This window comes from Brachybacterium sp. AOP3-A1-3, from assembly GCF_052378285.1.
Classification (GTDB): Bacteria; Actinomycetota; Actinomycetes; order Actinomycetales; family Dermabacteraceae; genus Brachybacterium.
This window is the reverse complement of sequence record NZ_JBQSXM010000009.1, coordinates 54,485-160,841: the sequence shown is the minus strand read 5'-3', so window position 1 is coordinate 160,841 and position 106,357 is coordinate 54,485. Positions and strand designations below refer to the sequence as shown.

Sequence of the window (106,357 nt, the reverse complement as noted above, 5' to 3'; positions counted from 1 at the left end):
ATGCCCAGCACCATGACGCGCCTGCGCGGGGATGCTCGTCGTCCGTCGGATCTCGCCTGATGGCGAACCGCTGGTCGGGAGCGGGGCACTGTCTCCATGGTGGTGACCGACTCCATGGTGGTGACCAACGCTTTGGTGGTGGCCGACGTTCCGGGCGAAGAGCTCTCCTAGCCCGTTCCGGGCACCGGGTTGATCGGGGAAGCTCCTGCTGCCTTTTCGGGATGCTCAGGCTGTGACGCATCCACCGGTGGGCAGGTCTGCCGTCGAGGTCGTTCGTGCACCATGCTTGAGGCATGTCGAGCTGCCCGCCGGAGACCTGTGATTCCCCATCCTCTGCAGCGGACTCTCGTCCCGCACCTCTGCATAATCCGATTGTGATCGCGCTCGCGCTCTCTGCCGGAACCGCTGCGCTTGTCAGCGCTGAGTTCCTCCCCGCCGGAGTGCTGCCTGGGATGGCGCATGACCTCGGCGTGAGCGAAGGTCGTGCCGGCCTGACCCTCGCGGCGACGGCTCTGGCGGGCGCCATCACGGCCCCCACCATCGCCTCCGTGCTTCCTCGGGCCGACCGACGCTCCGTACTCCTCGTGCTGCTGGCTCTGGCCGTCGTATCCAACGTCGTGGTGGCGATCGCCCCGAGCTTCGGGCTCGTGCTGATCTCCCGCCTGCTGCTCGGCGTGGCGATCTCCGGATTCTGGTCCTTCGCTCTGTCCGTCGGGGTGCAGGTGACCGGGCGACCGGCACTCGTGTCCACCACAGTGGCGGTCGGCACCAGCATGGCCACGGTCATCGGGGTCCCGGTCTCCTCCGTGCTCGGCGACATCATCGGCTGGCGTGCCGTGTTCGGCGTCGCCGCTGTCCTGACGCTCGGGGCCGGCGCGGTGCTGTGGCGTCTGCTCCCCCCCGTTCCTGCGCAGCACGGCGCCGGGCTCGCCATGATGCGCTCGGTGCTGGGGAATCGCCGGCTGGTCGCAGGTGTCGTGGTGATCTTCGGGGCGGCGTTCGCGAACTTCGTCGCCTATCCGTACATCCGTGTCGCCATCGAGGCGATCGATGGCTCGATGGTCGCCGTGCTGCTCCTGGGATGGGGCCTCGGCGGCCTGGTCGGGAACCTCGCTGCCGGCTATCTGTCCCGCTGGCTGCGCTGGGCGGCCACCGCTGGGCCCGCGGTCCTCGCGATCTCCCTCGCCGCACTGGCCGGGACGGAGAGCAGCGTGCTGCTCGCGGTTGCCGTCGTGATGTGGGGCTTCGGGTTCAGCATGGTGCCCGTGACCACGCAGCTGTGGGTCTCGGCGATCGAGCCCCGGCGCGTCGAATCCGCCGTGGGGCTCCAGGTGACCGCCTTCCAGATCGCGATCATGAGCGGGTCCGTGGTGGGAGGCATCCTGGTGGATCAGCAGGGCCCGTCGGCCGCGATGCTGGTGGGCGCGGCCGCCGCAGTGCTCGCCGCGATCGGGTTCGCTTCCCTGCGGATCGTGCCACGGGCTTCGTGAGCAGGCCGTGACCGGTGCGTCGGCGCGAGCTGGCGACACCCCCGCGGGGTGACGCGGGACGACACGGGCCGACGCGGGACGACACGGGCCGACGTGGGGTGACACGGGGACGACGCGGGAAGACGGGGCCGGCTGCATCCGGGTGATCGCGCCGGCGTTGTGCCGGTGGGCCACGCCGGGTCGCGTCAGAAGTTCTCGTCGAGGTTCTTACCGAGCAGAGCCGCCAGAGCGTCGAGCGCGGCATCGGCGCCATCGCCTTCGGCGCGAAGGATCACTTCGTCGCCGTGGTCCACGTTCAGCGTCAGGAGCATGAGGATGCTGGAGGCCCGGACGGGCTCGGCACCGGGCTTCTCGATGGTGACGGCGACGGGCTGCTCGCTCGCAGCCTGGGAGAAGATCGCTGCGGGGCGGGCATGGAGCCCGCTCGTGCTCGCGATCTTCACAATACGTTCTGGCATCGTGGGTGCCTTTCTGGACGGTACGGCCACCAGCGTATCGCCGGGAACGCCCTCTTTGTGACCCGCGAGCGGTCGCCGCGACGCCGAAGTGTTCTTCGGCAGATGCCGGTCGCCGAAGTTCCCGAAACGAAACCGGACAGATGCGCAGAATAGTTGCGCGACATCGGAGTGTGCCGTGTAGCGTTCTGCCTAGTCCGTCAGGGGTGGCGCGACGTCCCCGGTGCGTCGCGGCGAGTGTGTGCTCGTCGCGCCTGAGACAGGAAGCAACCGGTCCATAGGAAGCATCCGGTCCACAGGAGGCTACCGTCCGCAGGCAGCGAACGGTCCACTGTGCAACGCTGGGGCGAGCCGCTCAGGCGTCGGGGTTACCATCTGTTCATGCCCAGCACAGAAGGTCGTGCGCCGGATCCCCGGCCCGCACGCACACGCGCGGCGATCTTCGCCGCGGCCAGGGATCTCAGCGCTACTGACGGTGAGGTCACGGTCAATGCCCTCGCGCGGCGCGCCGGTGTCAGCCGCGCCGCGTTCTACAGTCACTTCTCCGGTCTCGACGACTTGATGGGTGCCATCCTCCGCACGATGTTCGATCTCCAGTACGCCCGCGCCGTCGAGATGGCGGCAGATGGCCGTACGACTCAGGAGATGGTCCAGTCCTCGGTGGCGACCATGGTGGCCTACGTCGAACGACACCATGCGTTCCTCCGTGGCGCGCTGGATTGGAAGTCCTCCCATTCGACATATCTGATCCTGGTCACAACCCTCTCGGGCCTCCACGTCAATGCTCTGAAGCGCGTGGCGGACCAGATGCCGCCGCAGCTCCCGATGGAGCAGACGGCTCGATACTTCGCCGGGGGCACGCTCGACGTGCTCATCCAGTGGCTCGTCGAGACCGGGGGCGACGCCCACGCCGGCAAGGAGTTGGCCGACTCCGGCCTCACCGAGGTCATCCTGCGACTCCTGCCGAGCTGGTACACCGGCCTGCAGCCCGAGGACCCGATCCCGGCCGACCTGGTCGTCGGCGATCTCTTCGCCGATACCCTCACTCGAGACGACTGACCACAGCGGCCTGCGTCGGCCCTCCGAGTCGGAGATCCCCGCCGGTCAGCGGCTCGGGTCAGCGGTCCGGCCTCAGCAATCGCGCGTGAGACGCAGCAGCACCCGGGCACCGAACCGGACCGCCTCCACGGGCACCCGCTCGTCGATCCCGTGGAACAGCGGCGCGAAGTCCAGGTCCTTGGGCAGCTGCAGCGGGGCGAAGCCGTACCCGGTGATTCCGAGCTCCCGGTAGAGGGCCTTGTTGTCCGTGCCGCCGCTGAGGCAGTACGGCAGCACCTCGGCGCCCGGGTCCTCCGCCTGGATCGATCGTGTCATCACGTCCATCAGGGCGGAGTCGCGCGGGGAGTCCACGGAGTTGCCGATGTGGTCGATGATCACCTCGACCTGCTCGCCGGCCAGCTCCTCGAGGAGTGCGAGAAGGTCGTCCTGGTGGCCGGGGAGGAAGCGTGCGTCGAAGGTCGCCTCGGCGGTCTGTGGGATCACGTTGCCCTTGTATCCGGCGCTGAGCATGGTCATGTTGACCGAATCGCCCAGGGTGCCGGAGACGAACTGCCGTGCCCCGCCCAGCAGCGGCAGGAAGGCATGGATGTCCTGCTCGTCCCAGCCGACGCCGGTGATCTCCGTGACGCCGTCGAAGAGGGCCTTCACGCTCGCGATGTATTCGAACGGGAACACGTGCTCGTCGATGGCGGCGATGGCGCGTGCCAGGCGCACGATCGCGTTCTCGTCGTTGGGGACGGAGCCGTGGCCCGCGCGACCGGTGGCGCGCAGGCGACCCCAGGCCAGGCCCTTCTCGGCGGTCTGCACGAGGTAGGCGCGCACGTCCTCGCCGGTGTCCTTCTGAGGGAGGGTGATCGAGTATCCGCCCACCTCGCTGATCGCCTCGGACATGCCGGCGAACAGCTCGGGACGGTGCTCGACCATCCACCCGCTGCCCCAGACGCCCCCGTTCTCCTCATCGGCGAAGAACACGAACAGCAGATCGCGCGGCGGGGTCTGGCCCGTGCGCGCGAGATGCCGGACCAGGGCCAGGATCATGCCGACCATGTCCTTCATGTCGACGGCACCGCGGCCATAGATCATCCCGTCGTGGATCTCTGCGCCGAAGGGGTCCACGGACCAGTCCTCCGCGCGGGCCGGCACCACATCGAGATGGCCGTGGATGATGAGGCCTCCACGATCAGGGTCCTCGCCTTCCAGGCGCACGAAGACGCTGGGCCGGCCGGGCGCGGATTCGTGCACCTCGGGCTCCAGGCCCACCTCGCGCAGCTTCGCCACGACGTAGTCGGCCGCCTCCGTCTCGCCCGGTCCCCAGGTCGCAGGATCATCGCCCCCGAAGTTGGTGGTGTCGATCCGGATGAGCTCACGGGTGAACTGCACGGCTTCGTCCTGCAGCACGGTGAGCTCGTCGGCGCTCGGGTCGGCGATCGGCATGCCGGGTCCTCCTCGGGGTCGGGCCTTCACCGTACTCGGCAGATCAGCGGCCCCGCGCCGGCGCCCGCGCCGTGATCGGCGGAGGCGGGCGGACGGCGTGTGCGGAGCATCAGCTGCAGGGGCGCATCAGCCGGGACGAGGTCAGCTCTGCGAGCCCTCGAGGTGCGCACGCATGAACCACTGGAACTTCTCCAGGCCGCGGGTCTGCTCGATGAGGATGTCCTCGGTGAGCGGGTCCAGCTCGCCGGCCAGGGTGATGGCCTTGCGGTTCGAGGCGATGATCCCGGTGTAGACCTCGTCCAGGGCGCGCAGGTGATCCTGGGTGTCGGCCTTGCCGAGCGTGTAGTCCTTCCATCCGCGCTCGGCGACGAGGCGGCCCGGGGTGCCCACGGGGGAGGCGCCCAGCTGGGCGATCCGCTCCGCGAGGTCGTCGGTGAAGCCTCGCACCTCCTCGACCTGCGGGTCGAGCATCTCGTGGACGGCGATGAAACGAGGTCCGGTGACGTTCCAGTGCGCGTGCTTGAGCGTGAGGTGCAGGTCGTTCATCGCGTGGAGGCGGTCCTGCAGGGACTCCACGAGGCGCAGGGAATCCTCGGCTCCGAGTCCGGGAACGGTGTAGGCGAGGTCAGCCATGTCGTCTTCTCCTTCAGGTCGGGTCGGGTGCGGTGATCGTGCATCGATCGTCGTCCTGTTCAACGAGAAAGGGAAGGGCCGTGTTCCGTGACGGTCTACCGCCTGGTTGTTCCTCCCTGGTGCTCCGGGCGGAACCTGCTCCGTACGATGGTCACGACCCTGATCCCACCGGAGGTGCGCTCATGAAGCCGATCGACTCGATCCGTGGACGGCTCTCCGCCGTGCCGGAGGCGGTGCGTCAGCGAACCGACAGCTCCTCGGCCCGTGCCCGCCTCCTCGCAGATGCCCGAGCGGTGGTCCCTGATCTGCCGCGCGATGCCGATTCCGGCCATCTGGTCCGGGCGGCCCGTCGGCTCGTGCGCCGTGCGGCGCAGGACGAGTTCGCGCGCGAGGGCGTCGCCCAGGTGCGGCTGCCCGAGGTGCGGGGGAGGACCGAGCTGCGGCGGGCCGACGTGCCGGGAGAGGCCAGTTTCCACGCCTTCGTCGAGGACATGCTGCTCGCGCTGGACTTCGCTCCAAGCCCGCTCGAGCGGGATGACGCGGTCGAGCTGCGTCGCGCGCCGACGTCGTCCGACCAGTACGGGCTCTCGCCGGAGGTCGCCGCGGATCTTGCGTCCTACCTGCTGGGGAAGGCTTTCGAGCTCGATCCGGAGGCGCATGATCTCGAGGCCTTCTTCGCGGAGCATGCCGAGCAGCTCCGCGACGACGTGCGGGGAGCGCTCGTGCGCCAGGTGCGGGTCCCGCTCGAGCTGAAAGTGGCGCTGGACCGGCACGAGCTCATCGAGAACGGGCAGGGGCCTGCCGCCGGATTCGACGGGCCCGACGTCGAGGGCTTCGCCTCGCCGACCGGAGGACCGGGGGACGAGGATGCGACGGAGGAGGAACGGCGCAGCTTCGCACAGCGGGCCCAGGCTGCTTTCGAATTCGCCCAGTCCGAGGCGGGACGGACCGCGTTCAGCATGCTGCGCACCGGCGCGGAGAAGGCCTACTGGAAGTACGGACAGGGTGAGAGCCGCGGCCCGACGCCCAAGGGCCCCTCGAAGCGCTGAGCGACGCTAGTCCGAATCGCCACGGCGCGAGCCATCGCGATCCGGACCGCCCAGCCGCTGCAGGCCCGTGCGTCACGACTGCTCGGACGGCGGCTCGTCGGCCGACGGGCCCGCGAGGATCGTGTAGAGGCCGCGGCGGGCCTCCTCGAGGAGCGTGGCAGCCGCGCGGACCTGCGAGTCCGTCCCGGTGCGGGCGACCTCCCGCAGGGCGCCCATCAGACCATGGCCGAGCTCGCGCAGGTCGATGACCTCGTCGTCCGCCGAATGCGCGGCCGACGGAAACGGATCCGTCCACGACGAGGAGTTCTCCTGGACATGGGTGCGCCCTGCCTCGGTGAGGCTCGCGAGCTTGCGCCCGCCGCTCTTCTCGGTGACGACGAGCCCCTCGTCCTCCAGCTGGGAGAGCGTGGGGTAGATGGCGCCGGGGCTCGGGCGCCAGCGGCTGCCGGTGCGCTCGGTGATGGTCTGCATCAGCTGGTAGCCGTGCATCGGCTCCTCGGCGAGGAGCAGGAGCACCGCCGTGCGCACGTCCCCACGGGGAGCGCGGTGGGGTCCCCGGCCGCGCCGATCGGGGCCACCCCCTCGTCGGTCCGGCCCGCCGCGCCGTTCTGGGTCGAACCCGTCAGGGCCGCGCCCGCCGGGACCGAATCCGACGGGACCGAATCCGCCGCGGTCGGGATCGCCGGGCCCTCGTCGGCCGCGACCGCCCCGTCCGCGCCCGCGGCGATCGGGCCCGCCGTCGCCGGGGACCTCGGCGTCATGGGGCCCGTCATGGCGCCGGCGGCCGGCGCGGTCGATGTTCTCCCCGAAACGGGGCTGATGATGATCGTGATGGCGTCGCATGGTGCGACCCCCTTTCTGTTGACGTGTTATCACGATATATCGTTATGTATCGCGTGGCAAGGTCTCGTGGGTCTCATCGTCTTGTCAGCGTGGCGGTCGGCCTCGGCGCACGGCCTGGAACAGCACGCGGCGCCGGTCCCCGAAGAGGGGCCCGGCGCCGCGGCCTACGTCGTCTCAGCAGGTCAGAGGCGGGAGGTCAGAGGCCGGCCTTCAGGCGCAGCTGGCGCTTGATGCGGGCGAGCATGCCCGCCATGCCGTTCAGGCGCAGCAGGCTCACCACCTCGGCGAGGCCCAGGGCGCCGGTCACGGTGTCCGGGGTGTCGAGCACCTCGCCCACCGAGCGGCCGTCGAGCGCCTCGGCGAGGATCGAGGCGAAGCCGCGGGTGGTCGGGGCCTCCGGCGGCGCGGAGAAGAAGAGCCGCGCGGTCGCGTCGCGCCCGGTGCCCTCCACCTCCGTGACCAGGAAGATCGGCGACTGGCATTCCGGGACCGGCTCGAGCAGCTCGGGGTGCTCGGCGTAGCGCGGGGGCAGCTCCGGCAGATCGTTGGCGAACTCCAGCAGCAGCTGCAGACGATCCCGGCCGGTCAGGGCGTGGAAGTCATCGGCGATCTCGGCGAAGGCCGCCGGCAGCTCGGCGCCGTCGACAGGGGTCGATCCGGTGCTCATCGGGCGGGGACCTCCCCGGGCTCGGTGCCGACGGCGATCGGCAGGCGCACGGCATTGCCCCACTCGGTCCAGGAGCCGTCGTAGTTGCGCACGTCCTCGAAGCCCAGCAGGTAGCGCAGCACGAACCAGGTGTGCGCGGAGCGCTCGCCGATGCGGCAGTACGCGATCACCGGAGCGGAGCTGTCGAAGCCGAGCTCCTCGCGGTAGATCGCCTCGAGCTCGGGGCGCGTCCTGAAGCGGCCGTCCTCGGCGGCGGCACGGGCCCACGGCACCGAACGGGCCGAGGGGATGTGCCCGCCGCGCACGGTGCCCTCCTGCGGGTAGTCGGGCATGTGGGTGCGCTCGCCGGAGAACTCCTGCGGGGAGCGCACGTCGATCAGCTGCCCGCCCAGGAAGTCCAGGACGTCCTCGCGGTAGGCCCGGATCGGGGCGTCGTCCCGCTCGATGATCGGGTAGCCGGTGGTGGCCGCCGGGGCGCCGTCGGTCGACGTCGTCATCTCGCGGCTCTCGGCCTGCCAGGCGGCGCGGCCGCCGTCGAGCAGACGCACGTCGGCGTGGCCGAACAGCTCGAAGACCCACAGGGCGTAGGCGGCCCACCAGTTCGACTTGTCGCCGTAGACCACGATGGTGGTCTCGCGCGTGATGCCGGAGGCGTCCATGAGCTTCGCGAAGCCCTCGCCGTCGACGTAGTCGCGGGTCACCTGATCATTGAGGTCCAGGTGCCAGTCGACCTTCACGGCGCCGGGGACGTGGCCGGTCTCGTAGAGCAGCACGTCCTCGTCGGACTCGACGACGACCAGCCCGTCGGCGCCGAGGTTGTCGGCGAGCCACTGCGTGGTCACGAGCTTCTCGGGGTGGGCGTACTCCTGCAGGGCAGGGGTCGGATCGACGGGAACGGTCATGGAAGCACCTCTCGAACGCTGGATGATCTGGCTCCAGTCTGTCACCGGTGCGCGGGCAGTGGGGAAGCGCGAACTGCGCTGGGAGCGTACGACGGGCCGGCGTCGGGCTCTTCCCTCCGAGGGCTTCGGCTCCTACCGTGGCCCCATGGAGAACCTGGCGCAGGAACCCATCACCCCGAAGCTCGACCTGATCGTGCTGGACTGTCCCGATGCGATGGAGCTCGCGACGTTCTACGCGAAGCTGCTGCGATGGCGTCTGGAGGAGGGCTCGGACGGCGACTGGGCCACGCTCTCACCGCCGCGCGGCGGCCTCACGCCCGAGAATCCCGATGGCGAGGCGACCCTCGCCTTCCAGAAGATCGACGACTACCAGCGGCCCACCTGGCCCGGCGGCACCCATCCCCAGCAGTTCCACCTCGACTTCGCGGTGACGGACATCGAGGAAGCAGAGCCGAGGGTCCTCACCCTCGGAGCCGCCGTGCATGAGCACCAGCCCTCGAGCTCAGGCAGCTTCCGGGTCTACGTCGACCCGGCCGGACATCCGTTCTGCCTCGTCCAGGGGGCGTGACCGCGGCGGCCGGCACCGGAGCGGATCGGCAGCAGTCCCGGGCGACCGCAGGTCGAGCCGACGGGGTGACCATGCTCGCGAACCGTCACCGTGCGGCGGGCTCCACCCGAGGGTTCCGCGATGTCGCGTCCGCTCGCGAGCCGGTGACGCCGAGGAGAGCGTCGAGCTCGCGCACCGTCTGCGGCTTCCCGACCACGATCAGCTCCCCGGTGAGGTCGGTGCGCAGCTCGCCGCCTGCCTCGACGATGATCAGAGTGCCGCCCACGCGGTCCCAGATCTCATGGCGATAGGCGACCGTCGCGCCGAGATGCCCGGTGGCCAGCAGCCCCCAGTCCGAGGACGGGGCCCAGCTGCGCAGCACCCGCTTCGTGCCGCGTTCGAGGGCGGCGAACAGGGCGTTGCGCCACTCGTCGTCGTGCCCGGTGTCGTAGCCCTGGGTGAAGGCGATCGTGGTGCGGTCCAGGGGCTCTGCGGCGCCGAGGTCCAGGCGGCGCGGCTCGTCCGCCTCGCCGTGGGAGAGCCAGGCGCCCTGCCCGGCGATCGCCCAGAAGGTGCGGCGGCGCGGGGAGTCGTGCACGACAGCCATCACCGGCCGTTCGCCGTCGCACAGGGTGATGCATACGCCGTACACGTCCAGACCCAGCACATAGTTGTTGGTGCCGTCCAGCGGATCGATCAGCCAGCCGTAGCGGGCCCCGGACCCGGCACCCTGCTCGCCCTCCTCCTCACCGAGGATCGCGTGCTCGGGATAGTGCTCGCGCAGTGCGGCGACGATCCGCCGCTCCGCCTCGCGGTCCACATGGGTGACGAGGTCCGAACCGGTGCCCTTGGCCTCGATCCGGGCGGTGTCGTGCTCGACGACGGCGAAGTCGCCGGCCTGCCGGGCGAGGGTGATGGCGAGTTCTGCTGCGCTGCGAAGATCCACCCGGTGACTCTAGTGGGCGCGGCCCTGGATGCTGAGCGGCCTAGGATCGGTGGGACAGGGCGCGGCGCCCGTCCGGGCCCGCCGGAGGGAGGGTGCGGCATGGCCAGGCGTCGTCGCACCCGCCCCTCGCCCGTCCTTGATCTGATCTTCCTGATCGGCATCGTCGGCAAGGGGATCGACGGCCTGCTCGAGCTCGTCGGCGGGATCCTCCTGCTCGTGGTCGCGCCGGGCCAGCTCGCCCGGCTGGTGCAGGTGCTCACGGCGGAGGAGCGCGCCGAGGATCCTCATGACCTCCTCGCGAACCTGCTCCTGCACGGGGTCACCCATCTCGCGACCGGGACCGCCACGATGCTGGCCGCCTACGTGCTGCTCCACGGGGTCGTGAAGGTGGCGATCGTGATCGCTCTGCTGCGCGGATCGCGGCGCGTGTACCCGTGGGCGATCGGTGCGCTCGGGCTCTTCCTCGTGCTCCAGCTGTACTCGCTCGTGGTGAGCCCGTCGGTGGGGGTCGTGGTGCTCACGGTGCTCGACGCCGTGATCATCCTGCTGACCTGGCGCGAATGGCACGAGAACCGCACCTTGCACGACACCTGGCGCTCGACGCTGAGCGCGCTGCGCGGGCGCTCACGCCCCGCCCCGGCGCAGCCCTCTCAGGACGCGTAGGCCGCGAACGCCGCATGGATCGCCCCGGTCGGCGCGTGCTCGGCAAGCAGTGCCCGCAGCAGCAGGCGGGCCTTCGCCGGGGACAGGAAGCCTGCCATGACCGCTCCGGCGTCCAGCAGGTCGACCTCGCTGCCGGGATAGGCGTAGTGGTGGGTCGAGGTGCCGCCGGAGGCGATGCGGGTCGCGACCACGACGGGCACGCCGGTCTCCAGCAGGCGGCGCAGACGGGGCATCGCGGCGGGGGAGACGTGCCCCATCCCCACCCCGGCGATCACCAGGCCCGCGAGAGACGCCGCGGGGAGATGATCGAGCAGGTCGAGGTCATCGTCCAGCCCCGCCATCACCGTGGGCACCGGCGGCAGGTGTGCGGACGGCGCTCCGGCGGACAGCCGTGCGACGCGCTCCGGCATGGCCTGCAGGAGCCGCAGCTCGGCGCTGTCCACGAGCGCGAGCGGGCCCGACGGGGCGGAGGCGAAGGCCGAGACCGAGCGCGAGGAGGCCTTGGTGACCTGGTCGGCCAGGTGCACCTGCGCGTCGAACACCACGAGCACCCCGACACCGCGAGCCGCCGGGCTCGCCGCCGAGCGGACCGCGTCGTGCAGATTGGCGGGGCCGTCGGCGCCCGGTGCGCTCGCCGGTCGCATCGCTCCGGTGACCACCAGCGGGGCGTCGCGGTCCCAGTACCGGTTCAGGAGGAACGCGGACTCCTCGAGGGTGTCGGTGCCGTGCGTGAGCACGACGCCGTGGGCGCCGTCGTCGACCGCCTGACGGGCCCGCTCGAGCACCTCGGCCAGGTGCCGGGGACGCACGTCGGAGGAGGAGACGTTCGCGATCTCGTGCGCAGTGAGCTCCACCCCGTCGATCAGGGTGCTGGACATGCGCTCACCAGCGGCGGCATCCGGGGCGGCATGGCCGCCGTCGGCGCCCTGGGTCATGAAGATCGTGCCGCCCAGGGCCAGCAGGGTGACGGCCGACGGGGCGGAGGGCGGCGTCCTGGAGGAGCCGGGAGCGCTGGACGTGCCGGTCACGACAGGTCCGGCTCCTCACCCAGGTAGAAGGCGGCGGCGCGCACGGACGCCTTGCGGGCCGGCTTCTTGTCGGACCCGGCGGCGACGTGCGCCTCGAACCAGGCGTCGGCCGTGGCGCGCGTGAACTCGGCGCCCTCGGGGGAGCCGGCGAAGGCCCCCAGATCTCCCATCAGATCGGCCGACGGGTCCTGGAGGTGCAGGGCCAGCGCGTACAGCGCACCGTCCCAGCCGCAGCCGACCGCGGCGGGCCCGAAGGTCGCCCAGTGGGCGTCGGCCGGGACGGTGTGGCGCAGCTCGAAGCGGGTGCGCGGGCCGGCAGTGCTCGCGGCCTCGGAACTCTCGTAGGCCACAGACTCCGGCTCTGACTCTGACTCTGACTCCGGCTCCGTCTCCGACGCCAACTCTGTCTTCGGCTCCGTCGCGGTCCCTGACTCGGCATCCTCCACGGGGGTCACCAGCAGCTCCATCTCGCTGGAGCTCGTGCCGATCTCCCAGGTCAGGAGCAGCCGGTGCGGGGCATCGGCGGTGAGCACGGTGCCCCGGGTCTCCATATCGGGCAGCTCGAAGGTGCCGCCCTCGACCGCCTCGCCGCTCGCTCGGCCGAACCACACCTCGAGGTGGGAACCGATGGTCAGGGCCGACCACAGCTCCTCGGGATCCGCGGTGAAGGTCTGCGCGAGGGAGACGGTGTTCCCGTTCTGGGCGGGCGTGACGGTACGGGTGACCTCGGTCAGCTGGGACTCGGGGGTCGGGGCGGGGGATGTCATGGGCGTGCTCCTTCGTCGGCGGGGTTGTGGACCACTGTGTCAGGTCGTGGGGGTGCGGCGCAGTCGCACGATGACCTCGGCGTGCTCGGTGTGGGGGAACATGTCCACGAAGCGTCCGGCGGTGATGCACAGCGAGGGCATCGTGGCGAGGTCCGTGGCCAGGGTGGCCGGGTTGCAGCTGGAATAGATCACGTCGGCCACCCCCGAGCCCTCGAGCCAGGCGGCGAGCTCGGGGCCGATGCCGCGGCGGGGCGGATTCACGACCACCACGTCCGGAGGCCCGGCCTCGGCCGCGGCCTCTCGGATCGCCCAGGCGGTCGCGTCATCGGCCAGGAAGGTCGCAGGGATGCTCTGCGTGGCAGAGGCCTCGCGGGCGCCGTCGATCGCCTGCGCCGAGACCTCCACCCCGGTGACGTGAGCGGCGGGCAGGGCGCGCGCGATATGCAGCGCGAAGCCACCCAATCCGCAGTACAGGTCCCAGATCCGCGGGCCAGGCGCCGTGCCGGCGTCGACGGGGGAGCGATCGACGGAAGGGAGATCGACGGTGGACGAAGCGGCGGTGGGGGTCCCGGCGGTGGCCGCCGGAGCCTCGCGCTCCGTGACGATCTCGCCGACCCAGGTCGCGGCCTGCCGGTAGAGGTCACCGGCGACCTCGGTGTTCGTCTGGAGGAAGGACTGCGGGCGGGAGAACAGGGTGACGTCCCCGGTGCGAACGGCGATCGACTCGGCGCCGGCGAGGTGGATCTCCTGCTCGCCCTCGACCCGGGTGGTGTGATCGGGATGGATGTTCGCGGTGACCGCGACGACCGAGGGGTGCGCGACCAGGAGGGCGGGAAGATGCTCGCGGATCCGATCCAGGGCCTTCTCGCTGCGCAGCACCAGGCGCAGCAGATGCTCTCCGTCGGGAGAGGCGGTGACCAGCACGTTCTTGAGCTCGCCGCGACGGCGGGCCACGTCGTACGGCGGCACCTGCGCCCGACGGATCAGCGCCTTCGCCCCCTCGAGCACCTCCTCGACCCCGGCGGGGTACAGCGGGCAGTCGCAGAGATCCGCGCTGAGCGCCTGGCCGGGCAGGCCCAGGATCGGTGCCTGCGCAGTGCCGCCCACGGCCATCTTCCCGCGGGCCCGGAAGCCGGCCTCCGGGCCGACGATCGGCTCCTGCCAGGCGCCGCCGCCCTGTCGCGGGTCGGAGCTCGCGAGATACGGGGCGAGCAGTGATTCGACACGCTCACGTCCCTCGGCGAGCTGCCGGGGGCGAGGGAGGTCCAGGAGGGTGCACGACCTGCACTCCCCGGACTCGAAATGATGACAGCGCACCCCCGGAGTCTACGAGGCGCGGGCGGGTCGCGGGCGCCTCGTCGGGCCCTCGCCGGGACCCACGCCGGACCCTCCGTCCGGCCCTCGCCGGGACCCGCGCCGGGTGCTCCGCAAGGACCGACGCCGGGCCATGCGCGAGCTCCTCCGGTGGTTCGTCCGTCAGAGCCCTCCGCTACCGTCGCAGACGGGTCACGAGACGCGGCTGCACTCCTTCGACAGAGGCCGCGCGGCAACCGGAACCGAACCCGGTGCCCGTCGAGGAAGACCCGGCCGGAGAGCATCCGCTCGTCCGGTCAGGAGGCCCGTGAGGGCCCCGTCGGAAGGCAGCCATGGTCATGCACCACGAGGACGATCCCACCACTCTCGACACCACCCCCGCCACCACCTGGCGCGACCAGCTGATCGAGCTGGACCTGCCGGGCGTCGGCCCGATCACCGCCTGCGCGGACCCGCGACTGCTGCGCGATGACGCCGATGACGCCGATGACGACGCCGCGCACGTTGCGCACGCGGCCGGCGCGACGGGCGCCGCAGATGCCGCAGGCGCCGCGCACGCTGCCGACGAGATCGCCTTCCGCCGGAGGGAGCCCACGACCCCACCCTCGGGGGAGATAGTCCGCTCGACGCTGCAGGCCAGGCCTCCGCTCGAGCTCGAGCACACCTGGCTGGTGCTGCCGGCGCTCGGGCCCGTGCTGCCCACGCTCACCCCCGACGGCATGGTCGTCGCCGACGTCAGCGGACGCGAGAGCCCCTTCGAGGTACGAGTGCGGCCGATGGGAAGCCCGGCGCGGCCCAGCCCGGAGGGCGCGCTCGCCGGGGCCCCGGTGGAAGGGCGGCCGCGGCCGCCGCAGCCGTCCGCGCGCACCTGGTTCCGTCGGCCTGCGGTCGCGGGGGCTCTGCGTCGCCGGGGCGGGCCGGTGGCGCTCGGCGCTCTCGTGGGCACTCGCCGCGACTGGTTCGAGCCGGCCGCTGCCGCGCGGGAGGACCTGCTGGCCCCGCATCCGGACCAGGCGCTCGAACGGGCGCTGCTGATCGCGGTGGAGCACGGCCAGGTCGCCGTGCTGAGGATCGGACCGGCCGGACTGGACGTGATCCCCACCGGGTCGGACCCGAGGGTGCCGGCTCTAGAGGGGATGGAGCTTCAGGTCACGCGCCGTCCCGCGCAGTGCCCGCTGCACGGACGCGACGGGGAAGGGCCGTGCAGGCCCCATGGCGGTCCGTGGATCCGGGCTTCGCAGCAGGCGCAGGTGGAGTGGGAGGCGCGGCGGTCGCAGGCGCTCGCCGTGCAGGACTGCGGCGTGTGCTTCGGGGAGGCACTGCCGCCGGAGCCCGATCAGCCGCAGGTGCCGCGCCTGGCGCCTCGCACCGCGGTGGTGGAGATCAGCAGACTGCACCTGCGCGGAGGCGAGATGGTGCGGATCGACCCGATCGCCCCGCCGCGACGGAGACGCTGAGGGCGCTTCGGATCAGGGAAGGGTGCTCCGGATCAGGAGCGTCGGATCAGGAGAACCACTCGGTGGGCGGGCCCAGCGACAGCAGCACGGAGAACACGATCGCCACCACGACGATCGCGATCAGCGCGGCCGGGATCGGGCGACGCAGCGCGAGGGAGACGACCTTCTCCAGCCCGTTGCGTCCCTGCTCCGCACGCAGCCGCCAGGAGTCGCCGAGCAGTCCGCGGCGCATCGCCGAGCGCTCGAACGGGACCGTCATGTACGGGATGACCGCAGAGCCGATGCCGAGCACCACATCCCGCAGCCGCCAGCGCTGATCGATCGCGACCAGCACCGTCACCACGAGGTAGCAGAGGAAGGTGAAGCCGTGCAGACCGCCGCCGATGCGCACGAGCACATCGGTCACGTCCAGCACGTACTTCAGGAGCATCCCCACGATCAGCAGGGTCCAGGTGACCATCTCCGCGAAGGCGAGCACGCGATAGAGACGGGAGGGGGTGGAGAGCAGACGCATGGGTCCATGGTGCCAGGGTCGTCTGGGCCTTGCCCGAGGGGAGCTTGCCCGAGGGAGGGGCGGCCCTCGACGATCGGCGGATGCCTCCCCGGGGAGTCCACGGCCACACTGGAGCGATGACGACCTCGACGATCCCCGCAGAACTCTTCCTGCTGCTGACCAACGACGCCGGACGCCAGGACTCCACCCAGTTCCGCAAGCAGGCGCTCGCCGCGGCAGCCGTCGTCGAGCTCACGCTGCGGGAGAAGGTCTCTCTGGCGGAGGGACGGAACCCGCGGGTCGAGGTGGTCGACGCCGCGCCCACCGGCATCGCCGAGCTCGACCAGGCGCTCGGCGCGCTCGGCGAGCTCGACGGCAAGCGGATCAAGTCCGTGGTCGGCCACCGCCGGATGGACCTCACCGAGGTGGTCGGAGAGGTCTGGGTCGCTGCCGGGGCGATCGAGCGCAAGGACGGCTGGTTCCTGACGAGCTGGCCCACCCAGGACGCCTCGACCGAGGAGGAGCTGCGTGCCCGGCTCGTCACCGCGCTCAGCGATCCGGCACGCAGGAGCCTGCAGGACGCGATCCTGCTCGAGATGCTGCGCGCCCTGAAGATCGCCCACCGCATCCTCAAGAACGACATCCCGGGCATGAGCAGGCGAGAGCTCGACCGCTCGATCAAGGAGCTCCACGTCGACAGCCCGGCGACGGCGGCGGTCCGTCAGATCATCGACGACATGGCCGCGGTGGTCATCGCCACGCAGGGGGCGGCCGCCAGCTGAGGGTCAGCACGTAGAACGGTCGACGGTGAGCGCATGGACGGATGCTATGCGCGCCCCATCGCGCGTTTCGTGCGGGAGGTGGCCGGGGCGGTCCAGGGGTCCTCGGGCCAGGGATGCTTGGGATAGCGGCCACGCATCTGCTTGCGCACGTCCTGGTACGGGCCGTCCCAGAAGGACCGCAGATCATCGGTGATCGCGAGCGGCTGCCGGGCGGGGGAGAGCAGGTGGAACAGCACCGGCACCCGGCCGCGCACCAGGCGGGGGGTCTCGGCGAACCCGAACAGCTCCTGCAGCTTCACCGCGACCACGGGGCGGCCGTCCTCGGCATCCGGCTCCGGATAGTCGATGCGTGCGCTCGACCCGGAGGGCACCGCGAGCCGCTGGGGTGCCAGGGCATCGAGCTCGGAGGCCTCGGGCCAGGGCAGCAGGTGACGCAGCCCGCCGGTCACGTCGACCGCGGACAGCTGGGTGGTGCGGGCGGAGAGCTGCGGTGCCAGCCATGTCTCCAGGGTGTCGAGCAGGGAGGCCTCGTCCATCGCGGGCCACGGGTCCCCGAGCTCGCGGCGCACCAGGGCCAGGCGGGCCCGCAGCGATCGGGCCGCGTCGTTCGCCGACAGCGCGTCCAGCCCGTGGGATCGCACATGGGCGAGGACCGCGGGCACGGTGTCCTGCTTCGTGGCACGCACCGGCGTGGAGGACAGCTCGATCGCGCCGAGCGTGCGCCGCTCCCGCGCGCGCACCGTTCCGTTCTCCAGCACGGCCGTGCGCTCGTCGGCCAGCAGCTCCGCCCCGGCGAGGAAGGCATCCTCCTCGGACAGCGGGGCGGCGGTGCGGATCACGGCGCCGGTGCCGTCGGCCGCACGACCGTCGGCCCGCTGCACCTCCCAGACCGCGAGCCAGTCCGCTCCCAGGAGTCCGCTGCTCTCCGGGAGAGCGGCCCGGGTGCCCGAGGCGAGCAGATAGGAGCGCGAGCCGTCGGTCGTGCGTCGGGCGATGCGTTCGGGGCGGGCCAGGGCGAGGATCGCGCCTGCCTGCTCGGCGGCGTCGGGGGAGGTCACGCGCTTCGTCCCGGCAGCTGAGCCGCCGGCGGCGTCGTGGGCGATGCGGGCCAGGCGGTCCCGCTCCCGGGCCCAGCGTTCCGTGCCGGGCGCGCGTCCGGCACGGAGATCCTGCAGCAGGCGGGGCAGATCGGCGCCGACGGGGCGGTGGTCGTCGGAGACGGCGGCGACGACCTCCGCCGCTCGGCGGGCGCTGTCGCGGCCGGGCAGTCCGTGGGCGCCGTCGACGAGGGCGCGGGCCTCGCGCACCCCGATCGGCATGCGCGCCACGCGGGTCCCGGATTCGGTGGGCAGGCCGGCGTCGTCGACCAGGGACAGGGCGCGCAGGGTCCGGTCGGCGGCGGTGATCTCGGCACGGGGCGGAGGCGTGAGCAGGGCCAGCCCCTCGCCCCGCGGAGTTCCCCAGCACGCGAGCCACAGGGCGGCATCGGTGAGGTCAGCGCTCGTGATGTCCGGGGCCGACTGCGCGGGCATCCCGGCGAGGTCCGACGGCGCGAACACCCGCACCGCCCGGCCGGGGCCCTGACGCGCGGCGCGGCCGGCCCGCTGATCCGCCGCGGCGCGCGAGGCGCTGACCGTGACCAGGCCCGACATGTCCCGGCCACGATCCCGGCGCACCTCGCGGGACAGGCCCGCATCGACCACCAGGTGCACGCCCGGCACGGTCAGCGAGCTCTCCGCGATCGAGGTCGACACCACGATCCGCGGGCTCTCCCCGGGGCGGCGCCCGCCGGTGGCCCGGTCCTGCTGCGCGGCGGGGAGACGGCCGTGGAGGGCGAGCACCTCGACGTCCCGCCCCTCGGTTCCCTCGCGGCCTCCGGCTCCGCCGCGGACCTCGCCGCCCACCAGCCCCTGCAGGCGGGAGACGACCTCGTCGACCTCGCGGGCACCGGGCACGAACACCAGGGCATCGCAGCCCGCCTCCCGCTGGGCACGGGCCGCGGTGCGGGCGAGATGGTCGAGGTACTCACGGGTGATGCCGCGCGCGTCCAGGCGCGGGGCGGGGGAGGGCGCGTAGTCCACCGTGAGCGGATGCAGCGCGCTGGGCACGTCCACGACCGGTGCACCGTCGAGCAGGGTGGAGACTGCGCCGGCGTCGAGGGTCGCGGACATCGCCCCGACCAGCAGGTCCTCGCGCAGCTGCCGCACCTCGGCGAGCATCCCCAGCAGCAGGTCCGTCTCCAGGGAGCGCTCGTGGACCTCGTCGAGCACCACAGCGGAGACTCCGGGCAGGTCGGGGTCGGCGAGCAGACGGCGCAGCAGCACCCCGGGGGTGATCATCTCCAGGCGGGTCGAGCGGCCCACCTGGCGCTGCCCGCGCACCGTGAAGCCGACCGGCCCGCCCAGCTCGGTGCCGTCCAGGCTCGCGACCCGGCGGGCGGCTGCGCGCACGGCGACGCGCCGTGGCTGCGTGACCAGGGTGAGGCCCTCGGCGAGGTTCGCGACCAGGGGTGGGACGAGGGTCGTCTTCCCGGTGCCGGGCGGCGCCGTGACCACCATCGCCCCGGTGCGTGCGGCCGCCTCGAGCTCCGCGCGGGCCGCCGCGACGGGGAGGCCGGCCCCGATGGCATCGAGGTCGAAGCGGTGCGGGGAGGTCATCGTCCCATCATGCCGTGCCGCGAGGAACGGGATGACCCGGCCGCGCTCACCTCGTCGTGCACCTCCTGGGCTCTGCGAGCTCAGGTGAGGGCGACCCCAGGTGGTGGCGACTCCAGGTGAGGGCGACGTCAGGTGGCGGCGACCTCAGTCGATGAGGTCGAACTCGACCTGGTCGGTGTCCTGGCAGACGCTCGTCACGGAGATGGTCCACCCCTCGAGGGTGGCTGTCTCTCCGAGGGTGATGTCCTCGATCGGGCGGGGCTTCCCGTCTCCGATGGTCGCGGTGAGCTGGGCGGTGTCGCCCGAGATGCCCGTGGCCTCGATGGAGAGGGTCTCGCCGTCCCGCTCGGGGAGGTCAGGGGATGCGCTGCCGCCGTCCACCTCGACGAAGTAGGCGCCTTCGCCGGAGCAGGGATCCGGCGGCGCGAAGCCGTCCGGAGCGGGCGTCACCGAGAACGGCTCCCGGGGCACGGTGGCCGAGGACTTCCCGCCCCCGTCGGAGCTGCCCGTGACCACGACGTCCTCACCGCCGTCGTCGGACCCGTCGCTCGATTCCGAGCCGCCTGCCTCCGACGAGCCGCCCGCGTCGGAGGCCTCGGGCGCGGCGGGGGCGTCGCCCTGATCGGAGTCGCCGGCGTCGCTGCAGCCTGCCGCGAGCAGTGTGATCGCGAACAGAGCCCCCGCGAGACGAGCACGGGACGGACGACGAGTGGTGGCGCTGATGGGCACGCAGGACCTCACAGATGGAGCGATACGGACGGCGTCCAAGGTACTGGACGCCCCCGGCACGTGACACCATCGGGGACGACCGCAGGACAGCCGGACGACGGGCCGCGGACGCGGACGCGGCTGACGGCACGACGAGGACGGGCAGGGGGAGCGATGGGTTCGACGAAGAAACGACCGCGCGCCCGCCGGCCACGTGCGGAGACGCAGCAGACCACTCGGCCCGAGACGTCGACCCCGTCGGCCCCCGCCCCACCGACGCCCCGCCTCCTGGGCGGACGCACCGATCCCGCGCGCTCGGTGCGTCCCGTCGACTGGACCGCCACCGGGCGGCGCCCGTCGGCCCCCGAACCGTCCCCCGGCTCGTCCGGACCGGCCGGGAGATCCGGGACCCCGGCGCCGCAGGAGTCCCCGTCCGACGTCCTGCCCCGCCGTCGCACCCGGCGCCTCGATCCGCCCCGGTCGCCCGTGTCCCCACCGCCGGACGCCGTGCACACCCTCGCCCCCGAGGATCCCCGTCCGCTGCCGCGGCCGTTGCGGGTCCGGGAGGAGGAGATCCGCACCGTGGGGGTCGCGAGCCTGACCACCGCACAGATCGTGGAGGTCGTCGCCGATCCGGAGGACGCGTGGACGGCGGACGCTGGCGCGAGCGACCACTTCCAGCGCGGCGCTCTCGTGGTGCAGGTGCGACGTGCGGACAACGCGGTGATCGGTGCCTTCTCCACGCGGTACGCGCTCTCGGTGCGACCCGACGACTACGAGCCGGCCCTCGACATCGCCGAGGATGCCGCCGGACCGAGCGCCCGCGGAGGGAAGGGGACCCGGCACCCCACCTCGCGCCGGGAGCTGCTGCGCCGGATGGAATCGGCGGGTTTCGTCGTCACTGCCGGTTCGACCCACGGACGGGTGACGCATCCGGATCATCCCGGTCTGCTGGTGCCCTTCGCCTCGACGCCCTCGGATCGTCGCTTCACCCGGCACGCCGTGGCACAGATCCGTCGCGTGTTCGGGATCGATCTGCGGCACTGAGCGGCGCTGATCTCAACGGACGGCGAGTCCGTGCGCAGTGCTGTGGATCGCAGGACGACGGACCAGGGCCGGCGGGTGAGGCGGGGCCGGCAGGCGACCGGCCCGGACAGGAAAGTGCCCCGGCTCGTCCCCACGAGCCGGGGCCATCCCTTTCCCCCGCGTCCCGGATATATGGAGTTCCGCTTCCTCCTCAGTCGGCGGTTCCTCCGGTGACGCGTTGAGACGAGTACACACGCCCTCCCGGAAAAAGCTCTGCGCTGGCGCTGGTCATTCGCTGGGAATCGCGCTGGCCTGCACACTCAGCGACGTGTGCCCGAGGGCACGCAGCACCTGGGCCAATCGGTCGAACGCGATGGTGCCGGCCACCGAGCGCAGCACGACGACGTCGTCCGACGGGGCGGTGCCCAGCTCCGCACCCTCCTGGAGATACTCCAGATCCCCGCGCGCGATCTCCGCCATCGGTTCCGCATAACGCTGCAGGGTGTCCGGGTCCGCGGGCATCTCCCAACCCACCAGGGCGTGCAGCAGATCATCCAGCGCACGACGCGGCACGGAGTCGATGTCCGGCCAGCCCAATCGGTCCAGGAGCGTCCGGACCGAGGGATGCTCCGACCTCCCCGACCCGGATCCGTCGCCCTCCAGGTCCTCGGTGCCCGGATCGGCGGTGTCCGGAGCCGCGCCCAGCGCGATCGCCTGAGCTTCCTCGAGCGCCCGGATCACCGGTACCTCAGGATCATCGAGCAGCTGGGTGAGTCTGCGGATCCTCGCGATCGGAGCGTTCGCCATCTCCCGCAGGACCTGGATCAGCTGGAGCCGCTCGAGGTGCGCCGGCCCGTACTCCTGCCGGGTGGCGGTGAGGCGCTCGCCGGCAGGCAGCAGCCCTTCGCGACGGTAGTACTTGATCGAGGCCGCGCTGCACCCGCTCGCGTCCGACAGCTCCTGCAGCAGCATCCGGGCCTCCTCTCCTGCGTCTGTGCGTCTGTGCTTCCGGACGCTTCTGTCACTCTGGATAGTGCGACGACCAGCGACTATCTTGATGGCGCCGTCGTGGATAGTCACACTATCGTGCATGCCATGGAACCCTTCACGCCGGTCATCATCGTGCACGCCATCGCGGCTCTGTACGTGCTCCTGCTGGGACCGCTGCAGATCCTTCGACGGCGGCGCGACGGGGCCCACCGGCTGCTCGGCACGACCTGGGTGGCGGCGATGCTGGTGGTGTGCACCTCGAGCTTCGGCATCATGCCGGACGGCTTCTCCTGGCTGCACGGACTGTCGACCTGGACGCTGCTGTGCATGGTGCTCGCGATCGTCGCGATCCGACGGGGCAGCGTTCCCACCCACCGCGCGTTCATGGTCGGTTCGTACCTCGGTACGCTCACGGCCTTCGCCTTCGCGGCACTGGTGCCCACGCGGCTGATCCCGCAGCTGCTGCGCAGCGAACCGCTGGTGGCCGGGGTGACGGTGCTCGCGGTGGCCGTGACGATCGCGGTCTTCGCGACGCTCGTGATCCGTGCCGTGCCCCGGCCCGAGGGCCGCGGTGTGACGGACGATCAGGAGAGCGGGAGCCTGACGACTTCGCCGCCGGTGCCGACGGGATCGGAGTAGCTCACCGCTTCCAGCACGGTGTCCTCGCTGACGTCGACGTAGACGTTGGCCTTGGCCGTCTCGCCGGGGGCGATCTGCGGGCCGCTGGTGGTGAAGGACCCGTAGCGCAGCTCGTACGTCGAGCCGTCGTCGCCGTGGAAGAGGAAGTTGTCGAGATCCAGCCCGATCGTCTCCGTGCCCTGGTTCTCGATGGTGACGGTGGTGCCCACGAACTTCCCGTTCTTCGAGGTCAGCGTCTCGCCGTCGGCGTCGAGCGTGGTCCCCTCGCCGGTGTCCGACACCGACAGGGTCACCAGCGCGCCGTCGGTGGGACCTGCGGTGGGCTCATCTGTCGGCTCCTCGGTCGTCTCCGACGTGGGCTCGTCGGTCGGATCCTCGGAGGGATCGTCGGTCGGCTCCTGGGTGGAGGTCGGAGGCGGATCGTTCGGCTCCTGGGTCAGGAGATAGATCCCGGCTCCACCGGCGACGAGCACGAGCACCGCGAGGAGTGCGCAGCCGCAGCCGAGGGCGATGAACAGCGGTGAGCGGTTCCTCCGCGACGGCGTGCTCGGGATGCCATAGGGGTTGTTCATGCTGATGACCTCCGGGTCGGGAGCACGCTGAGGTGCGTCGTCGGAAGCGGGCTCCTGCGCCGCCTGCTCAGCCACCGTACGGGGCGGCCGTCGCGGGGTGCGATGGGGAGAACTGCCCGGTGGCAGGCGGGTCGGAGAGGTCGCGAACCGGGTCAGGGGCCAGGTCGAGGGGGCCGGTCCGTGCTCATGCCGGGGATCTGCGCCTGGGCGTCGAAGGAGCCGCCCGACAGGGCCACGATGCCGAACTGCTCCGACCAGCGGGCCAGGCGCGAAGGGCACCCTTCGCGTTCGAGACCGCTCCGGATCTGCCCGGCGATCTGCACGGCGTCCCGCGATCCGAACAGCACGATGCCGTTCCCGGGAGCCGGTGGCCGTGGCGCCGGGGAGAGTCTCCTGCCCCGGCGCGGCCCCAGGAAGGTCACCGCGAGGTCAGCGCCTCCGGTGAAGTGCCAATTCGCCCAGATCGGGGCGTAGAGGCCCCCGCGCACCGTGTCGATCCCGGAGAACACCCTGAGGGTGGTGGGGTCGAGCTCGGTGTATCGCATCGGTCGGCGCCGGCCCAGGACGGAGCGGCCGACGACGAGACCCCTCTCGTGCAGGTCCAGGTAGGCGGACCACTGCACCGCGCACACGAAGCCGGTGACGAAAAGGTAGAGCACGGCCACCATGAGGAGGGTGTCGATCCCTCTGCTGTCGCCGAGCAGCACGCTCCCGAGGGCCATGAGGACGAGGACGGTGGGGAGGCAGCCCAGGTAGGGGAACGCATGCGAGAGGTGGACCGACGGTCGACAGCGCCGAATCCGAGGGCCGAGAGTGGAGCACTCGTCCGCGGAGTACTCAGTCATCCTGCGAAGGCCTCCAGTCGCGGTCCATGCCGGGGATCTGCTGCACGGCCCGGTAGTGAGGTCCTTCCACGCGCTCGATCCCGAAGCGCTGTGACCAGCGTGCCAGGTGCGGCGGGCAGCCTCCTCGCTCGAGGCCCGCGCGGATCTGCTCGGCGATCTCCACGGCGTCCCGCGAGCCGAACAGCACGATGCCCTTGGCGATCGCCGGGCGGCGAGCCTGTGGACCCGGCTCTGACTCGGGGTGCGGGCCCAGGAATGTGGCTCATCCCAATCGGGGGTGTAGGAGTTGGGGTCCGAAGCCGCCGGTCTCGAGCAGGCTTCGGGCGATGTAGTTGGTCAGGTTGCGGAACCCGAGTGCGGAGCCGCGCAGGTGTTCGAGCCGTCCGTTGAGTGCCTCGGTCGGCCCGTTGCTGGTGCCGGGTCGTTCGAAGTAGGCGAGCACGTCGGCGGCTCGCTTCTTCAGGGTCCGGCCCAGGGTGGTGAGCTCGGTGAGCACCTTGGGGACGCCGGCGCTGAGGTCGGTGATCAGCTTCTCCATGAGCTCGCCGCCACGTTGCCGGTCCTCGTGGCGATAGGCGGCGATCATCCGCTGGTAGACACCCCAGGTCGCCTCGACCTCGACGTGAGCGTCATCAACGAACAGCGCGCGTAGCCTGTCGCTCTGCTTGTCGGTGAGCAGGTCCGAGCCGGTGTGCAGCGTGCGCCGCGACTTGTAGAGCGGATCGTCCCTGAACCCACGGTGCCCGTGGATCGCGAGTTGGACCCGGCGCCGGCACCTGTCGAGGGCGTCACCGGCCAGGCGCACGACGTGGAAGGGATCCATCACCGTGACCGCGTCCGGGATCTCCTCCGCAGCGGCGGTCTTGAACCCGGTGAAGCCGTCCATCGCGACCACCTCGACCGCGTCACGGAAGGCGTCGTCGCGGTCGGCGAGCCAGGTTTTGAACGCCGCCTTCGACCGGCCCTCGACCATGTCCAGCAGCCTTGCTGGGCCGGCGCCATCGCGGACCGGGGTGAGGTCGATGATCACGGTGACGTACTTGTCGCCACGCCTGGTGTGGCACCAGACGTGCTCATCGACGCCAATCACCTTCACGCCCTCGAACCGCTTGGGGTCGTTGATCAGCAGCCGCTTGCCTTCGGCCAGGACCGCGTTGTTGGCGGTGTCCCACGCGACCCCGAGTCCCTCGGCGACACGGGCGACGGTGAGGTGTGCGACCACGATCCCTTCCAGCGCCCACCGCAGCCCGGTGCGCGAGAGCTTCGCGCGTGGCTCCGCCGCGGCGCTGGTGTCTTGGCGCCACACGTGTCCGCAGTCTGCACAGCGGTAGCGGCGCACTACAACTTCCAGCACGGTCGGTCGCCAGCCCAGCGGCTCGTGGGCCAACCGCCGGATCACGGTGTCACGAGCGGCGCCTTCGCTGCCGCACCGTCGGCACCACTGATCTGGTTCCACCACGCGGCACGCGAGGACCGCACGATCCGGTTCAAGTCGTTGCCCGATCACGCTCAGACCGAGGCCGTCGAGTCGAGCGAAGGCGGTCAGGTCAGGGCGGCCGAAGCCGGCCGGCGGGGTAGCGTCGGGCACGTCGAGGTCTTTCCGATGGATGGCGTAGGAACCTCCATCGTCGGGAGACCTCGACGTCTATCTGCGGACCGACTCGGCGGGGCGCGATCGTCTCGTGCGTTGGCGGACTACGGGAGCTTGGACGCGAGGACGTCGGCCGCCAGGATCTCGGGTGCTGCGCTGAGAAGGTGCTGGTTGGCCATCAGGGCTGCGACGATGGCGCCGTTGGCGTGGGCGTCGCGAGCGGCTTCGTCGGGGAATGCATCGAAGATCCAGAAGGTGTCGGCGTGGGTCCTGACCGCGAACCAGACAATCGTTCCTACTTCTTCGTTGGCGAGTGCGACAGCGCCGGCGAGCAGATCTGCGACCGCGTCGTGCTGTCCATCGGCCGCGACGATCTTGGCGACGAAGGCATACGGAAGTGATGAGGGTGTGGACATGAGGGACTCTCCTTGACGTCGGGGTTCTTCGTGGGACGAGTTCAGCGTATGACGAGCGAGGGCCGGTGGGGAGTGGCGTATACGGCAGTATTGCTATTGTTTACGTCATGCGTATCGGACTGATCGCGATCGACGGCTGCTTCGGTTCGGCTATCGCGTCGATCATCGACATCGTGCGGGTGGCCGACGGAGCCCGCGGCGATGTCGACCCGCGGATCGACCCGATCGAACTCGCCATCCTCGGACCGAAACGGCGAGTGACCACGACGGCATCGATGACCCTGTCGGTGGACCACCCGCTGCCGGAGTCCGGAGAGTTCGACGTGGTCGTCGTCCCTGCGCTTGGAACCCTTACGGCCGCCGCTACCAACGATGCCCTCCAGAGCCGAGATGCTCGTTCGGTCATCGCCTCGCTCGGGCGCCTCGACGAGGCGACCACCCGGATCGCCGCGGCGTGCACCGGCGTGTTCGCTGTCGCCGAGACCGGACGGATGCATCATCGGCGGGCGACGACCAGCTGGTTCCTGGGGCCGGAGTTCCTGAAGCGCTATCCGACCGTCGCCCTCGATCTCGACACCATGGTCGTGGTCGACGGGAACCTCGTCACCGCCGGCGCCGCGTTCGCCCACATCGACCTCGCGCTCTCACTCGTGCGATCGATCAGCCCCGACCTGGCCCAACATGTCGCCAAGCTCCTCATCATCGACGAGCGCCCGTCGCAGGCGGCCTTCGTCGCCTACGAACATCTCCGGCACGAGGACCCGATCGTCGTCGAGTTCGAACGCTTCGTGCGCGCCCGCCTGGACGAACCGTTCAACGTCGCCTTCGTCGCGCAGTCGCTCGGCACCAGCCGGCGCACCCTCGAACGACGAGTCCGTGCGGCGCTCAACCTCACTCCGCTCGGCTTCGTCCAACGGCTTCGCATCGAACGAGCTCGACACCTCTCAGCAACCACGGACCTCACCTCCGCCGAGATCGCGCTACGGGTCGGCTACGCGAACGCCGAGACTCTGCGCTCCCTCCTGCGTAGGGAGCGACGCCGTTCCTGACCTATCGCCATGCCTGTAGCCGGTGTGCTAGTGCTCGACTGGAACCACCTCTCAGCACGTCGCGTCGACGCTCCTGCGTCGCCCCTGGACTACCTACTCGACACGCCCGCAGCACAGGCCGTGTGACGTGTCCTGGCTTCCCGGACGGTCGGGGTTGGGTGGCTGTGATGTCGCTGCGTTCTCGTCGAGGGGGTCAGCAGACCCGATCAGGGTCGATTGGGATGAGCCGCGAAGGCGGTTAGGTCAGGGCGGCCGAAGCCGGCCGGCGGGGTAGCGTCGGGCACGTCGAGGTCTTTCGGATGGATGGCGTAGGAACCTCCATCGTCGGGAGACCTCGACGTCTATCTGCGGACCGACGCGCCCGGCCGACCTACACCTTCATCTGGGAAGAGCCAGGAATGTCACCGCGAGATCCGCTCCGCCGGTGAAGTGCCAGTTCGGCCAGATCTGGGCACGGTAGGGCCCGCGCACGTTGTCGATCTTGGAGAACACCCGGATCGTGGTGGGCTCGATCTCGGAGTACCACATCGGCCGCACCTTCCCGATGACGGAGCGCCCCACGACGAGACCGTTCTCGTGCAGGTCCAGGTAGGCGGACCAGTGGAACGTCGCCACCGCCGCCATGATCGGAGGGAAGACGACCAGCAGCAGCACACCGAATCCCGCCATGTCCCCGCTCGAACTCAGCAGGCCGGCGAGGACGCAGACGGCCCCGAAGGAGGGTCCGCATCCCAGCAGCGGTATGGCATGCGAGAGGTGGATCGAGGGCCGATAGCGCCGGATCCGAGGGCCGAAGGCGTATGCAGGGTGCATCTGCTCAGCGGTCCCCGCCGCGAGCCGGAGGAAAGTGCTGGGGTGCGGGCATCGTCAGGCCTCCTGGGCTCGGTCCGGGGCGGAGCTGGATCCTCCGCCATGGTCGCGAGGACAGTCAACACGGAGCCCTGACCCGGCGAGATGGGGAGTTTCCCCCCGTGCGGGGAATCCGCGCCCGGACGTCGGTGTGACGTGCCAGACTGTCCGAAAGTTCCACCGCTCGAGATGACGCGCCGCCGTGGGGTGCACGCCGCGCGCCACGCCGCGTGACGACGACGAGGAGTCGAGAACGATGTTGAATCGATTGCATGACGCGCTGCACCTGCGCACATCGCCGGTGATCTTCTTCGGATCGGCGGCGATCATCATCGCCTTCGTGATCGGGACGATCGCCTTCACCGATCCGCTGAACGCTGCGGTGTCCGTGGCTTCGGACTGGCTGCTGACGAACCTCGGCTGGTTCTACATCCTCGGCGTGACGATGTTCCTCGCGTTCCTGATCTTCATCGCCGTGGGCCGCTTCGGCCGCGTGAAGCTCGGCCCCGACGAGGAGCCGCCGGAGCATTCCGGTGCCGCGTGGTTCGCCATGCTGTTCGCCGCCGGTATCGGCTCGATCCTCATGTTCTGGGGAGTCGCCGAACCGATCAGCCACTTCGGTGATCCTCCGCGCGGCGCCTCGCTCGGCATCGAGGCCGGCTCCGTAGCAGCCGCCAAAGACGCCATGAACTACACGTATTACCACTTCACGCTGCACACCTGGACGATCTTCACACTGCCTGCGCTGTGCTTCGCGTACTTCATCCACAAGCGCAACCTGCCCCCGCGCGTGAGCTCGATCTTCCAGCCGATCCTCGGTGAGGGCATTCACGGCCCGATCGGCAAGATCATCGACATCGTCGCGATCGTCGGCACCGTGTTCGGCATCGCCGTCTCCATCGGCCTGGGCACCCTGCAGATCAACGGTGGCCTCAACGAGCTGTTCGGCATGCCGGAGACCTCCGGCTGGCAGCTCATCATCATCGCCGTGGTCTGCGGCCTGGCCCTGATCTCCGTCTCGCTCGGGCTCGACAAGGGCATCAAGATCCTGTCGAACGTCAATATCGTCGCCGCCGTTCTGCTGCTGCTGTTCGTGCTGTTCGCCGGGGGTTCCACGCTGTTCGTCCTCAAGGGCACCTTCGAGTCCTTCGGCAGCTATATCGTGAACCTGCCCGAACTGGCCCTGTGGAACGACACCTTCGCGAACACCGGCTGGCAGAACACCTGGACGGTCTTCTACTGGGCGTGGACCATCACCTGGTCGCCGTTCGTGGGCATCTTCATCGCCCGCATCTCCAAGGGCCGCACCATCCGCCAGTTCGTCTCCGGCGTGCTCGCCGTCCCGTCCGCCTTCTCGGTGGTCTGGTTCGGGATCTTCGGCTTCTCGGCCTTCGACATCGAGCTCAACGGTGAGGGCGGCCTGGTCGACACGGTGGTCGGTGACGGGGACATACCCGGTGCCCTGTTCGCCTTCCTCAGCTACTACCCGGCGGCGTTCTTCGTATCCGTCGTCGCCATCATCCTGGTGATCGTCTTCTTCGTGACCTCGGTGGACTCCGCCGCACTGGTCACGGACTCCATGGCCAACGGCCACGAGGACTACAACCCGCTGGGCCAGCGCATCTTCTGGGGCCTGGCGATCGGACTGATCACCGCGACGCTGCTGGTGTTCTCGGGCTCCAACGGTCTCGAGGCGCTCCAGTCCACGATCATCCTCGTCGGCCTGCCGTTCTTCATCATGGGCTTCTTCCAGATGTATGCGCTGTACAGAGCCTTGCAGGAGGATGCCGGCGAGCTGCCGAAGATGCGCACCAGGAACTGGAAGCAGGTGCTGCCCCCGGAGGAGTACGAGCGTCGCGAAGGGGACGAGGAGTACGACACCGACGAGGTGGTGGTCGAACCCGAGGCGGTGGACGAGGTCCCCGTCATGCGCGATCCCTACGAGGACGGCGACGAGGCCGACGGCGGCACGGGTCGAGGGAGCCTGCCGGCCCGTACGGGAAGCGCCCGTGCGGATATCCCGGGTGACGGCCCTCCGCGTTCCCGCTGACCTCTACCGACGAGGCCCGGTACCCCGCAGCAGCGGGGCACCGGGCCTCGTCGGTGCCGTCCGGAGACGGCGGAGTGGTGGAGGTCAGACGGCATCCACCGGATGCTTGTCGGCGCTGCGCCGGTAGTACACCGCCAGCATGGCGCCGGAGAGGTTGTGCCAGATCGAGAAGATCGCGCCGGGCAGGGCCGCCGCGGGGCTGAAGGCGCTCGCCGCGAGCGTCGCGGCCAGACCGGAGTTCTGCATGCCCACCTCGATCGAGGTGGTGCGGGCGGCGCGCTCGCCCTGTCGGAGCAGGCGCGCGAGCCAGTAGCCGGCGAGGTAGCCGATCCCGTTGTGCAGCACCACGGCGAGCAGCACCAGGGCGCCGGCGGAGACGATCGCCTCGGTGGAGCCGCTGACCACGGCCACGACCACGAGCGAGATGCCCGCGACGCTGACCCAGGGCAGGGCAGGCATGATGCGGTCCACGAGCGACCCCAGCAGCAGACGGATCACGATGCCGGCGATCACGGGCACCAGCACCATCTTCACGATCGACATCGCCATGTCACCGGCGGCGATCGGCAGGTACGAGCCGGCCAGCCACAGGGTGAGCAGCGGGGTGAAGATCGGTGCGAGCAGCGTCGAGATGGAGGTCATCGTGACCGACAGGGCGGTATCTGCCTTGGAGAGGTACGTGATGACGTTCGAGCTGGTCCCGCCCGGGGCGCAGCCCACCAGGATCACGCCGACGGCGAGCTCGGGCGGGAGCTGCAGGAGCACCGAGACGCCCAGGCCCACCAGCGGCATGATCACGAACTGGGCGACGACGCCGATCAGCACCGGCAGGGGGCGGCGCGCCACGAGACCGAAGTCGGGGATCGTGAGGGTCAGCCCCATCGCGAACATGATGACGCCGAGGAAGATGCTCGTGAACGGCGCGATCGACTGGCCGGCCGCGGGCACGAAGAAGGCGAAGGCGGCCGCGGCGAGGATCAGGGCAGGGAAGACGGTCACCGCGATGCGCGCGGAGCGGTCCTCCCTCGACAGCTTCGCGGTGCGGTGCGGGGAGGTGGTGTTCGGGGCGGGGGTGGTCATGCCGGAAGAGTACGACCGCATCCGCGATACGAGACGGCCGTCTCAACCTTCGGAAGTCACCGGGCGGACCTCACCCAGCGTCGCTCGCAGACCTCAGCGCCGCTGGCGCGCCGGCACCGGCCAGTCATGCACCGGCTTCCCGGAGTCCACGCCCTCCCGGTACAGCCGCGTCATCTCCGCGAGCGCCTCGGAGCGACTGGCGCCGCGCAGCTCGAGGGACGTGACGGTGTCGATCTGCCAGCGTGCGCCGTTGCGTCCGGTGCGGGTGCGCTCGCTGAGGAGGTTCCCGTAGTGATCGGCGACGTCCGCATCGGCCCCGAGCTCCTTCAGCCCGTCCATGGCCTGCGGGATCAGCTGCTCGCGTAGCAGATCGGCCACGCGCACCCGACCCACCTTCGGCCAGCGCACCCGGGCCTCGAGACCCCAGCGGGCGCACTGCTGGAAGGACTCGTCGGCCTGCTCGAAGCTCATCCGCGACCACAGCGGGCGCCGCTCGTGCACCAGCGAGTGGAGGATCCCGTAGAAGAAGGCGGCGTTGGCGGCCATATCCGCGGCCGTCGGCCCCGCCGGCAGGATCCGGTTCTCCAGGCGCAGGTGCGGGACGTCGGTGCCGGGATCGTAGATCGGACGGTTCCAGCGCCACACCGTGCCGTTGTGGAGCATCAGCTCGTGCAGCCGCGGGGAGGCACCCTCGGTGAGCAGCGGCTCCTCGGCCATGTCCCGCGACTCCGGGATCAGCGCCGGGAACAGCCGCACGTTCTCCTCGAAGAGGTCGAACATCGAGGTGATCCAGCGCTCGCCGAACCACACCCGCGGCCGCACGCCCTGGGTGGCGAGCTCGGGCGGGCGGGTGTCCAGCGCCTGCACGAACGTGGGGATGCGGGTCTCGTGCCACAGCCGCTTGCCCAGCAGGAACGGCGAGTTCGCGGCGAGGGCCACCTGCGGACCGGCGATCGCCTGCGCGGCGTTCCAGGCGGCCGCGAACTGCTCGGGCGGGACCTGGAGATGCAGCTGCATCGACGTGCAGGCCGATTCCGGGGCGATCGAGTCGAAGCTGGTGTCCAGCCCCCGGCCCTCGCCGTCGATGCGGAGGTTGATCTCCTCGCCGCGGGCCACCATGACCGAGTTCTCGAGCGCCTCGTAGCGGGCTCCCGGCGCCCGCCACTCGTCGTCCGTGAACAGCTCCTCGGTGATGGTGGGGAGGTGGCCGATCGGGATCACCCGGGCGCCGTGGCGCTGCGCGGCCGCGTCGGCGCGCTCCATCTTCTCGCCCAGCTCGGTCTCCAGATCGCGCAGGCCGGCGCCGGTGGGATGGGACACCGGAAGGTTCGCCTCGAGATTGAAGCGGCCGATCTCGTGGACGAAGTCCTCGTCGTCCAGATCCTCCAGGATCGTGTCCACCAGCAGCGCGGGCGCCATCCCGTCGGACTCGGCGAGGTTCATCTCCAGCTCGACGCCGACGGTCCCTTCGTCGACGAACTCCGCCGTGTCCAGGAAGGTCTCGAACAGGTCGAGGTTCCGACGCAGCTCCCGGCGATAGCGGGTGCGCTGGGAACGGGTGTACTCCGTGGTGCCGATCTCGCGTCCCATGGTGACCTCCGGGTGGTGACGGGGCAGGTCCGGCAATACAAGCACGCCGCAGGGCCTGCCGGGTACCACGAGCCGTGGCGCGGAACGAGTGGTCGGGACGCGGACCCCTCGGCCTCCCGGGATCAGGCGGTGAACAGCGCCACGGCGCGGATCGCGGTCTCGACCAGGCCGTAGGCGAGAGCGGCGACCACGAGCACGGCGAGCACTCCGGCGGCCGCCGTGTGGCTCGCCCCGGCCTTCGCGTGCGCCTCGGCGCCGCCGTTGCCGCTGATCGCCTCATGGGCGCCCGCGCGGTCGGCCTCCTTCTTCTGCGCGACCACGGCCTCGTCCTCGAAGTGCGAGGGCTTGACCGCGCGGATCAGCAGGTTCGCGACGAAGCCGACGGCGAGGATGCCCGCCATCAGCCACATCGAGAGCTTGTACAGGTCCATGCCGGAGTGACCGGCGGCGGCCTGCGACTCGACGATGCTGTTGACCAGCAGCGGTCCGGCGATGCCGGCGGCCGCCCAGGCCGTGAGCAGCCGGCCGTGGATGGCGCCGACCTGGTACACGCCGAACAGGTCCCTCAGGTAGGCGGGGACCGTGGAGAAGCCGCCGCCGTAGAAGGAGATGATCACGAGCGCCGAGAGCACGAAGACCGCGAGCGACGCGGAGCCGACGGTCGCGATGACCACGTACAGGATGGCGCCGATGCTGAGGTACAGCGCGTAGTTGAGCTTGCGACCCAGGTAGTCCGAGGTCGTGGACCACACGAAGCGTCCGGCCATGTTCGCCAGGGACAGCAGGCCCACGAAGCCGGCTGCCGCGGCGGCGGCGATGCCGAAGCCGTCCGAGACCATCGGGGCGGCGTTCTCGAGGATGCCGATGCCGGCCGTCACGTTGGTGAACAGCACGATCCACAGCAGCCAGAACTGCGGGGTGCGGATGGCCTGCTTCGCCGAGACCGAGCCCGTTGTCTGCGCCGCCTTCGAGGTGGCGCTGCGGGGGTCGAAGCCCTTCGGCGCCCAGTCCGGGTGGGGCAGGCGGATCACATAGGCGCCCAGCGCGATCGCCAGCAGGTAGCAGCCGGCGAGCGTGAGGAAGGTGGGGGTGAGCCCCGCGACCAGGTGCGAGGGATCCACGCCGCCGCCGAACAGCGCCATCAGCTTGTTCGAGGCCGGGCTGGCGATGAGCGCGCCGCCGCCGAAGCCCATGATCGCGAGGCCGGTGGAGAGCCCGGGGCGGTCGGGGAACCACTTCATGAGGGTGGAGACCGGGGCGATGTAGCCGATGCCCAGGCCGATGCCGCCGATCACGCCGTAGCCGAGATACACCAGCCACAGCTGTCCGGTCGCGATGCCGACCGCCGAGACGAGGAAGCCGAGCACCCAGAAGCTGCCGGCGGCGACCATCGCCATCTGCGGCCCCACCCGCTCCACCCAGGTGCCGGCGATCGCCGAGGAGATGCCGAGCATGGCGATGGCGAGGGAGAAGATCCAGCCGACGGCGACCTCGCCGACGCCGAAGTGACTCTGGAACGGGGTCTTGAACACGCTGAACGCGTAGACCTGGCCGATGCACAGGTGGATCGCGAGCGCCGCCGGCGGGATGAGCCAGCGGTTGAAGCTCGCCGGCGCGATGATCGCGCTGCGGTCGAGGACGGACATGGGGCCTCCGGGGAGAGAAAGGGGAGAGCGTCTCCGATGACGCCCACCGGGAGAGGATATGGGTGCTCTCGGCTCCGTCCCAAGCGCTTGGCGGTGGTGTTGCCCGGTCCCAAGCGCTTGGCGGTGGTGTTGCCCGGCGAACCCGAGGAGCGCCTGCCGCGCAGCGACGTCCCGGCTCGCGCACAACTCCTCTCCAGGTCCGCCCCGATCTCTGCGCCGACGACGGCTCGGGCGTGAATAGGGTCGTGACCATGAGTCGTGACGGCGAGCAGCCCCGCAGCGCAGCGGGCCGGGCGTTCGCCCCGCTCGAGGAACGGCTGGATGCGTGGGCGCACCGGCGGTCGCGGGCGCTCGCGGTCGACGCGGGCCCGTGGCGCCGGGGTCTGCTCGAATTCGCCGTGTTCACCGCGAAGCAGGCGTGGGCCTGTGTGTTCGGTGCTGCGATGCTCGTGCTCCTGGTGCTGGCGCGCCTGGTCTACCCCGATGACGCCCTGCTGGTGCGCAGCGACGCCCTCGTGCTCGCCGCCGTCGCCGTGCAGGCGCTGATGCTCGCCCTCCGCCTCGAGGGCGGCCGGGAGCTGTGGGTGATCGTCATGTTCCACGTCGTCGGCACGGCCATGGAGGTCTTCAAGACGCACATGGGCTCCTGGGCCTATGAGACCGACGGGCTGCTGCGGATCGGGGGAGTGCCGCTGTACACGGGGTTCATGTACGCCGCCGTCGGCTCCTACATGGTGCGCGTGTTCCGCCTGTTCGACCTGCGCTTCACCCGCTACCCGCCGATCTGGGCGACCGCGCTGGTGGCGGCCGCGATCTACGCGAACTTCTTCACCCACCACTACCTGCCGGACGTGCGCTGGGTGCTGGTGGGGGCCGTCGTGCTGCTGTATGCGCGCTGCGTGATGAGCTTCCGCAACCAGCGCACCGGGCCGCGTCGTCGCATGCCGATCCTGCTCGCCTTCGTGGGTGTCGCGTTCTTCCTGTGGGTCGCGGAGAACGTGGGCACCTGGGCCGGTGCGTGGATCTACCCGCACCAGGCCGCCCAGTGGCACCTGGTGCCGCCCACGAAGTTCGTGGCCTGGCTGCTGCTGATGATGATCTCGGTGGTGCTGGTGACCTTCGTGCACCGGCCGCGGCCGCCGACGGAGTGAATCGGCCAACGGGGTCGGCACCAATGGGACTCGTCTGCTCGCCTGCTCGTCAGCTCGACGAGCCGCCGGTCTCCCCGTCGGCCGGCACGGTGGGTCGGCGTCGGCCCTCGCGGCGCGCGGCCACGGCCGCGGCGAGCGTCACCGCGGAGAGCGCCACGAGCACGATCCCGGGATGCCACCAGGCCTGCGCCGTCCACAGGCCGAGCGCCGAGGTGGCCAGCGGGACCACGCCGCCCACCGTGGCGGCCACCGCATAGGCGAAGGACAGTGCCGAATAGCTGAAGCGTCCCGGGAACAGGTCGCTCATCAGCCCGCCGAGCGCCGCCCACGACATGGTGGGCAGGATCCCGCCCACCACCATCAGCGTCACCAGCCCGCCGAAGCTCGCCGACTGCAGCAGGAAGTACAGCGGGAAGGCGATCAGGGCCGTGCCCAGGGCGCCGGCGCCCACCACCAGGGCGGAGCTGGTGCGCGCCGCGAGCGCCCCGAACAGGGGGATCGTGAGCAGCTGCAGGAGCGCGCCGATGGTCGCGGCGCTGAGCAGCTGCAGGGGCGGGTAGCCGAGCACCACCGAGCCGTAGTTCATCGTGTACGTGTTCATCAGCGCGTACGAGCCGATGCCCAGCTGGGCGGCGCCGATCGCGATCAGCAGCGCCCACGGGCGAGTGCGGAACATCGTGAGCACCGGTCGGCGAGCGCGGTCCCCGGTCTGCGCCAGGCGGGCGAAGACCGGGGTCTCGTCGATCGCGCGGCGCAGGTACAGCGAGACCAGCAGCAGCGGCAGCGCGAGGAAGAACGGCACCCGCCAGCCCCAGTCCGCCATGGCCTGCTCGGGCAGCGTCAGCGTGAGCACGATGAACACCGCGGCCGAGAGGATCGAGCCGACGGGCGAGCCCAGCTGCGGGATCGCCGCATAGAACGCCCGCTTCAGGGGGTGGGCATGCTCGGTGGCCAGCAGCACGGACCCTCCCCATTCGCCGCCGAGCGAGATCCCCTGCACCAGGCGCAGCACCACCAGCCCGATCGCCCCCAGCCATCCGGCCTGCGCATAGGTGGGCAGCATGCCGATCAGCGCGGTCGCCACGCCCATCAGGCCCACGGTCCACAGCAGCGTGGTGCGTCGGCCCAGCCGGTCGCCCATGTGCCCGAACACGAGCGCGCCGACCGGGCGGATCACGAACGAGACGGCGATGGTGCTGAAGGACGCGAGCGAGGCACCGGCCGCGCCGAGGGGTTCGAAGAACAGCGGGCCGACGAAGAACGCGGAGAAATACGCGAAGAGGTAGAAGTCGAACTGCTCGAGCGAGGTGCCGACCATGGAGGCCCAGGCGACCCGCCGGGGTGTGCGGGTGCTCGCAGGCAGGGCCGGCTGAGGCGCCGGAGCCGTGGTCGAGGGGGTCATGGAGGGCTCGCTTCCTGGGGATCCCGATGCGTTGCTGCGGTGCCGTGCGGCAGCGCCGACGCGGTGCTGGCAGGGCGCTGACCAGCGTAAGCAGATCCGGCGGTGAGGGGGTGGTGCGAGCGAGGGGCGTCACACGGCCCAGCTGGCCGGCAGGCTCGGTGGATCAGCAGGCTCGGTGAGCCGGCGGGCGGTGGGCCGGGCGGATCAGTCCCCGGGGGCGGGGCTCCCGCTGCCGGGGAGCTTGAGGATGCGCGTCGTGCCGTCCTCGAGGGAGAGCACGGCCGTCATGGAATGGTCCAGCTCGTGCTCGTCCTCTGTGGGCCACCAGGCGCCGAACCAGCCGTTCGAGAGGGTCGCCTCGGTGTCGCCAGCCGCCGTCTGCAGCGTCACGGCGGTCACCAGGTCGCCGACCTCCCCGGCGACGACATGCTGCGACGAGGTCTCCGGAGCGTCCACCGCAGTCGGATCCGTCTGCAGCAGCGCATCGCTGCGCACCATCGCACCGTCCACCGGGATCGTGGCGGCCTCGTCGTAGGGAGTGGCGATGGTGATCGCCGTCCACTCGTCGTCGATCTGTGTGGCCAGGCAGGTCAGGGTGTCGCTGTTCTCGTCCGTGCGAACGCTCAGGGTGACGAGGCCGCGCTGCTCGCCGACGAGCTCGGTCGTCGGCTGCCCGCCTGCTGGTGGCTCGGGCGGCGCGGTGCAGGGGCTGAGCGACATGCTCGCCGCGGTCCGCTTCCCGGGGCTCGCCGTCCAGCCCTCGGCGGCGGTAGCGGGAGTGCGGACGGCCAGCACGCAGACCGTGATCACGAGAACGGTGACGACGACGGCGGCCAGGATCAGCAGCGCCCTCAGGGTGCGAGGGGAGGAGGCTCCGGCCGCAGTGGTGTCATCGCTGGACATGGAGGGATTCTGCCACGGGCGGTCGAGCTGAGGAAGGGGCGTGACGGCGACGAGGCGACGACAGTTAAAGTCACCTCCACAGTGACCCCGGTCACACGATCGCGTCACATCGTGCACTTCTGGTCATGGTGAGCCTAATGTCTCGTCACCAGTAAAGGTGCTCGCGACTTTAACAGGAGGTGTCGTCGCCATGAGCTCTCGGACAGCCCTCGCCGTCTCGACGGTCATCTTCGCCCTGCGCCCGCATCCGACCACCCGTCGCCTCGCCCTGTGGCTCCCGCTCGTGCGTCGCGTCCGGGCTCCCCACCAGGGGCTCTGGGCACTTCCGGGCGGTCCGCTGGCGCCGGACGAAGGACTCGCCGCGTCGGCCGCGAGGAACCTCCACGAGACCACCCGGCTCACCCCGCAGTACCTCGAACAGCTCTACGCCTTCGGTGGGCTGGACCGCTCGGATTCGGCCGACGAGCGCACCGTCTCGGTCGTCTACTGGGCGCTCGTGCGCCCTGAGGAGGCCGACGCGGGCGAGGCGGGCGTGAACGTGCGCTGGTTCGTGGCCGACGAGGTCCCCGAGCTCGCCTTCGACCACTCGCTCATCGTCGAGTACGCCCTGTGGCGCCTGCGCAACAAGGTCGAGTACTCCCGCATCGCCGCCGCGTTCCTCGGGGAGTCCTTCACCCTCGCCGAGCTGCGCGGAGTCCACGAGGCCGTGCTGCAGCGCACCCTCGACCCCGCGAACTTCCGCCGCCAGATGGAATCCTCCGGGCGCCTGGTGGCCACCGATGCCTATCGCACCGGCGGCCGCCACCGTCCCGCCCGGCTCTACCGGCACGACCAGTCCATCCACCTCGCCGACAACGGCCCGCTCACCGGTCTCTGACCGGCCACACCCCACGGAGAGCACGACATGACGATCACCGATCCCACTGCCACCGCCGCCCCCGCTGACGCAGCCACCCCCACCGCCTCGGTCGACCTGACCCTGCGCGACATCTCCACCGGCGCGGCCTCCGGCAGCAGCTGCTCGACCGAGCTGCTGGATGCCCCGTGGGACGTCGACGCCCGCGACCCCGGCTACGGTCCCGGCGCCTCGATGGCCGACCCGATCCCCGCCACCGCTCCCCGCCAGGGCGAGATCCCGCAGGAGTACCGCGACGCGAGCGCCGAGGAGCTGGACCGCAGGATCCGCACCGCGAAGGCGGAGCTCGGGGACCGCGCGGTGGTGCTCGGGCACTTCTACCAGCGCGACGAGGTCATCCAGTACGCCGACTACGTCGGTGACTCCTTCCAGCTCGCCAACGCCGCGAAGGCCCGCACCGAGGCCGAGGCGATCATCTTCTGCGGCGTCCACTTCATGGCCGAGACCGCCGATCTGCTCTCCGGGCCCGACCAGGCCGTGATCCTGCCGAACCTCGCCGCGGGCTGCTCGATGGCGGACATGGCGGACATCGACCAGGTCGAGGAGTGCTGGGAGCAGCTGATGGAGGTCTACGGCGGCGAGGTGCCCGGCGAGGACGGGCGCCTGCCGGTCATCCCCGTGACCTACATGAACTCCTCCGCGGACATCAAGGGCTTCGTGGGCCGCCACGGCGGCATCGTGTGCACCTCCTCGAACGCCTCGACCGTGCTGGAGTGGGCCTTCGAGCGCGGGCAGCGGGTGCTGTTCTTCCCCGACCAGCACCTGGGCCGCAACACCGCCAAGGCCATGGGGATCTCCCTGGACGAGATGCCCATGTGGAACCCGCGCCGACCGCTCGGCGGGAACGACGAGCAGACCCTCCAGGACGCGAAGGTGGTGCTGTGGCACGGGTTCTGCTCGGTCCACAAGCGCTTCACCACCGCACAGATCGGCAAGGCCCGCGCCGAGCACCCGGGTGTGCGCGTGATCGTCCACCCCGAGTGCCCGATGCCCGTGGTCGATGCGGCGGACGAATCCGGTTCCACCGACTACATCCGCAAGGCCATCGAGGGTGCGAGCGAGCCCACCACCTTCGCGATCGGCACCGAGATCAACCTGGTCCAGCGCCTCGCCGCCCAGCACCCGCAGCACACGATCTTCTGCCTGGATCCCGTGGTGTGCCCCTGCTCGACGATGTACCGCATCCATCCCGGCTACCTCGCCTGGGCCCTCGAATCGCTGCTGGACGGCGAGGTCATCAACCAGATCTCCGTGGGCCAGGACGTCGCCGAGCCCGCCCGCGTCGCGCTCGAGCGCATGCTCGCCGCGAAGCCGGCTCCGGTCGGGGCCGCCCCGGAGCGCACCACCGCGGAGCGCTGAGCATGGGCGCGCACGAGCAGCTGCCCACGGAGCTGCCGCCCACGGAGCTGCCGCCCACGGAGCTGCCGCCTACCGATCTGCTGGTCATCGGCTCCGGGATCGCCGGGCTCACCGCGGCGCTGCACGCCGCCCGGTCGGTGGACGTCCTGCTGGTCACCAAGACCGCACTCGTCGAGGGCTCCACCCGCTACGCCCAGGGCGGCATCGCCGGGGCGATCGACCCCTCCGACACCCCCGCCGAGCACGCCCAGGACACGCTGAGCGCCGGGGCCGGGCTGTGCGATGCGGAGGCCGTGCGGGTGCTGTGCGAAGAGGGCCCGGCCGCGATCGCGGACCTCATCGACCGCGGTGTCGTCTTCGACCGCGCTCATGACCTCGACCCTGCTGGGGAACTCGATCCCGACCCCGACCCTGCTGGGGAACTCGATCCCTACCCCGACCCCGAGAGCGCGGCGGCTCGGAGCCTGTACGCGCTGGGCCTCGAGGGTGCTCACTCCCGCCCCCGGATCCTCCACGCAGGCGGCGACGCCACCGGCCGGGCGATCGAGGACGCGCTGGCGGGCGCCGTGCGCGCTCTCACCGCGGTGCCATCCGGCAGCACGGCGCGCGGCTCCCTCACCCTGCGCGAGGACACCGCCCTGGTGGATCTGCTGCTCGAGGGCGGTCGCGTGAGCGGCGCCGAGCTGTTGGCGGCCGACGGGACCCGGCTCGCGGTGCGAGCCCGGGCCACGCTCCTGGCCACCGGCGGCGCCGGACAGCTCTTCTCGCACACGACGAATCCCGCCGTCTCCACCGGTGACGGGATCGCCGCGGCCTGGCGGGCCGGTGCCGCGGTCGAGGATCTGGAGTTCTACCAGTTCCACCCCACCGCGCTCGCGGCTCCCGGCTCCTTCCTGATCTCCGAGGCCGTGCGCGGGGAGGGCGCCGTGCTGCGCGACGAGCACGGCCGACGCTTCCTGCCCGCCATCGACCCTCGCGCCGAGCTCGCCCCGCGCGACGTCGTAGCCCGTGCGATCGCCCAGGTCATGGCCGCCCAGGACGGCAGGCCCGTGGTCCTGGATGCGACCGGGATCGGAGCGCAGCGGCTCCGGGAACGGTTCCCCACCATCGACGCCGCCGTGCGCGGAGCCGGATTCGACTGGGGCCGCGAGCCGGTGCCCGTGACCCCTGCCGCCCACTACTGGATGGGTGGGATCCGTACCGACCTCGACGGCCGCACCACTCTTCCGGGTCTTCTCGCAGCGGGGGAGTGCGCTCGCACCGGGGTGCACGGGGCGAACCGCCTCGCCTCCAACTCCCTGCTCGAGGGGGCCGTGTTCGGGGCCCGTGCCGCATGTGCCGCCCTTCGAGACGCATCCAGTGGCGCCGTGTGTGCAGCCTCGCCCCATATGGCGCTGCCTGCACACCACGCGCCAGTGGACGCGGCTACCTCAGCCGGATCGGACCGCAGCCCGGCCCCAGCCGGGTCAGCGCCCAGCCCAGCGCCCGCCGGGGCAGGCCCCAGTCCCGCCCTTGCCGGGCCAGACCTCAGCCCAGTCCCCACCGGGTCAGGCCCCAGTCCCGCCCTTGCCGGGCCAGACCTCAGCCCAGCCCCTGCCGGTCCGAGAGCCGCGACGCCGCACCCCATGCGGGCCGCGTCCGGGCCCGGCCGCTCGGAACGGTGGACCCGTGCTGACCTGCAGGAGCTGCTGTGGAGCCATGCCGGCCTGCTGCGCACGGGCGAGCAGCTCGACGCGGCCGCGGCGCAGCTCTCCTCTTGGCAGGACCAGGACCCTGACTCGTGCACCACGGTGGCCGAGCTCGAGGACCGCAATCTGCTCCATCTCGCCCGACTGCTGATCGGGCACGCCCTGGCCAGGCCAGGGTCCGTCGGCGCCCACCACCGGCTCGACGATCCCCGTCCTCTCGCCGCCCAGGGCCCTGTCGATACCCAGGGTCCTGCCGACGCTCGTGGTCGTACTGACGCTCATGAGCTCGTCGACGCCCGCACCCCTGCTCCCTCCACCGACTCCGAGCCCGCCCAGGAGGCCCTCGCATGCTGACCACCACCCAGATCGACACCGTCGTCGCCGCAGCCCTCCTCGAGGACGCCCCGTGGGGCGACCTCACCGGCCAGGTGTTCCTCCCCGCCGATGCCACCGCGACCGCGGAGCTCACCGCCCGCGAAGCCGGGGTCCTCTCCGGGATCGATGTATTCGCTGCCGCGTTCCGGCTCACCGATGCCGCCGTGGACGTCACCGCACACGCGGCCGACGGTGACCGCTTCGCCGTCGGCGACGTGCTCGCGACCGTCGTCGGCCCGGCCCGAGCCGTCGTGCAGGCCGAGCGCATCGCCCTGAACTTCACCCAGCGCATGACCGGCATCGCCACGCTCACCCGGAGATTCGTCGACGCCATTGAGGGCACCGGGGTGCGCATCACCGACACCCGCAAGACCACGCCCGGACTGCGCGCGATCGAGCGCCATGCGGTGCGCAGCGGCGGGGGAGTGAACCACCGGTTCTCGCTCTCGGATGCTGTGATGGCGAAGGACAACCACCTCGCGATCCTGCAGCAGCAGGGGCTGGACCTCACCGTGGCGATCCGTCACGCCCGCGCCCAGCTCGGCCACACCACCCGGCTCGAGGTCGAGGTGGACCGGATCGATCAGATCGAGCCGGTGCTCGCCGGCGGCGTCGACATCATCATGCTCGACAACTTCTCTCTCGCCGACCTCGCGCGCGGCGTGGAGATCGTGGCCGGTCGCGCGATCGTCGAGGCCAGCGGCACCGTCACCCTCGACACGGTCGCCGACATCGCCCGCACCGGCGTGGACGTCATCTCCTCCGGTGCGCTGACCCACTCGGTGCGGAATCTCGACCTCGGCCTGGACAGCACGCTGACCGCCGGGGCCTGACCAGAACCGACCGCTCGCCCGCTCGCCGCTGGACCGACAGGAGGATCCGGTCATGCTCTATCTCGACACCGCCGCCACGACCCCGGTGCGCCGTGAGGCTCTCGAGGCCGCTTGGCCGTATCTGACCGGCATCTTCGGCAATCCCTCGAGCCACCACAGCGTGGGGGAGTCGGCCGCGGCCGGTCTCGAGGACGCCCGCCGACGGGTCGCCGCGGTGCTCGGCGCCAGGCGCAGCGACATCGTCTTCACCGCCGGCGGCACCGAGGCCGCGAACCTTGCGATCAAGGGGCTCGCGCTCGCCACCCCTCGCGGGAAGCACCTGGTCACCGCGCCCACCGAGCATGAGGCGGTGCTCGAGAGCATCAGCTTCCTGCAGCGGGCGCACGGCTTCGAGGTCTCCTTCGTCGACGTCGGGGCCGACGGGATCGTCACCCCCGAGGCACTGCGCGCCGTGCTGCGCTCGGACACCACTCTGGTCTCCCTCGCCCTGGCGAACAACGAGATCGGCGCGATCGCCGACATCCCCGCCCTCGCCGCGGTCGCCCACGAGGCCGGGGCACTCCTGCACACCGATGCGGTCCAGGCCGCGGGCTGGGTCGACCTCCGCGATCTCGGTGCCGACGCGCTGACGATCTCGGGGCACAAGCTCGGCGCTCCCAAGGGGATCGGCGCCGCGGCGATCCGGGGACGACTGCCGCTGGAGCCCCTGATCCACGGCGGCGGCCAGGAGAACGGCCGACACTCCGGTACCGAGAACGTGGCCTTCGCCGTCGCGCTCGCCGTCGCGCTGGAGCTCTCCGAGGCAGAGCGGGAGGAGAAGGTCGCGCGGATCGAGCCGCTGCGCAATGCCTTCCTCGACCGGGTCCTCGCCGCCCGCGACGGGGTGCTGCTGACAGGACCTCCCGTGGACGAGGTCGAACCCGGCGGGCGCTCCGCGCGACTGCCCGCCCATGCCTCCATCTGCGTCCCCGGGCTCAGCGGCGAATCGGTGCTGCTGGACCTCGAGGAGCGCGGCGTGGTCGCCTCGAGCGGTTCTGCCTGTGCGGCCGGCAGCGACGAGCCCTCCCACGTGCTCACCGCCCTCGGCATCCCGCGGGAGGTCGCCCAGACAGCGGTGCGGTTCACCTTTGGAGCCGAGGTGAACGCCGCGCAGCTCGACGCGGCGGCCCTCGCCGTCGAAGAGGTCCTCGCCTCGACGTGATCGGCCTCGACGTGATCGGCCGCGACTTGATCGGCACGATCACCACCACCCGGACCGATAGCGGTACCGCGCGAGCCAGAGCGTGCACGGCTGGGTCGAGCCTCGGCGCACCCCACGGCAGGCGGGCATCGGGTCGGGATACTCGGGGTCGCATCTCAGTGCAGTCCCGTCGGGGTCGAACGCGATGGGCACCACCAGGAACTCGGAGCGCAGATCGAAGGCGTTCATGAACAGTCCGCAATCGCAGCCTGCGCCCTTGGAGCGCAGCCTTCGCAGCAGAGCTGTGGCGTTCGGGGCCCGCAGATCGCGATAGCGCCGGGTCCAGCGTGAGCCCGTGCACCCGAAGGCGAGCATCCGGAACACGTAGCACTGGAGGCACTCGCGCTCTGCCGGATCGGTCAAGGACGCGGCCAGGCAGCGCAGGTACTCCTCGGCTTCGTCAAGGGGAGTCGATGACATGGAATCAGTCGACCATCACCAAACGCCCGGGCGGAGGCGTCCGCCACGGGATGTGGACACAGATGCGATGGGGAGGAAGGGCGAGAACCTTGCGCTCGGCGCTCGGCGCTCAGCACTCAGCACTCAGCGCTCGGCTCCCTGCGGAGAGTCTTCTCGACCTTCTGTGAAACGTTTTGGGTTCAGTGCGGGCCTCACCGTAGACTCTCCCCGTGACTGCTCAGAGCTCCCCGCCCCCCGCCGCTCCCTCCGCCGTGACCCGCGCCGTGATCCTCGCCCGTGGCCTGGGCACACGCATGCGCAAGGCGGACGATGCCGCCCAGCTCGACGAGAAGCAGGCCGCCGTCGCCGCGAGCGGCGTCAAGGCCCTGATCGACGTCGGCCGCCCCTTCCTCGACTACGTCCTCTCCGTGCTCGCCGACGTGGGCGTCACCGAGATCTGCCTGGTCATCGGCCCCGAGCATGACGTCCTGCGCGAATACGCCGCGGCCAGCAGCGGCGGCCGCGTCACCGTCACCACCGCCGTGCAGACCGAGCCGCTGGGCACCGGGGACGCCGTCGCCGCAGCCCGCGACTTCGCCGGCGACGAGCGGGTCATCGTGCTGAACTCGGACAACTACTACCCGCGCGAGGCCCTGGCCGCGCTCGCCGCAGCCCCCGGCAGCGCCCTCGTCGGCTTCGACCGCGAAGCGCTCGTGACCGGGTCGAACATCCCCTCGGACCGCATCCGTTCCTTCGCTCTCGTCGCCACCGATGAGACCGGCGCTCTGCGTGACATCGTCGAGAAGCCCGACGAGGCCACCCTCGCCGCCTACGGCGAGCAGGCCCCCGTCTCGATGAACGCCTGGCTGTTCACCCCCGCGATCTTCGACGCCTGCGCCCGCATCGAACCCTCCGTGCGCGGGGAGCTCGAGGTCATCGACGCCGTGCGCCTGCTGGTCGCCGAGGGCGAGGCGTTCACCGTGGTCCCCGCCGCCGTGGGCGTGCTGGACATGTCCTCGCGCGGCGACGTCGCCGCCGTGCAGGATGCGCTCTCCGGGATCGAGGTGCGGCTGTGAGCGCGACGTCGACCGACGTGCTCGCCGCGCTCACCGCAGGAATCGGTGCCGACGGCCTCGACGGCACCTCCCCGGACACCTCCGGCCGGGACACCTCCGAGAACGCGGCACGCTGGTTCGTGCCCGGCCGCATCGAGGTGCTCGGCAAGCACACCGACTACGCCGGCGGGCGCTCCCTGCTCGCCGCGGTCGACGTGGGCCACACGATCACCGCGACCCCGCGCGAGGACCGCGTGCTGGAGGTGCGCTCTGAGGGCGCCGACGGTCCCGTGCGCATCGACCTCGGCGAAGACGCACGCTCCGCCGCTCAGCGCGAGGTCCAGGCCGACGGGCACTGGGGCGGCTACGTGCGCACCGTCGCCGATCGGCTCGAGAAGAACTTCCCCGGTCAGCTCCGCGGAGCGGACGTCACCGTGACCTCCACCCTGCCGCTCGCGGCCGGGATGTCCAGCTCCTCGGCGCTCGTCGTCGGCCTGGCGCTCGCCCTGATCGACCTCTCCGGGATCGCCGCGGACCCCGCCTTCACCCGCGAGATCACCACCACCGAGCAGCTCGGCGAGTACTTCGGGACCATCGAGAACGGGCAGAGCTTCGGCACCCTCGCCGGCGACCGCGGCGTCGGCACCTTCGGTGGCAGCGGGGACCACACCGCGATGCTGTGCGGCCAGCGGGACGCCCTGGTCCAGTACTCCTTCTGCCCCGTGCGCCACGAACGCACCATCGATCTCGGCCCCGAGCTGACCTTCGTGGTCGCCGTGAGCGGCGTCGAGGCCGAGAAGACCGGCTCCGCCCGGGACCACTACAACCGCGTCTCCCTCGCCGTCGCCGAGATCCTGCGCCGCTGGCGTGAGGACACCGGCCGCGCCGACGCCTCGCTCGCCGACGCCGTGGCCAGCGGGCCCGCCACCGCGCAGCGTCTGCGCGCACTCGTCGCCGCCGACGACTACCTCGCCGGCCGCTTCGAACAGTTCCTCACCGAGTCCGAGCGGATCATCCCCGCCGCGTCGGTCGCGCTCGAGGACGGCGACCTCGCCGAGTTCGGGCGCCTGGTCGACGAATCCCAGGCCGGCGCCGAGGACGGACTGCGCAACCAGGTTCCCGAGACCGTGTCGCTGCAGCGCCTCGCCCGCGGGCTCGGAGCGCAGGCCGCGAGCGCCTTCGGAGCCGGCTTCGGGGGCAGCGTCTGGGCGCTGGTCCCGACTAACGACGCGCAGGACTTCGCCGTCCGCTGGCTCGACGCCTACCGGGCGGAGCATCCCGAGCGTGCCCGGGCCGCGACCTCCCTGGCCAGACCCGGCGGCGCGGCCCGACGTCTGGCCGGCTGAGCACGTCCGTCGGCGGCCGTGGAACATTGCTGCGGGGCGGCGGCTGACTGTGTGCTGCCGGCCGTCGGAGGTACGCCCAGCGCGGATCGGCGCCCGACGAGGGTCCGCGCTCGGCGCGCTGTGCCACGATGACGGGGTGAGTACTCCGATGCCCTCCTCCCTGCCCTGGCCCACCGAGGCCCCCGCGATTCCGCTGCTGACGGCACGCCCTGTCCTGGACCGGATCTCCTCGCTGGCCCGCACCCATGAACCGGACGTCACCCTCGTTCCGGGCCTCGCCGTGAACGAGGAGGAGATCGCCGCAGATCCGCCGCCCGCCCTCGAGCAGATCCTCGACGAGCTCAGCGGCATCGAGCTGCGCGGCATCCCGGTGCTGAACCTGGTGATCGAGGACCGCACCGACGTGGGCCCGTACACGCTGCTGGGGGCGGCCACCACCTTCTACCCGCTGTACGAGACGCCCGAGGCGGCCGTGGTCCTCACAATCGACGACGACGGTGCCCCGGGCGTCGTCTACGGCATCGGGGAGGACCTGGCCCTGCGCCTGGCCGCCCCCGATCTCATCGCCTACCTGGAGCGCTTCGCCGACGCCCTCGACGCCACGCTGAACGCCCTGGCGCTGCGCGGCGACGAGTCCGACCCCAAGGGCGTGGCCCGCACGGAGGCCGCCCAGGAGCTCATCGACCTGTACCTCTTCACCGCGCTCGTCGGGGAGGACGACGACGAGGAGGAGGCTGACGCGAAGGCTGATGCGGCAGCGGACGGCGCCGCAGGCGAGAGCGCCTCCGTTCCCCTGCAGGATCCCGCCGTCTCCGGGATCAGCGCTCTGCCCGAGGGTGCGCTCCTGGTGGCCGACCTGCGTGACGCCCCGCTGGGGGCCCACGTGGACCTGATCGATGCCGAGGTGCCCGGCGACCCGCTCGACCTCCGCGTCGCCTGGCGCGAGCACGGCCGCATCATCACCCTCCACACCAGCTGACCCTGTCTCCCGTCGGGCCGACCCCCGATCTGACTCCGGCTCCGGTCGGGCCCCGATCGAGCCGTGCATTCCTTGCGTTAACCGCGTCGTAAACGCACGGAACGCACGGATGGATCGGCCACACCGAGGAAGGAGTTTGACCATGGCCCGGGTGACTCGCCGTCAACGATTCTGGCGCGCGGTGCAGGGCATCATCATCGGGCTGGCGATCGGCCTGGCGGGGCTGGCGCTCAGCCTCGGCCAGGTAGATCTCGGTGCGGTGCACATCCCCCGGAGCCCTGTGCTGGGCGGGGCACTCGCCGTCGCAGGCGTCCTGATCACGGTGTCGAACGTGATGGCCGCTCGGCGTGCCCGACGGCCTGCGCCGACGAGCTGAGCTGGAGGCCAGTTCCCGACCTCACCCGATCTTGCCGCTGGGCATCGAGCCGTGCATTCCTTGCGTTATCCGCGTCGCAAACGCACGGAACGCACGGATCGTCGGGCGGTGACAGCCTGGCTGCCAGGCCGGGGCTTCAGACCCCGACCGGAACGTCAGCCCCGTCGGCGGCTGGAGGCCGTGATCAGCGCGGCGAGCAGGGTCAGAGCGGCGCCGGCGACGGTCGTGACGGTGAGGTGCCCGGGTGCGGCGACGGCGTCGATCACCACCGAGCCCACGATCTGGCCGGCGATGGTCGTCATCGCGAGGGTCAGCACCCCGAGCGGGCCCGCGAGATAGGCGGCCATCGCGATGAACACGATGCCGATCGGCCCGCCGAGGTAGAGCAGCGGGTTCGTCGGCAGCGCCGCGGGCGGCCCTGCGATCAGCAGGTGCACGAGCGCCACCACGGCCAGCGCCGCAGTGCCCACCACGAAGTTGCCGAGCGTGGCGACCAGGAAATGGCCGCTGTGCTGGGTGACGCGGCCGTTGATCGCCTGCTGCAGCCCCATCGCCACGCCGGCGACCATCGGCAGCGCGAGCAGGAACCACGGTGCCTGGGAGCTGAACCCGCCGGACATCGCGAGCACCACCGAGACCACCATGAGGCTCGCCCCGATCACCCGCAGCGGGGTCAGGTGGCGGATGCCTCCGGGACCGAGGCCCACCCGATCCACGACCAGCCCGGTGACAGTCTGCCCGGCGACCACGCAGACGATGAACAGCGCCACCCCGAGCAGCGCGACCGAGAACGACTGCCCCAGCACGTAGACCGCGCCGCCGAGACCGCCGATCGCGAGGTACCAGGGGAAGGCGCCGCTGCGCAGCTCCCGCCAGAACCGGCCGGTGGTCCGGCGCAGCCACGGCATGACCGCGAGGAGCAGCAGCAGGATCACGAGCCCGGTGCCGAAGGAGATGAGGGCGGCGGCGAACCCGTCGTCCAGCTCGGAGGCCAGGTCGGAGTTGATGCGGGACTGGATCGCGCCCATCATCCCGCAGACCACAGCGGCGGGGACGGCCCACAGGGGAGCGGGCCGATGGACGGCGCGAGGAGCGCTGTCGCCGGAGGCGTCGACGTGCGGCGAAGGGGAGGCGTTCGGGGCGGTTCCGGTCACGAGGGGACACTGTACGGGCGGCGAGAGGGCGGGCGCCCGTCGGCCCGTCGGGGCGGCGCGCGCCCTGGGTGCTCGCCGACGACCAGATGCTCCGGGTGCGCGATGGACGGTTCGCCGCAGAGGCTCCGGGACGGGGCCTCGCGGAGGACACGGACAGGTCTACCCTGGAAGTCCGACCGCCTCGATCCTGAGGCGCCCTGACCAGGAGCAGCGCCATGACCTCGTCCAGCACGGACACCCCCGCACCGGTTCTCGTCCTCGTCCCCGGCGCGGCAGGGGCTCCCGCCGACGGCAGCGCCCCGTTCCACGTCGCCGACGCCACCGCGCCGCAGCTGTCGATCACCGACCTGGTGGTCACCCGCGGCGACGGCATCTTCGAGACCATCGGTGCCTTCGACGGCACGCCGATCAACGTCGGCCCCCACCTCGCGCGCCTGGCCCGCAGTGCCTCCCTGCTGGGGATGCCCGCACCGGACCAGAAGGTCATCGCCGCCGCGGTCGACGCCTCGATCGAGGCTCACGCCGACGTCCCCGAGCTGACGATCCGCGTCATGTACACCCGCGGCGTCGAGGGTGCAGGCGTCCCCACCTGCTGGATCGACGCCCACGTCTCCGACGACTGGGCGCCGTACCGCGCCGGGATCCGCGTGGCGACCCTGGACCGCGGCCTGGCGACGACCGTCTTTCAGGAGAGCCCCTGGCTGCTGCAGGGCGCGAAGACCCTCAGCTACGCGGTGAACATGGCGGCCGTGCGCGAGGCGAAGAGCCGCGGAGCGCAGGACGCCCTGTTCGTCGCGACCGACGGGTACGTGCTCGAGGGGCCGACGTCCACGCTGCTCGTGCGGCGCGGCGATACCTACCTCACCACCCCCGTGGACGCGGGAGTGCTCCCCGGGACGTGCGTGGGCTCGCTGTTCGAGGCTCTGCAGAAGGAAGGCCATGAGGCGCGCGAGCAGCTCATGAGCGTCGAGGACGTCGCCACCTCCGACGGTGCCTGGCTGCTCTCCTCGACCCGACTCGCCGCCCCGATCACGCATCTCGATGACGTCGAGCTGCCGGTCGACGCCGAGCTCACCGCCCACTTCGAGGCGATCCTCACCGGCAGGGCCTGATCGTCGGCGCTCCTCACCTGAGCCCGCACGGTCCCGCTTCCGGACAGTCATCGGGCAGCGCAAGCGCAAGGTCTGAGCCCGTGCCGTCGGCAGGTCAGAGGCTTGGGTGGGGTGAATTCATCCAGGTGAGCACCCCGTGCAAGGGGGCGGTGTCGTGAAGGTTGATCGACGTCGTGTCGAGCGTGAAATCTGCGCGCACCCCGTCGTGGATGTCCTTCAGCTGTTGGAGTGACCACTCGATGTCGCCGCGTCCACGTCGTTCGATGCGGTGCCGGATGGCTGTTTCGGAGGCGGTCACAGCGAGGATCTTCAGGTCGTAGCTGCCCAACCGATCGAGGACGTCCCGGTGGTGGGAGCTCACGGGGTAGGGGAGCAGCCCGTCGATGATCGTGTCGTAACCCGCAGCCGGCCAGGCGAGCACGGAGTTCAGAAGCGTTTCGGCAAAACGTTGCTGCACCTCGCGATCACTGAAGTCCACGGAACTGGCGGCCTGAGGGGCAGAGAGGTCGGCCTCGACGCAGATCCACTCTGCGGTCGTGTACTCCAGCAGGGCCTCTGCCATGGTGCTCTTCCCGGTGCCGCTCGCGCCGCTGATCACCAATACTCGCGACGTCATCCTCGGGCCTCGTGACCGAGGTTCTTCGCCAGCAGATCCATGCCGAGCCGACCACGTTCGACCAAGTCATCGCGGCCGGTGGTGAGCCCCGTGTGCCAGTACGAGACCCCTAGCCGGACCGCGAAGAGTTGGAGGAGCCGTTCCTCGTGCCCTGACAGTGCCCTGCCATATCCGTCGAAGAAGGCCGTACGGAGGCTTGGCCGAGTGAGCCAGAGGGCGCCGTACAACCACACCATGTCCTCGACGATGTAGCCGGGACCAGTTCTCTCGAAGTCGATGACTCCTATTCTTTTCGAGGACTGGTTCCAGAGCCAGTTCCTGGTCGAGAAGTCTCCGTGACAGATGACGGTGGCACTGCGCTCTGCCAGCTCAGGCAGTTCGTTCGCCGCAGCATTGAGGAGGCTGACCTGGAACGGGTCAAGCCGCTCAGCCATGCTCGGCAGGCATGCCCGAGCCTCGTCTGCCAGCTCCGAGACCCGTTCGCGAGCGACATCGCGATCTTCCACGGTTGTGGTGCCGGAGTGGTCGTGCCAGCGACGCAGCAGACGCCCCGCCTCCGTGTGGGCACTCAGCTCGTCAGCCGGTTCGAGGGGCAGTCCCCGCATGACGACCCCGGGCTGAGGCGAGCTGAGAAGCGCTTTGAGGCCGTCATGAGTGCTGAGCAGCCGGGGTCTTTCCGATTCGGCCAGGGCACGCTCTGCGTAGGAGTAGCCGGCGACTTCCTGCGTGAAATCGGAAGCGCTCGGGGAGATCTTCACGTACGCCGTTCCTGCGCTCGAAGTGACGCACCAGACCCGCGAATTCTCCCGGGGCCACGAAGTGTCGAGGGCATCGATGACCTCACCCAGCTGCGAGGAGACCCAGTCGCGGACGTCGGCCGGTACACGAGCTGCGTTGTCGTTCTGGGCCATCAGTGCTGCTTCCTGTCGTCTGTCCACGGGCTGGCCTGTCAGACGCGGGCGAGGAGCTCGCGGGCCAGGTCGGTGTCGAACACGGCCGTGTCGATGACGCCGCTGCGCAGCACGCCGAGCACACCGGGTGCCCGCTCCACCCCGGCGGCGACGCCCAGCACCTCGGGGATCCGCAGCAGCTCGGAGAAGGTCACGGCGAGCACCCGCTGGTCCGTCGGCGCCCCGAGCGGGATCCCGTGCGCGTCGATGAACCGCCCGCACACGTCTCCCACTGGATCCTGCGCCTCGAAGGCGGCCCGCTCGGCGTCGCTGAGCGCCATCAGGTCCAGCACCTTCGGGGAGGAGTGCACCCCCAGCGAGCCGATGCCCACCACGGCGAGCTCCACCTGGGCGGCGGCCTCGAGCACCGAGCCGATGCTGGACTCGGCGCGCAGAGTGCTCACCGTCGTCGCCGATTCGAGCACCGCGGGCGCGTAGAGCGTCTCGGCGCGGGCTCCGAGCCGGGAGGCGAGCACGCGCACCACGGACTCGCCGGAGTCGAACTGGTCCAGGGAGCTGTGCCCGCCGACCAGGGGGAGCACGCGCGGCGTCGGCCGCAGATGCTGGGCCTCCAGCTCGGTGACGACGCTCTGGACGGTCTGGCCCCACGAGATGCCGATGCTGCCCACGTGCGCGGCCCGCTCGGTGATCACGGCGGCGCCCTCGCGGGCCACCGCGTCGATCCCCGGGGTGCGCGGCGCGGAGACCACATGGGCCTCACGCAGGGAGAACGCCGAACGCAGCGCGGTCTCGAGGGCCTCGTCGCGGCGGGGTGGACCGTCGGGATCGTGGATCGTGATCTCGACGATCCCGCGGTCGCGGGCCTGGGTGAGGATCCGGGAGACATTGGAGCGGGAGAGCTCCAGCTCGGCGGCGACCTCGGTCTGCGAGCGGCCCTGCTCGTAGTACAGCCGGGCGGCCCGCACGATCACGGAGGTGTCGCGGGGTGCGGGCATGGGCTCTCCTCCTGGGGGATCGGGGCGACGTCGATCCGGACCTGCACGGCGGACCCGGGCGGGCCCTGCATGATCCAGATGCGTGCTGCCGGACCGGGGCGGGGCGAGGTCGTGGCACGATGCACCCGGGAACGACTATGGCCAGCGTACGCATGGCGCGAAGGAACAGGTGCCAGAATCAGGTCACCGATGAGGGAGGCCGCATGAGCTCAGATCCACGACCGCACGACGTCGCGCCCGGCGGGGACGGCGAACCGCCGGTGCCCCTGGGGCTCACGGTGGTCGTGGCCCACCTGGACGTCTGCGACGCGGAGGACGTGCTGCGCTCGCTGGCCGGCCGTCTGCTCGATGCCGGCGCCGTGACCGTGGACTTCCCCGAGGCGCTCCGCGCCCGCGAGCAGCGGTACCCGACGGGGCTGCCCACGCCGATCCCCACCGCGATCCCGCACGCCGATCCCGAGCATGTGCTCGTTCCGGGCCTGGCCATCGCGACCCTCGCCCGCCCCGTGGCCTTCGGGGAGATGGGCGGGACCGGGGGCACGGTCGACGCCCGCCTGGTCGCGATGCCGCTGCTCACCGACGCCCGCGCGCACCTCGCCGCGCTCCAGAGCCTGATGGGGCTGCTGCGGGACGAGGCGGCGGTCCAGGATCTGCTGGGTGCGACCGACGAGGACGAGCTGCGCGAGCGCACCATGACGCACCTGTCCGGCGGTGCCGTCGGCCCGGGCGAGGCGGCCGACGGGAACGCGGCAGATGTGGGTGCGGCCGACGGCACCACCACCGACACGAGCAAGGGGCATGAGGCATGACGTCACCGCGACTGGGAGTGAAGGCACTGATCGTCCGCGATGGGCAGGTGCTGATGAACCGCTACATCGACCCCGACGGGAGCCACGTCTTCGCGCTGCCCGGCGGAGGCCAGGAGCACGGCGAGGACCAGGTCGCCGCGATGATCCGGGAGTGCCGCGAGGAGATCGGAGCGCTCGTCGAGGTGCACCAGGTGGCGTGCCTGTTCGAGACCATGACGGAGAACCGCATGGTCGACGGAGCACCGATCCCGCCGTTCCACCAGGTCAACGTCGCCTACTGGTGCGGCCTCGCCGAGGGCGAGGAGCCGGGGGAGGGCACCGAACCCGATCCCGGACAGTCCGGCACGGCGTGGTTGGCGCTGGATCGTCTCGGAGAGCACACGGTGCATCCGCCGGAGCTCGCCCGCTGGCTCGAGTCCGACCCGTCCAGCCGGCCGCTCTCGCTCGGGGTCAGCAGGGGCTGAGCGCGGGCAGCGTGGGCCCCGCGCTCAGCCCGGTCGCCTACTGCTCCGAGCCGGGCCTCCGAGCCCGGTCGCGTGCTCAGTGGCCGAGGTTGACGTGCTCACGGTGGTGGTCGCCGGACTCGATGAGGTCGACGAGGCCGAGAGCGTAGTCCGCGGCGGAGATCGCGCCCCCGTCACTCTGGACCGCGACGTCGTCGCCGAGGCGATAGCGGCCCAGCTGCTCGCCGGGCATCTGTGCCCCGAAGCGGAGCGCGGGGCTCACGAAGAGCCAGTCGAGCGTCGCCGGTGTGGCGGGGAGATCCTCCAGGAGGAACGCCGCCCCGTCCCGGATCTCGTCATGGAGCTCCTCCGGGATGCCGCTGAGGTCGCTGACGAAGCGATCCGCCCCGCGCACCGGACGCAGTGAGGAAGCGCCGCCGACGATGACCAGGCGCACCCCCGCAGCATCGGCCACGCGTGCGATGGTGCCGTGGGCGGTGCGCCAGGTGCCGGCCTGCTGGCCGCGCGGGGCGAGCGCGTCGACCACCACGTCGGCCCCCTCCATGGCGGAGGCCAGCGCTGCCTCGTCGGCGGCGTCCCCCTGGACATAGGTCACCTGCGGGGTGGGGTGCTCAGGGAACGAGCGGCTCAGCGCGGTGACCTGGTGGCCGCGACCGGCGGCCTCGGTGACGATGGCCGAGCCGGCATAGCCGGTGCCGCCGATGACGGTGATGCGAGACATGAGGTGCCTTCCTGTGGGCTGGGGCCGGGATCGGCTCCTCACTCACCGTAGGAGAGTCACTCTCTGCAGGGAAGTAGGCACTTTCGAGTAACCGGGCAGGCACCTCGGGGTAACCGGTGGCCCTGGGCGGCTGGGCGGCTGGGCGGCTGGGCGGCTGGGCGGCTGGAACGTCGGGCCCGCGCTCGCCTCAGCCCGGGTCGACATGCAGCCGCGGGTCGATGTGGATCTTCGGGCCGACGACGACGCCATCACCGCCGACACCCACGGCCGTCCCGGAATCGGTGCCCGTGCCCGCTCCCGTCGTGCGGTTCCCATCCAGCACGCCCGCCACCTCCTCGAGCGAGATCGTCGCGGCGATCAGCGGGCGCGGGTCGACGGTGCCCGCGGCGTAGAGCGCGATGGTCTCCTCGAGCGCAGGGGAGGCGCTCAGCACGCCGACGGCGGTGACGTCCCCGAGCACGAGGTCGCGGCTGTCGAGGCGGCTCGGCTCCCCGGCGATCCCGATGCAGACGACCCTCCCTCCCGGCTCCACCCGGGACAGCGCCCAGGCGGGTAGGTCCGGGGAGGTGGCGGCGTCGATGATCGCGTCCAGGGGCAGGTCCGGGAGGGTGTCCTGCGTCCAGGCGTTCGTCAGGCCCAGGCTGCGGGCGAACTCCAGATCCGGTCCGGGCAGGCCCAGCACATGCACCTCGGCGCCGGCGGCACGGGCGAACAGCGCGCACAGCAGTCCGATCGTGCCCGGGCCCATGATCAGCACGCGGTCACCGGGGGAGAGGTCCGCCCCCTGCACGGCGCGCAGGGCGTTCCCTCCCGGCTCCACCATCGCCCCGGCAGCAGGGTCGAGGGCGTCGGGCAGAGCGTGCAGCGAGGTGGCGGGCACGGTGAGCTGCTCGGCGAGGGCCCCGTGGCGGTGGCCGCGGATCCCCACCTCCTGGCGCTCCTCGCACACGTGCTGGTTCCCGCGCAGGCAGCGTCGGCAGTGCCCGCAGCCCAGCATCGTGTCGCCCATGACCCGTCGGCCGATCCATCCCGGATCGACCCCGTCGCCGACCGCGGAGACGGTGCCCATCCACTCGTGGCCCATGCGCATCGGATAGCGGGCGTGCCCGGAGCGGAGGTAGGCCATGTGGCCCGTGTGGAACTCGAGGTCGGTGCCGCAGATGCCCACCCGCTCCACGTCGACCACGACCTCGCCGGGTTCCGCCCGGGGTGCCTCCACCTCCTGTACGGAGCCCTCTCCAGGTGCGGTGATCACGAAGGCGCGCATCAGGGCGGATCCTCTCAAGAGTGCTCTCACCTGCGGACTCATCGACGAGTGCGTCCTGGCGTGACGTAACCTGCAGGCAGTCATCAGCGTAGTCGACAGCGTGGGAACAGGATCAGCAATGGAGCTCCGCAGCAGCCAGTGGTACGCGGGCGAGGACCGCAACGCCTACATCCACCGAGCCTGGATGCGCCGCGGGGCGCCCGACGACTCGTTCCGCGGCCGCCCGCAGATCGCGATCGCCAACACCGCCAGCGACCTCACCCCCTGCAACGCGCACCTCACCGGCGTGGCCCAGTTCGTGAAGAACGGGATCCTCGAGGCCGGCGGCGTGCCCCAGGAGCTGCCCGTCGTGTCCCTCGGCGAGACCAACGTGCGCCCCACCGCGATGCTCTGGCGCAACATGGCCGCGATGAGCACCGAGGAGATGCTGCGCGCCAACCCCGTCGATGGGGTGGTGCTGCTGGGCGGCTGCGACAAGACCATCCCGTCCCTGCTCATGGCCGCCGCGAGCGTGGACATCCCCGCCGTGGTGGTGCCCGGCGGCCCGATGCTCAACGGCACCTTCCGCGGCGCGCCGCTGGGCTGCGGCACCGGGGTGTGGAAGCTCAGCGAGGAGGTGCGGGCCGGGACGCTCTCGCAGGAGGACTTCGCCCGCTCCGAATCGGCGATGATCCGCAGCGCCGGGCACTGCAACACGATGGGGACCGCGTCGACGATGGCGCTGGTCGCCGAGGCGCTGGGCACGATCGTCCCCGGGATCGCCGGCACTCCCGCGTCCGATGCCCGCCTCAGCGAGGCCGCCCAGCTCACCGGCCGCCTCGCCGTGGACCTCGTGAAGCAGAGCCGCACCCCCTCGACCTTCCTCACCAAGGGGTCCTTCCACAACGCGATCGTCGCGCTCGCCGCGATCGGCGGCTCCACCAACGCCGTGGTGCATCTGCTCGCGATCGCCGGCCGCCTCGGCATCGACCTCACGGTGGAGGACTTCGACCGCATCGGCTCCCACGTGCCGCTGCTGGTGGACCTCCAGCCCGCCGGACGCCATCTCATGGAGGACCTGTTCCGCGCCGGCGGCCTGCTCGCCGTGCTGCGCCAGGTCAAGGACCTGCTCGATCCCGAGGCGCTCACCATCACCGGGAAGCCGCTCGTGGACTACCTCGACGACGCGGAGATCTTCGATCCCGAGGTCATCTCCGTGCGCGAGACCCCGGTCCAGGACGACGCCGGCATCGCCCTGCTGCGCGGCAACCTCGCCCCCGACGGCGCGATCATCAAGCCCGCCGCCGCCACCCCCGAGCTGCTCCAGCACCGGGGGCGGGCCCTCGTGTTCGACAGCATCGAGGACTTCCACGAGCGCATCGACGACCCTGAGCTCGAGGTCGACGCGGACTCCGTGATGATTCTGCGCGGCTGCGGCCCCAAGGGCTACCCGGGCATGCCCGAGGTCTCCAACATGCCCCTGCCCACCAAGCTCCTCGAGCAGGGCGTGCGGGACATGGTGCGCATCTGCGACGGCCGCATGTCCGGCACCGCCTACGGCACCGTGGTGCTGCACGTAGCCCCTGAGGCCGCCGCCGGCGGGCCGCTCGGGCTCGTGCGCAGCGGCGACTGGATCGTGCTGGACGTGGCCGGGCGCCGCCTCGACGTGGAGCTCAGTGCGGAGGAGCTCGCGGCGCGTGAGCCGTCGGCCGCGATGACCGGGGCGTTCGCCGCGCCGACCCGAGGGTGGGAGCGGCTGTACGTCGACCACGTGCAGCAGGCGGACACCGGCGCCGACCTCGACTTCCTCGTCGGCGCGAGCGGCTCCGAGGTCGCGCGCGAGTCCCACTGACCGCCCCTCGCGTCCTGACCTCGCCTTGCGTCGAGCGGACCGCACCGGATCGCGCAGTTCCGCTCGCGGGAACGGCGTGGACCTGTGAAAGCGCTGGTCAAGACGGGGAGGAAAGCGTTAGCCTGGGAGGGTCCGCCCGGCGGCTCGGTGCCGCCCACCCCGATCACGAGGAGCATCATGCCTGTCTCTCCCTCTGTCACCTTCCACGACGGCCGGTCCATCCCGCAGCTCGGCTACGGCGTGTGGCAGGTCGAGAACGCCGTCGCGGCCGACGTCGTCGTCCAGGCCCTCGAGGCCGGCTACCGGCACGTCGACACCGCCCGCGGCTACAACAACGAAGCCGGCGTGGGCCAGGCGCTGAAGACCGCCGGCCTCAAGCGCGACGACGTGTTCGTGACCTCGAAGGTCCCCAACCAGGACCAGGGCCGCGACAAGACCCTCGCCTCCTTCGACGCCACCATGGAGGACCTCGGCCTCGACGAGCTCGACCTCTACCTGATCCACTGGCCCGCGCCCTCCAAGGGCCTCGCCGTGGAGACCTGGAAGGCTCTCATCGAGCTGCAGGAGCAGGGGCGCATCCGCTCCATCGGCGTCTCCAACTTCCGCGTCGAGGACCTCGAGAAGATCGAGGCCGAGACCGGTGTGCTGCCCGTGCTCAACCAGATCGAGCTGCACCCCTACTTCAACCAGCCCGAGCTGCGCGAGTTCCACGCCTCCAAGCAGATCCTCACCGAGTCCTGGTCCCCGCTGGGCCAGGGCGGCGGCGAGCTCACCGACCCGGTGGTCACGAAGATCGCCGAGGCGCACGGGGCCGACGCCGGCCAGGTGCTGATCGCCTGGAACCTGGCGCTGGGCAACGTGGTGATCCCCAAGTCCGAGACCCCCAAGCGGATCGTCTCGAACTTCGCCTCGCTCGAGGTCGAGCTCACCGACGACGAGATCGCCCAGATCACCGGCCTGCACAAGGGCGACGCCGGCCGTCAGGGCGGCAACCCGAACGACATGATCGCGCACCAGGGCGCCTGAGTCCCCTGATCGGGCCCGGCCCTTCTCGCAGCAGCGGGAGGGGCCGGGCCCGATGTCGTCCCGGGATCTCCGAGGATGCGGGCTACTCTGGACGTGGCGTGTCCGACGCCGAACCTCGATCGCCCGTCCCCAGCACGGGCCCGCACCTCGGTAGAGGGCACCACGAGGCAAAGGGACCCGGTCTCCGGTCGCTGTCGATGAACACCCGTGCCTCGGGTCGTCGCCGCTGGGGAGCCGATGCGAGGCATTGCGGGAGTACGGATGACAGCCGACCGAGCACTCAAGAAGCGCGTGCGCGCTCGCATGTCGCGCACGGGAGAGTCCTATACGGCAGCCCTCCGGCACCTCCGCTCCACCCCAGGAGACACCGTGCCGACCCAACCCATCACTCCGGATCCGACGAATGCCACGGATCCAACCACCGATCGCGCCCTACGCCTCGCGACGGCGCAGACCACCCCTCAGCACCATCCCTCCGATGCCGATGCTTTCCACTGCGCGGGCGAGGAGGTCCGCTCGCTCATGCGCCGCGCCGGGGATCTTGGTGCCGACCTCATCCAGTTCCCCGAGGCCACGCTCAGCTTCCCCGACAAGGTGGCCCTGTCCCGTTCGAGCGAGGAGATCACCGAGTCGGAGTGGACCCGCTTCGCCTGGGATGCCCTGGAGGCGGAGCTCGCCGAGGTGCGCGCAGCGGCGAAGGAACTCGCATTGTGGACCGTCATCGGGAGTCAGACCCGCGCCCAAGGTGCGAGCCGTCCCCGCACGAGCCTGCTGGTGATCGATCCACAGGGCAGGGTCCATGCGCAGTACGACGAACGGCGCCTCTCGCGGACGAAGGGCGCCTTCATGTACGAGCAGGGTACCGAGGCCGTCACGATCTCCATCCACGGGATCGTGCTGGGCCTGGCGTCGGGGCTCGAAGTGCTGTTCGAGGATGTATTCCGGGGCTACGAGGACGCGGGCGCCGATGCCGTCCTGCTGTGCTCGCAAGGGCCGGGCGATCCTGTGGAGGGTGACGCCTTCGCGATCTCCGCACGCGCGGCTGCCCGTCACCATGGCCTATCGATCGGCTACAGCGTGCCGACGTCGAACGCGCCGTACGCCCCTGCAGGGGTGATCGGTCCGGACGGCCGCTGGCTCGCGATATGTCCTGCCCAGCAGTCGCCCGCTGTGGTCGTGCAGACGATCGCGCGGCGCCCCGGCGGGGCATCTCGGGACTGGCGGCGCGCCATGGTCGACGCGGACTGACCCGCGCAGGCGATCGAGGTGACCTGATCGAGATGGGTCCGTGGTGACCCGGGAGGAGCCGGTCGTCCCGTTGTGGTGTCGGCCGGCCCTCCCTGCGCACCGTGCCGGCTAGCTGGTCGGCCACTGCTCCTCCTGCCCGCTGTCGGCGAACCCGTCGTATGGCGCGGGACCTGCCGCCCACCCGGCGGCGTAAAATCCGATGCACGAAGTCGAACCACGGCCGGAGGATCCCATGAGCGAGAACCAGTACAACGCAGAGGCCGACCCCGGCGACGAGGCGCGCGACTTCACGGGCCCCAACGGTGTCGAGAGCGCCGACCGGATCCTCGAGCTGGAGCGCGATCGGGAGCGCGATGGCGCGGCCCGATCGGATGACGCCGCCGATTTCCCCCGCGAGCTGGGCGAGGAGGACTCCGCCGCCGCCGATCAGGGCAACCGTGACGGCGACGAGATGCTGTCCGAGGGTGACGACGCGGACGACGACCGGGCGCTCGACGGCGGCGACGACTCCTTCGAGGCCTTCGAGGACGAGCCCTTCACCGAGGACGATCCCCTGGCACGCGACCGCGAGGTCTGACCCCGCCGGCCAGCGGGTGCCCGACCGCGAAAACCCCCTCGCTACGTCGCCGCGCAGTGGCTGAGCATCCGCCGTTTCTGCGACGAGAACCCCGAGGACGAGCTGGTCCCGGAGCTGCGCGCCGAGCTCGAGACGGCTCCCGTGCAATATGCCCGTTACCAGCGGCGATACCTGGGATGGGGCGTGCTTGCGCTCATGAGGCGCCGGCCGGGAGACGCTGACGTAAGGTCGCAGGATGCCGATCCCCACCGCTGCCGCCCCTGATCAGGTCTCCATCTCCCACTGCCTGCTCGATGCGGCGGGTGTGGCGATCTCCGCACAGGGCGCCGAGCAGCCCTACTACGCCGCGAGCACCATCAAGCTGCACGTGATGCTGGCCGTGCTCCGGGCCGCAGACCGCGGAGACCTGAACCTCGATGATGCCGTGACCGCGACCCGCAGCTTCACCGGGGCCGACGCAACGACCTTCACCCTCGGCGGCGACCACCTCGACCCCACACATCCGGCCGACGGGGAGCAGGTGAGCGTGCGCGAGCTCCTGCAGCGCATGATCGACCGCTCCAGCAACGAGGCCACGGACCACCTCGTCGAGCTCGTGGGCCTGGAGGCGGTGGCCGAGGCGATCGCGAGCCTGGGCCTGCAGGAGACCCGGGTCGAGCGCCTGATCGGTGACGCGAGCGCGCTCGCGACGGGCGCGACCAACGAGACCAGCGCGGCGGACCTCGCCCGGACGATGCGAGCGCTCGTGCAGCAGGACGGCAGTGCAGAGTCGACGCCAGCCCACGTCGACCTCGCACGCAGTGTGCTGCGGGCGCAGCGGATCCCGGTGATCGCCTCGGCGCTGGCCGACGGGGTCGACTGGGGCTCGAAGTCCGGCTGGGTCGACGGGTACCGGCACGACGTCGCCTTCGTCGGCGATCCCGACTCCAATGAGCTGAGGGTCCTCGCGGTGATGACCGCGGGGCTGGCCCCGGAGGCGGCCGACGAGAAGATCGCGTCGCTCGTGAGGGAGCTGCTGCCCGACGTCGCCGCCTGAACCGGCAGGCCACCCTGCCCAGACCTCGTCGGCCGTCGTGCGCATCCCCTCGTCGGGGCACCCGCCCAGCGGCACGTCGGCCGATGAACGGCGAGTAAAAAATCCCGCGATGAAGCGCCCAGGGGTTGCATTCCGGGGTGTGCCCGTGGTCACAGTGGAGGTGCCCGATCACGCACGGCACCGTCGTCCGATCGACCGGAGACCGGACCTCAGGACGGACCGTGCACACGACACGGAGGTACTGACCGTGACCGATCAAGCACTCACCACCCCCAGCCGTCGGAGCTTCTTCCGGGGCGTCGGCATCGCCGGCGCCGCGGCTGTCACCGGCGTCGCCGTCCCCACGCTGCTCGCGCCCTCCGCCTCGGCAGCGCCGGTCCCCGGCTACAACGAGAAGATCACCCGCGACCGGGTCATCGAGCGGGCGATGTTCTGGGTGGACGACCCTAGGGCGTACAGCATGGAGAACTTCGACATCGGCCCCGAGGAGGACTCCGACATCCTGTGGCGGATGGACTGCTCGGGCTTCGTGTCGATGGCCCTGGCCGTCCGCTTCGACGACAACCCCACGGGCCTGACCACCGAGACGCTGCACCCCGACGGCGGCTACGAGATCTCGCACTCGATCAGCAAGGACGATCTGCTCCCGGGCGACTTCATCCTCCAGAAGAACGCCGACTCCGAGAGCGGCGTCGGGCATGTGGTGCTGTTCAACGGCTGGGTCGACGGCGGCTACAACGTCCTCGAGCAGTCCTACGGGGCCGGCGGCACCACCTCCCGGACCGCCAGCTACCCGTACGACGACCTCGCGCACTACCACCCGTTCCGCTACGACCTCATCGTCGACTGACCGAAGAGTGCGGGGCGCCCCGCCCCGACCGGCCCTGTTCGGGCGGAGCCCCCGCATCGACGGGACGTATACGTGGCACGAGGCCTATATGCGGGCTCGCTGCACGTATAAGTCCCGTTGTCGCGACGGGCCTGTAAGTCCCGTTCCTGCGACGGGCCTGTAGGTCCCGTTCTTGCGACGGGCCGGGCCGGGCCAGCGGTGGGCTTGGCCAGGGGGTGGCTGAGGGCTGGTGTCGACGTGGGGATCGCGACTCGGCGGCTCAGCCGGCCAGGGCCACCCGTCGGGCGCCGGCGTACTCGCCGATGGGGTCGTACTCGGTCAGCGACATGATCTCGACGCTGCGCGCGGCGTTGGGGGCCTGCATGATCAGGTCGTCCCCGATGTACAGGGCCACGTGGCGGATCGAGTCGCCACCCGGCTCGGATGCGAAGAACACCAGGTCGCCGCGCTGCAGGTCCTCCCGCTCCACCGGCTCCAGGCCGGAGTGGTTCATCTGATCGCCGGCGTCGCGGTCGATCGAGATGCCGTGGTGGTGGAACAGCGTGTACGTGAAGCCCGAGCAGTCGAAACCGTAGGCGCTCACGCCGGCCCACAGGTAACGCAGCCCGAGGAACCGCTCGCCGGTCGCGACGATGTCCTCGACGGTGGGCAGCGGCGGCTGCTCGCCGTGCTCGCGCACCACGACGTCGTCGGCGGGCAGGTAGGCGTGACGCCCGCCGGGGACCGCGACCTTCACGGCCTTCGCGGTGCGGCCGAGCACCGGCAGGATCGTGTCGAAGGAGACGTCGATCCCGGGGTGGTTGCCCGACGGGGTGCCGGTGAGGGTGCTGGTCAGAGCCGTGACGGTCGCGGTCGGTGCGGAGGCCGCCTGCTGGGCGAAGTCCTCGTCGACCACGAGCTGCACGGTGGGCACCCAGCCGGGATAGCCGCGGGCGTCGCGCGGGGTGCCCTGTGCAGTGACCACGATGTGCGCCCAGTCGCCGTCGATCTCGTCGACGATGACCTCGCTGCCCAGCACGGCCTGCGACTCGAGCTCGCCGGTCAGCCAGCGTCGCGGCTCGGTGTCCTGCATGTTCGCGTTCCAGGCGTCGAGGTCGACGGGGTTCGTGAGCGAGGGGTCATCGATGCCGGGACGGTTCGAGCCCGGCTCCACCCACAGCGTGGTGGCGGTGACCGCGACGTGCGCGGTGGCGCCGGGGGTGAGGCCCGCGCCCGGCTCGGGCAGGGTCGCCGGCCCGGCGGCCGGTGCGGCGGGGACCTCGGCCAGGGCAGGGGCGACGGCGCCGAGGCCGGCGACGGCGAGGCCGGCGGTGCCGGTCGCGGCCAGGCGCAGGCCGTCACGGCGGGTGAGGCGGACGGTGGGGGTGTGCGTGGACATCTGGAGTCTCCTTCGACAGGTCCCCGAGCGGGGGCCGCAGGTCACGGGATGATGGGTGGGCGATCGGCTATCGGTCGAGAGCGCGGGTGGTCGCGCGGGTCACTGATCACCTCCGGACGGATCGACGTCGGCTCGGAGGCGCTCGAGCCCGAGGCCCGGCCCGCCGAGCAGGCGCAGCCAGCCGTCCTCCTGGACGTAGCCGCCGGCAGGGACATCGGAGGCGAACCAGAACGGCGGGTCGAGGTCGATCATCGTGATCGCCGGGTGGGCGATCGCGAGGTGGGCGGCGGCGGTGATCGAGATACGGGGCTCCATCATGGCGCCGACCATGCACTCCACCCCCGCCTCGAGGGCGACGTCCGCGATGGCCAGGGCCCCGCGCAGACCGCCCGTCTTGGCGAGCTTGATGTTGAGCATGTCCACGGCGTCGGCCTCTACCAGGCGTCGGGCATCCTCGACGTTCCACACCGACTCATCCGCCATGATCGGCACCTCGACCGCGGCGGACACCCGGGCGAGGCCCTCGATGTTCGCCGCGGCCACCGGCTGCTCGACCAGATCGATCGGGAGACCGTCCGCGAGGAACCCGGTGATGATGTCGATGGCCTGCTCCGGCACCCAGCCCTGGTTGGCGTCCAGCCGCAGCCGGACCCCGGGGGCCGCCTCGACGACCGCGGCCAGGCGGTGCCTGTCCTCCTCGATGTCGTGGCCGAGCTTGATCTTGAGGATCTGCTCGCCCCCGGCGACGGCCTCGCGGGCATGCCCGGCCATCACCTCGGGGTCCTCGAGGGAGATGGTCATGTCGTTGAGCAGACGATCTCCGGGGCGCCCGCCCAGCAGCTCCACCAGCGGCGCCCCGAGGCTCCGGGCCCAGGCGTCGTGCAGGGCCACCTCGAGCGCGGCCTTCGCGCTCGTGGCCCCGTCGAGCGCGCCGGCCACCCGGGCGGAGAGCTCCGTGATGGTGCCGGTGGCGCCGACGACCGCAGTGCGCAGCGGCCCCTGCAGGGCGGCGGAGATGGTGCTCGCCGTCTCGCCGGTGACCGCGACGGTCTCCGCCGCGCTGCCCTGGCCGATCGTGCCGTCGGCCAGCTCGACCTCGGCGACCACGTACTCGACCGCCTCGGTGCGGCGCGCCGCCGTCACGAAGGGGCGCAGCAGCGGGGCCCGGTGGCGGTGCGAGCGCACCGCCACCACGGCCAGGGGCGTGCTCAGCTGTGGTGCCGGGGCATCGCGGGGCGTGGATTCCTGGGTCATCGGGTTCCCCTCTCTCACAGCGCGGACATGAGCTGGGCGGCCATCAGGCCCACGAACGTGCCCAGGAACGAGCCGATCAGGGCGAACAGCACGCCGACCGGCACCAGCTGACGGTTGAAGGCCGCGGCGACGACGGGCGCGGAGGCGATGCCTCCGATGTTCGCGGTCGAGGCCACGGCCAGGGAGAACAGCTCGGTCTTGGTGAGCTTCGCGTAGACCACCATGATCGCGGCGTGGATGATCAGCACGAGCAGGCCCATGAGCAGGTAGATCGGTGCCTGGGTGAGGGCGGAGAAGTCCGAGCCCGAGGCGATCTGACCGATCACCACGAACAGCATCAGGCCGGCGACCTCGCTGGACCCGGCGGTCTCGCCGAGCGGCGTGAGGGCGATCAGCAGTCCCAGCACGGAGACGATGAGGATGGTCCAGGTGGTGGCGTTGACGACCGTGCCCCACTCCGGGAGCAGCCCGCCGACCCAGATCGCGAGGGTGGAGACGAAGATCGAGCCGAACACGACGATCGACAGCGAGGTGGCGGTGACCGGCTTCTTGTCGGTCTCATAGGCTCCTTCATGGGCGTCGAGGTAGGAGGTGTCCGCCTTGGTCCACTTGTTGAACTTGGGGGACACGGCGACCGAGGCGAACATCGCCATCAGCCAGACGGAGTAGATGATCGTGTCGGTGATCAGGGCATAGCCGAAGATCGACTCCGGTGCCTGCAGGATGTCCTGCACGGCGACCATGTTGGCGCTGCCGCCGGTCCAGGAGGCCAGCAGGGCGCCGAACACCTTCCAGGCCTCGGTGTGCACGAAGCTCTGGAAGACGACGTACACCCCGACCATCCCCAGGAACAGCGAGGCTGCGGCGACGAAGTACGTCAGCAGCAGCTTCGGGCCGAGCTTGATGATCTTGCGCAGATCGCAGCCGAACAGGAACAGCAGGATCATCGCTGGCAGCAGCACGGTCTTGACCTGGGCGATGGGCTCGCGGGTCGCCTCGTCGTCGCCGAACACGCCGAGCGTGTTGAGAGCCGCGCACAGCAGGTACATCAGCACCATGCCGGGCACGAACTTGAACAGTTTCCAGCCGGTCGTGCGCTCGAGCACGATCAGCACGCACGACAGTCCCAGCAGGACTCCGAGCATCAGCAGGCCATCGGTGATCACGGGAGATCTCCTCGTCGGTCAGGAAGTCGCCGCCGTCGGGCACAAAAAATCGGAAGCACCAGGGATCGCCGCCTCGGGCGAGGCGTGATCCGGGTGCTTCCGACGGGATCCGGTTCGGTGAGGTTCCGGGCAGACGGTGGGCGCTTTTGAAGTTAGGCGGTGACGTCGGCCGACAAGTCGCGGTACTTCGCGGCGGCGTTGCGCACTGCTGTGGCAAGCGCCCTCTGCGAGGACCCGTGGTACCTGTCGGTGATCGACTCCACCAGGGAATCGTCATCGAGCAACGAACGACCCACCAGCAGTTCGCGAACGAACTCGACGGTGAGGGTCAGCGTGGCGGTGCAATCCGCTGCCGTGATGACGTGGGTCTCAGTATCGACGATGAGACCGATGAAGAACAATCCCCACTGCGATGTGATCGGATTGTTGCTCGGCGCTTTGGCCTCGCCGGTGAGATAGATGGTGGTGCCCATGGGGGAAGCCTAAGCGGCAGCCCCCTGACAGACACCGCGGTCGAACCGGACGACCGCGGCCGACGAGGGCCGACCGCGGCCGACGAGTGCCGACCGCGGCCGAGACGAATGCCGGCCGCGGTCGGGGAGTGGCTGGAGCGATCAGCCCAGGTTCGCGGGGCCTGCCTCCGCGGCCTTCTGCTCGGCGGTGGCGCGACGGTCGGCGCGCTGGGAGTCGAGGCCATCGGCGTGGGCCTCGGGACCGGCGGTCGCGGCGAAGGCCTGGGCCTTCTGCGCAGCCGGTGCGAGGTCGGTGAACTGGCCGCCCATCTCCCCGCGCACGCGGTTGTCGGTGCCGGTCGGTGCCGGATCGTTGCCCTCGCCGGTCAGTGCGCCACGGATGATGTTGCCCGAGACGTCGACGCCGTCGAGGTTGTCCGAGAGGGTCACGTCGGAGCCGAAGTAGTTGCCGTCCTCGCAGTCGACGAGGCCGCCACCGGTGCCGAGCTGCACGCCCGAGTTGCCGGTGAAGGTGGCCGCACCGTCGACCTCGCTGCTGCACAGGGAGGTGCCCTCTTCGTTCGCGGAGACGGTCAGTCCCTTCGCGAGGGTCGAGTCGATGATGTCGGTGTACAGCGTGTTCTCGCTGCTCACAGCGCCGTCGATGGTCACGGTCTGCAGGTGAACGAGGCCCTGCTCCACGGTGAGCTTGCCCCCGATCGAGGAGTCGTAGGAGTACAGGAAGGGATCGGCTCCGTCGACGGCACGCCCGGTGTAGGACCCGCCCAGGGCGGAGTCGTCGAGGTAGACGCCGTAGCCGCCCTTGCTGATCAGGTTTCCTGCCACCTCGGTGCCGGTGGCATCGAAGTAGCCCTCGGAGGAGACCACGACGCGGTCCGCGATGCTCGAGTCGGTCATGAGCAGATCGGCGCCGGCCTTCACCGTCACCTCGCCCTCGATGGTCACGCCGTCCAGCACGCAGGAGTCGCCCTTGTCGACGACGAGATCGCCGGGCACGGTGACGTCCGCGGCGTCCCCGTCGCAGTGGGTGGTCAGTGCCGCGGAGGCGGATCCGGCGCCGACGGCGAGGCCCGCGGAGGCGAGGGCGAGAGCGGAGAATGAGATGACAGTTCGGGAAAGGGGGCGCACGTCGGCTCCTAGTCGCGCCGGGCACGAAGGAGCGCCGGCGGCAGATGGGGGATGAGGTTCCTCCCCGACCGTACCGGCATGTGATCCACATCGCTGAGGAATGCGGACTTTAACGCTGAAACTTTTTACACCCGTTCACCCGACGGTCAGACTCGAGTCAGAGGTACTCGAGGTTGATCTCGTTCTCGGGGTGGAAGAACACGCTGGTGCGGGGCTTGGGGCGCACGTGGATCGTCGTATCGGGCTCGATGCCCTTGAAGCCGTGGTCCAGCCGGAGCACCAGCTGGCTCCCGCGCACGGACGCGGTCATGCCCTCTGTCTCCTGGGCGCGGCAGTGGAGGAAGGCCTCTCCGCCGAGCTTCTCCACCAGGCGCACCGTGAGGGGCATGCTGGCGCCGCCGTCCTCCGGCGCGGCGCCGTGGCCCACGATCTCCCAGTTCTCGGGGCGCACGCCCACGATGACCTGGCCGGGGGTCTTCTCGGCGTACTCACGGGGCAAGTCCATGTCCAGGCCGTGGTCGGGGCCGAGCAGGGCGCGGCCGTCGGAGCTCACCGTGGCCCCGTCGATCAGGGTCATCGCCGGAGACCCGATGAAGCCGGCCACGAAGGTGTTGCCGGGGTGCTCATAGAGATGGGTGGGCTCGTCGACCTGCTGCAGCACGCCCTCGCGCAGCACGGCGACACGATCGCCCATGGTCATGGCCTCGGTCTGGTCGTGGGTGACGTACACCGTGGTCACACCCAGTTCGCGCTGCAGCGAGCCGATCTGGGCACGGGTGGACACCCGCAGCTTCGCGTCGAGGTTCGACAGCGGCTCGTCCATGCAGAACACCTTGGGGTTGCGCACGATCGAGCGGCCCATGGCCACCCGCTGGCGCTGACCGCCGGACATCTGCGAGGGCTTCTTGTCCAGCAGCACCTCGAGCTCGAGCATCGCGGCGGCGCGCTCGACCTGCTGGGTGATCTCCGCCTTCGGCATCTTCGCGTTCTGCAGGGCGAATGCCATGTTCTGGCGCGCGGTCATGTTCGGGTAGAGGGCGTAGGACTGGAACACCATGGCCACGTCGCGATCCCGGGCGCGCAGCTCGCTGACGTCGACGTCGTCGATGAGGACGGTTCCCTCGTCGATCGGTTCGAGCCCGGCCAGCATCCGCATCGCGGTGGACTTCCCGCTGCCGGACGGCCCCACCAGCACCAGGAACTCCCCGTCGGCGACGGTGAGCGAGACCCGGTTGACCGCGGGAGGGCGGGACGGGTCGTAGATGCGGGAGGCCTGCTGGTACTCGACGGTGGCCATGGTGTTCCTCGTGCTCCTTCAGGGGGTCGGTCGGGTGCTCACAGGTTGGGGGTGATGTCCCGGTCGATGACCTTCTGCGTCTCGTCCTGCAGGTCCTTCATGACGGTCGCGACGTCCTCCTGGGCGATCGCGATGCGGTCCAGACCGGCACCGATGCGCTGACCGCCGCCGCTGACGAACACGCGGGCGTAGTCCTGCGGCGCCGTGTTCTCGCTCAGCTGGCGGATCGCCGTCATGGCGTTGGGGTTCTCCTCGAGGTACTTCGTCTCCTCGGCGTCCTCCATCGCGGACTTCCGCACCGGCATGTACCCGGTGGCCTGGCTGAACGTGATGGTGTTCTGCGTGCTGGTCAGGAAGTCCGCGAACTTCATGGCCATCACCTTGCGTTCGTCGCTGATGCCCTCGGGGATCGCGATGCCGGCGCCGCCGGTGCAGGCGCCGGGCGTCGGGCCTGGCAGATAGGTGGTGTGGAAGTCGAACTCCGCGGATTCCTTCAGGCCGCCCAAGGATCCGGTGGACTGCAGCAGCCCCGAGGAGTTGCCGATGGAGAACGCGTTGGCGGCGTCCTTCTCGATGCCGATGTGTCCCGCGGCGACCTGCTCCTGGAGGAAGGTCGCGGCGTCGATCGAGCCCTGCTCGGTGAACGTCGGGGTCCACTCCTTGGAGTAGTTGCCGCCGAAGGTCCAGATGATCCCCTGGAAGAACCAGTCGAGGTAGTCGGAGCCGTCCGGGATGACGATGGCGGGCTTGCCGCCGTTCGCGTCGAGGATCTTCGGGGCCCATTCGGCGAACTGCTCCCAGGTCTCCGGGCCCTTGTCGGTGGGCAGCCCGGCCTTCTTCATCACCTCGGTGTTGAAGTACATGAGGGTCGTGGAGCGCGAGTACGGCATGCCGTAGTGCTTGCCGTCGTACTCGTAGTCCTCGCGCAGGGTGTCCACGAAGTCGTCCGAGTCGACCTCGGCCTCCTTCCACAGGTCGTCCATCGCGGTGGTGGTGCCGGTGAAGGCGAAGTTGAACCAGGTGACGTCCGAGGCCACGATCAGGTCGGGCAGGCCGCCGCCGGCGAGCGCGGCGTTGAACTTCTGGCCGAGCTCCTCGTAACTGGCGCCGCCGTCGATGAGCTTCGCCTGGTTGTCGGGGTTGTCCTTGTTCCAGGCGTCGATGATCTTCTGCTCGAGGTCCTTCGAGCTGCCGGGGTGGTTGGACCAGAACTGGATGGAGCCGTCGCCCTCCTCGCCCTTGCCGCCACCGCCGCCGCCGGCGGAGGTGGAGCCCCCGGCGCAGGCGGCCAGTGCCAGGGCTGCGCTGCCGGCTCCGGCCATTCCGAGAAGTGAACGTCGCGTCGTTGCCATGTCGATCTCCGATTCGTGTGGTGGTGCGGGGACGGTGCGGGGCCGACGGATAGCGGCCGGGTCGAGGAAGGGGGCGGGGGAGAGGGTAGGGCGCGGTGTTCGGCGCCCGGCCATCACCCCTTCACGGCCCCGGCGGTCAGGCCCTTGATCATCTGCTTCTGCAGGATGAGGAAGACGATGAGCATCGGGACGGTGGTCAGGACGGTGCCGGCCATCACCGGGCCCCAGTTGGTCAGGCCCTCGTTGTCCTGCAGCTGGGTCAGGCCGATCGGCAGCGGTGCCACGGCGTCGGTGTCCGACATGAGGAACGGCCACAAGTACTGGTTCCACTCGTTGACCACGGTGATCAGCGTGAACGCGACCAGGGTGGGCCAGGACATCGGCAGCACCACCCGGAACAGGGTGCGGAAGAAGCCCGTGCCGTCGAGCTCGGCGGCCTCCATGATCTCCTTGGGCAGCGACAGGAAGTGGTTGCGCATCAGGAAGGTGCCGAAGGCGACCGCGGCCAGCGGCACGATGATGCCCTGGAAGGTGTTGCGCCATCCCCAGCTGGCCACGAGGGCGTAGTTGGAGATGACGGTGATCTGGTTGGGCACCATGAGTGACGCGATGACCAGCAGGAACAGCAGGTTCCGCCCCGGGAAGCGCAGGAACGAGAGGCCGTAGGCGGTCATCACGCCGAGGCTGACCTCGACCACGGTGAGGATCCCCGTGATGATGACCGAGTTGCGCAGGTACTTGTCGAACCGCACCTCATTGATCACGTAGGAGTAGTTCTCCGGCGCGAAGGGATTGGGGAACCAGCTGATGGGGTTGGAGTAGATGTCCCCGTGGGTCTTCAGCGAGGTGACGACGATGAAGTACAGGGGGACGAAGAACAGCAGCACCGCGGCCAGCATCCCGAAGTAGCCCAAGAGCTTCCCGGCGGTCCCGCCCTGGAAGGCGAGGTGCCGGGAGGTGGCGCGCTTCTTCTGCGCGGGGGTGAGCTGAGGCGGGTCGTCGTCCTCGAGCCCGGGAACGGGCGGCAGGACGGCCTGTGCGTCGTTGGTCATCGTCATGGGGGTACCTCCGTCCTTGTCTTCCTGGCCTTCTCTAGTCCTGTTTGTCCTGCAGCTTGACCTGCACGAGCGTGACGACCAGGACGATCAAGAACATGATCGTCGCGACCGCGGCGCCGTAGCCCGCTCGGTTGTTCACGAAGGTCTCCTGGTAGACCTGATAGATGAGCGTCGAGGTGCCGGTGCCGAAGGGGCCGCCCTCGGTCATCACCTGGATGATGTCGAACACCTGGAACGAGTTCAGCAGCACCGTGACGGACAGGAAGAACGTGGTGCCCTTCAGCTGGGGCAGCGTGACCCGCCAGAACTTCCGCCAGGCGGGCGTCCCGTCGATCTCGGCGGCCTCGTCGAGGTCGGAGCGACGACCCTGCAGGGCCGCCAGGTAGATCACGAAGGTGTAGCCGAGGTTCTTCCACACGTAGGTGGTGGTGATCATGAACAGCGCCCAGCCGGAATGCTGATAGAACGCCGGGGTGTCCAGGCCGAGCCGGCCCAGCACGTCCTGGACCAGGCCGTAGCCGGGGTCGAACACGAACTGGAAGGCCACACCGATCGCGGCGCCGGAGATGACGTACGGGGCGAACACCATGGTGCGCACCATGTTGCGGGCGCGCAGGTGCTGGTCCAGCAGGAGGGCCAGTGCGAGGCCCAGTGCCATCGAGCCGATGACCGCGACGAGCGTGAAGATCAGCGTGTTGCGGGCGATCTGCCAGCTGGTGTCGTCGGTGAACCACTCGATGTAGTTCCCCAGGCCCACGAACCGCATGTCCGGCGAGGAGATGTTCCAGTTGTAGAAGGAGATGCGGAAGTTGTCGATCAGCGGGCGGTAGGTGAACAGGCCCAGCAGGATCATGTTCGGCACGATCAAGATGGCAGCCAGGCCGATATGCCGCCAGTTGAGCGAGCGGGAGCGCTTCGTCGGCTCGTCGGACGTCGTCGTCTCGAGCCCCGGGATCGCGGGAGTCGTCACAGCGGTCACAGTACGCGTCGCCGCTCCGTTTGGGAGCCAGGTCACACGGTTCGCCCAGTTCCGTGACCATACTGCGACATCCAGGTGAGCTCCTGGGTGTCGTCCCTGGTCATGGCGTCGTCAGGTCAGCGGGCTCCAGCGTCCCCCGCGGGGTCGTCGGCCCTCACAGGGGCAGGCGCACGTACGTCATCTCGAGGAACTCGGTGATGCCCTCGTGAGACCCCTCGCGGCCCAGGCCCGACTCCTTGACGCCGCCGAAGGGGGCCGACGGATCCGAGGCCACGCCGATGTTGACCGCGACCATCCCGGACTCGATCCGGCCGGCCACGTCGGTGACCTCGCCGAGATCCTCGCCCGCCACATAGGCCATGAGGCCGAACTCGGTGTCGTTGGCGGCGGCGACCATCTCGTCGATGTCGTCCAGCACGATGATCGGTGCGACCGGGCCGAAGATCTCCTCGCGGTTCACGCGGGCAGCGCGCGGCACGTCGGTCAGCACGGTGGGCTCGTAGAAGTACCCGCCGTCGCTGCTTGAGCTGTCTGAGCTGTCCGTGCTGTCCGTGCTGGCACTGCCGCCTGCAGCGAGGGAGGCCGGTGCCGGTCGACGACCGCCCACGAGCACTCGGGCGCCGCGGTCCACGGCGTCCGCGACGAGATCCTCGATCTTCTCCAGTGCGGCGGCGTCGATCATCGGACCCATGGTCGTGCCGGGCGCGATCCCGGGGCCGACCTGGAGCTTCGCGGTCTCCTCCGCGAGGCGCGCCGTGAACTCCTCCGCGAGGGACGAGTGCACGTAGAAGCGGTTCGCGGCGGTGCAGGCCTCGCCGTTGTTGCGGAACTTGCCCAGCATCGCGGCCTTGACCGCCGTCTCGACATCGGCGGAGGGCAGCACGAGGAAGGGTGCATTGCCGCCCAGCTCCATCGACGCCTTCAGCACGTGCTCGGACGCCTGGGCGAGCAGGGTGCGGCCCACGGGCGTGGAGCCGGTGAAGGACACCTTCCGCAGCCGCGGATCGGACATCAACGTGGAGCTCAGCCCCTTCGAGTCGGAGCTGACCACGCAGTTCACGACGCCGGCGGGCACTCCGGCCTCGGCGAGGATCTCCATCAGCAGCAGCGAGGTCAGCGGGGTCTTCTGCGCGGGCTTGAGCACCACGGTGCAGCCGGCCGCGAGCGCCGGGGCGATCTTGCGGGTGCCCATCGACAGCGGGAAGTTCCAGGGCGTGATCAGCAGGGTGGGGCCCACGGGGCGGGCCACGGTCAGGATCGCCTCGTCGGCGGCGGGGGCGTGGCGGAACCGTCCGGGCAGGCGCACCGCCTCCTCGCTGAACCAGCGCAGGAACTCCGCGCCGTAGGTGACCTCCCCGTACGCCTCGGCGAGCGGCTTGCCCATCTCCAGGGTCATGAGGAGTGCGAGGTCGTCGGCCCGCTCATGGCACAGGTCGTAGGCGCGGCGCAGGATCTCGGAGCGCTGTCGCGGGGTGGTCGCGGCCCAGTCCTCCTGCACGTCGACTGCCGCATCCAGCGCCTTGAGGCCGACGGCAGGCGCGTCGGCGTCGACCACCTGGGTCAGGGCGCGCCCGGTCGCGGGATCCAGCACGTCCAGGGAGGCGGTGCCGCCGAGGAAGCGACCGGCGACGAAGGAGCTGCGCGGAGTGCGCTCGAGCAGCTCGGCGATGCGGGACGCGGTGATGGTGGGCAGGTCAGCCATGGGGTGCTCCTTCGTCGACGGGTGGTCCATCCAGTCTGCACCCGACGGCCGGGCGGGGCCCGACCGCGTGGCAGGGCCCGACGGCGTGGAAGGGCCTTGCCGCGTGGCGGGGACCGACCGCGGAGTCAGTCCCGGGTCGTGGCGAGGGCGTCGACGGCGCGGATCAGGCCCAGGTGGCTGAAGGCCTGCGGGAAGTTCCCGGCCATGCGTCCGGCGCCGCTGTCGAACTCCTCGGCCAGCAGGTGCAGATCGTTCGCGCACCCCAGCAGCTGCTCCATGAGCGCCTCGGCCTCGTCGCGGCGACCGGAGGCGGCGTACTGCTCCACCAGCCAGAAGCAGCACACCAGGAAGGGGTGCTCATCCCCGGGCAGACCGTCCTGGCCCTGCGTGCGGTAACGCAGGATCAGTCCGTCCTCGGTGCGCAGGTCCTGCTCGATGCGGGCCACGGTGGCGAGCATGTGCGGGTCGTTCGCCGGCAGGAAGCCCGTGTGGGGGATCTGCAGCAGCGAGGCGTCCACCTCGGTGGAGCCGTAGGTCTGGGTGAGGGCTCCGTCGGCACCCACCCCTCGGGTCATGATCTCCTGGCGCACCTGGTCTCTGATGTGCTTCCAGCGGGTGACCTGCTCCGTGGTGGCCGGCAGGCCGTGATCCTCGACGGCACGGACGGCGCGGTCGAAGGTCGCCCACACCATCACCCGGCCATGGGTGAAGTAGGCGGGGTCGCCGCGCATCTCCCAGATCCCCTGGTCGGGTTCGTCGATCCGGTCCTCGGTGTAGCGCACCAGTGCCTTCTGCAGCGGCCACGACCAGGCGGTCTCCTCCAAGCCGGCATCGCGCATCGCCGCGAGGGCGATCATCACCTCGCCCACCACGTCCGCCTGGTACTGATCGGCCGCCCCGTTGCCGACCCGCACCGGCACCGAGCCCTCGTAGCCCGCCAGATGCGGCACCTCCCGCTCGGGCAGGTTCCGGTCCCCGGTGATCGAGTACATGATCTGCAGCCGCTCCGGATCCCCGGCGATCGCCCGCAGCAGCCAGTCGCGCCAGGTCGCGGCGGCGTCGACGTGTCCGTGGCCCAGCAGCGCCTCGAGGGACAGGGCCGCGTCGCGCAGCCAGCAGTAGCGGTAGTCCCAGTTGCGCACCCCACCGAAGTCCTCGGGCAGGCTCGTGGTCGCGGCGGCGATGATGCCGCCGGTGCGGCGGTGGGTCAGCGCCCGCAGCACGAGCAGCGAGCGGGTCACCGGTTCTTCGTACTCGGCGTCGACCCGCACCTGGCCGAGCCAGCCGGTCCACTCCGCGATGGTGGCCTCGAGGGCGGTCTCGCTCTCGAGCGCGGCGGGCACCTGCTGCCAGGAGGGGAACCAGGTGAGCACCCAGCACGTGCTCTCCCCGGCGCGCAGGCGGTGCGTGCCCCGGTGGGTCCGGCCGTGCGGAGTGAGTGCGGGGCCGTGCAGCGCGATGCCGTCCCCGCCGGCGACGGCGATCAGCACACGGTTCCCGGCCTCGTCCTCGCCGCGGCGCACCCAGGGCACCGCCTGCCCGTACTCGAAGCGGATCTTCAGCTCCTGGAGCACCTCGACCTCGCCCTCATGGCATTCCACATGACGCACGAGGTCCGCGTGGTCGTCGACGTCCCCGGAGAGGGAGGAGGCGCTCCCGGGGCCCGGCGAGGACCCGGTCGCCTCACCCCCGGTGCTGTCGGCGTCGGCCACGGCGGAGTCGGAGTCACCGGTGTCGGTGCCGGCTCCGGTGCCGGATTCCCCGCCGCCGGTGATCGGCATGTACTCGGTGACGGTGGCGGTCCCGGTGGGGGAGCGCCACACCGTCTCGAGCACCATCGTGCCGGGCAGGTAGCGGCGCGAGAGGACCTCGCCGTCAGCGATCCGCAGCGACCAGTGCCCGTTCTCGTCGTCGCCGAGCAGCGAGCAGAAGAGGGCATCGGAGTCGAAGCGGGGCAGGCACAGCCAGTTGATGACCCCTTCCCTGGTCACGAGGGCGGTGGCGCGCTGGTCCGACAGCAGGGCGTGGTCTTCGATGAGCGGGCTGGTCATGGCTCCAGTGTGCACCTGCTGGTTCCGGCAGGGGTGGGAAAACTCTGCCCGACGGGCAGAGTGCCTGCCGGGGTACGGGGGTCCAGGCTTACGGTGGGGCCATGAGCACCTCGACCACTGAACCTGTCCGCGACTCTGAATCTGTCCGAGCCTCTGAACCGGCCCGCGGCTCCGGTGACGCTCCCGAGCTGACCTTCGACGTCCTCGTGATCGGCTGGGGCAAGGGCGGCAAGACCCTCGCCGCCACGCTCGGCGGGGCGGGGAAGCGTGTGGGCATGGTCGAGCAGTTCGACACCATGCACGGCGGCACCTGCATCAACATCGGCTGCGTGCCCACCAAGACCCTCGTCCACGACGCGGAGCAGCGCCGTGAGGACGACGACGCGCAGCAGTTCTGGGCCCGCGCCGTCGAGCGCCGCGACACCGTGGTGGGGAAGATGCGCGACGTCAACCACCACATGCTCGCCGACCTCGACGCCGTCACCCTGATCGACGGCCGCGCCCGCTTCACCGCCGAGCGCACCGTGCAGGTCACCGGCGGCGACGACGTGCTCACCGCCTCGGCCGACGTGGTCATCGTGAACACCGGTGCCACCCCGACCCGGCCGGACCTGCCCGGCATCGACTCCCCGCGGGTGCACGACTCCACGAGCGTGCAGCACGTGGACCCGCTGCCCGCCCGCCTCACCGTGATCGGCGCCGGCCCCATCGGCCTCGAGTTCGCCTCGATGTTCGCCGGGTACGGGGCCGACGTCACGCTCGTGAACCGTCGTGAGCGCCTGCTGCCCGACGAGGACGAGGACGTCGCCGCCGAGGTCACCAGCGTGCTCGAGGGCGACGGCATCCACGTGCTGCACGAGGCCTCGGCGGTACGGATCGAGGACGGCGCGGGCAGTGGGAACAGCACCGCGAGCGAGGACAGCTCTGCCAGCGGGAGCAGCTCCGCGAGTGAGAACAGCTCTGCCAGTGCGGTGGTCGTCTTGCGCGTCGGCTCCGAGGAGCGCCGGATCGAGGCCGACGCCATCCTGCTCGCCACCGGCAGGCGCCCCGCGACCGACGACCTCGGGCTCGAGCAGGCAGGGATCGACGTTGACGAGCGCGGCGCGATCGTGGTCGACGAGCATCTGCGCACGAGCGCCGAGAACGTGTACGCGATCGGCGACGTCCACGGCGGGTCTCAGCAGACCTACCTCTCCCTCGACGACTTCCGGATCGTGCTCTCCCAGCTGCAGGGAGACGGGGAGCGCACCACCACCGACCGGGTCGCCGTGCCCACCACCACCTTCCTCACCCCGCCGCTCGCGGCCGTCGGTCTCACCGCCGGCGAGGCGCTCGCCGCAGGACGCGACGTGCTCGTGGCCTCGCAGAAGACCGCGACGATCAAGGCGATGCCGCGCCCGAAGGCCGTCGGCGATCCGCGCGGGATCGTGAAGTTCGTGGTCGACGCCCGGACCGACGAGATCCTCGGCGCGAGGCTGTTCCACGTCGACGCGCAGGAGGTCATCAACCTCGTCGCGCTCGCGATGCGCACCGGCACCACCGCCACGCAGCTGAAGAACGGGATCTGGACCCACCCGGCCTCGACCGAGTCGCTGAACGAGACCCTCGGGAAGCTCGAGCCGCTCGAGGGCTGAGCCGTTCGGGGACTGAGCCACTCGAGGACTGAGCCGCTCGAGGGCTGAATCGCTCGAGGACCGAGCCGGGCCGGGGACTGAGCCGAGTCGGGGGAGCGCCGGGTCAGTCCCCGTCGGACGTGGTCTCGACCGCGGAGTCCTCGCCGGTCACGAACTCCGCGAGGTGCTGGGAGAGGGCGAGGCGGCTGGGTTCGTGGCAGTACATCATGTGCCCCGCCTCGTAGTACTCGATGCGGATCCGCTCGGCGTAGTCCTCCCGCGGGATCGCGAGCTGGGCGAGCACGTGCTCGCTCGCATGGAACGGGGTCGCGGCGTCGTGATAGCCGTGGGAGACCAGGACCGTCGTGTGCGGGGACTTCCGCAGGAGCCGGGAGAGATCCGAGGCGACCTCGACGGAGCGGTTCTCGAAGTCCTTGTAGCTCCACGGGTGCACCCGGCCGGACATGATCTCGTAGACCACGTCGCTGGAGAAGTCGAGCTCCGTGCGCAGGTACTGGTTGATCGTCGCGGTGTACGACGGGGCGAGCTGGTCGATCGACGGGTCCGTCTCCATCGTCGCCGCGTTGCCCGCTCCCGCGGGCGCCGTGAACCGCCCGTCGATGCGGCCGGTGACCAGGCCCTGGTCACGCAGCAGCTCGGCGAGGAACGCCAGGTGCTCGACGCGCAGGTTCGCCCGCTCCACCCATTCCGGGTCGATCCCGATGAGGGCGCCGATCCGGGCCGACGCCTCCTGGACCTGCTCCGACGAGAGCCGCAGGCCCGCGGCGAGCAGCGCCGGGTACTCCTGCTCCGCGAACGCCTCCGCCTCGTCGACCACGTCCTGCAGCAGGCGCCCCTCATGCTTGCCGTGGGCATGCGCGATCGCCGCATAGGTGGGCAGGTAGTGCACGTAGGGGCTGTCGTTGCCCGGGTCGAAGCTGATGGTGCCGAAGTCGAGCACGGGGGAGATCAGCACGACGCCCGCGACCGCCACGTAGTAGCGGTCCATGAGGTGAGCGGCGACGGCGGAGGCGCGGGTGGTGCCGTAGGACTCGCCGGCGAGGTGGATCGGGGAGGTCCAGCGCTGGTTGCGGGTCAGCCAGTCGATGACGAACGCGGCGATCAGGTCGCGGTCCGCCGTCAAGCCGTGATGACGGGCGGGCTTCGCGCCGGGAGCGGGCCGCGAGTAGCCCGTGGTCATCGCGTCGACCACGACGAGATCGGCGTGGCGCAGGATCGTCTCGTGGTTGTCCACCAGCTGGTGCGGGGGAGCGGCCGGGGAACCGGCATCCCCGGAGTCGACCCGGCGCGGGCCCAGCAGGCCCAGGTGCAGCCACACGGTCGACGCCCCGGGGCCGCCGTTGAACGCGAACATCACGGGCCGCTGCGGATCGTCGGTGCCCTGGGCGAGATAGGAGACGGAGAACAGCTCGGCGTAGGCGGCGCCGCGCCCGTACTCCTCACCCTCGGGCTCCTCCCGCAGCACCACGGTGCCGGCGGTCGCGGTGTAGTCCAGCGGCCCGTCCGGCAGGGTGAGCGAATGAAGCGTCGTGACGAGGTGGTCCTCGGGGGCAGGGCTCGCGGAGCTCCCGTCGGAGTCGACCTCGGGGGAGGGGGTCGTGGGCTGGGCGTTCACTCGTGCTCCTTCGTCGGGGACGGCATCGGCGTCGATGCTACGCGGGCGGTGCGAACAGCGGTGCTCGGTGGCGGTGGTGGTGGCGGGCGGCGTCTCCGCTCGGGAGCGGGATGCGCGATTCCCTCGAAACGTGCCCGTGGCGGGACGTTTCGAGGGAATCGAGGTGTGGTGGCGTCCGCTCCGGGGCCCGCTACGACACCCGGGATGCGCGAATCCATTGAATCCCTTGAAACGTGCCCGTGGCGGGACGTTTCGAGGGAATCGAAGTGGGGTGGCGTCACCTCCGGGACTCGCTAGGACGCTCGGGATGCGCAAATCCCCCGATACGTGCCGTGAGTGGCACGTATCGAGGGATTCGATGAAGGTCGAGCGGGTGTCGGCGAGGGTCGAGCGGGTGTCGGCGGGGGCCGAACGGGACTCGGCGGGGCAGAGCGGATGTCGAGCGGGTGTCGGCCCGGTCGGCCCGGTCCGCCCGGTCAGGTCATCGCTCAGTCGAGGGGAGCGATGTCCCGGGGGACCTCGGCGCCGTCCTCGTTCTCGCGGACGACCATGCGGATCGGGTCCAGCTTCGTCCAGACGACGAAGGCGATGGCCACGACGATCATGGCCAGGCCCGCCCACAGGTTGGCGTTCATCCCGCCGGTCTTCGCGGCCGCCGCGTCGTCGAACGCGAACAGACCCATCAGGGTCAACAGCACCCCGAAGAGGCCCAGCAGCGTGCCGATGAAGTTGCGGATGTCGAAGGCGCCGGCGGTCTGGACGTCCGCGCCCGCGGGTGCGGCGTCGGCCCCGAGCGGGGTGGCCGATGCGGGCTCGGTCCCGGTGGCCCGGCGCTTGCCGTGGCTCTGATCCTTGTGTGCACTCATGAGTGTTCTCCTCCGTCCGCGCTCAGGCGAAGACGATGTTCAGGATGACGACGAGGGCGAGGCCGATGCCCGCCATCGGGACGGGGCGGCGCCAGAACGGGAGGTTCTTCTCGTCGGCGTCGACCAGATCGGCCTTCGGGGTCTCGGAGTAGACGAGGCCCTTCAGCTCGTGCGCCGGCTTCGGGGCGGTGAACTGCGTGACCACCACGGAGACGATGATGTCGACCACGAAGGCGGTGGCCGCGCAGACGAAGGCGAGACCCTGGCCCGGCAGCTCGAAGATGCTGAAGAACGTCGAGCCGGCCCACAGGGCCACGGCGGAGAGCGTGCCGGCGACCAGACCGGCCCAGCCGGCGGTCGGGGACATCCGCTTCCAGAACATGCCCAGGATGAATGTCGCGAACAGCGGCGCGTTGAAGAACCCGAAGAGGGCCTGCAGGTAGTCCATCAGGTTCGAGAAGCTGCCGGCGATCAGCGCGGTGAAGATCGCGATGATGCAGGCGGCGAGCGTCGCGTAGCGCCCCACCTTGATGTAGTGCGCATCAGGCGCATCCTTCTTCACGTACTGCTCGTACAGGTCGTACGTGACCACGGTGTTGAAGGCCGAGATGTTCGCGGCCATTCCGGCCATGAACGCGGCCAGCAGACCGGCGATCGCGACGCCGAGCAGGCCGTTGGGGAGCACGTCGCGCATGAGCAGCAGCAGGGCGTCGTTGTAGGTGACGCCGGTGGCGGCGGCCCCGGCGGCATCGCCCGCGACGTCCAGCTGCTTGAACTCGGTCAGCTCCCCGACCAGCACCGCGGCGAGCATGCCGGGGATGATCACGATGAAGGGGATGAACATCTTGGGGAAGGCGCCGATGATCGGCGTCATCCGGGCGGCGGTGATGGACTTCGACGCCATCGCCCGCTGGACCTCCACGAAGTTCGTGGTCCAGTAGCCGAAGGAGAGCACGAAGCCGAGGCCGAAGACGATGCCGACGACGGAGAGGATCGGGCTGTCGAAGCCGGACAGCGCCTGACCGGGCCAGGAGTGCAGCTGCTCCTCGCCGAGCATGCCGTCACCGGCGATGCGCTCCTTCATGCCGTTCCAGCCGCCCACGCGGTGCAGGCCGATCAGCGTCAGCGGCAGCAGGGCCGCGACGATCACGAAGAACTGCAGCACCTCGTTGTAGATCGCGGCGGAGAGGCCGCCGACGGTGATGTAGAAGAGCACGAACGCGGCGGCGAGCACGAGGCCCACCCACATCGGCCAGCCCAGCAGACGGTTCACGATGATGGCCAGCAGCGACAGGTTCACGCCGGCGATGAGCAGCTGCGCGACGGCGAAGCTGATCGAGTTCACCAGGTGCGCGCCGGTGCCGAAGCGCATGCGCATGAACTCGGGGACCGAGCGCACCTTGGAGCCGTAGTAGAACGGCATCATCACGACGCCGAGGAACAGCATCGCGGGGATGGCGCCGACCCAGAAGTAGTGCATGGTCGGCATGCCGTACTGGGCGCCCGTGGCGGACATGCCCATGATCTCGACGGCGCCGAGGTTGGCGGAGATGAAGGCGAGGCCGGTGACCCAGGCAGGCAGGGAGCGGCCGGACAGGAAGAACTCGATGGAGTTCGAGACTCCGCGCTTGGCGTACCAGCCGACGCCGAGCACGAACACGAAGTACAACGCGATGATCGCGTAGTCGATCCACTGAGCATCCAGGCGGATGTCGACCATGAGGATGATCCTTGGTGAAGAAGGGGTGAGGAGGGGCCGCTGACGTGCGCCGAAGGGCACGAGGGCAGGGTGGCCGTGGCCACCGGGCGGTCACGCTACCACCGTGAAACTATTTCCCGACCGCCAGCAGAGCCCCCTGGGGCCGGACGACGCGCATATCACAATGTAGAGTTTTCCGAGGTTCGTTCACTAAGTTGCCGAAGATCGCGGATGTGATGTGACGCACCCGTAGGTCACGGTCCGAACCTGGGGGCCGGATCCGCCCCGGATCCGGTTATCGTGAACGTTCACCCTCGACGAGGAGGAAAGGAGCCCACCCTCATGAAGAGCTATACACGGCGCGCGGCGCTCGCCGCCTCAGGCGCCGTCGGAATGGGCGCTGCCCTAGCGGCCTGCGCCCCGCCGAACCCCGGCAACGTCAATGCTGAGGCGACCATCCCCCCATCCGACGGTCCCGTCACCGTCAGCTACTGGGCCTGGCTGAAGGACCTGCAGAAGGTCGCGGACGTCTACAACGCCAGCCAGGACAGGATCAAGGTCGAGACGACCTGGATCCCCGGCGGCAACTCCGGCGGCTACGCCAAGATCCTGTCCGCAGTCGCTGCGGGCGGCGGTCCGGACATCGCCCAGGTCGAGCTGCGGCAGGTCCCGGAGTTCGCCCTCGCCGGCGCCCTGGTCGACCTCACCCGCTACGGCTTCGCCGAGCAGGCATCCGCCTTCGACCCCGGCGCGATCGCCCAGGTCAAGGTCGGTGACTCCTACTGGGCCGTTCCGCAGGACACCGGCCCCGTGGCCACGTTCTACAACCGTGAGGTCCTCGAGGGCGAGCTCGGTCTGCAGGCCCCGACCACCTGGGACGAGTTCCGCGAGACCGCGGCCGCCGTCTCCGACGCCGGCAAGCAGCTCATCAGCCTGGACCCCTCCGACGGCTCCCACCCGATCGCCTGGGCGATGCAGTCCGGTGCGGTCTGGTTCCGCCCCGAGGGCGACGGCTGGATCATCGACATGCTCGGCGAGGACTCGATGCGGGTCGCCGACTTCTGGGACGAGATCCTCGCCTCGAAGATCATCGGCACCGGCTACGGCTCCTATTCCACGCCCTGGATGGCGGCCGCCGGCGACGGCAAGGTGCTCGCCTCCATCAGCGGCTCCTGGTCCGACGCGCTGACCGAGTCCGTCCCCGGCGGCGCCGGCAAGTGGGCCGTGGCGCCCATGCCGCGCTGGCAGGACGGCTACGCCTCCGGCGGCCATGGCGGCTCGTCGGCCGCGGTGCTGTCCACCAGCAAGCATCCCGTCGAGGCGCTCGAGTTCCTCACCTGGATGTGCACCGACCCCGCAGGCATCGACGCCATGATCGAGTTCTCCGGCATCGGCTGGTCGCCCGCCAAGGACTACATCGGCAAGATCCGCCAGCAGCCCTCCGAGTTCTTCTCCGGACAGAACTACAACGAGGAGGTCATCGTCCCGATGGCTGAGGGACAGAACCTCGACTGGACCTGGGCACCGATGATGCAGCGGGCACAGGCCATCATCGGTGACGGCTTCACGCAGGCCGTCGCCGGCGAGCAGACGCTCGTGGACATGCTCGAGAACTCGCAGAAGGAGATCATCAAGATCATGCGGGACATGGGACTGGATGCGGAGGAGGCGCGATGAGAAGCAAGACTGCCCCCTGGGTGCTGCTGGCGCCCTTCCTGATCGTCTTCATCGGCACGATGATCGTGCCGATCTTCATGGCCGTCGGGTACAGCTTCACCACCGTCACCCGGTCCGGCCTGCTCGGCGAGGGCGGCCTGACGAACAACTTCGCGTGGTTCGACAACTACGTCGCGGCCCTGACGAATGCGAACTTCGTGGCCTCCATCGGGCGCATGATCCTGTTCGGCATCGTGCAGGTGACGGTCATGATCATCGCCGCCACCGTCCTCGCGCTGCTGCTCGAGAGCGCCTCGGCGAAGTGGCCCGGATTCTTCCGCGCCACCTACTTCCTGCCCTACGGCATCCCCGGCGTCATCGCCACGATCCTGTGGTCGTTCCTCTACATCCCGGGCCTGTCCCCGATCGTGGACGTCCTCGGCGCCATCGGCATCACCATCGACTTCCTCGGCCCCAACATGGTGCTGTGGTCCATCGCGAACATCGTGACCTGGACCTACACCGGCTACAACATGCTGATCATCATCGCGCAGCTGAAGTCGATCCCCGGTGAGCTCTACGAAGCCGCGAAGCTCGACGGCGCCAGCTCGCTGCGCGTCGCGACCTCGATCCAGCTCCCGCTGATCCGCCCGGCCCTGATGCTCACGGTGATCTTCTCGATCATCGGCACGCTGCAGCTTTTCGCCGAGCCGCGGCTGCTGCAGACCATGAGCGCAGGCATCACCTCGGAGTACACCCCGAACATGTCCGCCTATGCCTTCGCGTTCCAGTACAACGACATCGGCATGGCCGCGGCGCAGTCCGTGATCATCGCGGTCGCCGCCTTCCTGCTCTCGGCCATCGCGCTGGGGGTCTCGAACTGGATGGAGAAGCGCGGATGAGCGCCACCGACAACGCCCACACAGGCAGCACCACCACCGCCACCCGGGGGAACAAGCCTCTGGGCAACGCCGCCAAGGCCGCCCGCGGCGACGACGGCCGCGCCGGGAACCGGGACGCCGGTCGCAAGCCGACCACCACGATCCTCGTCACCGCGATCCTCGCGATCGTCGCGCTGTACTTCCTGGTGCCCGTGTACTGGGTGGTCATCAACGCCACCAAGTCGACCGAGGACCTCTTCGGCACCAACGGCTTCTGGTTCGGCGAGAACTTCCAGCTCTGGGAGAACGTCAAGGCCGTGTTCGCGGCCAACGGCGGGATCTTCCCCCGCTGGGGCCTGAACTCGCTGCTGTACTCCGGGGTCGGCTCCGTGCTGGCGACCTACTTCTCGGTCGCCGCCGGGTACGCCCTGGCCAAGTACCGCTTCCGGGGCCGGAAGCTCGTGTACGGGCTGGTCCTGGGCGGCGTGCTGGTCCCCGGCACCGCCGTGGCCCTCCCGCTGTTCTTCGTGTTCTCCTCGATCGGGATCACGAACACCTACTGGGCGGTGCTGATCCCCTCGCTGGTGAGCCCGTTCGGTCTGTTCCTGGCCTCGATCTACGCCGGCGCCGCAGTGCCCGACGAGCTCCTCGAAGCGGGCCGGATCGACGGCGTGGGCGAGCTGGGGCTGTTCCACCGCCTCGCGCTGCCGCAGCTCACCCCGGCGATCGTGACCATCCTGCTGTTCCAGTTCGTCGCGATCTGGAACAACTACATGCTCCCGCTGGTTATGCTGGCTGACGAGAAGCTGTACCCGATCACCCTGGGCCTGGACAACTGGCGGGCCCAGACGGATCGTCTGCCGGAGTTCTACCAGCTCACCACCGGCGGCGCCCTGCTGTCGGTGATCCCGCTGGCGATCCTCATCCTGGTGCTGCAGCGATTCTGGCGCGGCGGCCTCACCGAGGGCTCCGTCAAGGGCTGACACCCCGCCCGTCGGCTCGGCCGCTGCGTCATCGCGCCGGCCGGGACCCGGCGTCATCGCGACGGCCCAGCGTCGCCGCGCAGGCCCGACGCCTGCGTCGTCGCGACGCGATTGTGCGCTGTGCTTCCGAGTGTGGAAGCACAGCGCACATTGTCGTTCGGGAGGGGATCGGGCGAGAGTCGGCAAGGATCGGAGGGTCGAGGTGGGCGCGGGCCGGGAGGGGATAGGTCAGGGCGGGGTGCTGATCGACGGTCCCTGATCGGGGCGGACGGGACTCTTCCGCACCTCGAGGCGCTTGCATCCGCGGCGTCGGCCCTCTTCGATAGGACCCATGACGTCACCAACCTCCCGTTCCGTGCCGCGTCCCGGCCCTCCTCGCCGTGCCGTGCTCGCTGTCGGGGCGGCGCTCCCGCTGGCCTCCGTCGGCCTCGCCGCCTGCAGCGACGAGACCGGCACGGGCGAGATCGCGGAGCCGGACCTCGCCGCTGACCTGCCGCGCGCGGATCCCGGCCCGGCCGATGGGGCCGGTGCCCTGGCGATCCCCTTCACCGCGCGTCTGCTCGGGGCCGTGGACAGGGCCGAGGTGAACACCGTCTGCTCACCGCTGTCGGCGCAGATCGCCCTGACCATGGCCGGCCTCGGCGCGGCGGGGGATACCCGTGCCCAGATGGAGGAGGTGCTCGGCGGCAGCATCGACGAGCTCGCGGCCACCGCGAACACCCTCTCGAGCGTGCTCGCCGCCGTCGGCGACGAGGAGCGGGAGGAAGCCGACGAGGCCGACGAGGACGCGCCCGAGCCGGCAGTCGCCGCGCTCGTCAACGGCACCTGGCTGCAGGAGGATCTCGCCGTCGACGAGGATTTCCTGGCCAGCCTCGCGACCCACTTCGGCAGCGGCATCTACGAGGTCGACTTCACCGACGGGCGGACACGGGAGAAGGGTCGCGAACGCATCAACGACTGGGTCGCCGACGCCACGGACGACCTCATCGAGGACCTCATCCCCGAGGGGGCGCTCGAGGACTCGACACGCCTGGTGCTGGTCAACGCCCTGCACCTCAAGGCTGCCTGGCCGCAGCCCCTGACCCCGGAGGGAGGCACCTTCACCACCGGCGCGGGCGAGGAGATGAGCGCGGAGATGCTCCGCGGCACCACCTCCTCCTGGTACGAGGACGACCTGTGCCGCGCCACCGCCCTGGACACCGCCGCTGGCGACCTCGCGCTCGCCCTGGTCCAGCCGGTCGCGGACCTCGCGAGCGTGCTGGACGCCTGGGCCGACGCCGCGGACGATTCCCGCGCCGGGCTGGGCGCCCTGCTCGACGGACTCGTGGAAGGAGGGGCGACCACCGAGCTGACCTTCCCCGGCTTCGACATCGACTGGGACGCGTCCTTGCAGGAGACCCTCCGGGAGCTCGGCATGACCGACGCCTTCACGGGCGCGGCCGACTTCTCCGGCATCACGACCAAGGAGGAACTGGCCATCTCCGCGGTCCTGCAGAAAGCTGTGATCACGGTCGACGAGCACGGTATGGAGGCTGCCGCCGCGACCGCAGTGGGCGTCGGGGCCGTGTCGGCACCGGCGGACGTGCACGAGCTGGTCCTGGATTCGCCGTTCCTGTTCGTCGTCTACGAGAGGACCACGCGGGCGCCGCTGGTGCTCGGCTGGATCGGGGACCCGACGCAGACGCGGTGACGAGCTGACGGGGCGACGCGCTGACGGGCTGACGCGATGACGCGCTGACGGGCTGACGCGATGACGTGATGACGGGCTGTCGGGGCGACGCGCGGACGGGCGCGCAGGCGGGCGGGGGAGCCCGTCGGCCCGCTCCTCCCTCGGGTCGTCGAATGCATCGAAATGGCTCACCGGTGGGACGTTTCCGTGGACTCGGCGGCCCGAGGCCCGACGTGTCGCACCCGCGGCCCGCGGCCCGGCGTGTCGCCCCCGCGGCCCAAGGCCGGCGTGTCGCCCCCGCGGCCCAAGGCCGGCGTGTCGCATCCGTGGCCCGCGATGCGGCGCTCGGACGCGAGGGGGCGGGAGGGCGGATGCCGGGGCTCGGATCCGCGGAAATCGCGTGCGGTTGTCCCACCCGCGTGAAAGGTTTGTCCGATGGGCATCTTCGCGGTGGGGGCATGGAGCATCCGGCAGGCGTGGCGGGCGGCCCCGCGCATGGTTCTGGCCGCCGTGGTCCTGGGTCTGCTCGTCGCGGCCGTCCCGTCGCTCCAGGTGATCCTCATGGCGGACTTCGTCGGCTCCCTCACCGGCGCGGACAGCTTCGACGATGTCTCCCGACCTTTCGCGGGCCTCGTGCTGCTCATCGCCTTCACCGGGCCGGTCGAGGCGATCGCCGGCACCATGCAATGGCGGGTCGTGGACCTCATCGGCCTCCACTCCAAGCGCGAGGTCGCCGACACCCTCTCGACCCTCCCGCCCACCGTGCTGGCGGACCCGGGAGCCGCCGCCGACATCGAGGCGGGGAACAAGGCCGCCGAGGAGGAGCTGGCCTTCCTCTACCCCTTCGTGCTCAGCCTGCTGCGCGACATCCTGTCGGTGGTGGGAGTGTTCCTCACCCTGGCCACGATGAGCCCGCTCGCGGCGGTGTTCGTGCTGGTCTCCCTGCTCCCGATGCTGATCGCCTCGCAGCGGATCACGCGCATCAGCTCGCGGATGTGGGACGACATCGGCAAGCTCTACTGGCGTTCGCGCTATCTCCACCAGCACCTGGTCACCACGGCACCCTCGATCGAGCTGACCTCGCTCGGCGCCACCGGGCAGATCTCCTCGAAGGTCTCCTCGACGATCGGCGAGATCACCGACCGCAAGGCGCAGACCTACCTGCCGATGCTCTCCTGGCGCCTGCTAGCAGGAGTGGCGACCTCGCTGCTGCTGGCCGGGGCGCTCGCCGCGCTGGTGGTCGGCGTGCAGTACGGCCCGGCTGCGGCCGGCGGCGTCTACGGGGTGATGGCGGCGATGGGCGCCGTCGGCTCCCTCGGCTCGAACCTCGGGCAGATCGTCGAGGGCGGGGCTCCCTTCGAGCGGTACCAGAAGCTGCTGGCCATGCGGCGCGAGGGACGGGACCCCTCGCTCGCCCGCGATGCGCTCTCCCTCGTGGTCCGGGGCGTCTCCCACACCTATGAGGGCAAGGACGAACCGTCGCTGGTGAACCTCGATCTCCGGATCGACAAGGGCAGCATCGTGGCCCTGGTCGGAGTGAACGGCGCCGGCAAGACCACCTCGGTCAACTCGATCGTGGGCACCCTGGACCCGCAGCACGGCGAGATCAGCATCGACGGACGCACCCGCGCGGACATGCCCTTCCAGGACTGGGTAGGGCACTTCGGCACCCTCACCCAGGAGTTCGGGCGTTACGAGCTCACGGTGCGCGAATCGCTCCAGCTGGGCACCCCGCGCACCGATGTGCGCGACGAGGAGATGTGGGCGGCGCTCGAAGCGGCGAACGCCGCCGGCATGGTGCGCGGCTTCGACAAGGGCCTGGACCAGCAGCTGGGGTCCCAGTGGGACGGGGGAGTGGGGCTCTCGGGAGGGCAGTGGCAGCGGATCTCCCTGGCCCGCATCCACCTGCGCGCGGCACCGATCTGGATCCTCGATGAACCGACCAGCGCGATCGACGCCGAAGCGGAGCAGGACATCTTCCGCGAGCTGCAGCGCTCGCGGGCCGACAGGATCACGATCGTCGTCTCGCACCGGGCCTGGACCCTGCGCGGCATGGACGAGATCCTCGTGGTCGACGAGGGCCACGTGGTCGAGCGTGGGCGCTACGACGAGCTGCTCGCCCGTGGTGGGCGCTTCACGGAGATCTTCGCCGAGCAGGCCGGCTGAGAGGGCGCGGACGGCGCGCGCCGCCCTCGGAATTCCTGAGACACTGGGCGTAAGACGTTTCACCGAGAGGACGACCACCGATGACCGCCCTGCTGCAGCCCACGCCCGACGGATTCCTCCGCGCCGGAGACCCCCACCTCGTGATCTCCGGGGCGATCCACTACTTCCGGGTCCACCCCGACCAGTGGCGCGATCGCCTGCGTCGCCTGGTCGCGATGGGCTGCAACACGGTGGAGACCTATGTGGCCTGGAACGTCCATCAGCCGGCTCCGGACGTCGTCGACTTCGAGGGCATCGCGAACCTCGGCCGCTTCCTCGACATCGCCGGCGAGGAGGGCCTGGACGCGATCGTCCGCCCCGGTCCCTACATCTGCGCCGAGTGGGAGAACGGCGGGTTCCCCGGCTGGATCCTCGCCGACCGCAACCTGCGCCTGCGCAACCGCAACGCCGCCTATCTCGCCCTCGTCGACGCCTGGTTCGACCAGCTCATCCCTGTGATCGCGCAGCGGCAGGCCAGCCGCGGCGGCAACGTCGTGATGGTCCAGGTGGAGAACGAGTACGGCAGCTTCGGCGACGACAGGACCTACCTCGCGCACCTGCGCGACGGTCTGCTCGCCCGCGGGATCGACGAGCTGCTGGTGACCTCCGACGGACCGGCCCGCATGTGGCTCACCGGCGGGACCGTCGAGGGCGCGCTGGGCACCGTGAACTTCGGCTCGCGCGCGCTCGAGGTGCTCACGATGGCGCAGGAGGAGCTGCCCGCCCAGCCGCAGATGTGCATGGAGTTCTGGAACGGCTGGTTCGACCACTGGGGCGAGGAGCATCACGAGCGCACCGGGGGCGATGCCGCCGGCGAGCTCGCCGACATGCTCGACAACGGCATGAGCGTCAACTTCTACATGGCCCACGGCGGCACCAACTTCGGCCTGCGCGCCGGCGCCAACCATGACGAGGCGCTCCAGCCCACCACCACGAGCTACGACTACGACGCCCCGATCGCGGAGAACGGCGAGCTCACCGCGAAGTTCCGCGCGTTCCGTGAGGTCATCGCCCGCCACGTCGAGCTGCCGCCGCTCGAGGAGCACCTGGCCCTCCTGGGCCTCGACGCTGTCCCTGCCCGGCTCCCCGCGGCCGAGGTGGCGATCGAGAAGGTCGTCGCCCTGCGCTCCACCGAGCGCTTCACGCGCGCCGCGGAGGTGCATCCCACGCCGCCCTCCTTCGAGGATCTCGGCCTCGAGCGCGGCCTGCTGCGCCTGAGCCGCGACATCGAGATCGCCGCCTCCGTGCGCGAGGGGCGCACCGAGATCTCCCCGCTGAAGCTCTACGACCTGCACGATCGCGCGTGGGTCTACGTCGACGGGATCTACGTCGGCGCCGCCGGCGTGGTGGGCAACGAGGTGCGGGACATCGACCCCGCCACGGTCGAGCTGAGCCCCTTCGCCGACCGACTCCTGCCCGACGGCGGCCGTCGTACCGTGCGCGTCGAGATCCTGGTCGAGAACCTCGGCCGCGTGAACTTCGGTCCGCGGCTGGGGGAGCGCAAGGGCATCCTCGGCGGCGTGTGGCAGACCATCCGCTTCCTCAACGACTGGGAGGCCGACGCCTGGCCGCTCGAGGACATGGGTGCCGAGCTCGCGCAGCTGGCAGTCGGAGCCGAGTCGGTCGGCGCGGAGGGGGCCGACGGGGCTCGAGGGGCCGTCGGTGTGGCGGAGTCCGGCACGTCGACGGTGCTCGACGACGCCCTGCCCGTGCTGGTCAGCGCCTCCTTCGAGGCCGACGGCGCAGCGGACACCTTCCTCGACGTCTCTGCGGCCGGGCACGGTGTCGCCTACGTCAACGGCTTCTGCGTGGGTCGCTACTGGAACATCGGCCCGCAGCAGACCCTCTACGTGCCCGCTCCGCTCGTGCGCGAGGGGACCAACGAGGTGCTGCTGCTCGACCTCGAGAAGCGGCCGATGCGCCTCGCCCTCGCTGAGGAGCATGTCTTCGGCCGCACCGGCGGCTGAGGCAGCAGGACCCGATCCCCGGCCCGTGCCGATCCCTGGACCGGCACGGCCTCGGCGGCCACCTGCTGCGATGGTGCAGGTCAGGTCACGAAGTGGTGACGGATTCTCCGGTCGCTGATCCGCAGTTGACGTTTTCGGGGATCGCCGCTTACGCTTCGTAAATCCTTTTGCGAACGTGACTGTCCGCACATCGCGACATGGTCGTCGCCGGGGTGGGGCACCGTTCTGATGCTCTCCGCGAAGACCGCCCGCGTACCGTCCCCGAGAAGCCGGAGAACCGACGATGACCCGTGAGGCTCAGCGATGACGCAGCCCACCGCGACCGGTCGACGTGAGGTCGCCCTGGAAGAACCGCTCCGCCCGGAGTCCGCTCTCCCCGGCGTGACCGGTGCGAAGCGCCGTCGCGGAGCAGGTGGCCGCGGGGCGTACTTCCTGCGCCGCCTGGGGAGCTATCTCGTGGTGATCTGGGCTGCGGTCACCTTGAACTTCTTCATCCCGCGCTTCATGCCCGGCGACCCGGCCGAGGCGATCCTGCGCAAGATCCGACAGACCACGGGCGAGCCGCCGTCGGATTCCCAGGTCGCCTCCGTGCGCCGCATGTACGGCAACCCCACCGAGAACATCGTCCACCAGTACTTCGACTACTGGGTGGGCGTGGCGAAGTTCGACTTCGGTGTCTCGACCGCGCACTACCCCACCCCGGTCTCCGAGATCGTGCTGCAGGCGCTGCCGTGGACCCTGTTCCTGATCGGGGTGAGCACGATCGTCGCCTGGATCATCGGCACGATCCTCGGCGCGGTCATGGGGTGGAAGCCCGGCAACCGCTTCGACTCCTGGTTCGCTCCGCTGTCCACGTTCTTCCACGCCTTCCCGGGTTTCTGGATCGCGCTGGTGCTGCTGTGGATCTTCTCGATCACGCTGGAATGGTTCCCGGTCTCAGGCGGATACGACACGTCGGTCCCGATGTCCCTGAACAACTTCTACTTCCTCCTCAGCGTCGTGTACTACGGCGCCCTGCCGATGTTCGCCCTGATCTTCATCGGCTTCAACGGCTGGCTGTTCTCGATGCGCAACGTCATGGTCGCCACCGTCACCGAGGACTACGTGCTGATGGCCCGCGCGAAGGGCCTGCCGGAGAAGAAGGTGCTGTTCAGCTATGCGGCGCGGAACGCGCTCCTGCCCAACGTCACCGGTCTGGCGATGGCGATCGGCGGCGTGATCGGCGGCGCGGTGCTCATCGAGGCCGTGTTCACCTATCCCGGCATGGGGTACCTGCTGCAGACCTCCATCACCGGGCACGACTTCCCGGTCATGCAGACGGTCCTGCTCCTGCTGACCTTCACCGCGATCGTCGCGAACTTCATCGCCGACTCGATCTACGTGCTCCTCGATCCGCGCGCGGCCGACACGAACTGAGGCACTCCCATGTTCACCGGATTCCTCCACAACCGCCGCGTGCAGATCGGCCTGGCCGCCTTCGGCCTCTGCGCCGGGATCGCGATCTTCGGCGACCTGATCCTGAAGGTTTACGGCTTCGGCCCCCTGGACGTGGACTACGACTACGTCGCCAGCGCGCCGCTGCGGGGCGGGCACCTCCTGGGCACCACGATCTCGGGCCAGGACGTGCTGTCCCAGCTCATCGCCGGTGCCCGCGGCTCACTCGCCGTCGGGACTCTCTCCGCACTGCTGGCCTGCACGATCGGTGCCCTCCTGGGCGTCTCGGCCGGCTTCATCGGCGGGGCGTACGACACCGTCGTCAATGCGATCACGAATGTCTTCATGACCATGCCGTCCTTCGCCCTGACCCTGATCGCGGCCGGGTACATCTCCGCCGCGGGCGGGCCCGGATCGGCCGGGATGGGCTGGGTGATGATGGCCTTCCTCATCGGCATCTTCGAGTGGCCCGGCATGGCCCGGTACATGCGCGCCCAGACCCTCACCCTGCGCGGCCGCGACTTCTCGATGGCCACCAAGCTGCTGGGCGAGAAGACCTGGCGCCTGGTCCTGTTCGAGATCATGCCGCATCTGCTGGGCATCATCTCCGCGCGCTTCCTGGCCGCGATCATGGCCGGCATCCTCGCCGAGGCCGGGCTGAACTTCCTGGGCGTCTCCACCGGCGGCGTCATCTCCTGGGGAACGATGATCACCAATGCCCAGAACCAGGGCGCGCTCACCCTGGGCTTCTGGTGGTGGTTCCTGCCCCCCGGCCTCGCGATCGCCGTGATCGGCACCGCGACGGCGATGGTGAACTTCGGCCTGGACGAGGTCACCAACCCGAAGCTGCGGACAGGCAACGAGAAGGTCGTCCGCGCCTTCCTCAGACGTCAGCGGGCCGAGGCACGCGCAGAGCAGCGCACCGCCGTCACGGCATCGAACTGACTGTTCCACCCCCTGCAGTTCTCCCTGATGTTCCTTCCGCACGAATCAGAGGTACAGACATGACCACGAGCTCCACGCGACGCACCTTCCTCGCCGGCTCAGCTGCGGCGGCCGCCGTCGGCGCGGCCGCCGGATGCAGCTTCGACAAGACCGCCGGTGACGGGGGCGGCGACGGGGCCAAGGCCTCCATAAACGTCAACTCCTTCGGTCCACGTCCCACGTTCATCGAGAACTTCAACCCGTTCTCCCCGACCGACGGCGTGATCGGCTCGAACTACCTCTACGACACGCTCGGATACGCCGACGTGAACAACAAGTACGAGATCGTCCCGTGGCTCGCCGAGAGCATCGACTTCGATCCGGAGGCCCGGAAGGCCACCGTGACCCTGCGCGATGACGCGACGTGGTCGGACGGCGAGAAGATCACCACCGCGGACCTGGTCTACACGGTGATGGAGCTGCCGAAGCAGGCTGAGAAGCAGAAGGCCACCGTCACCAGCTACGACTTCGAGGTCACCGCGGTCGACGACCTCGTCGCAGAGGTCACCTGGAGCGAGGAGAACGCCGACATCAGCGGCGATCGCAAACTCGCGGAGGTGCCGCTGTACCCCGAGCACGTCTTCTCTGCCGAGGACCTCGCATCGTTCACCAACGCCGATCCCGTGACCTCCTCTCCACTGGTGGTGAAGGAGTTCACCCCGCAGCGGGTCTCCTTCGCCGTCCGCGACGACCACTTCATGGGCGCCTGGGATCACATCGGCACCGTGAACTGGACGCCGTACGGCAGCGCCGAGATCGGCAAGTCGATGATCCTGCAGGGCACGATGGATGTGGCGACCCTCTCGCTGCAGAACGCCGAGGACACGATCGTGGCCAAGGGCAACCACTACTGGACCGTGGAGCTGGTGGGCACGGAGAGCCTCATCTTCAACACGGCCAAGGCGCCGTTCGACGACAAGAACGTGCGCCGGGCCGTCTACGCCGCACTGGACACCGACCAGATCCATTCGCTGTTCGACATCGGTCTCTCCTCGACCAGCCCCACCACGATGGACGAGAAGATCTTCGGCGAGGCCGTGGCCTCGGAGTATCGGGTCCAGCATGCTGCGGACCACGAGGCCGCCAAGAAGTTCCTGGCCGACGGCGGCTGGAGCGTCGAGGGCGGCAAGCTGGTCAAGGATGGCGAGTCCTACCCGGTCTCCTTCAAGACGGTCGCCGACTACGTCAACTGGTCCACCTGGTCCGATGGCGTGAAGGCGCAGCTCAAGGACGTGCTGGGCCTCGATGTGGCGGTGCTGAAGATCCCGGACGCACAGATCTGGGATCAGTTCGGCACCGGCGAGTTCGAGATCGGCATGAGCTGGGTGGGCGGCGGCCCGCATCTCTCCGCGGTCTACGCCGACTTCCACTCCAAGGATGCCCTCCCGATCGGGGAGTCGAGCGATGGGAACTACGGCCGCATCCAGAATCCCGAGCTCGATGAGCTGCTGGACGCCTCCCGCGTCGAGTACGACGAGACCAAGCTCGTCGAACTCAGCCAGCAGATGCAGAAGATCGTGGTGGAGGAGGGTTACTGCGCGCCGTTCAACGCCTCGGCCTCCTTCCTCGAGGCCAGCGGCAAGAACTTCGAGGGCTTCCCGCAGAGCCCGCTCGGTGAGGGAGACATCGTTCCGCGTCCGTACGGCCCGGAGGGCTGGCAGACCATGGCCAAGCTCAAGCCGATCGCCTGATGTCGTCGGGCGGGTGGTGCAGACGCCCATCCGCCCGACGGATCGGCCGTCCCGGGGCCGCCGGCCCGCTGAACCCCTGAATCCGCAGTCATCCAGTTCTCAAGGAGCCCACCGTGACCCGTCGCGATGTCGGAGATGTCCTGCTCGAGGTGCAGGACCTCAGCGTCGACTACCTGACCCTCAACGGCGCCGTCAGCGCCGTCTCCCATGCGTCCTTCACCCTGCGCCGGGGAGAGATCCTGGGCCTGGCCGGGGAGTCCGGCTCCGGGAAGTCGACGCTCACCACTGCGCTGCTGCGCCTCCAGCGCTCGCCGGCGGTCACCGTCGGCGGGAAGGTGCTCTACCACGGGGACGACGGGACCGTCACGGATCTCGTGCCCCGTACCGACAAGGAGCTGCTGCACCTGCGGTGGAACAAGCTCGCCATCGTCATGCAGAGTGCGATGGACGCCCTGAACCCGGTCAAGCGGCTCGGCGCCCAGTTCGTCGACGTGCTGCGCCAGCACGATCCGCGGATGAGCGAGAAGGCGGCGCTCGAGCGGGCCGGCGACCTCCTGGCCCTCTCCGGCATCCCTCGTGACCGGGTGGACTCCTTCCCGCATGAGATGTCCGGCGGCATGCGCCAGCGCTCCCTGATCTCCCTCGCTCTGGCCTGCGACCCCGATCTGGTGGTGATGGACGAGCCCACGACCGCGGTCGACGTCGTCATGCAGCGGACCATCATGAGTCAGGTGCTGCGGCTGCAGCGCGAGCTGGGATTCGCGATCGTGTTCGTCACCCACGACCTCTCCCTGCTGCTGGAGCTCTCGGACCGCCTGGCCATCATGTACGCCGGGAAGGTCGTCGAGATCGGACCGTCGACCGAGCTCTACCACCACCCCAAGCACCCGTACACGAAGGCGCTGCGGGACTCGTTCCCGCCGTTGTACGCACCGCTGGTCGAGATGCGCGGGATCCCCGGCACGGCGCCGGACCTCATGAACCTCCCCGACGGCTGCGCCTTCGCACCGCGCTGCGCCCGGGCGATGGACCTCTGTCTCACGAAGCGACCCGAGCTGGTGCAGGTGAGCGAGAAGGTCGACGCGGCCTGTCATCTCAACGACCCCCAGAAGGAGCCCGTGGGCGCCGGTCCCTCCGACGCCCGCTCCGAGAACGGACACGCAGCATGACCACGACATCCACCCGCACCGAGCAGCCCCGACAGGACGCCGAGCGTGAGGTCGTCCTCGAGGCCCGTGACGTCACCAAGCACTTCACCGTGCGCGGCAAGAAGGGCAGCGCTGTCGTGCGCGCTGTCGAAGGCGTCGACCTCGAGCTGCACCGCGGCGAGATCGTCGCCATGGTGGGGGAGTCGGGGTCCGGGAAGACCACCGTTGCCCGTCTGCTGAGCCTGTACTACCCGACCACCGGCGGGGAGATCCTGCTCGAGGGGAAGCCCGTCAGCCACGTCACGGGGCGCAAGGCGCTGACGTACTACGGCCAGGTGCAGCTGCTGTTCCAGGACCCCTTCGCCTCCTTGAACGCGCTGAAGCCGATCCGCCACATCTTGGGCAGGGCGCTGAAGATCCACGGCAAGGCCCGTGGGGCGAAGCAGGTCGAGCAGCGGATCCATGAGCTGCTGACGCGCGTGAACCTCACCCCGCCCGAGCAGTACATCGACAAGTACCCCCATGAGCTCTCCGGAGGGCAGCGTCAGCGGATCGTGATCGCCCGTGCGCTCGCCGTCGAACCGCGGGTGATGCTCGGCGACGAGCCGATCTCGATGCTCGACGTCTCCATCCGCCTGGATGTGCTGAACCTGCTCAAGAAGCTGCGCGACGAGGAGGGCCTGGCCCTGCTCTACATCACGCACGACATCGCGTCGGCCCGGTACATCGCCGACCGCATCAACGTCATGTACGCCGGGCAGATGGTCGAGGGCGGCAGCTCCGAAGAGGTCATCCACGACCCGCAGCATCCGTACACGCGCCTGCTGCTGGACTCCTCCCCGGACCCCGGCCGTGGCCTGGAGGGTGATCAGCAGTCCCTCTTCGACGAGGTGGGGGATCTCGGCGAGCCGCCCAGCCTGATCACCCCGCCGAAGGGATGCCGTTTCAACCCTCGCTGCCCCTTCGCGATGGACATCTGCAACGAGAAGGAGCCGGAGAAGGTCGAGGTCTCACCCGGTCACTGGGCGAAGTGCTGGCTGCATCAGGAGGGCAGGGCGGATCTGCTGAAGCAGCGGAACATCCAGTTCGGGGTCCCGATCGAGACCGCCGCAGCGGAGGCCGGGATCGATACGGTCAACGCCGAGGACATCCTGGACCGGACCGTCGCCCTAGAGGGCGAGACCACCGCCGACCTGGGACCGTTCCAGCCCTGACCCGGGTGCCGGACGCCGGGCGCCTCAAACCCGGTTCGAGGGGGTGACCGGGACGTCGTCCGGCAGCAGCTCTGAGAACTCCTCGAGGATCTGCTTGCCGCCCTTCTCCTCCCAGTCCCGGAGAGCGGCCTTGAAGTCGTCGATCGTGCCGCGGCCCTGGATCGCCTCGTCGCGCGCCTCGTCCAGGCGGGTCTTGATCTTGGTGCCGAGACGCGAGTTGGTCGGCGAGTACAGGCCCTTGATCGGGCTCTTCTGCGCCAGGGGCAGCAGCTCCTGCTCGCACTCGTAGATGTAGCGGGTGTCCTCGGGGATCGGGTTGTAGATGACGCCTTCGCCCGCAGCCATGATCTGCAGGGCGCTCTGCAGGCCGGGCACGTTCTGGGCCCCCGCCTCCGTGAACACGTAGTTGCCGTCCTCGACCGTGTACTCCTTGCCCTCGGTGCCCCAGTTGACCTGCATGTACTCGGTGGTCCCGAAGGGAGCAGACAGATAATCGACCACGCTCAGCAGCTCGCGGATGCGGGCCTCGTCAGCAGTCTTGCGGAACGGGGTGAAACCGACAGTGCCGTACCCCATGTCATAGGTGGGGATGCGCCCGTCGACGGCAGGGAACGGGATCAGGATGTCGCCCAGGAGATCGGGATTGTTCAGGCGAGTCTCCGCCGCACCGCGCGGCCCCACCGAGACCATCGCGGCAAGGGTGCCGTTGGCCAGCAGCTGGGGTGCTTCCGCGAGGTTCAGGTCGGGATAGAACGCCCCTGCGGCGAACAGCTCACGAGCGAACTCGAGAGTTTCGAGGTACTCGTCGGTCTGCTGCGCGGCGGTGAGGCTGCGGTCCTCCTCGACCCTATATCCGTTGGGCACACCGAACCATTCGCCGATCATATGGAACGCATTGGGCAGGAAGGGCTCGAGCGCCCAGCGCTTGCCCGGGATCGACAGCTCCTGGCATTTCTCCAGGAACTGGGCTGCGCTCTCGGCGGTGAATCCGTCCACCTCCTGCCAGACCTCCGGATTGCCGACGTAGACCTGGCCGAAGGGTGTCGACGGGATGGGAGCTCCCCAGATCCTCCCGTTGACCACCGCGGTGCGCCAGGAGTCCTGCCGGAGAGCGGCGAGGTTCGGGTACTCGAGCACTGCGTCGCCGGCCAGGTAGTCGGTGAGATCGGTGAAGGCCGCATCGAGCATCGGCCCGATGTTGGGTATGCCCTGGTTCGGCGGCACCCACATGAGATCCGGCAGATTGCCCGAGGCCAGGGTGGTGGCGAACTTCGAGGGATAGTCGTCCACCACCACGTCGAGATCGAGCACGCCACCCATCGCCGAGTTCAGGCGCTTCCAATAGGGGTTGCGGTCCATCGGCGGAGGAGGGGTCTGGAAGGTCTGGGTCAGGCCGGAGATCGTGCCCGAGGTGATGGGTCTGCCTGAGGTGGTCGAGATCAGCTGCTCGGGGACCGTCAGGTACGCGTCATGGAGACCATCGGCATTGCCGACCAGATCCGGGGCGAGTCCTTCCAACGGCTGATAGGTCGGCAGGGTGATGTCCGGGACGTCGGGAAGCTCCGGCTCGGGCCGGGGGCCGCACGAGGCGGCGCCGGCTCCGAGCGTGAGTGCTCCGGCGGCGGCGAGGACGTGGCGACGTCGGGGTTCGGGGCTCATGGGTGCCTTTCTCGAGGGCAGTTCGTTCAGCCCTTGACGGCGCCGGTGATGACGCCCTTGGAGAAGTACTTCTGGAGGAAGGGGTAGACCAGCAGGATCGGGACCAGCGCCACGACGACGACGGCCATCTTGATCGACTGCGGGGCGGCGGTCTGCTGGACGCCGAGCTGGTCCGCAGTCATCGATGTGCCCTGGATGACGTAGCTGCGCAGGATGAGCTGGATCGGCCAGAGCTCCTGGTCGTTGATGTAGAGCATCGCGTTGAAGAAGGCGTTCCAGTACGCCACCGCGTAGAACAGCCCGATCACGGCGATCACCGCTTTCGACAGCGGGATGACGATCTGCCAGAGGATCCGGAAGTCGCTGGCCCCGTCGATGCGGGCGGCTTCGAGCAGCTCCTGGGGCAGCGCCATGAAGAACGAGCGCATCACGATGAAGTTGAAGGCGGCGAATGCCGTCGGCAGGATCAGGGACCACAGGCTGTCCAGCATGTGCAGTTCTTTGATCATGAGGTACAGCGGGATCAGCCCGGGGGAGAAGAACATCGTCAGCACGATCGCCAACAGCATCGGCTTGCCGAACAGGACCGGGCGGCTGAGGGCGTAGGCCATCGTGATCGTCACGAACAGCGCGATGAGCGTTCCAGCCACCGTCACCAGCACGCTCACACCCAGCGAGCGAAAGATGAGCGGGCTGGCGAAGATGGTGCGGTATGCCTCGAGCGTCGGCTCGGTCGGGAAGAGCACGTAGCCGCCGGCCTCGCGGATCTCTGCGTCCGAGGCGAGCGAGGTGGAGACCACGACGAGCATCGGCACCAGGATCGAGATCGAGATCGCGAGGATCACGAGGGTCTTGAGGAGGGTCAGCGAGGGGGAGGGCCTCTCCATCCATGCGGGCCGTTCCGAGCGTCCGCCGATCAGGTCCCAGAGCCGTCGGTGGAATCCCCGTTCGTCCGGCAGCGCGGAGCGTGTCGAGTTCTCGAGGGGGTGCGTGGTCGATGTGCTCACTTGCTGCTCCCGCGGTAGATGCCGTCCTCACCGAGCAGGTGGGCGATCTTGTTGGAGGCGAGGATGAGGACCGTGCCCACGACTCCCTTGGCCAGGCCGGCGGCCGCGCCCATCGACCAGCTGCCGTCGATCACGCCCGCGTAGTAGCTGTACGTGTCGAGCACTTCGGCGGCATCGGGGCCGACGGCGTCTCGCTGGAGGATGAACTGCTCGAAGCCGACGGTGAGGATCGACCCGAGCTGCAGGATCAGCAGCAGCACGATCACCGGGCGCATGCCGGGAAGCGTGATATGCCAGATGCGATGGAGGCGTCCTGCGCCGTCCGTCGCGGCGGATTCGTACAACGAGGCCGGGATGGAAGCGAGCGCCGCGAGGAAGATGATCATTCCCCATCCGGCGTCCTTCCAGACCACCTGCAGGGTCACCAGCAGGGGGAAAGTGCTCGGGTTGGTCATGAAGGGGATCGTGTCCATGCCATGGGAGGCCAGGAACTGGTTGATGAACCCAGCGCCGCCCAGCATCTGCTGGAACAGGGCGATGACCAGCACCCATGACAGGAAGTGCGGCAGGTAGACGATCGACTGGAAGGCCTTGCGGAAGCGCGGCGTCATCACCGAGTCGACGATCAGCGCGAGCACGATCGGGACCGGGAAGAACAGCACCAGCTGGACGACCGCCAGCACGAGCGTGTTGCGCAGAGCGATCAGGAACTGCTCGTCGTTGAACAGGTCGATGAAGTTCCACAGCCCTACCCACTCGGCCTCGGGGATCGTGATGAAGGGGTAGTAGTCCTGGAAGGCGATGACATTGCCGAGGATGGGGACGTAGAAGAACAGCAGCAGGCACAGGGCCCCAGGGATCATCAGGACGAGCATCTGCCAGTCCTTCCGCACCCGGTTGCGGAAGGTGCCCCGTGGTCTCCGGGGCGCGGACGATGTGCTCCGAGCGGCCCTCACCACCTGCGGGGGCGGTGCGGGGGATTGCGCTGTCGAGGTGGTCACGAGATCGGTCCTCTCGGTCGGCGCCCCGGGGAGGCGGCACTCACCCGTCGGCATCGGCACCTTGACAGGGTGAGATCGAGAGTAAATGCTTTCACCTACTTTGTAAATCGGTTCAAACTCGTGGAGCGTTCGCCTCCCGCGCCGACCCTGCTCGGGGGAGGATGGGACGAAGCGCGTCATGCACCTCATCGAAAGTGGTTCCCTTCATGTCTGACCTCAAGATCGGAGTCGTCGGCTTCGGCGCCCGAGGCGGCCTCGCCCGCCACGCCCACCAGCCGGGGGAGGGATCCCGCGTCACGGTCGTGGCCGACCCGACGCCTCGCAGCAAGGACTCGGCCCGCGAGCTGTTCGGGGACGACGTCGCGACCGTCGACGACGTCGACCAGCTGCTCGCGGAGCACGAGGTCGACGCGGTCATGATCCTGACCCCCGACTTCGCCCACGCCGAGGTCGCGCTGAAGACGCTCGCCGCCGGCATCCCCACCTTCTCGGAGAAGCCCATGGCGATCCGGGTCGAGGACACCGACGCGATGCTCGCCCTCGCGATGGAGAAGCGCACGCGCCTGTTCGTCGGCCACAACATGCGCCACATGCCGGTGATCCGGCAGATGAAGGCCATCGTCGACTCTGGGCGCATCGGCCGGGTGCGGGCGATCTGGTGCCGCCACTTCGTGGGCACGGGCGGCGACTTCTACTTCAAGGACTGGCACGCGGACCGCTCCAAGGCGACCTCTCTGCTGCTGCAGAAGGGCGCCCACGACATCGACGTGATCCACTGGCTGGCCGGCGGCTACACGCGCCGCGTCTCCGGCATCGGCGACCTCGCCGTCTACGGAGACGTCACCGATCGCCGCGACAACTCCGACCGTCGCATGTGGGACTGGTACGACGAGGACAACTGGCCGCCCACGGAGCAGAAGGAGCTCAACCCCGTCGTGGACGTCGAGGACATCTCGATGCTGAGCATGACGCTCGACAACGGGGTGCTCGCCTCCTACGAGCAGTGCCACTTCACCCCCGACTACTGGCGCAACTACACCGTCATCGGCGACGCCGGACGGATCGAGAACATGGGAGACGGCAGCGGCGACCAGATCCACATCTGGGAGTCCCGCCGCTCCGGGCCCGGCCGCCCCGACGCGGTCGAGGTCATCGCGCGGGCCGACGGCGGCCACGGTGGCGCCGACCCGAGCCTGGTCGCAGAGTTCCTGCGCTTCGCCCGCGAGGGCGGGATCACCGACGTCTCCGTCATCGCGGCCCGGGAGGCCGTGGCGACCGGCGTCTACGGGGCCGAGTCGATCCGGAACGGCGGCGTCCCCTACGACATCCCGCCCGTCCCCGCCGACGTCGTCGAGTACTTCGACGGCGGCCAGCAGGCTCCCCAGAACACCCGGACAGTCGCGGTCTGAGCGCATCGCGACGACCCCGGAGAACACCGCTACCCCAGGAGGATTTCCCATGATCGAGTTCGGCACCGGCGGCTGGCGCGCCATCATCGGCGACGAGTTCACCCGGGAGAACGTCCGCCTGCTCGCGCAGGGGCTCGCCGACAGGATGCATGACGAGGGAGTGGTCGAGCGCGGAGTCGTGCTCAGCTACGACCGTCGCTTCCTCTCCGATGTCGCCGCCTGGTGGGCGATCGAGGTGCTCGCCGGCAATGACGTGCCGGTCACCGTGATCACCCGCCCGGTCCCCACCCCGATGTGCATGTGGACCGTGAAGCAGAAGGGCAGCGCCTACGGGATCACGGTCACGGCCTCCCACAATCCCGCTCTGTACAACGGCATCAAGGTGTTCACCGAGGGTGGTCGCGATGCCGAGCTCGAGGTCACCGACGAGATCACCGCGCACGTCAGGACCCTGGACCCGGCTGCGGTGCGCTCCCTGGCCCCGCACGAGGTGGCGGACAGCCCGCTGGTCACCCAGCAGAGCTCGATCAACTGGTATCTCGACGCGATCATCGAGCAGCTGGATCTGGACGCCATCCGCCACGCCCACCTCTCGGTGGTGCTGGACCCCATGTTCGGCGTGGCCCAGACCAGCCTGCAGACGATCCTCGTCAGCGCCCGCTGCGAGGTCTCCGTCATCAACGCCCGCCACGATCCGCTGTTCGGCGGCCGCATGCCGTCCCCCGCGGAGGGCTCGCTCTCGCCGCTGCGCCAGGCGGTCCTGGATCAGGGTGCAGACCTCGGCATCGCCACCGACGGCGACGCGGACCGGCTCGGCATCATCGACGACCTCGGGAACTACCTCAGCCCCAACCAGGTGCTCGTGCTGCTGTACGAGTACCTGCTCACCGGCAAGGGGTGGAGCGGGCCCGTGGTCCGCAACCTCTCGACCACGCACCTGCTGGATCGGGTCGCCGCCGCTCATGGCGAGGTCTGCCACGAGGTCCCCGTGGGCTTCAAATGGATCAGCTCGAAGATGGCGGAGACGGACGCCGTCATCGGCGGCGAGTCCTCCGGCGGGCTCACCGTGCGCGGCCACATCCCCGGGAAGGACGGCATCTACGCCGGCAGCCTGCTGGTGGAGATGGTGGCCCGCTCCGGGAAGACGCTCTCGGCGATCTATGCGGACCTCGTGGCGCGCTACGGCGAGCTGGTGATGGAGGAGTCCTCCTACGGCTACACGCCCGCGCGCCGCGACGAGCTGCAGCGACGGATCTTCGAGGAGCACGATCTGCCCGGCTTCGAGCGGGAGATCGACCGGACCTCCTGGGAGGACGGCTGCAAGGTGTACTTCGCCGACGACTCCTGGCTGACCATCCGCTTCTCCGGCACCGAGCCGGTCATCCGGGTGTTCGCCGAGGCGCCGACCGCCGAGGAGGCCAAGGATCTGTCCCGGACGGTCGCCGACCACTACGGGCTGAAGGCCTGACGCCGGCCCGTCAGTGCGCCCGCCGTCCCGTCAGGGAGCCCGCCGTCCCGTCAACGCGCCCTGCGGACGGAGTCCTTGTAGCCCTGCGGCATCGGGGCGGTGAGCACCTCGTCGGCCGTGAACCAGCGCAGATCGGAGTGCTCCTCGCTGACCTGCAGCGACGAGCTGTTGGGGAGGGTCGCGCGGTAGGTGACGATGCAGACCCGTCCCAGCTCGCCGAGGTCGTAGATCCACGAGTCCAGGATCGGGCCGACGTCGACCGCGAGGCCGGCCTCCTCGAGGAGCTCGCGCCGCAGCGTGTCCTGGGGCGAGGCGTCCTCGGGGTCGGGCCGGCCGCCCAGCAGCTCCCATTCCTGACGCGGGTTCCGTCCCAGCAGCACGCGGCCGTCGGCGTCCAGCAGGACGGCTTTGATCGAGACCCCGAGGCTCATGATCCGGCGCCCGTGGTCGCGGCCGGTCCGACGCCGGTGGCCGCGGCCGGTCCGGCACCCGTGGTCGCGGCTGATCCGACGCCGGTGGCCGCGGCCGTTCCCGTCGGCCCCGTGCCCGCCGAATCCCGCGCCGGCACCGCGCGCTCGTACTGGAACCATTTCTCGGTGACTGCCTCGACCGGGTCGATGCCCATCTGCTGCGCATAGACCAGGCACATGCCGAGCACGTCGCCCACCTCGTCGGCCAGCACCTTCCGCTGAGCATCGGCCGCCAGCCCGCGGTCGCGGCTCTGCCCGGTCGCGGTCAGGTGCGCCTGCGCGAGCTCCCCGACCTCCTCGGTGAGCTTGAGCAGCGCCCATTCGCCGGAGCGTTCGATGCCGTAGACCTCCGCGTACTGGGTGGAGAGCTTCTCGATCCGGGCGGCGATGTCGTGGAGGTCCATCCCGGCACCCTATGTGTGGGGTCGTGCGCTCTCGTCCCGGCGCACCGAGGTCGAGCCCGCCGTTCGACGCCGGGCCCACCGGTCATGCGATGACGTCGTAGGCCGCGAGGGCCGCTCGCACCTCATGGACGGCGGAGGAGCCGGCGTGCACCGGGAGCGACGCGGCCACGTAGCCGTCGGGCCGCACGAGATACAGCCGATCCGTGCGGAGCCGGGCCTGGGGGTCCGGGGAGAAGTTCAGCGGTCCATCGACCCAGGTCGGGACGTCGATCGGCCGGCCGGCGTCGGCCCCATAGGTGTGGAGCTGCCAGCTCATCGCGCGCAGGGCCTCGGCGTTCTCCGCGGTCGGGGGAAGGCGCAGGCCGACGGCGGGATCGGTGGCCCACTGCGGCACCGGCGCCTCCGCGGGCACCGGGTGGTAGCGGATCCGGTACTGGCCGAGCAGGCCGCCGACGTAGGGGCCGAGACGCGTGCTGAGCAGCCGCGGCGCGAGCTCGGCCATCACATCCCGGGCCCGTCGGCGCAGGAAGGCCGTGCCGCGGCCGGGTCGGGCGACGAGCCCGAAGGCGCGGTCGGTGG

The 106,357-nt window shown here is 70.1% G+C and carries 96 protein-coding genes and 1 riboswitch (1 of these 97 only partly in view); of the genes, 44 read left to right on the top strand and 52 right to left on the bottom strand.

Annotated features, from left to right (window positions below):
- Nucleotides 1–293 precede the first annotated feature (293 nt).
- Nucleotides 294–1,490 carry an MFS transporter gene (locus ACT3T5_RS13525; protein WP_444594586.1) on the top strand — a complete coding sequence of 399 codons (1,197 nt, stop codon included), beginning with the start codon at nucleotides 294–296 and terminating at the stop codon, nucleotides 1,488–1,490.
- 185 nt (nucleotides 1,491–1,675) lie between these two features.
- On the opposite strand, the gene ACT3T5_RS13520 is transcribed toward ACT3T5_RS13525, so the two are convergent.
- Nucleotides 1,676–1,948, bottom strand: coding sequence for an HPr family phosphocarrier protein (locus tag ACT3T5_RS13520; protein ID WP_444578431.1), 273 nt, complete (start codon nucleotides 1,946–1,948; stop codon nucleotides 1,676–1,678).
- A gap of 378 nt (nucleotides 1,949–2,326) precedes the next feature.
- Between ACT3T5_RS13520 and ACT3T5_RS13515 the strand changes: the two genes are divergently transcribed.
- Nucleotides 2,327–3,004, top strand: coding sequence for a TetR/AcrR family transcriptional regulator (locus ACT3T5_RS13515; protein ID WP_444594585.1), 678 nt, complete (start codon nucleotides 2,327–2,329; stop codon nucleotides 3,002–3,004).
- 72 nt (nucleotides 3,005–3,076) lie between these two features.
- Here the strand turns inward: ACT3T5_RS13515 and ACT3T5_RS13510 are convergent, their stop codons facing one another.
- Entirely contained in the window at nucleotides 3,077–4,438 is a 1,362-nt protein-coding gene (locus tag ACT3T5_RS13510) for a M20/M25/M40 family metallo-hydrolase (protein WP_444578428.1), read from the bottom strand.
- Nucleotides 4,439–4,579: 141 nt separating this feature from the next.
- The gene (dps, locus tag ACT3T5_RS13505; RefSeq protein ID WP_444578427.1) at nucleotides 4,580–5,071 is read right to left on the bottom strand and encodes a DNA starvation/stationary phase protection protein Dps; all 492 of its coding nucleotides are present in this window, start codon (nucleotides 5,069–5,071) and stop codon (nucleotides 4,580–4,582) included.
- Nucleotides 5,072–5,253: 182 nt separating this feature from the next.
- On the opposite strand from dps, the gene ACT3T5_RS13500 reads away from it, so the two are divergent.
- The gene (locus ACT3T5_RS13500; RefSeq protein ID WP_444594584.1) at nucleotides 5,254–6,120 is read left to right on the top strand and encodes a hypothetical protein; all 867 of its coding nucleotides are present in this window, start codon (nucleotides 5,254–5,256) and stop codon (nucleotides 6,118–6,120) included.
- Nucleotides 6,121–6,192: 72 nt separating this feature from the next.
- Here ACT3T5_RS13500 and ACT3T5_RS13495 read toward each other — a convergent pair whose 3' ends face one another.
- The 3 genes from ACT3T5_RS13495 to ACT3T5_RS13485 all read right to left on the bottom strand — a co-directional run bounded on the left by ACT3T5_RS13495 (nucleotide 6,193) and on the right by ACT3T5_RS13485 (nucleotide 8,532).
- A complete protein-coding gene (locus ACT3T5_RS13495) occupies nucleotides 6,193–6,963 on the bottom strand; it encodes a PadR family transcriptional regulator (protein WP_444578423.1) in 771 nt (256 codons plus the stop codon).
- 196 nt (nucleotides 6,964–7,159) lie between these two features.
- Nucleotides 7,160–7,630: a SufE family protein gene (locus ACT3T5_RS13490; protein WP_444578422.1), complete on the bottom strand. Its 471-nt coding sequence runs from the start codon at nucleotides 7,628–7,630 to the stop codon at nucleotides 7,160–7,162.
- Nucleotides 7,627–8,532 (bottom strand): sulfurtransferase, encoded by a 906-nt coding sequence (locus tag ACT3T5_RS13485; RefSeq protein WP_444578420.1) that lies wholly within the window; start codon nucleotides 8,530–8,532, stop codon nucleotides 7,627–7,629. The genes ACT3T5_RS13490 and ACT3T5_RS13485 overlap by 4 nt, the downstream gene beginning before the upstream one ends.
- Here ACT3T5_RS13485 and ACT3T5_RS13480 point away from each other — a divergent pair.
- Nucleotides 8,531–9,100: a VOC family protein gene (locus tag ACT3T5_RS13480; RefSeq protein ID WP_444594583.1), complete on the top strand. Its 570-nt coding sequence runs from the start codon at nucleotides 8,531–8,533 to the stop codon at nucleotides 9,098–9,100. The genes ACT3T5_RS13485 and ACT3T5_RS13480 overlap by 2 nt on opposite strands.
- Before the next feature lie 85 nt (nucleotides 9,101–9,185).
- Here ACT3T5_RS13480 and ACT3T5_RS13475 read toward each other — a convergent pair whose 3' ends face one another.
- Nucleotides 9,186–10,025 carry an inositol monophosphatase family protein gene (locus ACT3T5_RS13475; RefSeq protein ID WP_444594582.1) on the bottom strand — a complete coding sequence of 280 codons (840 nt, stop codon included), beginning with the start codon at nucleotides 10,023–10,025 and terminating at the stop codon, nucleotides 9,186–9,188.
- 99 nt (nucleotides 10,026–10,124) lie between these two features.
- On the opposite strand from ACT3T5_RS13475, the gene ACT3T5_RS13470 reads away from it, so the two are divergent.
- On the top strand, nucleotides 10,125–10,688 hold the full coding sequence (locus ACT3T5_RS13470) for a DUF2127 domain-containing protein (protein ID WP_444594581.1): 564 nt from the start codon (nucleotides 10,125–10,127) through the stop codon (nucleotides 10,686–10,688).
- On the opposite strand, the gene ACT3T5_RS13465 is transcribed toward ACT3T5_RS13470, so the two are convergent.
- The 3 genes from ACT3T5_RS13465 to ACT3T5_RS13455 are packed head-to-tail and all read right to left on the bottom strand — an operon-like array spanning nucleotide 10,676 to nucleotide 13,800.
- Nucleotides 10,676–11,716, bottom strand: coding sequence for an asparaginase (locus ACT3T5_RS13465; protein WP_444594580.1), 1,041 nt, complete (start codon nucleotides 11,714–11,716; stop codon nucleotides 10,676–10,678). The two genes, ACT3T5_RS13470 and ACT3T5_RS13465, sit on opposite strands and share 13 nt — an antisense overlap.
- On the bottom strand, nucleotides 11,713–12,483 hold the full coding sequence (locus ACT3T5_RS13460) for an SRPBCC domain-containing protein (RefSeq protein WP_444594579.1): 771 nt from the start codon (nucleotides 12,481–12,483) through the stop codon (nucleotides 11,713–11,715). Before ACT3T5_RS13460 ends, ACT3T5_RS13465 begins: the two co-directional genes overlap by 4 nt.
- Before the next feature lie 39 nt (nucleotides 12,484–12,522).
- A complete protein-coding gene (locus tag ACT3T5_RS13455; protein WP_444594578.1) occupies nucleotides 12,523–13,800 on the bottom strand; it encodes a methyltransferase domain-containing protein in 1,278 nt (425 codons plus the stop codon).
- Nucleotides 13,801–13,987: 187 nt separating this feature from the next.
- Nucleotides 13,988–14,104, top strand: a riboswitch (SAM riboswitch).
- Nucleotides 14,105–14,129: 25 nt separating this feature from the next.
- Here ACT3T5_RS13455 and ACT3T5_RS13450 point away from each other — a divergent pair.
- On the top strand, nucleotides 14,130–15,254 hold the full coding sequence (locus tag ACT3T5_RS13450) for a hypothetical protein (RefSeq protein WP_444594577.1): 1,125 nt from the start codon (nucleotides 14,130–14,132) through the stop codon (nucleotides 15,252–15,254).
- 46 nt (nucleotides 15,255–15,300) lie between these two features.
- Here ACT3T5_RS13450 and ACT3T5_RS13445 read toward each other — a convergent pair whose 3' ends face one another.
- The gene (locus tag ACT3T5_RS13445; protein ID WP_444578410.1) at nucleotides 15,301–15,768 is read right to left on the bottom strand and encodes a DUF3817 domain-containing protein; all 468 of its coding nucleotides are present in this window, start codon (nucleotides 15,766–15,768) and stop codon (nucleotides 15,301–15,303) included.
- A 116-nt stretch (nucleotides 15,769–15,884) separates the two neighbouring features.
- On the opposite strand from ACT3T5_RS13445, the gene ACT3T5_RS13440 reads away from it, so the two are divergent.
- Nucleotides 15,885–16,529 carry a GOLPH3/VPS74 family protein gene (locus ACT3T5_RS13440; protein WP_444578409.1) on the top strand — a complete coding sequence of 215 codons (645 nt, stop codon included), beginning with the start codon at nucleotides 15,885–15,887 and terminating at the stop codon, nucleotides 16,527–16,529.
- A 44-nt stretch (nucleotides 16,530–16,573) separates the two neighbouring features.
- Here the strand turns inward: ACT3T5_RS13440 and hrpB are convergent, their stop codons facing one another.
- Together hrpB and ACT3T5_RS13430 are read right to left on the bottom strand one after the other, a co-directional pair.
- Nucleotides 16,574–19,186, bottom strand: a complete 2,613-nt coding sequence (hrpB, locus tag ACT3T5_RS13435; RefSeq protein ID WP_444578408.1) for an ATP-dependent helicase HrpB — start codon at nucleotides 19,184–19,186, stop codon at nucleotides 16,574–16,576.
- Between the two features lie 144 nt (nucleotides 19,187–19,330).
- A complete protein-coding gene (locus ACT3T5_RS13430; RefSeq protein ID WP_444594576.1) occupies nucleotides 19,331–19,915 on the bottom strand; it encodes a hypothetical protein in 585 nt (194 codons plus the stop codon).
- 153 nt (nucleotides 19,916–20,068) lie between these two features.
- Between ACT3T5_RS13430 and ACT3T5_RS13425 the strand changes: the two genes are divergently transcribed.
- Complete coding sequence (locus ACT3T5_RS13425; RefSeq protein ID WP_444594575.1) at nucleotides 20,069–20,941, top strand: type II toxin-antitoxin system HicA family toxin; 873 nt, start codon at nucleotides 20,069–20,071, stop codon at nucleotides 20,939–20,941.
- Between the two features lie 267 nt (nucleotides 20,942–21,208).
- Here the strand turns inward: ACT3T5_RS13425 and ACT3T5_RS13420 are convergent, their stop codons facing one another.
- On the bottom strand, nucleotides 21,209–21,892 hold the full coding sequence (locus ACT3T5_RS13420) for a MerR family transcriptional regulator (protein WP_444594574.1): 684 nt from the start codon (nucleotides 21,890–21,892) through the stop codon (nucleotides 21,209–21,211).
- A gap of 123 nt (nucleotides 21,893–22,015) precedes the next feature.
- Between ACT3T5_RS13420 and ACT3T5_RS13415 the strand changes: the two genes are divergently transcribed.
- On the top strand, nucleotides 22,016–22,549 hold the full coding sequence (locus tag ACT3T5_RS13415; protein WP_444594573.1) for a DUF2306 domain-containing protein: 534 nt from the start codon (nucleotides 22,016–22,018) through the stop codon (nucleotides 22,547–22,549).
- On the opposite strand, the gene ACT3T5_RS13410 is transcribed toward ACT3T5_RS13415, so the two are convergent.
- The 5 genes from ACT3T5_RS13410 to ACT3T5_RS13390 form a co-directional block, all read right to left on the bottom strand.
- Entirely contained in the window at nucleotides 22,495–23,121 is a 627-nt protein-coding gene (locus ACT3T5_RS13410) for a DUF4352 domain-containing protein (RefSeq protein WP_444594572.1), read from the bottom strand. The genes ACT3T5_RS13415 and ACT3T5_RS13410 overlap by 55 nt on opposite strands.
- Nucleotides 23,122–23,273: 152 nt before the next feature.
- Complete coding sequence (locus tag ACT3T5_RS13405; RefSeq protein WP_444578398.1) at nucleotides 23,274–23,966, bottom strand: hypothetical protein; 693 nt, start codon at nucleotides 23,964–23,966, stop codon at nucleotides 23,274–23,276.
- Nucleotides 23,959–24,129: a hypothetical protein gene (locus tag ACT3T5_RS13400; protein WP_444594571.1), complete on the bottom strand. Its 171-nt coding sequence runs from the start codon at nucleotides 24,127–24,129 to the stop codon at nucleotides 23,959–23,961. The genes ACT3T5_RS13405 and ACT3T5_RS13400 overlap by 8 nt, the downstream gene beginning before the upstream one ends.
- Nucleotides 24,130–24,228: 99 nt before the next feature.
- Nucleotides 24,229–25,554 carry an ISL3-like element ISPfr2 family transposase gene (locus tag ACT3T5_RS13395; protein ID WP_444594570.1) on the bottom strand — a complete coding sequence of 442 codons (1,326 nt, stop codon included), beginning with the start codon at nucleotides 25,552–25,554 and terminating at the stop codon, nucleotides 24,229–24,231.
- Between the two features lie 107 nt (nucleotides 25,555–25,661).
- Entirely contained in the window at nucleotides 25,662–25,973 is a 312-nt protein-coding gene (locus ACT3T5_RS13390) for a putative quinol monooxygenase (protein ID WP_444578393.1), read from the bottom strand.
- 107 nt (nucleotides 25,974–26,080) lie between these two features.
- Between ACT3T5_RS13390 and ACT3T5_RS13385 the strand changes: the two genes are divergently transcribed.
- Nucleotides 26,081–27,022, top strand: coding sequence for a GlxA family transcriptional regulator (locus ACT3T5_RS13385; protein ID WP_444578391.1), 942 nt, complete (start codon nucleotides 26,081–26,083; stop codon nucleotides 27,020–27,022).
- A 378-nt stretch (nucleotides 27,023–27,400) separates the two neighbouring features.
- Here ACT3T5_RS13385 and ACT3T5_RS13380 read toward each other — a convergent pair whose 3' ends face one another.
- On the bottom strand, nucleotides 27,401–27,835 hold the full coding sequence (locus ACT3T5_RS13380) for a hypothetical protein (protein ID WP_444578389.1): 435 nt from the start codon (nucleotides 27,833–27,835) through the stop codon (nucleotides 27,401–27,403).
- A 292-nt stretch (nucleotides 27,836–28,127) separates the two neighbouring features.
- Here ACT3T5_RS13380 and ACT3T5_RS13375 point away from each other — a divergent pair, with 292 nt between their 5' ends.
- Entirely contained in the window at nucleotides 28,128–29,921 is a 1,794-nt protein-coding gene (locus ACT3T5_RS13375) for a BCCT family transporter (protein ID WP_444578388.1), read from the top strand.
- A gap of 84 nt (nucleotides 29,922–30,005) precedes the next feature.
- Here ACT3T5_RS13375 and ACT3T5_RS13370 read toward each other — a convergent pair whose 3' ends face one another.
- The 3 genes from ACT3T5_RS13370 to ACT3T5_RS13360 all read right to left on the bottom strand — a co-directional run bounded on the left by ACT3T5_RS13370 (nucleotide 30,006) and on the right by ACT3T5_RS13360 (nucleotide 34,237).
- Complete coding sequence (locus tag ACT3T5_RS13370; RefSeq protein WP_444594569.1) at nucleotides 30,006–31,001, bottom strand: bile acid:sodium symporter family protein; 996 nt, start codon at nucleotides 30,999–31,001, stop codon at nucleotides 30,006–30,008.
- Between the two features lie 93 nt (nucleotides 31,002–31,094).
- Nucleotides 31,095–32,591, bottom strand: coding sequence for a glutamate--cysteine ligase (locus ACT3T5_RS13365; protein WP_444594568.1), 1,497 nt, complete (start codon nucleotides 32,589–32,591; stop codon nucleotides 31,095–31,097).
- 122 nt (nucleotides 32,592–32,713) lie between these two features.
- Complete coding sequence (locus ACT3T5_RS13360) at nucleotides 32,714–34,237, bottom strand: OFA family MFS transporter (protein ID WP_444594567.1); 1,524 nt, start codon at nucleotides 34,235–34,237, stop codon at nucleotides 32,714–32,716.
- Between the two features lie 251 nt (nucleotides 34,238–34,488).
- Here ACT3T5_RS13360 and ACT3T5_RS13355 point away from each other — a divergent pair, with 251 nt between their 5' ends.
- Nucleotides 34,489–35,388: a DUF817 domain-containing protein gene (locus ACT3T5_RS13355; RefSeq protein ID WP_444594566.1), complete on the top strand. Its 900-nt coding sequence runs from the start codon at nucleotides 34,489–34,491 to the stop codon at nucleotides 35,386–35,388.
- Nucleotides 35,389–35,437: 49 nt separating this feature from the next.
- On the opposite strand, the gene ACT3T5_RS13350 is transcribed toward ACT3T5_RS13355, so the two are convergent.
- Together ACT3T5_RS13350 and ACT3T5_RS13345 are read right to left on the bottom strand one after the other, a co-directional pair.
- Nucleotides 35,438–36,790 (bottom strand): MFS transporter, encoded by a 1,353-nt coding sequence (locus ACT3T5_RS13350; protein WP_444594565.1) that lies wholly within the window; start codon nucleotides 36,788–36,790, stop codon nucleotides 35,438–35,440.
- Between the two features lie 204 nt (nucleotides 36,791–36,994).
- Complete coding sequence (locus ACT3T5_RS13345; protein WP_444594564.1) at nucleotides 36,995–37,693, bottom strand: hypothetical protein; 699 nt, start codon at nucleotides 37,691–37,693, stop codon at nucleotides 36,995–36,997.
- A gap of 190 nt (nucleotides 37,694–37,883) precedes the next feature.
- Between ACT3T5_RS13345 and ACT3T5_RS13340 the strand changes: the two genes are divergently transcribed.
- Genes ACT3T5_RS13340 through ACT3T5_RS13320 form a run of 5 tightly spaced genes read left to right on the top strand, consistent with a single transcriptional unit; the run spans nucleotide 37,884 to nucleotide 44,065 of the window.
- Complete coding sequence (locus ACT3T5_RS13340) at nucleotides 37,884–38,570, top strand: NUDIX hydrolase (RefSeq protein WP_444578379.1); 687 nt, start codon at nucleotides 37,884–37,886, stop codon at nucleotides 38,568–38,570.
- Between the two features lie 27 nt (nucleotides 38,571–38,597).
- Nucleotides 38,598–39,968 carry a quinolinate synthase NadA gene (nadA, locus tag ACT3T5_RS13335; RefSeq protein WP_444578378.1) on the top strand — a complete coding sequence of 457 codons (1,371 nt, stop codon included), beginning with the start codon at nucleotides 38,598–38,600 and terminating at the stop codon, nucleotides 39,966–39,968.
- Between the two features lie 2 nt (nucleotides 39,969–39,970).
- Nucleotides 39,971–42,010 (top strand): FAD-binding protein, encoded by a 2,040-nt coding sequence (locus ACT3T5_RS13330; RefSeq protein ID WP_444594563.1) that lies wholly within the window; start codon nucleotides 39,971–39,973, stop codon nucleotides 42,008–42,010.
- Entirely contained in the window at nucleotides 42,004–42,864 is an 861-nt protein-coding gene (gene nadC / locus ACT3T5_RS13325; protein WP_444578376.1) for a carboxylating nicotinate-nucleotide diphosphorylase, read from the top strand. The genes ACT3T5_RS13330 and nadC overlap by 7 nt, the downstream gene beginning before the upstream one ends.
- Nucleotides 42,865–42,916: 52 nt before the next feature.
- Nucleotides 42,917–44,065, top strand: coding sequence for a cysteine desulfurase family protein (locus ACT3T5_RS13320; protein ID WP_444578375.1), 1,149 nt, complete (start codon nucleotides 42,917–42,919; stop codon nucleotides 44,063–44,065).
- Between the two features lie 39 nt (nucleotides 44,066–44,104).
- Here the strand turns inward: ACT3T5_RS13320 and ACT3T5_RS13315 are convergent, their stop codons facing one another.
- Nucleotides 44,105–44,524: a DUF2695 domain-containing protein gene (locus ACT3T5_RS13315; RefSeq protein WP_444578373.1), complete on the bottom strand. Its 420-nt coding sequence runs from the start codon at nucleotides 44,522–44,524 to the stop codon at nucleotides 44,105–44,107.
- A 209-nt stretch (nucleotides 44,525–44,733) separates the two neighbouring features.
- Between ACT3T5_RS13315 and ACT3T5_RS13310 the strand changes: the two genes are divergently transcribed.
- From ACT3T5_RS13310 to ACT3T5_RS13295, 4 genes are all read left to right on the top strand, one after another.
- Entirely contained in the window at nucleotides 44,734–45,579 is an 846-nt protein-coding gene (locus ACT3T5_RS13310; RefSeq protein WP_444594562.1) for a nucleotidyltransferase family protein, read from the top strand.
- Nucleotides 45,576–46,904 (top strand): GHMP family kinase ATP-binding protein, encoded by a 1,329-nt coding sequence (locus ACT3T5_RS13305; protein WP_444594561.1) that lies wholly within the window; start codon nucleotides 45,576–45,578, stop codon nucleotides 46,902–46,904. Before ACT3T5_RS13310 ends, ACT3T5_RS13305 begins: the two co-directional genes overlap by 4 nt.
- 136 nt (nucleotides 46,905–47,040) lie before the next feature.
- Nucleotides 47,041–47,883, top strand: a complete 843-nt coding sequence (locus ACT3T5_RS13300) for a hypothetical protein (RefSeq protein WP_444594560.1) — start codon at nucleotides 47,041–47,043, stop codon at nucleotides 47,881–47,883.
- Nucleotides 47,884–48,025: 142 nt separating this feature from the next.
- Nucleotides 48,026–48,259 carry a hypothetical protein gene (locus tag ACT3T5_RS13295; RefSeq protein WP_444594559.1) on the top strand — a complete coding sequence of 78 codons (234 nt, stop codon included), beginning with the start codon at nucleotides 48,026–48,028 and terminating at the stop codon, nucleotides 48,257–48,259.
- 155 nt (nucleotides 48,260–48,414) lie between these two features.
- On the opposite strand, the gene ACT3T5_RS13290 is transcribed toward ACT3T5_RS13295, so the two are convergent.
- A complete protein-coding gene (locus ACT3T5_RS13290; RefSeq protein ID WP_319021513.1) occupies nucleotides 48,415–49,413 on the bottom strand; it encodes a DMT family transporter in 999 nt (332 codons plus the stop codon).
- Between the two features lie 215 nt (nucleotides 49,414–49,628).
- Here ACT3T5_RS13290 and ACT3T5_RS13285 point away from each other — a divergent pair, with 215 nt between their 5' ends.
- Nucleotides 49,629–50,525 carry an aminodeoxychorismate lyase gene (locus ACT3T5_RS13285; RefSeq protein ID WP_444594558.1) on the top strand — a complete coding sequence of 299 codons (897 nt, stop codon included), beginning with the start codon at nucleotides 49,629–49,631 and terminating at the stop codon, nucleotides 50,523–50,525.
- Nucleotides 50,526–50,619: 94 nt separating this feature from the next.
- Here ACT3T5_RS13285 and ACT3T5_RS13280 read toward each other — a convergent pair whose 3' ends face one another.
- The 3 genes from ACT3T5_RS13280 to ACT3T5_RS13270 are packed head-to-tail and all read right to left on the bottom strand — an operon-like array spanning nucleotide 50,620 to nucleotide 53,047.
- Nucleotides 50,620–51,141, bottom strand: coding sequence for an AAA family ATPase (locus ACT3T5_RS13280; protein ID WP_444594557.1), 522 nt, complete (start codon nucleotides 51,139–51,141; stop codon nucleotides 50,620–50,622).
- Nucleotides 51,138–52,052 carry an aminoglycoside phosphotransferase family protein gene (locus ACT3T5_RS13275; RefSeq protein ID WP_444594556.1) on the bottom strand — a complete coding sequence of 305 codons (915 nt, stop codon included), beginning with the start codon at nucleotides 52,050–52,052 and terminating at the stop codon, nucleotides 51,138–51,140. The genes ACT3T5_RS13280 and ACT3T5_RS13275 overlap by 4 nt, the downstream gene beginning before the upstream one ends.
- Nucleotides 52,053–52,090: 38 nt before the next feature.
- Complete coding sequence (locus tag ACT3T5_RS13270; protein ID WP_444594555.1) at nucleotides 52,091–53,047, bottom strand: sugar-binding transcriptional regulator; 957 nt, start codon at nucleotides 53,045–53,047, stop codon at nucleotides 52,091–52,093.
- A 203-nt stretch (nucleotides 53,048–53,250) separates the two neighbouring features.
- On the opposite strand from ACT3T5_RS13270, the gene ACT3T5_RS13265 reads away from it, so the two are divergent.
- The gene (locus ACT3T5_RS13265; protein ID WP_444594554.1) at nucleotides 53,251–53,856 is read left to right on the top strand and encodes a PTS sugar transporter subunit IIA; all 606 of its coding nucleotides are present in this window, start codon (nucleotides 53,251–53,253) and stop codon (nucleotides 53,854–53,856) included.
- Nucleotides 53,853–54,320 (top strand): NUDIX domain-containing protein, encoded by a 468-nt coding sequence (locus tag ACT3T5_RS13260; RefSeq protein ID WP_443337110.1) that lies wholly within the window; start codon nucleotides 53,853–53,855, stop codon nucleotides 54,318–54,320. The genes ACT3T5_RS13265 and ACT3T5_RS13260 overlap by 4 nt, the downstream gene beginning before the upstream one ends.
- A 76-nt stretch (nucleotides 54,321–54,396) precedes the next feature.
- On the opposite strand, the gene ACT3T5_RS13255 is transcribed toward ACT3T5_RS13260, so the two are convergent.
- On the bottom strand, nucleotides 54,397–55,041 hold the full coding sequence (locus tag ACT3T5_RS13255; protein ID WP_444594553.1) for an NAD(P)-dependent oxidoreductase: 645 nt from the start codon (nucleotides 55,039–55,041) through the stop codon (nucleotides 54,397–54,399).
- 187 nt (nucleotides 55,042–55,228) lie between these two features.
- Nucleotides 55,229–56,338, bottom strand: coding sequence for a zinc-dependent alcohol dehydrogenase (locus ACT3T5_RS13250; protein ID WP_444594552.1), 1,110 nt, complete (start codon nucleotides 56,336–56,338; stop codon nucleotides 55,229–55,231).
- An 88-nt stretch (nucleotides 56,339–56,426) separates the two neighbouring features.
- Between ACT3T5_RS13250 and ACT3T5_RS13245 the strand changes: the two genes are divergently transcribed.
- The 6 genes from ACT3T5_RS13245 (at nucleotide 56,427) to ACT3T5_RS13220 (ending at nucleotide 62,876) form a co-directional block, all read left to right on the top strand.
- Nucleotides 56,427–58,139, top strand: coding sequence for an IlvD/Edd family dehydratase (locus ACT3T5_RS13245; protein ID WP_443413164.1), 1,713 nt, complete (start codon nucleotides 56,427–56,429; stop codon nucleotides 58,137–58,139).
- A gap of 177 nt (nucleotides 58,140–58,316) precedes the next feature.
- Complete coding sequence (locus ACT3T5_RS13240) at nucleotides 58,317–59,165, top strand: aldo/keto reductase (protein WP_193116589.1); 849 nt, start codon at nucleotides 58,317–58,319, stop codon at nucleotides 59,163–59,165.
- A gap of 369 nt (nucleotides 59,166–59,534) precedes the next feature.
- Nucleotides 59,535–60,413: a carbon-nitrogen hydrolase family protein gene (locus tag ACT3T5_RS13235; protein ID WP_193116590.1), complete on the top strand. Its 879-nt coding sequence runs from the start codon at nucleotides 59,535–59,537 to the stop codon at nucleotides 60,411–60,413.
- A 232-nt stretch (nucleotides 60,414–60,645) separates the two neighbouring features.
- Nucleotides 60,646–60,990, top strand: coding sequence for a hypothetical protein (locus ACT3T5_RS13230; RefSeq protein WP_193116591.1), 345 nt, complete (start codon nucleotides 60,646–60,648; stop codon nucleotides 60,988–60,990).
- A 235-nt stretch (nucleotides 60,991–61,225) separates the two neighbouring features.
- Nucleotides 61,226–62,026 carry a serine hydrolase gene (locus tag ACT3T5_RS13225; protein ID WP_193116592.1) on the top strand — a complete coding sequence of 267 codons (801 nt, stop codon included), beginning with the start codon at nucleotides 61,226–61,228 and terminating at the stop codon, nucleotides 62,024–62,026.
- A 247-nt stretch (nucleotides 62,027–62,273) separates the two neighbouring features.
- Complete coding sequence (locus ACT3T5_RS13220; protein WP_193116593.1) at nucleotides 62,274–62,876, top strand: NlpC/P60 family protein; 603 nt, start codon at nucleotides 62,274–62,276, stop codon at nucleotides 62,874–62,876.
- Between the two features lie 259 nt (nucleotides 62,877–63,135).
- Here ACT3T5_RS13220 and ACT3T5_RS13215 read toward each other — a convergent pair whose 3' ends face one another.
- The 11 genes from ACT3T5_RS13215 to ACT3T5_RS13165 all read right to left on the bottom strand — a co-directional run bounded on the left by ACT3T5_RS13215 (nucleotide 63,136) and on the right by ACT3T5_RS13165 (nucleotide 76,714).
- Nucleotides 63,136–64,254 (bottom strand): C40 family peptidase, encoded by a 1,119-nt coding sequence (locus tag ACT3T5_RS13215; RefSeq protein WP_193116594.1) that lies wholly within the window; start codon nucleotides 64,252–64,254, stop codon nucleotides 63,136–63,138.
- Between the two features lie 99 nt (nucleotides 64,255–64,353).
- Complete coding sequence (locus tag ACT3T5_RS13210; protein ID WP_193116595.1) at nucleotides 64,354–65,508, bottom strand: dipeptide epimerase; 1,155 nt, start codon at nucleotides 65,506–65,508, stop codon at nucleotides 64,354–64,356.
- A gap of 14 nt (nucleotides 65,509–65,522) precedes the next feature.
- Nucleotides 65,523–66,674, bottom strand: coding sequence for a DUF819 family protein (locus tag ACT3T5_RS13205; RefSeq protein WP_444578352.1), 1,152 nt, complete (start codon nucleotides 66,672–66,674; stop codon nucleotides 65,523–65,525).
- Between the two features lie 152 nt (nucleotides 66,675–66,826).
- Nucleotides 66,827–67,147 carry a DUF3870 domain-containing protein gene (locus ACT3T5_RS13200; protein WP_193116597.1) on the bottom strand — a complete coding sequence of 107 codons (321 nt, stop codon included), beginning with the start codon at nucleotides 67,145–67,147 and terminating at the stop codon, nucleotides 66,827–66,829.
- Nucleotides 67,148–67,288: 141 nt separating this feature from the next.
- On the bottom strand, nucleotides 67,289–68,275 hold the full coding sequence (locus ACT3T5_RS13195) for a hypothetical protein (RefSeq protein ID WP_193116598.1): 987 nt from the start codon (nucleotides 68,273–68,275) through the stop codon (nucleotides 67,289–67,291).
- Nucleotides 68,276–68,432: 157 nt separating this feature from the next.
- On the bottom strand, nucleotides 68,433–69,572 hold the full coding sequence (locus tag ACT3T5_RS13190) for an ABC transporter ATP-binding protein (RefSeq protein ID WP_193116599.1): 1,140 nt from the start codon (nucleotides 69,570–69,572) through the stop codon (nucleotides 68,433–68,435).
- 38 nt (nucleotides 69,573–69,610) lie between these two features.
- The gene (locus tag ACT3T5_RS13185) at nucleotides 69,611–70,924 is read right to left on the bottom strand and encodes an ABC transporter substrate-binding protein (RefSeq protein WP_193116600.1); all 1,314 of its coding nucleotides are present in this window, start codon (nucleotides 70,922–70,924) and stop codon (nucleotides 69,611–69,613) included.
- Between the two features lie 113 nt (nucleotides 70,925–71,037).
- Entirely contained in the window at nucleotides 71,038–71,982 is a 945-nt protein-coding gene (locus ACT3T5_RS13180; RefSeq protein WP_443335884.1) for a carbohydrate ABC transporter permease, read from the bottom strand.
- Nucleotides 71,983–72,016: 34 nt separating this feature from the next.
- Nucleotides 72,017–72,952, bottom strand: coding sequence for a carbohydrate ABC transporter permease (locus ACT3T5_RS13175; RefSeq protein ID WP_319021515.1), 936 nt, complete (start codon nucleotides 72,950–72,952; stop codon nucleotides 72,017–72,019).
- A gap of 163 nt (nucleotides 72,953–73,115) precedes the next feature.
- A complete protein-coding gene (locus tag ACT3T5_RS13170) occupies nucleotides 73,116–74,663 on the bottom strand; it encodes an NAD-dependent succinate-semialdehyde dehydrogenase (protein WP_193116601.1) in 1,548 nt (515 codons plus the stop codon).
- Between the two features lie 125 nt (nucleotides 74,664–74,788).
- Entirely contained in the window at nucleotides 74,789–76,714 is a 1,926-nt protein-coding gene (locus ACT3T5_RS13165) for a glycoside hydrolase family 15 protein (RefSeq protein WP_444594551.1), read from the bottom strand.
- A gap of 101 nt (nucleotides 76,715–76,815) precedes the next feature.
- Here ACT3T5_RS13165 and ACT3T5_RS13160 point away from each other — a divergent pair, with 101 nt between their 5' ends.
- Complete coding sequence (locus ACT3T5_RS13160) at nucleotides 76,816–78,348, top strand: FAD-dependent oxidoreductase (RefSeq protein ID WP_193116603.1); 1,533 nt, start codon at nucleotides 76,816–76,818, stop codon at nucleotides 78,346–78,348.
- Nucleotides 78,349–78,451: 103 nt separating this feature from the next.
- Here the strand turns inward: ACT3T5_RS13160 and ACT3T5_RS13155 are convergent, their stop codons facing one another.
- From ACT3T5_RS13155 to ACT3T5_RS13145, 3 genes are all read right to left on the bottom strand, one after another.
- Nucleotides 78,452–79,963 carry a S10 family peptidase gene (locus ACT3T5_RS13155; RefSeq protein ID WP_343924630.1) on the bottom strand — a complete coding sequence of 504 codons (1,512 nt, stop codon included), beginning with the start codon at nucleotides 79,961–79,963 and terminating at the stop codon, nucleotides 78,452–78,454.
- A gap of 488 nt (nucleotides 79,964–80,451) precedes the next feature.
- On the bottom strand, nucleotides 80,452–80,829 hold the full coding sequence (locus ACT3T5_RS13150; RefSeq protein WP_226849755.1) for a hypothetical protein: 378 nt from the start codon (nucleotides 80,827–80,829) through the stop codon (nucleotides 80,452–80,454).
- Between the two features lie 22 nt (nucleotides 80,830–80,851).
- Nucleotides 80,852–82,549 (bottom strand): sodium:solute symporter family protein, encoded by a 1,698-nt coding sequence (locus ACT3T5_RS13145; RefSeq protein WP_193116605.1) that lies wholly within the window; start codon nucleotides 82,547–82,549, stop codon nucleotides 80,852–80,854.
- A 321-nt stretch (nucleotides 82,550–82,870) separates the two neighbouring features.
- Here ACT3T5_RS13145 and ACT3T5_RS13140 point away from each other — a divergent pair, with 321 nt between their 5' ends.
- From ACT3T5_RS13140 to ACT3T5_RS13090, 11 genes are all read left to right on the top strand, one after another.
- Nucleotides 82,871–84,205 (top strand): ABC transporter substrate-binding protein, encoded by a 1,335-nt coding sequence (locus ACT3T5_RS13140; RefSeq protein ID WP_443403142.1) that lies wholly within the window; start codon nucleotides 82,871–82,873, stop codon nucleotides 84,203–84,205.
- Entirely contained in the window at nucleotides 84,202–85,086 is an 885-nt protein-coding gene (locus ACT3T5_RS13135; RefSeq protein ID WP_444594550.1) for a carbohydrate ABC transporter permease, read from the top strand. The genes ACT3T5_RS13140 and ACT3T5_RS13135 overlap by 4 nt, the downstream gene beginning before the upstream one ends.
- Complete coding sequence (locus ACT3T5_RS13130; protein ID WP_444594549.1) at nucleotides 85,083–86,048, top strand: carbohydrate ABC transporter permease; 966 nt, start codon at nucleotides 85,083–85,085, stop codon at nucleotides 86,046–86,048. The genes ACT3T5_RS13135 and ACT3T5_RS13130 overlap by 4 nt, the downstream gene beginning before the upstream one ends.
- 331 nt (nucleotides 86,049–86,379) lie before the next feature.
- Nucleotides 86,380–87,738 carry a serpin family protein gene (locus tag ACT3T5_RS13125; RefSeq protein WP_444594548.1) on the top strand — a complete coding sequence of 453 codons (1,359 nt, stop codon included), beginning with the start codon at nucleotides 86,380–86,382 and terminating at the stop codon, nucleotides 87,736–87,738.
- A gap of 414 nt (nucleotides 87,739–88,152) precedes the next feature.
- Entirely contained in the window at nucleotides 88,153–89,883 is a 1,731-nt protein-coding gene (locus ACT3T5_RS13120) for an ABC transporter ATP-binding protein (RefSeq protein WP_444594547.1), read from the top strand.
- Between the two features lie 80 nt (nucleotides 89,884–89,963).
- A complete protein-coding gene (locus ACT3T5_RS13115) occupies nucleotides 89,964–91,889 on the top strand; it encodes a glycoside hydrolase family 35 protein (protein WP_444594546.1) in 1,926 nt (641 codons plus the stop codon).
- 303 nt (nucleotides 91,890–92,192) lie between these two features.
- The gene (locus tag ACT3T5_RS13110) at nucleotides 92,193–93,305 is read left to right on the top strand and encodes an ABC transporter permease (RefSeq protein ID WP_443353625.1); all 1,113 of its coding nucleotides are present in this window, start codon (nucleotides 92,193–92,195) and stop codon (nucleotides 93,303–93,305) included.
- Between the two features lie 9 nt (nucleotides 93,306–93,314).
- Nucleotides 93,315–94,268 carry an ABC transporter permease gene (locus tag ACT3T5_RS13105; protein ID WP_193116613.1) on the top strand — a complete coding sequence of 318 codons (954 nt, stop codon included), beginning with the start codon at nucleotides 93,315–93,317 and terminating at the stop codon, nucleotides 94,266–94,268.
- Between the two features lie 59 nt (nucleotides 94,269–94,327).
- Nucleotides 94,328–95,998 carry an ABC transporter substrate-binding protein gene (locus ACT3T5_RS13100; protein WP_193116614.1) on the top strand — a complete coding sequence of 557 codons (1,671 nt, stop codon included), beginning with the start codon at nucleotides 94,328–94,330 and terminating at the stop codon, nucleotides 95,996–95,998.
- 113 nt (nucleotides 95,999–96,111) lie between these two features.
- Nucleotides 96,112–97,167, top strand: coding sequence for an ABC transporter ATP-binding protein (locus ACT3T5_RS13095; protein ID WP_193116615.1), 1,056 nt, complete (start codon nucleotides 96,112–96,114; stop codon nucleotides 97,165–97,167).
- Nucleotides 97,164–98,360, top strand: coding sequence for an ABC transporter ATP-binding protein (locus ACT3T5_RS13090; RefSeq protein WP_444594545.1), 1,197 nt, complete (start codon nucleotides 97,164–97,166; stop codon nucleotides 98,358–98,360). The genes ACT3T5_RS13095 and ACT3T5_RS13090 overlap by 4 nt, the downstream gene beginning before the upstream one ends.
- 24 nt (nucleotides 98,361–98,384) lie before the next feature.
- Here the strand turns inward: ACT3T5_RS13090 and ACT3T5_RS13085 are convergent, their stop codons facing one another.
- The 3 genes from ACT3T5_RS13085 to ACT3T5_RS13075 form a co-directional block, all read right to left on the bottom strand.
- On the bottom strand, nucleotides 98,385–100,019 hold the full coding sequence (locus ACT3T5_RS13085) for a sugar ABC transporter substrate-binding protein (RefSeq protein ID WP_443353624.1): 1,635 nt from the start codon (nucleotides 100,017–100,019) through the stop codon (nucleotides 98,385–98,387).
- A 26-nt stretch (nucleotides 100,020–100,045) separates the two neighbouring features.
- The gene (locus tag ACT3T5_RS13080) at nucleotides 100,046–100,906 is read right to left on the bottom strand and encodes a carbohydrate ABC transporter permease (RefSeq protein ID WP_193116700.1); all 861 of its coding nucleotides are present in this window, start codon (nucleotides 100,904–100,906) and stop codon (nucleotides 100,046–100,048) included.
- Between the two features lie 116 nt (nucleotides 100,907–101,022).
- A complete protein-coding gene (locus tag ACT3T5_RS13075; RefSeq protein WP_226849757.1) occupies nucleotides 101,023–101,901 on the bottom strand; it encodes an ABC transporter permease in 879 nt (292 codons plus the stop codon).
- 332 nt (nucleotides 101,902–102,233) lie between these two features.
- Between ACT3T5_RS13075 and ACT3T5_RS13070 the strand changes: the two genes are divergently transcribed.
- Together ACT3T5_RS13070 and ACT3T5_RS13065 are read left to right on the top strand one after the other, a co-directional pair.
- Entirely contained in the window at nucleotides 102,234–103,436 is a 1,203-nt protein-coding gene (locus ACT3T5_RS13070; RefSeq protein ID WP_444594544.1) for a Gfo/Idh/MocA family protein, read from the top strand.
- 49 nt (nucleotides 103,437–103,485) lie between these two features.
- Nucleotides 103,486–104,904 (top strand): phosphoglucomutase/phosphomannomutase family protein, encoded by a 1,419-nt coding sequence (locus tag ACT3T5_RS13065; protein ID WP_193116618.1) that lies wholly within the window; start codon nucleotides 103,486–103,488, stop codon nucleotides 104,902–104,904.
- A gap of 50 nt (nucleotides 104,905–104,954) precedes the next feature.
- Here ACT3T5_RS13065 and ACT3T5_RS13060 read toward each other — a convergent pair whose 3' ends face one another.
- From ACT3T5_RS13060 to ACT3T5_RS13050, 3 genes are all read right to left on the bottom strand, one after another.
- Complete coding sequence (locus ACT3T5_RS13060; RefSeq protein ID WP_444594543.1) at nucleotides 104,955–105,335, bottom strand: NUDIX domain-containing protein; 381 nt, start codon at nucleotides 105,333–105,335, stop codon at nucleotides 104,955–104,957.
- Nucleotides 105,332–105,778 (bottom strand): MazG nucleotide pyrophosphohydrolase domain-containing protein, encoded by a 447-nt coding sequence (locus ACT3T5_RS13055; RefSeq protein ID WP_193116620.1) that lies wholly within the window; start codon nucleotides 105,776–105,778, stop codon nucleotides 105,332–105,334. Before ACT3T5_RS13055 ends, ACT3T5_RS13060 begins: the two co-directional genes overlap by 4 nt.
- Before the next feature lie 82 nt (nucleotides 105,779–105,860).
- A protein-coding gene (locus ACT3T5_RS13050) for an FAD-dependent monooxygenase (RefSeq protein WP_444594542.1) crosses the window boundary here: on the bottom strand, nucleotides 105,861–106,357 show its 3' portion. It continues 1,102 nt past the right edge of the window; 497 of the gene's 1,599 nt are visible here — the last part of the coding sequence; its start codon lies beyond the right edge, outside the window; its stop codon occupies nucleotides 105,861–105,863.

Coding starts and splice junctions, on each gene's coding strand:
- ACT3T5_RS13375 (WP_444578388.1), top strand. CDS start 28,128: ATGTTGAATCGATTGCATGACGCGCTGCACCTGCGCACATCGCCGGTG.
- ACT3T5_RS13130 (WP_444594549.1), top strand. CDS start 85,083: ATGAGCGCCACCGACAACGCCCACACAGGCAGCACCACCACCGCCACC.
- ACT3T5_RS13345 (WP_444594564.1), bottom strand. CDS start 37,693: ATGTCCAGCGATGACACCACTGCGGCCGGAGCCTCCTCCCCTCGCACC.
- ACT3T5_RS13365 (WP_444594568.1), bottom strand. CDS start 32,591: ATGGGACGCGAGATCGGCACCACGGAGTACACCCGTTCCCAGCGCACC.
- ACT3T5_RS13140 (WP_443403142.1), top strand. CDS start 82,871: ATGAAGAGCTATACACGGCGCGCGGCGCTCGCCGCCTCAGGCGCCGTC.
- ACT3T5_RS13470 (WP_444594581.1), top strand. CDS start 10,125: ATGGCCAGGCGTCGTCGCACCCGCCCCTCGCCCGTCCTTGATCTGATC.
- ACT3T5_RS13170 (WP_193116601.1), bottom strand. CDS start 74,663: ATGGCTGACCTGCCCACCATCACCGCGTCCCGCATCGCCGAGCTGCTC.
- ACT3T5_RS13270 (WP_444594555.1), bottom strand. CDS start 53,047: ATGCCCGCACCCCGCGACACCTCCGTGATCGTGCGGGCCGCCCGGCTG.
- ACT3T5_RS13100 (WP_193116614.1), top strand. CDS start 94,328: ATGACCACGAGCTCCACGCGACGCACCTTCCTCGCCGGCTCAGCTGCG.
- ACT3T5_RS13410 (WP_444594572.1), bottom strand. CDS start 23,121: ATGAACAACCCCTATGGCATCCCGAGCACGCCGTCGCGGAGGAACCGC.
- ACT3T5_RS13105 (WP_193116613.1), top strand. CDS start 93,315: ATGTTCACCGGATTCCTCCACAACCGCCGCGTGCAGATCGGCCTGGCC.
- ACT3T5_RS13515 (WP_444594585.1), top strand. CDS start 2,327: ATGCCCAGCACAGAAGGTCGTGCGCCGGATCCCCGGCCCGCACGCACA.
- ACT3T5_RS13380 (WP_444578389.1), bottom strand. CDS start 27,835: ATGCACCCTGCATACGCCTTCGGCCCTCGGATCCGGCGCTATCGGCCC.
- ACT3T5_RS13500 (WP_444594584.1), top strand. CDS start 5,254: ATGAAGCCGATCGACTCGATCCGTGGACGGCTCTCCGCCGTGCCGGAG.
- ACT3T5_RS13350 (WP_444594565.1), bottom strand. CDS start 36,790: ATGACCCCCTCGACCACGGCTCCGGCGCCTCAGCCGGCCCTGCCTGCG.
- ACT3T5_RS13150 (WP_226849755.1), bottom strand. CDS start 80,829: ATGAGTGCACACAAGGATCAGAGCCACGGCAAGCGCCGGGCCACCGGG.
- ACT3T5_RS13260 (WP_443337110.1), top strand. CDS start 53,853: ATGACGTCACCGCGACTGGGAGTGAAGGCACTGATCGTCCGCGATGGG.
- ACT3T5_RS13065 (WP_193116618.1), top strand. CDS start 103,486: ATGATCGAGTTCGGCACCGGCGGCTGGCGCGCCATCATCGGCGACGAG.
- ACT3T5_RS13485 (WP_444578420.1), bottom strand. CDS start 8,532: ATGACCGTTCCCGTCGATCCGACCCCTGCCCTGCAGGAGTACGCCCAC.
- ACT3T5_RS13440 (WP_444578409.1), top strand. CDS start 15,885: ATGACGACCTCGACGATCCCCGCAGAACTCTTCCTGCTGCTGACCAAC.
- ACT3T5_RS13110 (WP_443353625.1), top strand. CDS start 92,193: ATGACGCAGCCCACCGCGACCGGTCGACGTGAGGTCGCCCTGGAAGAA.
- ACT3T5_RS13275 (WP_444594556.1), bottom strand. CDS start 52,052: ATGGCCCAGAACGACAACGCAGCTCGTGTACCGGCCGACGTCCGCGAC.
- ACT3T5_RS13160 (WP_193116603.1), top strand. CDS start 76,816: ATGAGCACCTCGACCACTGAACCTGTCCGCGACTCTGAATCTGTCCGA.
- ACT3T5_RS13185 (WP_193116600.1), bottom strand. CDS start 70,924: ATGGCAACGACGCGACGTTCACTTCTCGGAATGGCCGGAGCCGGCAGC.
- ACT3T5_RS13510 (WP_444578428.1), bottom strand. CDS start 4,438: ATGCCGATCGCCGACCCGAGCGCCGACGAGCTCACCGTGCTGCAGGAC.
- ACT3T5_RS13060 (WP_444594543.1), bottom strand. CDS start 105,335: ATGAGCCTCGGGGTCTCGATCAAAGCCGTCCTGCTGGACGCCGACGGC.
- ACT3T5_RS13445 (WP_444578410.1), bottom strand. CDS start 15,768: ATGCGTCTGCTCTCCACCCCCTCCCGTCTCTATCGCGTGCTCGCCTTC.
- ACT3T5_RS13295 (WP_444594559.1), top strand. CDS start 48,026: ATGGCCCGGGTGACTCGCCGTCAACGATTCTGGCGCGCGGTGCAGGGC.
- ACT3T5_RS13280 (WP_444594557.1), bottom strand. CDS start 51,141: ATGACGTCGCGAGTATTGGTGATCAGCGGCGCGAGCGGCACCGGGAAG.
- ACT3T5_RS13115 (WP_444594546.1), top strand. CDS start 89,964: ATGACCGCCCTGCTGCAGCCCACGCCCGACGGATTCCTCCGCGCCGGA.
- ACT3T5_RS13405 (WP_444578398.1), bottom strand. CDS start 23,966: ATGACTGAGTACTCCGCGGACGAGTGCTCCACTCTCGGCCCTCGGATT.
- ACT3T5_RS13385 (WP_444578391.1), top strand. CDS start 26,081: ATGCGTATCGGACTGATCGCGATCGACGGCTGCTTCGGTTCGGCTATC.
- ACT3T5_RS13085 (WP_443353624.1), bottom strand. CDS start 100,019: ATGAGCCCCGAACCCCGACGTCGCCACGTCCTCGCCGCCGCCGGAGCA.
- ACT3T5_RS13415 (WP_444594573.1), top strand. CDS start 22,016: ATGGAACCCTTCACGCCGGTCATCATCGTGCACGCCATCGCGGCTCTG.
- ACT3T5_RS13145 (WP_193116605.1), bottom strand. CDS start 82,549: ATGGTCGACATCCGCCTGGATGCTCAGTGGATCGACTACGCGATCATC.
- ACT3T5_RS13340 (WP_444578379.1), top strand. CDS start 37,884: ATGAGCTCTCGGACAGCCCTCGCCGTCTCGACGGTCATCTTCGCCCTG.
- nadA (WP_444578378.1), top strand. CDS start 38,598: ATGACGATCACCGATCCCACTGCCACCGCCGCCCCCGCTGACGCAGCC.
- ACT3T5_RS13450 (WP_444594577.1), top strand. CDS start 14,130: ATGGTCATGCACCACGAGGACGATCCCACCACTCTCGACACCACCCCC.
- ACT3T5_RS13225 (WP_193116592.1), top strand. CDS start 61,226: ATGCCGATCCCCACCGCTGCCGCCCCTGATCAGGTCTCCATCTCCCAC.
- ACT3T5_RS13480 (WP_444594583.1), top strand. CDS start 8,531: ATGGAAGCACCTCTCGAACGCTGGATGATCTGGCTCCAGTCTGTCACC.
- ACT3T5_RS13190 (WP_193116599.1), bottom strand. CDS start 69,572: ATGGCCACCGTCGAGTACCAGCAGGCCTCCCGCATCTACGACCCGTCC.
- ACT3T5_RS13360 (WP_444594567.1), bottom strand. CDS start 34,237: ATGTCCGTCCTCGACCGCAGCGCGATCATCGCGCCGGCGAGCTTCAAC.
- ACT3T5_RS13055 (WP_193116620.1), bottom strand. CDS start 105,778: ATGGACCTCCACGACATCGCCGCCCGGATCGAGAAGCTCTCCACCCAG.
- ACT3T5_RS13265 (WP_444594554.1), top strand. CDS start 53,251: ATGAGCTCAGATCCACGACCGCACGACGTCGCGCCCGGCGGGGACGGC.
- hrpB (WP_444578408.1), bottom strand. CDS start 19,186: ATGACCTCCCCGCACCGCTTCGACCTCGATGCCATCGGGGCCGGCCTC.
- nadC (WP_444578376.1), top strand. CDS start 42,004: ATGCTGACCACCACCCAGATCGACACCGTCGTCGCCGCAGCCCTCCTC.
- ACT3T5_RS13320 (WP_444578375.1), top strand. CDS start 42,917: ATGCTCTATCTCGACACCGCCGCCACGACCCCGGTGCGCCGTGAGGCT.
- ACT3T5_RS13490 (WP_444578422.1), bottom strand. CDS start 7,630: ATGAGCACCGGATCGACCCCTGTCGACGGCGCCGAGCTGCCGGCGGCC.
- ACT3T5_RS13315 (WP_444578373.1), bottom strand. CDS start 44,524: ATGTCATCGACTCCCCTTGACGAAGCCGAGGAGTACCTGCGCTGCCTG.
- ACT3T5_RS13080 (WP_193116700.1), bottom strand. CDS start 100,906: ATGGAGAGGCCCTCCCCCTCGCTGACCCTCCTCAAGACCCTCGTGATC.
- ACT3T5_RS13390 (WP_444578393.1), bottom strand. CDS start 25,973: ATGTCCACACCCTCATCACTTCCGTATGCCTTCGTCGCCAAGATCGTC.
- ACT3T5_RS13125 (WP_444594548.1), top strand. CDS start 86,380: ATGACGTCACCAACCTCCCGTTCCGTGCCGCGTCCCGGCCCTCCTCGC.
- ACT3T5_RS13120 (WP_444594547.1), top strand. CDS start 88,153: ATGGGCATCTTCGCGGTGGGGGCATGGAGCATCCGGCAGGCGTGGCGG.
- ACT3T5_RS13460 (WP_444594579.1), bottom strand. CDS start 12,483: ATGACATCCCCCGCCCCGACCCCCGAGTCCCAGCTGACCGAGGTCACC.
- ACT3T5_RS13090 (WP_444594545.1), top strand. CDS start 97,164: ATGACCACGACATCCACCCGCACCGAGCAGCCCCGACAGGACGCCGAG.
- ACT3T5_RS13135 (WP_444594550.1), top strand. CDS start 84,202: ATGAGAAGCAAGACTGCCCCCTGGGTGCTGCTGGCGCCCTTCCTGATC.
- ACT3T5_RS13070 (WP_444594544.1), top strand. CDS start 102,234: ATGTCTGACCTCAAGATCGGAGTCGTCGGCTTCGGCGCCCGAGGCGGC.
- ACT3T5_RS13240 (WP_193116589.1), top strand. CDS start 58,317: ATGCCTGTCTCTCCCTCTGTCACCTTCCACGACGGCCGGTCCATCCCG.
- ACT3T5_RS13200 (WP_193116597.1), bottom strand. CDS start 67,147: ATGGGCACCACCATCTATCTCACCGGCGAGGCCAAAGCGCCGAGCAAC.
- ACT3T5_RS13180 (WP_443335884.1), bottom strand. CDS start 71,982: ATGACGATGACCAACGACGCACAGGCCGTCCTGCCGCCCGTTCCCGGG.
- ACT3T5_RS13425 (WP_444594575.1), top strand. CDS start 20,069: ATGGGTTCGACGAAGAAACGACCGCGCGCCCGCCGGCCACGTGCGGAG.
- ACT3T5_RS13370 (WP_444594569.1), bottom strand. CDS start 31,001: ATGACCACCCCCGCCCCGAACACCACCTCCCCGCACCGCACCGCGAAG.
- ACT3T5_RS13075 (WP_226849757.1), bottom strand. CDS start 101,901: ATGCTCGTCCTGATGATCCCTGGGGCCCTGTGCCTGCTGCTGTTCTTC.
- ACT3T5_RS13495 (WP_444578423.1), bottom strand. CDS start 6,963: ATGCGACGCCATCACGATCATCATCAGCCCCGTTTCGGGGAGAACATC.
- ACT3T5_RS13525 (WP_444594586.1), top strand. CDS start 294: ATGTCGAGCTGCCCGCCGGAGACCTGTGATTCCCCATCCTCTGCAGCG.
- ACT3T5_RS13520 (WP_444578431.1), bottom strand. CDS start 1,948: ATGCCAGAACGTATTGTGAAGATCGCGAGCACGAGCGGGCTCCATGCC.
- ACT3T5_RS13255 (WP_444594553.1), bottom strand. CDS start 55,041: ATGTCTCGCATCACCGTCATCGGCGGCACCGGCTATGCCGGCTCGGCC.
- ACT3T5_RS13245 (WP_443413164.1), top strand. CDS start 56,427: ATGGAGCTCCGCAGCAGCCAGTGGTACGCGGGCGAGGACCGCAACGCC.
- ACT3T5_RS13215 (WP_193116594.1), bottom strand. CDS start 64,254: ATGTCCACGCACACCCCCACCGTCCGCCTCACCCGCCGTGACGGCCTG.
- ACT3T5_RS13165 (WP_444594551.1), bottom strand. CDS start 76,714: ATGACCAGCCCGCTCATCGAAGACCACGCCCTGCTGTCGGACCAGCGC.
- dps (WP_444578427.1), bottom strand. CDS start 5,071: ATGGCTGACCTCGCCTACACCGTTCCCGGACTCGGAGCCGAGGATTCC.
- ACT3T5_RS13210 (WP_193116595.1), bottom strand. CDS start 65,508: ATGACCCAGGAATCCACGCCCCGCGATGCCCCGGCACCACAGCTGAGC.
- ACT3T5_RS13420 (WP_444594574.1), bottom strand. CDS start 21,892: ATGCTGCTGCAGGAGCTGTCGGACGCGAGCGGGTGCAGCGCGGCCTCG.
- ACT3T5_RS13355 (WP_444594566.1), top strand. CDS start 34,489: ATGAGTCGTGACGGCGAGCAGCCCCGCAGCGCAGCGGGCCGGGCGTTC.
- ACT3T5_RS13230 (WP_193116591.1), top strand. CDS start 60,646: ATGAGCGAGAACCAGTACAACGCAGAGGCCGACCCCGGCGACGAGGCG.
- ACT3T5_RS13285 (WP_444594558.1), top strand. CDS start 49,629: ATGACCTCGTCCAGCACGGACACCCCCGCACCGGTTCTCGTCCTCGTC.
- ACT3T5_RS13330 (WP_444594563.1), top strand. CDS start 39,971: ATGGGCGCGCACGAGCAGCTGCCCACGGAGCTGCCGCCCACGGAGCTG.